Consider the following 114440-nt stretch of genomic DNA (forward strand, 5'->3'; position numbering starts at 1 on the left):
CCGTGCCCGAGGTGAGTTCCTCGCGGCCGGCGCCCGCGCCGCCTACTGGGACCGGGGCAGCGAGGACAGCGAGGAGAGTGAGCTGCCGGGGGCGCTCGACAGCTCGGACACCGAGTCCGGCGACGAGGGGGGCGGCGGCGGTGGTTCGGAGGACGGCGGCGGCGAGGACGGCGGTTCGGGAGGCGGCGACTCGGAGGACGGCGGCTTCGAGCTCGGGGGTTCGGAGGACGGCGGCTTCGAGGACGGCGCCTCGGTGGACGAGCCGGACGACGGCGGCAGGACGCATCCCGGCGGGCGGGCGCCGGTCGCGTCACCGGTCGACGGCGACTCGCACGGCGGGGACGCGGGGCTGGTCAGGGAGCTCGGCGGGGCGACGATGATGGACGGCGTCTTGTGCGCAGGAGCACGTGTGGGCCGGTCCTTGCCCCCGTCGTCGCCCGGCCGACGGGCGAACCAGTGGTGGGAGTCGTCGGGGTCGTAGAGGACGAACTCCTTGATCACGGTCGCCGAGGGCATGACCGTGACGGTGGTCGCGGGGCTGTACGCCGGCCATGACCGGCCCGTCCGCCGGTACCCGCTCTGCTGGGCGACGGGCGGGGTCAGCGGGTTGCCGCAGGCGCAGCGCACCCGGGGCACTCCGTGCCGGTCGACCAGGACGGCGGTGCCGGCCTGCAGCACGGCCTGGTAGGTGGTGGCGCCGCCGTCGCGGTAACCGTGGTTCGTGACGCGGGTGTCCAGGCGCAGCTGCACCGAGGTGAGCGAACGCAGGTAGGCGGGGACCTCGGACGGCTCGACCCTGGCCACCGAGGCGAACGCCTTGTTCTTGTCGGGCGCCTGCTGGAGGGCCTTGATCTGCTGCTCCACGTCGCAGCTGGCGACGTGGCGGGTGCCGCCGTACAGTCCGGGCTCGCCGCCGCGGACGGCGGGCACGGTGTTCCCGGCCGGGGCCGAGCCCGAGGGGGCGACCGTGGCGGGCGGTACGGACGCCCTCGTCGTGGACGTCTTGGTGACGGGGTCCGGGCCGACCTCGCCGGCCGGCTGCATGAACACCTCGCCGGCCTGGTCGGACGTGCCGCCGCCGGGCAGGGTCAGCACGAGGGCGAGGGCGGTGGCGGCCACGACGGCGACGGTGATCAGCGCGATCCGGGGCGCGGACTTCCACCACGGCCTGCGCGGTGGCGGCCCGCCGCCCGCGTCGAAGTCGCCGCCCGGCGGCGGGGTGGGCGGGCCCTGGGGCGGCTGCGAGGAACCCGCGGACAGCGGACCGGAGGGCGGGCCGGTCGGCCGCCCGGACGGTTCCGTGGGCGGTTCCGAGGGACGGCCGGACGACGGCGGTTCGACGCTCACGAGCACTCCCGACGTGGGTTTCCCGCGGCGCGGTGTCCGACGGAGCCGAGGCGTCGGCGCCGACGGCAGGACCGCGCACCTGCGGGACGCGTGACCGGCGCAGACCAGAATCCGCAATCATCCGATATGCGCCGCTTTTTCCACCATGACCATTGTGTGCCCCGGTGGGGCGTCGCCCGCAAGCCGGGCGGCCCGTACGGTCCCTCCCGACGGGCGTACTTCCCCGGCGCTGCTTAGCGTGGCAGGGTGAGTGCGCACACCCCCCACGACCAGGCAGGATCCCCGGCCCACGGCTGGGGCCGCGCGGTCGTCACGGCGCTGACCGGGCTGATCGCCATGGGCGTGACGGCGGCTCTGGGACTGTGGGCCGCCGGAGCCGCGGACCTGCCCGGGGGCGCCTTCCCCCGGGTGGTCGCGGCGACCGTGGTCTCGGCCGTCGGCGGCACGGTAGAACTGGTCGGCGACGCGGGCGGCCTCGCCGCCACCGAGGGCGGACTGACGGTGCTGCCGCTCTCCGTGACCCTGGTCGGGGCGCTGGTCGTCGGCGCCGGATTCCTGTGGCCGCTGCGGCACCGGGCGGTCGCCGGCGCCGCCGAACTGGCCGGCTGGGCGGCCCGGATCGCCGTCGTGTGGCTGCTCGGACTGCTCGGCCTGTCGCTCGCCGCCCGCCAGACCTTCAAGGTCTCCCTCGGCGACGGCACACTGGGCGACCTCGGTGATCTGTTCGACGTCGGTCCCGAGGTCGGCTTCAGGACGGACGTGGCGCTGACGCTCCTGGTCGGACTGCTGTGGCTGGCCGGAGTGCTGGTGCTGACGCTGCTGGTCGCGCGCGGGGCGCCGCTGCCGGCCCGGTTGCTGCGCTTCCAGGCGCCGGTGCGGCCGGCCGCGCACGCGATGGTCGTGCTGCTGCTGGTGTGCGTGGCCCTGGGCGTCGTCGTCGCGCTGGTCGTCGCCGCGACCCGTGGACACGCCGTCCAGACCCTCGCGGTGATCCTGCTCGGCATGCCCAATCTGGTGTGGCTGGTGTTCACCCTGGGGCTCGGCGCCGCCTGGGACGGCCGGGTGGAGGGCCCGTTCGGGCTCCCGATGCCGCATGTCCTGGACGAGGTGCTGCGCGGCAAGGACACCACGCGACTCGACATCGGCGCCCTCGCCGCGTACGACGGCCGGGTCTGGTGGCTCGTCGTGGTGGACGCGGTCCTGCTGCTGGCCTCCGGGTTCCTGATGGCGGCGCACTCACCCCCGCGGATCCCGGCCTGGCGGCACGCCCTGCACATGGCCGTCGCGCTGGTCCTCACGGTGCTGATGCTCTGTCTGGTCGGCCGGATCTCCGCACGCTACGGCCTGTCCGTGCTCGGCATCGGCGACCTCGGCGGCAACCTGTCCGGTGAGCTGTTCCTGCGGCCCCGCCTGTGGTCGGCACTGGGCCTCGCCGCGTTGTGGGGCCTGGTCACCGGGTTCCTGGGCGGCCTCCTCGCGGGCCTGGTCCGTCGCCGGGAAGTGCCCCCGCCGCGCTGACGCCGTCGCCCCGGGCGCTGCCCAACGGGGCTCCGAAGGACCGGGCCCCGAAGCACCGGGCTCGGACGCGCCCGGGCCCACACCTCGAGGTGGACGGACCTCAGGGCCGACGGCTGTGGAACACCGGCCGTGCCCAGAGCGGAGGCTCGGGCGCCGGCGACCCGGCCGACGGCGGGGTGTCGACCAGTTCCGTCGGCGGATGCGCCGACCGGTGCGCGCCTCCCGCTGTCGCCCTCAGCTCGGCGACGAACGCGCCGCAGGTGTCCTGCCGGTCGTCCGGGCTCTTCGCCAGGGCTCTGACGAAGACTTGGTCGACGTGCGGTGGCAGGTCGGGCCGGGCCTGCGTCAGGGGCGGCGGGTCGGCGTTCTGGTGGGCCCACAGCAGCGCCATGTCGTCGTCGCGGAGGAAGGGCGGGCGGCCGGCGAGGCACTCGTAGAGGACGCAGGCGAATCCGTAGACATCGCAGCGGCCGTCGACGGGACGGCCGGAGATCTGTTCGGGTGAGACATAGTCGAGCGTGCCGACGAACTGGCCGACCGTGGTGAACCCGGTCAGGGACAGCGACTTCTTCGTCAGCCCGAAGTCGGTGAGATAGGCGTGCTCGGGGTGGTCGCTGTCGGTGCCCCGGGCCACCAGGATGTTGCCCGGTTTGACGTCCCGGTGCACGAGCCCGTGGTCGTGGGCGGCGTCCAATGCCGAGGCGATCTGCGCGGCGATGCGGACGGCCTTCGCGAGCGGCAGCGGACCCTGCCGGTCGAGCAGATGGCGCAGGTCGCTGCCCTCGACGTAGCGCATCGCGATGTACAGCACGCCGTCGGTCTCGTCCGCCTCGAAGACGGGCACGATGTGCGGGTGGTCGATCGCCGCGGCCGCCCGCGACTCGTGGGTGAACCGCTTGCGGAAGACGTCGTTGCGGGCCAGCTCCGGGGCGAGCAGCTTGAGTGCGACCGTGCGGTCCAGGCGCAGGTCGTGGGCGCGGTAGACGACGGCCATGCCGCCGCGGCCGATCTCGCGCTCGATGCGGTAGCCGGCCACCTGCCGGCCGACCAGTTCGGAGGGCCGGCCGGAGAACGGGCTGGTCGCGTGCGCCATCAGGGTCTCCGGTCCCGGTTCACGATCCGGGTGACGGTGTGGTCGAGATCCTGCTCCTGCTCCTGCTGCGGGCCCCGGTCCTTGATACGGCCCCGGTCCTGGTCCTGGTCCCGGTGCTGGTCTCGGCCCCGGTCTCGGCCCCGCTCTCGGTCCGTGTCTCCGCCTCGGTATCGGCCCTGGTACCGGTCCTGGTTCCCGTCCCGGTATCGGTCCGGGTCCTGGTCGCGGCTGTGTTCCCGGTCGGGGCCGCGGCTCTCCGCGCCGTCCGGCGGTGTGTCGACGGCCGCGTGCGGCGCGCGGTCCGTCGCGTACGTGCTGAGGCGGGTTCCGTCGCCGTACGCCCAGCGCCCGCCGGCGGAGTCGTACATCCAGACGTCCTCGCCGTCGACGACCACGCCGATCCGCAGCCCCTGGGTGCGGCGGCGGAAGGACTCGCCGTCGAGGTCGCCGTCCGCCAGTTCCTCCATGGCCGCCCGATAGCGGGCCAGGGCCTGTTGGGCACGGTCGAGCAGGGGACGGGGGTCGGCCGTGGTCGTGTGCGGGCCGTCGGAGCGGGGCGGATCCTCGGGGACGGCGACCAGGCTGCGGCCGTCCACCCAGGCCGACCAGCCGTTGGAGCACAGCACGCGGCCCCAGTCGCCACGCCGCTCCAGGAGCCGGACCGGCAGCAGCGCGTCGAGCGGCAGGGTGGGGCGGGCCGGATCGGGCTCCTCCCAGGCGGGCATGCCGTGCTGGGGGACGACGTGCGTGGGGCTGAATCCGGGAGTCGTCATAGGCCGCCCCTACTTCCGCATCACCGCGGGCTCGTGCCGGCGCAGCAGCCGGGAGACGATGAATCCGAAGGCCGCGGAGAGCACGACCAGCATGCCCACGTCGATCAGCCACACCCCGGCCGAGTGCTCGAACAGCGGGTCGCCGGTGAGGTCGCCGGGCACGATCCGGGAGAGCCCGATGGTGCCGGCCATCGCGCCGAGCGCCCACCGCGAGGGCACCAGCCACGACAGCTGGTCCAGGCCGGGCACACCGCTCAGTTGCAGCAGGGCCCCGCAGAAGACCACCTGGACGATGGCGAGCAGCACCAGCAGCGGCATCGTCACCTCCTCCTTGCGCACCAGCGCGGACACCAGGAGCCCGAGCATCATCGCGGTGAAGGAGAGCAGCGCCACGGCGACGGTGATCTCGACGAGGGGCGGCATCAGCACGCCCTGGCCGCCGGGCGCGTGCAGGTCGACGCCGAGCAGGGCGACGAGCGTGAGGACGACCGCCTGCAACACGGTCACAGTGCCCAGCACGACGACCTTGGACATCAGGTACGCCGATCTGGACAGGCCCACCGCGCGTTCCCGCTGGTAGATCACGCGTTCCTTGACGAGTTCGCGCACCGCGTTGGCGGCCCCGGTCAGGACGCCGCCGACGCACAGGATGAGCAGCGCGTTCATCGCCGTCTCCCGGGTGAGCTCGCCGCCCGCGAGGGCCCGGGCCATGATGCCCATGACGAACGGCAGCGCGATCATGATGGCGAGGAACGTGCGGTCGGCGGCGAGGGCGGAGGTGTAGCGGCGCACCAGGGTGCCGATCTGGGCGCTCCGGCTGCGGGGCCGCGGCGGCGGCAGCATGATCACCGGTCCGGAGCGCGGCAGCCGGGGCTGTTCGCTGTCGTCGAGGACGTAGCGCCGGCGCGACGGCGAGTCGCGGTACTCCCCCGCCCAGTCCCGGTCCTGGTCGCGTTCGAAGGCCTCGAAGGCCTCGGGCCACTGCTCGAAGCCGAAATAGGCGAGCGCGTCCTCGGGCGGCCCGTAGTAGGCCACCTTGCCGCCGGGCGCGAGGACCAGCAGCCGGTCGCAGACGTCGAGGCTGAGGACGCTGTGCGTGACGACGATGACGGTGCGGCCGTCGTCGGCGAGGCCGCGCAGCATGTGCATCACCGAGCGGTCCATGCCGGGGTCGAGGCCGGACGTCGGCTCGTCGAGGAAGAGCAGCGAAGGCTTGGTGAGCAGTTCCAGAGCCACGCTGACGCGTTTGCGCTGCCCGCCGGAGAGGCTGTGCACGGGCTGGTCGGCGCGTTCCTGAAGGCCGAGTTCCCGGATGACCTCCTCGACCCGCTCGCGGCGTTCTGCCTTGGCGGTGTCCTGCGGGAAGCGCAGTTCGGCGGCGTAGGCGAGGGCGCTGCGCACGGTCAGCTGGGCGTGCAGGATGTCGTCCTGCGGGACGAGGCCGATGCGCTGGCGCAGCTCGGCGTAGTCGCGGTAGAGGTCGCGGCCGTCGTAGACCACGGTGCCGTGGCCCGCGGGGCGCTGGCCGGTGAGGGCCCCGAGCAGGGTGGACTTGCCCGCACCGCTGGGCCCGACGACGGCGAGCAGGCACTTCTCCCCCACCGGGAACGACACATGGTCGAGGAGCACCTTGCGGCCGCGGTCGACGGCGACCGTGAGGTCCTGCACGTCGAGGGAGATCTCGCCGGTGTCGACGTACTCCTGGAGCTGGTCGCCGACCAGGCAGAACGCCGAGTGGCCGATGCCGACGATGTCTCCGGGGCCGACGGGGGCGCGGTCGACGGGCAGCCCGTTGAGGTAGGTGCCGTTGTGGCTGCCGAGGTCGACGATCTCGTGGCCGCCGTCGGGCAGCGCGCGCAGTTCGGCGTGCCGGCGCGAGACGACGAGGTCGTCGACGACGAGGTCGCTGTCGGCGGCGCGGCCGATGCGCACGGTGCGCGGGGGCAGCGGCCGGACGTTGGTGGGCTGCCGGAAGGTGCCGGTCAGGGCGGGCATGGAGACGGCCGACGGGCGCTCGGGGGGCGCCGGCGCGAGGCCGGACAGGACGACGCGGGGTCCGTCGGACGGGCTGCCGAACCGGATGACGCTGCCGGGGCCGACGCCCCACTCGTGGACCTGGCGGCCGTCGGCGTAGGTGCCGTTGGTGCTGTGGTCGTCCTCGATGGTCCAGTGGTCGCCGTCGGGGCGCAGCACCGCGTGGTGCCAGGAGACGCGGGTGTCGTCGATGACGATGTCGCTGTGCGGGTCCCGCCCGAGGCGGTAGTCGTGGCCCGGGATCAGCAAGGTCGAGCCCGTCTCGGTCTCCAGCACGAGTTCGGGCGCAGTCGAGGAGACCGGTCGCTCCGTCATGCCTGAATTCTATCGATTCGCACCCTTGTGTGCCCGACGAGGAGGAGGAGGACGGCGGACGTGCGCGGTGTGCGCGGTCGGCGTGCGACGTGGCGACCCGTCAGCCGACCGGGACGACGAGGGCCGGGACGGTGCGCTGCATGCGCAGCGCGTCGACGGACTCCGCGAGAAGCTCGTACTCGGTGGTGTCGTCGCTGACCGCGATCCGCACCAGCCTGCCGCCCGCCAGCTCGTCGGCCACCAGCTCCTGCCGGCCCGCGTCGGCGCACCAGGCCCGCAGCAGTCCGGGCACGTCCTGCACGGTGTCGGCGACGGGGACGAGCGCCCCCGGCGGGAAATAATCGCTCTCGGGCAGCGGATCCAGTCGTTCGGCCATCCAGGACGCCCGGTCCCGCAGCCACCACAGGGCGAGCGCCAGCGTCGGCGCGCGGTAGGTACCGAGCGGTACGCCGATGCGCCGGCCGTCGCAGACGCCGTACGCGGTGACATGACACAGGAATTCGTCGTGCACGTCCCTCTCCCCCGGTGCTCGCTTGCCGGTCGCGCCTCGCTTTCCGTGCGGCTCCTGTGGGGAAACTGCCCCCGACGTTCGAGTATGTTCACTGCTGAAACACTGTCACCATGTCTTTTTAGCCAGTCTCCTGGCATATTCCTCGCGGCTCATGGCCGAAATGCGGCGACCTTTGCCGAACATCGTCATTACCCGGCGGGTAATCGACCCGGGCGGCGGGCGAGGGCAAGGTGGTCACACCGGGGCGGCGAAGGCCGTGATCCGGGATCTGACCAGTGTCGACGACCTTCTTGGGGGCTGATTTCCCATGACCGCGAACACCGACCGCTACGAGCACGCCGTCGCCCGCTACATCGAGGCCTGGAACGCGCGGGAGCCCGAGGCGCCGGCGAAGGCCGTCGCCGCCGTGTGGGCCGAGCGGGGCACGTACACCGACCCCTTCTCCGACGTCCGCGGCCACGAGGAGATCACGGCCATGATCGCGGCGGCTCACGCGCAGTTCCCGGGTTTCGCCTTCCGGCTCTCCAGCGCGGTCGACGGCCATCACGACACGGCCCGGTTCTCGTGGGAACTGGTGAGCGAGGCCGGGGGCCCCGCCCCGATGGCCGGATCCGACGTCATCACGCTGGACGCGGAAGGCCGGATCACGTCCGTCCTGGGATTCCTGGACCGCGTGCCGGCCGGGGCCCGACTCCCGCTGCGGTGAATTCCCCGCCCGCAGCGGCCTGACGGTGAGAGGCCGTCGTACGACCACTGCGGGCGGAGGACGTCATGAGCGCGGACGACGGCCCGTACGTAAACGGAATGCGCGATCCGGGCCTAAACGGAATGCGTGATGCCGGAAACGGACCCCGATACCGTGAACGGAAACCGGTGCCGTAAAACGCGGAACGCGGTGCCGTGAACGGAACGCTCGACGCCGAATTCACTCAGCCCTTGATCACCGCGTCGATCCGGGTCAGCTCCTCGTCGGCGAAGTCCAGCCGGTCCAGCGCGCCGACGCTGTCCTCGATCTGCCGGGCGCTGCTCGCGCCGACCAGCGCGGAGGTCACCCGGCCGCCGCGCAGCACCCAGGCGAGCGCGAGCTGGGCGAGGGACTGGCCGCGGGACTTCGCGATCTTGTCGAGGCCGCGCAGCTTGCCGACCAGCTCCTTGGTGACCGCCTCGGACTTCAGGAACGGACTGTCGCTCGCCGCGCGCGAGTCCTCCGGGATGCCGTTCAGGTAGCGGCCGGTCAGCAGGCCCTGCTCCAGCGGCGAGAACACGATCGACCCGATCTGGAGCTCGTCCAGCGCGTCCAGCAGGCCCCCGCTCTCCGGGCGGCGGTCGAGCATGGAGTAGCGCGGCTGGTGGATGAGGAGCGGGGTGCCCAGTTCGCCGAGGATCCGGGCGGCCTCCCGGGTCTGCTCCGCCGAGTAGTTGGAGACGCCGACGTACAGCGCCTTGCCCTGCTGGACCGCCGAGTGCAAGGCCCCCATCGTCTCCTCCAGGGGAGTCTCCGGGTCCGGGCGGTGCGAGTAGAAGACGTCCACGTAGTCCAGGCCCATCCGCTTCAGGCTCTGGTCCAGCGACGACAGCACGTACTTGCGCGAGCCCCACTCGCCGTACGGGCCGGGCCACATCAGGTAGCCCGCCTTGGTGGAGATCACCAGCTCGTCGCGGTACGGCGCGAAGTCGGTCCGGAGGAACCCGCCGAGGGCGGACTCGGCCGCGCCGGGCGGCGGGCCGTAGTTGTTGGCCAGGTCGAAGTGGGTGATGCCGAGGTCGAAGGCCCGGCGCAGGATGGCCCGCTGCGTCTCGACCGGGCGGTCCGGGCCGAAGTTGTGCCACAGGCCGAGCGACAGCGCGGGGAGCTTCAGGCCACTGCGTCCGGTGCGCCGGTAGGGCATGTCCGCGTAACGGTCGGGGTGTGCGGTGTACAACGCGACTCCAGAAAGGGTTGGCACGACGATCGGGCCCGGAAGCCCCGAGCCCGGGTGGGACGGGTCCGGAAAGATCCGTTTCAGGGACCGTCACCCACTCTGACCCCGCCTGCGGGCAGTGGTCCAACAGAAGAATCCGATGAGATTCAGCGGATACGCTTCTCAATCATGGAACTGCGCCACCTCCAGCACTTCGTAGCCGTCGCCGAGGACCAGCATTTCACCCGGGCTGCCGAACGCCTGATGGTCTCCCAGTCCGGCCTGTCGGCGTCGATCCGGGCCCTGGAGCGGGAGCTGCGCGCCCCCCTCTTCGTCCGGACCACCCGGCGGGTGACGCTGACCGAGGCGGGCCGGGCGCTGCTGGGCGAGGCGGAGCGCGTCCTGGCGCAGGTGCGGGCGGCCCACGAGGCGGTCGCCGCCGTGCAGGGCGTGGTCCGCGGAACCCTCTCGGTGGGCACCGAGCAGTGCATCGCCGGGGTGCATGTGGCGGGGCTGCTGGCGGCGTTCCGGCGGAGCCATCCCGACGTGGAGATCCGGCTGCGGCAGACCGGCTCGGGCGCGCTCGGCGAGGAGGTGGCGGCCGGCCGGCTCGACCTGGCCTTCGCCTACCGCACCCAGACCGACACCGACCAGCTGCGCTGCGTCCCGCTGGCGGCCGAGCCGATGTACGTGCTGTGCCACCCCGACCACCGTCTCGCCGGAGCGTCGGCGGCCGTGACGCCGGGGGATCTGGCCGGCGAGGTGTTCGTCGACTTCCACCCGGGCTGGGGGCCGCGCAGCGCCACCGACGCCGCGTTCGCCGAGGCGGGGGTGCATCGCACGGTCGCTCTGGAGGTCAACGACGTGCACAGCCTGCTGGACCTGGTGGGCGAGAACCTCGGCGTCGCGGTGGTGCCGCGCCATTTCCGGCACAAGCGTGAGGCTCTCACCGCCCTCGCCCTGAAGGGCACCGGTGGGGCTGTCTACGAGACGGCGGCCCTGCTGCCGCCGGCCCGGGCGACCAGCCCGGCGGCCCGGGCGCTCATGGGGCTGCTGGAAACAGTGGGCGCGTGAGCGTCCGCTGGGCGATGGTGGACCCATGCATGCGAAGGACATCCTCATCGACGGGTACAACCGCATCCAGGAAGAGGTCCGCGCCGCGGTCGAGGGCATGGCCCCCGACGCGCTCGGCGAACGGCCTGCCGCCGGGGCCAACTCGGTCGCCTGGCTCGTCTGGCACCTCACCCGCGTCCAGGACGACCACGTGGCCGACGCCTTCGGGCTCGACCAGGTGTGGCTGACCCAGGACTGGGAGAAACGGTTCGGCCTCGACCTGCCGCCCGAGGACACCGGGTACGGGCACAGCTCCGAGCAGGTCGCGAAGGTGCGGGTCGGTGACGCCGGCCTGCTGACCGGCTACCACGACGCCGTGCACGCGCAGAGCGTCGAGGCGCTGCGCACGCTGACCGCCGCCGACCTGGAGCGCGTGGTGGACGAGCGCTGGGATCCGCCGGTCACGCTGGGCGTACGGCTGGTCAGCGTCCTGTCCGACGATCTCCAGCACGTCGGACAGGCCGCCTACCTGCGCGGGCTCCTTCAGAGCGCGGCGGCGTAACCCGGCAGGACGACGTCTTCGATGAGCGCCGTGCGCTCGTCGAACGGGACGAAGGCGCTCTTGAGGGCGTTCACCGTGACCGTGCGCAGGTCCTCGACGCCCCAGCCCGCCTCCTCGACCAGCAGAGACATCTCGCGGGTCATCGTGGTGCCGGAGACCAGCCGGTTGTCCGTGTTGAGCGTGACGCGGAAGCCGAGGTCCTTCAGCGCGGTGATCGGGTGCTCGGCGATCGAGGTGGCGGCGCCGGTCTGGAGGTTGGACGTCGGGCACATCTCCAGGGCGATCCGGCGGTCGCGCACCCAGCCGGCGAGGCGGCCGAGCTTGCCGTCCACGATGTCGTCGGTGATGCGCACGCCGTGCCCGATGCGCTGGGCGCCGCACACCTGGAGCGCCTGGTGGATGCTGGGCAGGCCGTGGGCCTCGCCGGCGTGGATGGTGAAGGGCACGTTCTCGCGGCGCAGGTGCGCGAAGGCGTCGAGGTGGTCGGCGGGCGGGAAGCCGTCCTCGGCGCCGGCGATGTCGAAGCCTACGACGCCGGCGTCCCGGAAGGCGACCGCGAGGTGGGCGGTCTCCCGGGTGCGGTCGAACATGCGCATGCCGCAGAGCAGGGTGCCGACCCGGACGGGCGTGCCCGCGGCGGCCGCCTTGGCCATGCCGGCGGCGAGGCCCTCCTGGACCGCCTCGACGACCTCGGGGAGCGTCAGCCCGCCGTTCAGCATCAGCTCGGGGGCATACCGGACCTCGCCGTAGACGACGCCGTCCGCCGCCAGGTCGAGGACGTACTCCTCGGCGGTGCGCAGCAGGCCCTCACGGGTCTGCATGACGGCGAGGGTGTGTTCGAAGGTGGCTATGTAGCGCACCAGGTCGCCCGAGTCGGCGGCTTCGACGTACCAGGCGGCGAGCTCGTCGGCGTCGGTGGTGGGCAGGGTGTGGCCGACCTCCGCCGCGAGCTCGACGACGGTGGCGGGGCGCAGTCCGCCGTCCAGGTGGTCGTGCAGGACGGCCTTGGGGAGCCGGCGGAGGGTGTCGATGTCGATGCGGGGCGCGGTCATGTGCGTGATGTCTTTCTCGGGTCAGGCGGTGGCGGCGGGCTGGAGCAGGTCCCAGCGGTTTCCGTGCAGGTCCTGGAAGACGGCGACGGATCCGTAGGGTTCGTGACGGGGCTCCTCCAGGAAGGTCACCCCGGCGGCGGCCATCCGGGCGTGGTCCCCGGCGAAGTCGTCGGTGTGCAGGAAGAACCCGACCCGGTCACCGGTCTGGTCCCCGACCCGGGCGCGCTGTTCCTCGCCCTTGGCCCGGGCGAGCAGCAGCCCCACGCCGTCCTGGCCGTCCCCGGGCCGTACGACGACCCAGCGCGCGCCGTCGGGCCGCGGCGCGTCCTCGACGAGCCGGAAGCCGAGCGCCTCGGTGTAGAAGCGGATCGCCGCGTCGTAGTCGTCGACGACGAGGGTGACCAGGGCGATACGGCTCATCGGGGCCTTTCGGGGAGCGGCACGACACGAACGGCAACGCCGGCGGAAAACGCGCCGGAGATGCGACAGACGGGTGAGGTTATACGTAAAACCTCACCCGCGCCAGTCACCGCCGTACGCGGCGGGGCGCTTTTGACGACGGGGGAGGGCGGACGCGGCGGACGTAGGTCGCACGCCCGAGGGCGGTGGCGGCCATGGACCGGTGCCGGCCGTCGCGGGCGCCGGTACCGTCCCCGCCATGAAGATCACCGACCCGCCCCGCAGCCCCGCGCGGCGCAAGCAGGACGTCCTGGAGCGGCTTGAGCGGGAGACGGACGTCTGGATCGCCACGGCGGACGGGGCGGGAACGCCGTACCTCGTCCCCCTCTGGTTCGTCTGGCACGAAGAGCACATGTGGCTCGTCACCCGACCCACCAACCCCACGGGCGGCAATCTCCGGGACGGCCGCCGGGCCCGGCTGGCGTTCGGGGACACCCGGGATGTGGTCCTCGTCGACGGCGAGGTCGAGACGTACCGCTCGCAGGACGCGCCGGAAGCAGCCGTGCTCGCCTTCGTGGCGAAGACGGGGTGGGATCCGCGCCGGGAGGGTGCGTCGTACGCCTTCTTCCGGGTGCGGCCCACGGCAGTGCAGGCGTGGTGCGAGGTGCGCGAGCTGCCCCTGCGACACCTGATGCGCGACGGAGTGTGGCTCGTCTGACGCCCTCTCCTTCCGTGAAGGGTGGGGCACCGGGCGAGTGCCCGACAGCGGGCCGCGGACCGGGCACGCGATGCCGCCCCGCGCCCCGGAGTGCACCCCCGCGCTCCGGCGCGCGGGGGAACCGGCCGGGGAGGCCCGCCGTCTGGGAGCCGGTCGCTCAGTGGAGGGGCTTTTCCAGTACGGCCTTGCGGTGGCTGAAGGTCTCGATGGAGTACCGCCCGTGGTAGTTGCCCATGCCGCTCGGGCCCACCCCGCCGAACGGCAGGTCGGAGACGGTGAGATGGGCCAGCGGCAGACCGTGGCCGAGGCCTCCGGAGGAGGTCTCGGCGGCGATCCGGGCGCGGGTGTCGTCGGAGTCGGTGAAGACGTACAGGGCGAGGGGCTTGTCGCGGTCGTTGATGAAGCCGATCGCCTCGTCCAGGCCGTCGACGGTGACGATGGGCAGGATCGGGCCGAAGATCTCCTCCTGCATGACGGGCGACTTCGGGTCGACGTCGGCGAGCACGGTCGGCGCGAGGTACTTGTCCGCGCGGTCCTTGCCCCCGCCGACGACGACGCGGCCGGAGTCCAGCAGCCCGGCGAGCCGGTCGAAGTGGCGTTCGTTGACGATGCGGCCGTACTCGGCGGAGGTCTGCGGGTGGGCGCCGTAGACGTTCTCGACCGCCCGCGCCAGCAGCGGCTCGAGGGCGGCGGCCGTCGCCGGGTCGGTGAGGACGTAGTCGGGGGCGACGCAGGTCTGGCCGGCGTTGAGGAACTTGCCGCGGGCCAGCCGGTCGGCGACGACGGCGAGATCGGCGTCCCGGTCGACGAACGCCGGTGACTTGCCGCCGAGTTCGAGGGTGACCGGGGTGAGGTGCTCGGCGGCGGCGCGCAGCACGACGCGGCCGACGACGCCGTTGCCGGTGTAGAAGATGTGGTCGAACCGCTCGGCCAGCAGGGCGGTGGTCTCCGGGACGCCGCCCTCGACGACGGCGACCGCCTCGGTGTCGAGGTGCGTCGGCAGCAGACGGGCCAGGGCGGCGGAGGTGGCGGGGGCGAGCTCGCTGGGCTTGACGACCACCGCGTTGCCGGCGGCGAGAGCGCCGACCAGCGGGGCGAGCAGGAGCTGGGCGGGGTAGTTCCAGGGCGCGATCACGAGGACGACGCCGAGCGGGTCGTACTGCGTCCAGGCGCGCGCGTCGGCGCCCAGGTGGGCGGGGACCGGGGCCGGCTCGGGTCGCAGCCATCCCTCGAGGTGTTCGAGGGTGTGGTCGATCTCCCGGACGGTGAAGTCGATCTCGGTGCGGTAGGCCTCGGTGGAGCTCTTGCCCAGGTCGGCATGGAGGGCGGCGGCCAGCTCGGCGCCCTGGTCGGTGAGCAGGCGGCGCAGGCGGCGCAACTGGTCCGTGCGCCAGGCGACGGGCTTGGTGCGGCCGGTGCGGAAGGCGGCGCGCAGCCGGGCCACGAGGTCGGCGGGCTGCTCGGGAGTGGCGTCGGTGGTCATCGTGCCTCGCTGGGGTGCACGGGCCTTGCGGCCCTGGGTCGTCGGGCGAGCGGTCAGCTCGATGTATATGCCAACCATTCGGGAGTCGAAATGCATTCCCGTGGACGACGACCTCACGCGCGGCGTCCCCGACGCGCCCCGGAGCGGCCCGCCCGCCAGCCCTCCCGGCCCCGCCCGGCCTGCCCGCCGTACGGGCTGGTCAGCGGGCGAGCTCGCGCAGCGGGCGCTCGAGGAGGCGCGCTCCGCCGGGCTCTCGCCGAGTGCGAGGGCGCCCCGGTGGGCCTGTTCGGCCTCGGCCGTGCGGTCCAGCCGGCGCAGCAGGTCGGCGCGGACGGCGTGCCGGACGCGGTAGTCGTGGAGGTCCAGCGCGTCGACGAGGGCGAGCGCGGGACGCGGGCCCCGGGCCGGCGCGGGATGGCAGCGGGTGAAGATCAGCCGGAGCCGGTCGTCGCGCACGGGCCCTCCTTCACGGGCGGGTCGGCGGTGTGCAGCAGGGCGGCCTCCGCCTGGCGGGCGGCCCGGGGTGGACTCCCGGCGCAGCCGGTCGAGGGCCTTGTCGCGGGCGGTGGTGATGATCCAGTCGGCCGGGGCGGGCGGCGCGCCGGTCTCCGGCCAGCGGCGCACGGCCGTGGCGAAGGCGTCCTGGACCGCTTCCTCGGCGAGGTCGATGTCGCCGAGGAAGCGGACGAGGACGGCGACGGCCCGGCCGTACTCCGCGCGGAAGACGGCCTCGACGTCCGGGACGTCCGGGGTGTCCCGGGCGTCTGTGGCACCTGGGACCTCCGGGGCGTCCCGGGCGTCCGGGGTGTCCGCCATCGGTCAGTGGGTGTCCACGAAGGGGCGGACCTCGATCGGCAGCGTGGTGGCGAGCGCGGCCTTGCGCCCCCACTCCAGGGCCTCGTCCAGGTCGGCGGCCGTGATCAGGCAGAGGCCGCCGAGGTACTCCTCGCCCTCGGCGTACGGCCCGTCGGTGATGAGCACGTCGCCGTTCTCGGGCCGCAGCACGGTGGCCGTCTCCGGGCCGTGCAGACCGCCGGCGAAGACCCAGGCCCCGGCGGCGCGCAGCTCGTCGTTGTAGGCCTGCACACGGCTCATGATCTCGGCCAGCTCGTCGGCGCCGGGCGGCTCACCGCCGGCCGGCTGGACCACGCTGAGCAGATAGTGCTTCATGACGTCCTCCTTGGCGTCGTGCCGTTGTCTCACCTCCTACACGAACGACCCTCCCCCGGATCGACACCCCGCGCCGCGATCCGGGAAAGAATCTCAGCCATGACCGCACCGCACCCCCTCGTCACCCGCGCCCGCCGCCTCGCCGACGACCTGCTGGCCCCGCACGCCGAGCAGGTCGACCAGGGTGAGGTCCCGAGGAGCCACCTGACGGCGATCGGCCGCTCGGGCCTGCTCGGCGTGAACGCGCCGAAGGAGTACGGCGGCACCGGGGCGCCGGCGTCGCTGGTGCGCGAGACGACGGAGATCCTGGCCGGGGCCTGCTGCTCGACCTGGTTCGTGCAGGCCCAGCACCACACGCCGGTGCTGGCGCTGGCCGGGAGCGACGGTCCGCTGCGCGAGCGTCTGCTGCCCGGGCTGGCCACGGGCGAGTCGCTGGCCGGCGTGGCCTACGCCCACCTGCGGGCCTATCCGCGCACGCCGGTGCGGGCCGCCCGGGAAGGGGACGGCTGGCGCTTCGACGGGACGGTGCCCTGGTACACGGGCTGGGGCCTGAACGACGTCATGCTGCTGGCCGGGGTCACGGAGACGGGCGAAACCCTGTTCGCGTTCACCGAGGCGCGCGAACAGCCGGGCCTGCGGGCCTCGGCGCCACTTCGGCTGGCCGCCCTGACGGCGGCCCGCACGGTATCCCTGGAGCTTGCGGGTCTGTGGGTCCCGGAGGAGGCGGTCGTCGTGCGCACCCCGCACGAACTCTGGTCGGCGGCCGACCGCCGCAAGACGGTCAACACCAATCCCGCCGTCTTCGGCGTCACGCGGGCGGCCCTGGCCCTGCTGGACGAGGAGACGGCGGCCCCGCTGCGCGACCGCCTCGACGAGACCCGCCGTCAGGCCTACGCCCTCGCCGACGGCGCGGCGCCCGACGAGGGCCTCGGGGACCGGCTGGCCCTGCGGACCCGGGCCTTCGCGGTGCTGCAGACGGCTACCACGGCGGCCGTCGTCGCGGGCGGCGGCCGCTCCATGCTGCTGGCGAACCGCGCCCAACGCCTCGCGCGCGAGGCCCTGTTCCTGATGGTCCAGGCCCAGACCCGGGAGTCGCGACAGGCCCAGCTGACCGCCCTGACAACCTGAGGGGCCCGCGCACGGAGAACGCCGTCCGCCGCCGCCGCGCCCGCCCGGTCAGTCCTCCTCCGACCCCGGGACGACGACGAGGAACGCGTCGGACTTCAGATCCATGACCACGGTCGCGGGCTCGCCCTCGGCCCGTCGGCGGGCCGCGTACTCCTCCGCGGGCCAGGATCCGCGCGGCGCTCCCGCGGGGAACTTCTCCAACACCTTCGCGCGCATAGCGGCAGACACCTCCACAGCGAAACGGACACCGCCGAGACCGACGACGACTGCCGGATGGCCGTGCCCGGACGACCCATGCCCGGATGACCCGTGCACCCGTGCACGGATCGGCTTCCCGCGATCCGGGCGGGCATGTCCACGCGCGCGCGAGACGGTCGTCCTCGACGGGCTCGCGGGGGCGGCTCGGCCGGCCGGGCCACCACCGTTCGCCGCGGCCACGCGATCGGCGCAGTCGGCCGCCGTCTCACCCGATCGTGCGGACAAACCCGTGTCCCCGCATCCATGACGGCGCTCGGCGTGGAAGCGATCAACAGGGGGCCATCGAGGCGGAGGACCGAGGACTCATGACCGCACAGGGTGACCGCACGGGACCGCTGAGCCTGGTGACCGGCGCGACCGGCTACATCGGCGGGCGGCTGGTCCCCGAGCTGCTCGCGGCCGGGCACCGGGTGCGCGCTCTGGCCCGCTCCCCCGACCGGCTGCGCGACCACACGTGGGCGGGCGAAGCCGAGACCGTGCGCGGCGACGTCACGGACGCCTCCTCGGTCGCGGCGGCGATGCGGGGCGTGGACGTCGCCTACTACCTGGTCCACGCCCTGGGAACAGGCGACGACTTCGAGGAGACCGACCGCCGGGCGGCGCGGATCTTCGGCGAGCAGGCGCGAGCCGCCGGGGTTCGTCGCGTCGTCTATCTCGGCGGTCTCACCCCGGCCGGTGTGCCCGAGCGGGAGCTGTCGCCGCATCTGCGCTCGCGCGCCGAGGTGGGCCGCATCCTGCTGGCCTCGGGGACGGCGACGACGGTGCTGCGGGCGGCGGTCGTCATCGGCTCCGGCTCGGCCTCCTTCGAGATGCTGCGCTATCTCACCGAGCGCCTGCCGGTGATGGTCACCCCGAGCTGGGTGCACACCCGCATCCAGCCCGTCGCGGTGCGCGACGTGCTGCGCGCGCTCGTCGGCAGCGCCGCCATGCCGGACGACGTCAGCCGGGCCTTCGACATCGGCGGCCCTGACGTACTGACGTACCGCGAGATGATGCTCCGCTACGCCGCGGTCGCCGAGCTGCCGCGCCGCCTCATCCTGTCCGTTCCGATGCTCACCCCCGGCCTGTCCAGCCACTGGGTCGGCCTGGTGACGCCCGTGCCCGCGTCGATCGCCCGGCCGCTCACCGAGTCGCTGCGGCACGAGGTGGTCTGCCACGAGCACGACATCGCCCGCTACGTGCCCGACCCGCCGGGGCATCCGATCGGCTTCGACGAAGCGGTCCGGCTCGCGCTGCGCAAGGTCCGCGACGCGCAGGTCGCCACCCGCTGGTCGTCCGCGTCGGTGCCGGGCGCCCCCAGCGATCCGCTGCCCACCGACCCCGGCTGGGCCGGCGGCAGCCTGTACACCGACGACCGGGAACTCGCCGTCGACGCCCCGCGCGCCGCCCTGTGGCAGGTGATCGAGGCCATCGGCGGCGAGCAGGGCTGGTACTCGTTCCCGCTCGCCTGGACCGTCCGCGGCGGGCTCGACCGGCTGGCAGGCGGGGTGGGGCTGCGCCGCGGCCGCCGGGACGCCGCCCGGCTACGGGTGGGCGACTCGCTGGACTTCTGGCGGGTCGAGGAGATCGAGCCGGGACGGCTGCTGCGGCTGCGGGCGGAGATGCGGCTGCCGGGCCGGGCCTGGCTGGAGCTGTACGCGCGGACCGACCCCGAGGGCGGGACCCGGTTCCGCCAGCGCGCCCTGTTCCATCCGCACGGGCTCCTCGGCCACGCCTACTGGTGGAGCGTGGCGCCCTTCCACTCGGTCGTCTTCGGCGGCATGGCCCGCAACATCGCCCGGGCGGCCGAGGACCGGGCGCGGGCCCGGGAGTCCGGGCCGGCGCGCTGACCGGCGTGCGCGAACGCCCCGCGATCGCTCTTACGGGCGGGTGCGTCCGTCGCGCCCCGCCGCCCGGAAGCAGCGCCCGGAAGCAGTTCTTCGTCCGCCCCATTGCGTCCCGGAGCCACGATCATGAACGTCTCGGTCGTCCTGTTCACCGCCGACCTGCGCCTGCACGACCATCCGCCGCTGCGCGCGGCCCTCGACGGGTCACGGCAGGTGGTGCCGCTGTTCGTGCGCGACCGGGCCGTGGACGCCGCCGGGTTCGCGGCGCCGAACCGGCTGGCCTTCCTCGCGGACAGCCTGCGCGACCTCGACGCCGGGCTGCGCGAGCGGGGCGGCCGGCTCGTCCTGCGCTCCGGCGACCCGGTGGACGAGGTGTGCCGGGTGGCCGGGGAGACGGCCGCCGACGAGGTTCATCTGGCCGTCGACGTGAGCGCGTACGCACGGCGCCGCGAGGAACGGCTGCGGGCCGCGCTGGAGACGCGGGGCGTGCGGCTGCACGTGCACGACGCGGTGACGACGGCGGTCGGTCCCGGAGCGGTGGCGCCGTCCTCCTCGGACCACTTCGCCGTCTTCACGCCGTACTTCCGGCGCTGGTCGCAGCAGCGGCTGCGGACCCCGCTGCACGCGCCCGGCCCGGTACGGGTCCCGGAGGGCGTCGGCTCGGAGGCACTGCCCTCCCGAAATGACCTGTCGGGACTGTCGCCCGCGCTGACGGAGGGCGGCGAGACGCAGGGCCGCCGGCGGTTCGCCGCCTGGCTGCGGTCCGGCATCGTCCCCTACGAGGACCGGCACGACGACCTGGCCGGCGACGCCACCTCACGGCTCTCCCCCCATCTGCACTTCGGCACGCTGTCCCCCGTGGAGCTCGTGCACCGTGCGCGCCGGGCCGGCGGCCCGGGCGCCGAGGCCTTCGTGCGGCAGCTCGCCTGGCGCGACTTCCACCGTCAGGTGCTGGCGGCCCGGCCCGGCGCGGCGCACGCCGACTACCGCACCAAGCACGACCGCTGGCGCTCGGAGCGCACCGCGCGCGAGGACGTCGAGGCGTGGCGGGCGGGCCGCACCGGCTACCCGATCGTCGACGCGGCGATGCGGCAGCTGCGGCACGAGGGCTGGATGCACAACCGGGGCCGGCTGCTGACCGCAAGCTTCCTCGCCAAGACCCTCTACGTGGACTGGCGCGTCGGCGCCCGGCACTTTCTGGACCTGCTGGTCGACGGGGACGTGGCCAACAACCAGCTCAACTGGCAGTGGATGGCGGGCACCGGCACCGACTCGCGCCCCAACCGGGTCCTCAACCCGGTCACCCAGGCGAAGCGGTACGACCCCGACGGCGCCTACGTGCGGCGCTGGGTGCCGGAACTGCGGGACGTGGCGGGGCCCGGGATCCACGAGCCGTGGAAGCTGCCGGGGCCGGACCGGGCGGCGCTGGACTACCCGGACCCGATCGTCGAGCTCGCCGCGGGCCTCGACCGCTTCCGGCGCGCCCGGGAACGCCGCTGAACGAGGGTCTTCCGCGCCGGGCCGCGCTCGGACGGCGCCGTACGCCCCGGCCGGCAGCGTCAGGGCCTCGGCCAGTCCGCTCGGCCGGGGCAGGCCGGGCGCGGGGCGTCCGGCCCAGCCGGGACCGCCGAGTACCACCACGGGCGTCGCCGGGCCCCGGCGACGCCCCACCGGGTCTGCGCGACGTGCCGGGCGAGCGGCATGCTCGCGGTGGAGCGTGCCTGGGCCCACAGGACGACAGCGACCGGCCCCAGCCGCCGGACGGCCGAGTCCAGCGCCTCGGCGGGCACGGCCGTCCCGAACATGCGGGTGGGCACCCCCAGTCGACCGAGTGCGGCGTCCAGCGCCTCCAGCGGCAGACCGTGCTGTTCGCCGGGGACGCAGGCCAGCAGCACGGGTCCCGGCCGGCCCGCCGCCCGCCGAGGCGCCGCGGCGGGCACGACGCGGCGCAGCACGGTGCAGACGTGCCAGGAGAGCAGGTGCTCCACCTCGACGTACCGGTCGCCGGAGGAGGCCCACCTGCGTCCCACAGCGTGCAGCGTCGGGACCATCACCTCCTGCCAGGCGGCGATCAGTCCGTGCCGTTCCACGGCCGCGCCCAGTCGTTCCGCGACGCCCGGCGCGTCGAGTCGTACGGCGGCGCGGGCCAGACCCCGGCACTCCCGGCGTACGGCGGCGCCGAGCGGGAGCGCGTCGTCCGGACCGCCCGCCACGCCCCGGCTGTCGTCCGCCGGACGCGGACCCGGCTCCGGCGCGTCCAGGAGGGTCCGGCGGGCCTCCTCCTTCGCCGTCCGGGCCGCGTCCGTCGGGGGCACACCGGACGCGGTGAGCCGGCACCAGAACGGCCACGTCACCCGGCCGCCAGCGCCGGTGCCGCCCGTCGTCGCGGGCGGCGGGCCCGATGCCGTACCGCCCGTCAGGAGCGCAGGGTGGTGGGCGCCACGCCCAGCCGACGGGCCAGCGCCCCGGTCGTCAGCCCGGCCTCGTCCGGGCTGGGAATCTCGCTCACGGACCGACCATACGAGAGCCGCCTCTACACCTCTCCGACCTCTACACATAAGGAGCAAATAAGAGCAGAATGAACATGCGCGGCACTTACCGCACACCGCAGCGAAGCGGTCAGGCCGGAAAGTCAAAGGAGACGAACCATGGCCAACGTCTCGCCCACCAGAGGTGACATGTCGACGCACCCCGACGTTTCCGAGATGCAGGCGCGGTACGCGCGCATGCTCGGTGGTCGTGATGTGGCGCTCGTGGACGGACCGGTGTTCCTGCTCGGTCTGTACTGCGCCGTGTCCCCGTGGATCCTGCACTACACCACCAGTCAGCCCGCGCTCATGACCCACAACCTAATCGTGGGCATCGCGATCGCTCTGCTGGGCCTCGGATTCACCGCGGCTCCCGCCCGCATGTACGGCCTGAGCTGGGCCATGTGCGCGGCCGGCATCTGGATGATCATCGCGCCGTGGGTCGTCGGCGACAGCCCGGACGCCGGTGTCGCGGTGAACAACATCATCATCGGCGCCCTGGCGCTGGTCCTGGGGCTGCTGTGCACCGCCACAGCGGCCAGGAGCACGTCGAAGCCGTAGGGGCGGCCGCACGCCGCAAAACGGTCGGGCCAGGGCCGCAGGGGGCGGACCGGCCCGGCCGCGTCACGGTGCGTACACGTACGGCGTCGTCGTGCTGAGAGCCGTGAAGCCGAGACGTTCGAGGATGGGACGGCTCTGGTCGGAGGCGTCGACCTGGAGGTAGCGGTAACCGCGCCCGGCGGCGATCCGGGCACGGTGGGCGATCAGCGCGCGGTAGACGCCCCGGCCACGCCAGCCGTCAACCGTGCCGCCGCCCCACAGCCCGGCGAACGCTGTCCCCTCGATCAGCTCCATCCGCGCCGAGCTCACTGGCGTCCGACCGGCCAGGGCGACGACGGCGACGAGGGTGTCCGGGTCGGTGGCGAGGCGGGCCAGCAGCAGGTTGCGCAGCCAGGATCCGTCCCGCCCGAAGGCCTTCTCGTGGGCCTCCACCATGAGGTCGACGCCCGCCCGGTCGGTGACCGGCACGATGCGGACGCCCTCGGGCGGCCTGGCGTCCACGAGCTGACCGGCCGTCTCGCCGATCAGCAGGGTCTCCTCCGGCTCGGGCGTGAATCCGGCCGACCTGAGCCGCTGCCCGAGATCGGCCGGACGGTCGTGCCGGTACAGCTTCCACTCGAACGCGCGGCCGAGTCTGGTGAAGAAGGCGACCTGTTCCGCGATAGCCGCGTCGATGTCGACGCCGGCGCGGTCGAGGTCCGACCAGACAACGCCGTTCCAGCCGCCGTCCCCGCCGATGTGACGGACCACGGTCCCGGCCCGTTCGACCCGTGCGTCGGAGCTTTCGGGACGTGCGCCTTCGCGCATGTCCCGGTCGTACGAGGCGAGCAGCGTGGCATGGTCCATGCGCCCACCCCAGCACACCGGCTCGGCCCGCACAACGCAATTTCGGTCGTGCGGGGCGCCGTACGGGCGACGGTGCGCGACCGGGAGGGCGGGCCGGGCGGGCGGCGGGGGCGGGCGACTGCATGGGCGGCCGCAGACCCCTGATATGCCGGGGCCTGCGGCCGTCGATCTCCAGGCGCCGCTCAGCGCTCCGCGCCGGGGCGGAACCGGCGGTACAGCAGCGCTCCGCCGAGCAGCATCGCCGTGCTGCCCGCCAGCGCGGTCAGCGTGGCGTCGGCACCCGTGTGGGCCAGCGACGACAAGGCCTCGTGGCCCCTGGCGCCCGACTCGACGGTGGGCGCCGAGGGATTGGCCTTCGGCCCCTGGTGCTGGGGCGGCGAGGGCGGGGTGTGCCGGGTCGGCGGCTGGTGCGGCGGCTGCTCGGGCTTCTCGCCGGAGATGTTCACGGACTCGTTGCCGAACGCCGGATCGCCGATGCCGACGACGTTGACGCTGTTGCCGCTGACGTTCACCGGGAGCTGCACCGGCAGCTGAAGGCCGTTGCCGGAGACGACGCCCGGGGAGCCTTCCATGTCGCCCTGCGCGGTGGCCCCGCCGCCGGACGACGCCCCGAACCCGCCGTGCGCTCCGTGACTGCCGCGCCCATCGTGGTCGCCCTGACCGCCGTGCCCGCCGTGCCCGCCGTGTCCACCGTGCTCACCGTGCTCACCGCGCTCCCCGTAGCCGCCACGCCCGCCGTGCCCGCCGTGCCCACCCCGTCCGCCGCGCCCGCCGGAGGCGTCGGCCCCGCCCTTGTTGGCGCAGGTGTTGCCCGCGGCGGGGTTCAGCAGCCCCACCACGTCGACCGTGTTGCCGCACAGGTTCACCGGGATGTGTACCGGCAGCTGCACCCCGTTGCCGGAGATCAGCCCGGGCGAGCCGGCCGCGACGCCCTTCGCCGCGGAATCGGCGTGTGCGGGCAGTGTCACAGCCATCGCGCCGGAAACCACGGCGACGGCCATCACACCGGTTCGGGTAACCCGTTTCATGGGTCCCTGCCTTCCAGACTTGAATCGCGGGCAGTCGCCCGCACCCGATAGAACGTCGGCGACGCGTCCGAGTTATGCCTAAACACCCTTTCACCCCATTGGGTGTCACCCTCGCCGAACGGGCGGCAGGCCGGGTCCACCGGGCCCGCCCCACCGCCCGGAGGCGGGGCGTGCACCTGCCGCTTATCGTGATCGAGGGCGCCGTTCCCGGACCGCTGCGGGCGTCCCTGGAGGCACTGATGCTGGCCAATCTGTCGACGCGGCCCGGGCTGCGGGGCTGTGCGCTCGCCGCGACCGCCGCGCTGACCCTGCTGGGCGGCGCGGGTCTGCCGACGGTCGCCGCGAACCGCGCCGGCGACGGGGACGACCGCCTTGACCTGTCCCGGTTCTATGGTCAGAAAGTCGCCTGGTCGGCGTGCAAGGGCGAGGGCATGCCCAAGGACCTGCAGTGCGCCAAGGTGACCGTCCCGCTCGACTACTCCCGCCCCGAGGCCGGCACGCTCGATCTCGCGCTCGCCCGCTACCGGGCCACCGGCGACAGGCACGGTTCGGTGGTGCTCAACTTCGGCGGCCCCGGCGGCGCGGGCGTCCCCGAACTCGCCTACGGCGGCAAGGAGTTCATGGACCTGACGGACGGCTACGACGTGGTCACCCTCGACCCGCGCGGCGTCGGCCGCTCCTCCCCCGTCAGCTGCGGGGAAGGCGAGGACAGCGGGCCGGCCCCGTTCAACGACGACACGGCCCTCGCCGATCCGCCGGAGCTCCTCAGTCGGCTGAAGCAGGCCGCCGCCGACTGCGCGGAGCACTCCGGACCGGTCCTGCCGCACATCGGCACCGTCCACGCGGCCCAGGACCTCGACGTCATGCGCCAGGCGCTCGGCGACAGGAAGCTCAACTACCTCGGCTTCTCCTACGGCAGCCGCCTCGGCGCGGTGTACGCGGCCCGGTTCCCCGACAAGGTGGGACGGATGGTCCTCGACGGGGTCGACACCCTCACCGAGCCGCTCACCGAGCAGGGCCTGGCGGGCGCCCGGGGCCAGCAGGTGGCGCTGGACGACTTCGTCGGCTGGTGCGTGAAGGACATCGCCTGCCCGTTCGGACAGGACCCGCGGGTGGCACGCCAGGAGGTGGTGCGGCTGGTCCGCTCGCTCGACGAGGATCCGCTGCCGACCGACTTCGGTGACGACTTCACCGGGCAGGACCTCGTCGGCGCCCTCGGGCAAGGCCTGTACAGCAGGGAGCTGTGGCCCCTGCTGGAGCGGGCGCTGGCCCAGCTGATCGAGAACGGCGACCCCAGCGGGGTCCTCGGGTTCACCACCGGCGGCTTCACCCATCCGCTGCCGTTCCCCGTACCGCTCCCGGTCCCGCTGCCGCCGCGGTCCGCGGCCCGCACCGATCCCTCCCCCGGCGCCCTGGTCGACGCGGAGGACGTGCCCCTCGACAACCTGCCCGCGGCACTGATGGCGATCAACTGCGCGGACGACCCGGACCGCCCCACCGCCGCCCGGATCACCGCGGACCTCGAACGGCTGCGGGCCGCCTACGACAAGGCGTCTCCGGTCTTCGGCCGCTACCGTCTCAACGAGGTCCTGCTGTGCTACGGCCGCCCCAAGGGCACCGACTTCATCCGCGACGAGGTGAAGGACCTGCGCACCCCGAAGATCCTCCTGGTCGGCACGCGCGGCGACCCGGCGACGCCGTACCGCTGGACCGTGGAGACGGCGAAGCGCCTCGGATCGGCGGCCGTGGTGCTCGACAACAAGGGCGAGGGCCACACCGGGTACGGATCGTCGAAGTGCGTGCACCGCAAGGTGGACGACTTCCTGCTGTACGGATCGCTCCCGCCCAGCGGCAGTTCCTGCGGGCCCGACGAGGACGCCGGCTGAGCGCGCCGGTTCCTGCCGCTGCTCCTCGTCCGACGTCGCGCGAGGCTACGCGGCCCGGACGGTCACGAAGGCGTCGATCGCCGCGGTCAGCTCGGCCGGCTTCTCCACGGGGAGCTCGTGACCGGCGTCGATGATGCGCACGGTGGCGTCCGGGTAGGCCTTGGCCATCCGCAGCATCTGACCCACCGGGAGCTGGATGTCGTGGTAACCGTGGATCATCAGGGTCGGGGCCTGGATCTCCCCGGCCCGGTCGAGGACGTCGAAGGCCCGCATGGCGCCGTACAGGGTCATGACGACCTCGCGCGGGGTGTCCGCGGAGGACTTGACGTACGCGCGGATCTCGTCACGCGGGTAGCCGGGGGCGAAGGCGCGCTGGATGTTGGCGGCGACGAACAGTTTGAAGGGGACGAGGGTGGAGACGCCCATCAGCAGTCCTCGGCCCCGGCTGTAGGTCATGCGCCCGATGGAGTTCACCAGCACCATGCGCTCCACCCGCTCGGGGTGGGAGAGCGCGACGGTCTGCGAGATCATCCCGCCCATCGAGTGGCCGACCAGCACGAACCGTTCGATCTCCAGATGGTCGAGGAGGGCGAGGAGGTCTCGCGCGAGCTCCTCGACCGTCTTCACACCCGCCCCGCTGCTCTCGCCGTGCCCGCGCAGGTCGAACCGGATCACCCGGCGCTTCCCGGCGAAGTGCGCCACCTGGTGGTCCCAGCGGCGCCGGTTGGCCGTCCAGCCGTGCACGAACACCAGGGGTACGCCGTCGCCGTCGCGCGGGCCCTCGTCGTCGTACGTCAGTGCTGCGCCGTCGACTTCGAGCTGCGGCATGGAGGCCTCCTGCGGTGCGGTCCGGTCCGGTCCCGGTTACTGACGCGTACGGTAACCGGCCGCCGGGGCCGCCGTCACCGGCGGCGGCCGGGGAGACCGAAGCGTGACCACGCTCGCCTTCCCCGCGCCGACCTCGCCCCGACCTTGCCTGGCCCTGCCTGGAGCCACCCCCACCCTTGCTCCCACCTTGCTCCACCCTCGTTCCCACCTTGCCCGGACATTGCCCCGAATGCCCGATACCCGATTCGGACCTATCGTGCTCATATGGAGCACGCACTCAGCCCCGCCGCCCTCTCCGAACTGCGCCGCCCGCGCCCTTATCCGGCGGTGTCCGTGCTGACGCCGACCCACCGCCGCGAACCCGGCAACGCCCAGGACCGGGTCCGGCTGCGCAATGTCGTGGCTGAGGCGAAGAGACAGCTGGAGCACGACCCGGCGATCACCCGCGAGCGGCGCGCCGACGTCGCGGGACAGCTCGATCGCGCCCTGGCCGAGGTCGACCTGGCGCACAGCGAGGACGGCCTGGTCATCTACGCGGCGCCGGGCGAGCACCAGGTGTGGTCGCTGGCCCGTCCGGTGCCCGAACGCGTCGTGCTCTCCGACACGTTCCTGACCCGCAACCTGGTCTCCGCGCAGGCCGCCGAGCGGCCCTTCTGGGTGTGCTCGGTCTCCGCCGACCGCGTCACGCTGTGGAACGGCGGCGCCGACCGGGTGACCGAGGAGCACGCCGGCGGCTTCCCACTGGTCAAGAGGCGGCCGAACTTCGACGCCGAGCGCATGCAGCGGACGGGCGATCTGCCCAGCACGTTCCGTGACGAGGACACCCGTCACTTCCTGCGCGACGCCGACACCGCCGTGGGCAGGCTGCTGCGCGCGCACCCGCGGCCGCTGGTCGTCACCGGCGAGCAGGCGGCGCTGTCGCTCCTCGACGAGCTGGGCGGCGTCACCCGCGACGCGCTGCACATCGCGCACGGCGGACTCTCGCACGGCCCGCCCGAGGCCGTGTGGCAGGCGGTGCGCCCCCTGCTCGACGCGGAGTCCCGCCGGGACGTGGCGTCGGTCGCCCGGGTACTCGACTCGGCGCGCGGGCACCGCATGTTCGCGGCCGGTGTCGACGAGCTGTGGCAGAACGCGCGGGAGGGCCGGGTCCGGCTGCTGGCCGTCGAGGAGAACTTCCGGATCACGGTCCGCGACCACGGCGACCACCTCGTCCCCGCCGCGAGCGGCGACCTGGACGCCCGCGAGGACATCGTCGACGAGATCGTGGAGCAGTGCCTGGAGACGGGCGCCGCGGTGCGTTTCGTGCCGGACGGCACACTGGGCGAGCTGGACGGCATCGCCGGCGTGCTGCGCTACTGACCGCAGGTCCGCCACGGCCCTGTTCAGCTGCTTTCCCCGGCGGCGTACGCTACCGCGTGATCGTCGACCGGGAGGGGGCGGGCGCGTGGGGGACCTGCTGGGCGTGGCGGTGCTGGGGGCCGGACACATGGGCGCCGACCATGTGCGCCGCCTGGATCGCGTGGTGAGCGGAGCGCGGGTGGCCGCGGTGGCCGACCCCGACGCGGCGCGCGCCGAGGAGGCCGTGGCCGGCCTCGAGGCGGTGACGGTCCACGCGGAGGCGGAGGCCGCGCTCGACGCACCCGGCGTCGAGGCCGTGCTGATCGCCTCGCCCGGGCCCGCCCACCAGGAGGCGCTGCTCGCGGCCTTCGCGCGCGGCCTTCCGGTCCTCTGCGAGAAGCCCATGGTGCCGGACACGGCGGGGGCGCTGCGCGTGCTGGAGGCGGAGGCCCGGCTCGGACGGCGGCTGGCCCAGATCGGTTTCATGCGACGCTATGACGCCGAGTACCGCAGGCTGAAGGCGCTGCTGGACGACGGGCGGCTCGGACGGCCGCTGATGCTGCACTGCGTGCACCGCAACGTGTCCTCGCCGCCGGACTTCACCAGCGCGATGCTGGTCGACAGTTCGGTGTCGCACGAGATCGACGCGGCCCGCTGGCTGCTCGGCCAGGAGCTGACCTCGGTCTCCGTGCTGCGGCCGCGCCCCTCGTCCGGCGCCCCGCAGGGTCTGCTGGACCCCCAGTTCGTGCTCTTCGAGACCGCGGGCGGCGCCCTGGTCGACGTGGAGGTCTTCGTCAACTGCGGCTTCGGGTACCAGGTGCGCTGCGAAGCCGTGTGCGAGGCGGGCAGCGCGCGCATCGGCGACGACCACGGCATGCTCGTCACCGCGCGGGGCGCGGCCGGCGCGGAGGTGCCGCAGGACTATCTCGTGCGGTTCGCGGACGCCTACGACCGCGAGGTGCAGACCTGGGTCGACGCCACGCGGCGCGGCCGGGTCACCGGCCCGTCCGTGTGGGACGGCTACGCGGCCTCGGCCGTCGCCGAGGCCGGGGTCCGTGCCCTCGGGAGCGGGGCGCGCGTCGGCGTCGAACTCGCCCCGCGCCCCGGGCTGTACGCCACGCGCGGCCGCTGAGCCGGAGCGGGCCCCGGACCGGGCCTGCGACCAGGCCTCGAAGCGGACCCCGGACGAAGCCCCGGAGCGGGCCTCAGACGTTGCCGAGCAGGGCCTGCAGTCCCTGGTCGACCGCGTCGCCGACGTCCTCCGTGCCACAGGCCACGACCGCGTAGCTGCGCAGCAGGAAGCGGCGCAGGGCCCCGGTGTCGAACTGGAGCAGGGCCATCCCGAGCGGGGAGTGGAACTCCACCACCGTGCGGTCCTGTCCGCAGGGCCAGATGTGCACGTCACCGCTTCCGGCCGGACCGTCCACGCCCTGCTCCAGCAGTCCGCGGCCGAAGGTCCAGGTGACCGGCTCGCCCGCGAGGGAGACCTCGGGCGGGAAGTCGACGTGCACGGCGAACGGGTCGGCGGAGTCGTAGCGGAGTGTGGCGGGCACGGGCAGCGCCTGGTCCTCCGCGGTGATCAACCGGGCGCGGACGGGTTGTTCCAGAGTGGTGTCCATGCACATAGGACCTCGCGGAGGCCGATCGCATTACGCTTTGTCCGACACCAATTAATGTGACCTGCGTCACACGATCGGAAGCGTAGAACATACGCACGTCGAACACTCGGATGACACTCGCCCCAGCCCCCTCACGAGTCCCTCAAGTCACGTACTCTGTCTACGACTTGAAGCCCTTCTGCGGCGCTCGGGTCGCACTCGTCCACCCCTCCGTGAAGACTCTGGCATATGCCGGAAGCACCACCGAATCGTGTGTTGCCAAATCCCTTACAGCGCTTCGCGGGCTGTGCCACAGTCGTATCGGCCCTCACGTCATCCTTCGTCGTACCGTCCCGCATCGGAGAGCGTCATGCCGCCCCACGTCTCTGCGGATCACCCAGCCGCCCAGCCGCCGGCGCGCGGCTCGGTGGACGCGCTGATCTCGCAGGCCCGACGGCTCAAGGGCGACATGGACGCCGTACGGCAGGACGCCGCCCAGGGCGACGCGACGGACCCCGAAGGGCGCTGGCAGCGCGCCCTCTACGATCTGGCGCGGCACCAACTCGACGACCTCGACGCGCACTTGGCCCAGTTACGGGACGGCCCACGGCCCGCACCGCCCGCCGGCCCCCCGGCCGCGGCCGCGACTGCCCCGCGCGAGTCCCTGCTCAGCCGGGTCGGCAGCGCCGAGTGGAACCTGCTGACGGACGAAGCGGTGTGGTCCGAGGAGCTCTACCGGATTCTCGGCCGCGACCCCGCCACTCCCCCGCTCACCCTCGACGAACTCCCCTGTCTCGTCCTCGAGGAGGACCGGTCCAAACTGACCGCGATGGTCACGGACTGCCTGGTCGACGCCCGGCCCATCGACGGCGAGTTCCGCATCCTGCGCCCGACAGGCCCACCGCGCACCGTGCACATGATGGGCGAACCGGTGCTCGACTCCGACGGCGCCACCGCCTCCATGTGGGCCGTGCTGCGCGACGTCAGCGAACTGCGCCGCAATCAGCGCGCGGTGCGCGAGAGTCACGACTCGATGCAGGCCCGGCGGCAGGCACAGACCGAGCACCGGCCGGCGGTCGAACCGCGGGAAACCGTCCTGCCCCCGCACCGCGTCCCCCTGCGCCTGCCGCACGAGGGCCCGAGCGCCCTCGACGTCGCCGCCCGCTGTCTGCCCGCCGCCACCGCCTCCCTGATCGGCGGCGACTGGTACGACGCCCTCGAACTCCCCGACGGCGACACCCTGCTCAGCGTAGGCGACCTCACCGGACACGGGCCGGCCGTCACCTCGAACACGGCGATGCTGCTGGGCGCCCTGCGCGGCATGGCCATGGCGGGCACCCGGCCCGCCCGGCTGCTGACGTTGCTGAACCAGTTACTGGACGCCACCGTCCGACCGGTCCTCGGCAGCGCCGTGTGCTGCCGCTACCGGCCGCGCACCCGCACCCTGGTGTGGGCGCAGGCCGGTCACCCCGCCCCGCTGCTGTTCCGCAACGGGACGGGACGCCGGCTGCGGGCGCCGAACGGCGTTCTGCTCGGAGCCGCCCCACGCGCCGCGTACGAGCACGCCGAGGAGCCCCTCCGCGAGGGCGACCTGATCCTGCTGCACACCGACGCACTGGCCCCCGCCGACCGCCTGCTCGCGCTGGCTCCGCTCCTGGACGGAGCACGCACCGCCGAGGAGTGCGTCGAAGCGGCCGTGCAGGAGTGCGGCGAGGCCGAACGCACCGACGACGCCTGTGTGCTCGTCGCCCGGGTGACCCGGTAGCGAAGCCGGGAGACCCGATGACGGGTGGCGGCGGGTGACGGCCGGGCAGCCGATGCCCGGTGACGGCCGAGCAGCCGACGGTCTCACGCCCGAGCGCTGTCGCCCCCTTTCGCCCCCTTCTGCTTCGGCAGCGCCAGCCTGATCTCCTCGCGCAGCTCGCTGATCCTCGGGGAGCCGGCGTACTGCGCGGTGAGCCGGTACATCTGACTCAGCCGGTCCCAGGTGCGCCGGGAGGAGTTCGAGCCCATCGACATCAGGGCCAACCGTGCGAACCGGTCCGCCTGTTCGGGGTCGTCCGCGATGAAGCAGGCGGACGCCATGGACAGATGGTCGAAGATCTTCGACCGTTCGCGCCCGTCGACGCGCAGCGCCAGGGCCTTCTCCGCGTAGTACTGGGCGTGGGCGGCCGCCTGCGGCTCGAACTCGGCCAGCGTGCGGTAGGCCAGAGCCTGCATGCCGTACAGATCCTCGTCCTTGAAGGTCTGCATCCAGGACGGCGGGACGACGTCGCCCTTGTCGGAGACGAAGAGGTCCTCGGCCCGGCCGAGGGTGCGCCGCATGGCCTGGCCCTTGCCCATCGCCGCCTGCGCCCAGGCCTCGATGGTGTGGAACATCGCCCGGGTGCGCGGCACCACCTCCTCGCCGGAGCCGGACTGGGCCAGTTTCATCAGGTCGAGGGCGTCGCCGGGCCGTCCGAGGTGGACCATCTGCCGGGCGGCCCGGGACAGCGCCTCGCCGGCCCGCGGCCGGTCGCCGCCCTCCCGTGCGGCATGCGCGGCGATGACGAAGTACTTCTGGGCGGTGGGTTCGAGGCCGACGTCGTGCGACATCCAGCCGGCGAGGACGGCGAGGTTGGCGGCGACGCCCCACAGGCGTCGCTGGAGATGGGCGGGATGACGGTAGGCCAGGATGCCGCCCACCTCGTTGAGCTGTCCCACGACCGCCTTGCGTTGCAGCCCGCCTCCGCGGGCCGCGTCCCAGGCTCGGAACACCTCGACCGAGCACTCCAGTTCGTCGACCTCCTCCGCCCCGATGGGAGCGGCCTCGTAGCGGTCGAACCCGGCGGGATCGGCATGATGGAGAAGCGGATGGTCGACGGCGGGAGCGTCGGCGGAAAGGGTGGGGTCGGTGTGCAGCCAGTCGTGCATGGCGCTGCTGAGAGCTGATCCCGCGGCGAGCGCGGCACCCGCGCCCACCAGACCGCGTCGGTTGAGCATGAGGTCCATTCCCGTGAATTCGGTGAGGACCGCAGCAGTCCGTTCGGGCGCCCACGGCACGCCGTCGGGGTGTTCAGCACTCCCGCCGCCGGGCCGTTTGCCTGTACGCCCGTGCCGGACCAGACCGAGGTCCTCGATGGTCACGACACGGCCGAGACGCTCGGTGAACAGGGCCGCCAGCACCCGCGGCACCGGATCGCGCGGGATCTCTCCCATGTCGATCCACCGCCGCACTCGGGAGGTGTCGGTCGACAGCTGGGGGTGGCCCATGGCCGCCGCCTGCCGGTTGACCAGCCTCGCGAGTTCGCCCTTGGACCAGCCGGCCAGGCCGAACAGATCCGAGAGACGGGTGTTGGGTTGTCCGCTCACGTCAAGCCCCCAGGTTCTCGGCTGAGTTGACAGTAGCCCGGTGAAAGTTGCCGGGCGACTATTCGCCATGGTTCGCCAGGGTTCGCCAGATGGTGTGCCACTGGGCGACGGGTGTCAGGTAGGAAAGCGCCACCCCGACCCGGTCGCCGAGGGACATTCCCCAGGGTGCACCCGAAAGGGCCGGTCGGGGCAGCGCTCTGACGTCCGGCACACGAAGGGATCTGTTTCCCCCATGTACGCAGCATCGTCCTCCGTGTCCGCCCCTCCCCGGTCGCTGCACACCCGCCCGGGCGGCGGCGGCCCCTACCTCGCCCCGGCGCGAACGCCGGCCCCCGCGCTCGGCGTGGGCGGCGTGCGCCGTCCCGCGGGGCTCGGCACGCAACCGCTCAGCGGCAGGCTCGACCTGTCCGGCCCCCAGGGCGCCCAACTACGCACGGCGATCGCCTCGGTGCACCGCATCTGTCCGGAGTTCGCGCCGGTCCAGGTGCTGCGCCGCAGCGGACGTTCCGTGCTCCTGGTCGGCACGACGGGACGCAGCACGGCCGTCGCCAAGTGCTTACTGGACCACTCCCCCGTGTGGGCGGAGCGGATCAGGCACGAAATAGCGGCGTACCGCACGTTCGTCCGGCAGCGCCCCCCGGTGCGGGTGCCGAGACTGATCGCGGCGGACCCGGACAACTGCACACTGGTGATCGAGCGGATGCCGGGGCGGGCGGCGGCCCTGGAGCGGCACCCCACCGAAGCCCCTCCGCGGGCGGACGTCAGGGCCGCACTCGGCGCGATCTGCCGGCTCAACTCCTGGCGGCCGCCGGCCGGCTCGTTCGACGCACCGCTGGACTACGCCGCCCGTATCTCCCGCTACCACGAGCTGGGGCTGCTCACCGACCGGGACCTGGGCGACCTGCAGAAGCTGCTGCACGGCATCGCCGCCACCGCGGGCCGGCAGGGCATGGGGCAGTTCTGCCACGGCGACGCCCTCCTGTCGAACATCCTCCTCTCACCGGCCGGTCCCGTGCTGGTGGACTGGGAGCACGCGGGCTGGTACCTGCCGGGCTACGACCTGGCGACGCTGTGGTCGGCGCTGGGCGACGCCCCCGTGGCGCGCCGTCAGATCAGCCAGATCGCCCAGTCGGCGGGCCCTGCCTCCCGGGACGCCTTCCTGGTGAACCTGATGCTGGTCCTGACCCGCGAGATCCGCACCTACGAGACGGCCGTGCAGCGCTCGATGCACGACACGGCCCCGGCTCCGGGGGCGGCCCACACGGGAGCCGCGCCGTCCGGCGAGGAACAGCGTCTGCTGCTGCGGCGACTGCACGACGACTGCCAGCTGGCCCGCCGGGCCGTACGCGCGGCGGTCGGCACCCGCTGAGGGAGCGTCAGCCCGCGGTGCGCCTGAACGGCGGCGCACCGCGGGCTGACGTATGCGGGGACGCGGGCATGCGGCAACGCGGGTATGCGGGTACGCGGTGTCTTAACGGGGGAATTCGCCCCGTTATGGGCATGATTGACGGGTTGTCGGTCCGGCGGAGCCAGTCGGCCGTGGCCGGCCCCCCGCACGCCCGCTCGCTCGTCCCTGGAGGCCGCATTGCGCAGACCCGCCACTTCCCCCGGACCGTACAGACGTACCCGTAGAGCCGCAGGCGCCCTGGCGTCGGCGGCTCTCGTGCTGCCGCTCCTCGGCGCCGCCCGCCCGGCCGAGGCCGACGCCACGCCCCGGTCGGCGGACAGCCTCCAGCGGGCCTTCGCGGCCGCGGCAGCCCGGTACCACGTGCCGCAGAGCGTGCTGCTGGGCGTCTCCTACCTCCAGTCCCGTTGGGACGCGCACGCCGGAGCGCCGAGCGTGACCGGCGGCTACGGCCCGATGCACCTCACCGACGTCCGCACGGCCCTCGCCACGGCCCCGCGTCACAGCACCGGCACCGGCACCGCGAACCCGCGCGGCGGCTCCGCCCGGACAGCCCCGGCCCCGCGCGTGCGGGCGCCGTCGAACGAGCGGGTCCCGGCCCGTCTGAAGACGCTGGGGCGGGCCGCGAAGCTCACCGGCCTCGACGCCGGGCGACTGCGCGCCGATCCCGCGGCCAACATCGCGGGCGGCGCCGCCCTGCTCGCCGACGCCCAGCGCCGGCTGGGCGAGCCGCTGAGCGCCGACCCGGCCGCCTGGTACGGCGCGGTGGCGCGTTTCTCCGGCGCGGACGACACCGCGACCGCCGCCGCCTACGCGAACGACGTGTACGGCGTGCTGCGCTCCGGCGAACGGCGCACCACGGACGCCGGCCAGCGGGTGGCCCTCGCCGCACAGCCGGGCCTCGCGCCGCGGACGGCCCAGCTGCGCGGGACCGGCCTGCGCCAGGTCTCCCGAGCGGGCGCCGAATGCCCGTCCACGGTGTCCTGCGAGTGGATCCCGGCGCCCTACGAGCAGTTCGGCGACAACGACTACGGCAACCACGACGTCGCCGACCGGCCCGCCTCGCCCGACATCGACTACCTCGTCGTGCACGACACCGAGGGCGGCTGGGACGGGGTGCTGACCATGATCCAGGACCCGACCTACGTGTCCTGGAACTACTCGCTGCGCGCCACCGACGGGCATGTCGCCCAGCACGTGAAGGCGAAGGACGTGGCCTGGCACTCGGGCAACTGGTACGTCAACTCCAAGTCGATCGGTCTGGAGCACGAGGGTTTCCTCGCCGCGCCGGACTCCTGGTACACGGAGGCCATGTACCGCTCGTCCGCGCGACTGGTGAAGTACCTGGCCGACAAGTACGACATCCCGCTCGACCGGCAGCACGTCCTCGGCCATGACAACGTGCCCGGCCCGACGGCGGCGAGCGTGTCGGGGATGCACACCGACCCCGGCCCCTTCTGGGACTGGCGGCACTACTTCGAGCTGCTGGAGGCCCCCTTCACGGCGACCGCCGACGGCAGCGCCGACAGCAGCGGCGGCCTGGTGACGATCCGGCCGGACTACGCCGCGAACCGGCCGGTGTACACGGACTGCGCCGCCCGGAGTCAGACCTGCGCCGCGCACGGCTCCAGCGCGGTCCGGCTGTACTCCGACCACGACGAGAACTCCGCGCTGATCAACGACGTCGGCCAGGGCTCGGGTCCGACCAAGGGCCTGAACGACACCTCGTCACGGGTGTCCACCGGGCAGCAGTACGCGGTCGCCGACCGGTGGGGCGACTGGACGGCGATCTGGTACCTCGGCCAGAAGGCGTGGTTCGAGAACCCCGCCGCGCGGCCTACGGCCGTTCCCGCGGCGGGCCAGGTGGTCACGCCCAGGGACGGCGTCACGAGCGTCCCGCTCTACGGCCGCGCCTACCCGGAGGCGTCGGCCTATCCGGCGGGCGTGCCGGTCCAGCCGGTGTCCGCGCTGCCGTACAAGCTGCCCAAGGGGCAGCGGTACGTTGTCGGGGGCAAGGTGCCGGGCGAGTACTACTACGCGGCCACCTTCTCCACCGGTTCGCACCGGCTCGTCGTCGGCCGCGAGCAGTACTACGAGATCCAGTACGGCCACCGGGTGGCGTTCGTGCGGGCCTCGGACGTGAAGCTGATGCCGTCGGATTCCTAGCGTTCCCCGGGCCCCGGGGTTCCCGCGGCCCGGCCTGGCCGCGCCTCAGCCCTGCTGGAACAGCTCCGCCGGGAGGGGCTTCAGCAGGGCGTACAGGTCGTCGGTGATGGGGCGGTCCCAGGCGGCGATGGTCACCAGGACGTTGTCGCTGCGGTCGAACTGCACGCAGGAGACGCGCCCCTCGGACAGCTTCAGCCGCCGCACGATCAGCAGGTTGTCGCCCTGCATCACCGGCATGTCCTCGACGCCGACGACGGTCACCTCCTCGTCGTTCTCCAGCGCGAGCAGCAGCTGGGCCACCTCGAAGGGAATCTCCCCCTCCTCCACCTCACGGGCCGGGGAGCCCTCGGGCAGATTGCCGATGATCATCGCGGGGCCGCGGCCGCCGAAGAGGTCGTAGCGCAGGAAGACGCCCTGGCAGCTGCCGTCGGGCGCGGGCAGCAGGCCGGCGCCCAGATTGCCGGGCCAGTCGCCCGGGTCCATGGCCAGAACGTCGAATTCGGGCCCGGCGGGCGTGGCGCTGCGGCGGCGGAGGAACGACATGCGGCCATGGTACGTGGCCGCGGCCGTACGGCGGCGGGTGGGAGCGTCCCGGTCCGTCGTGCGGACGCGGGCCGGGGACGGCCGCTCGCACCGGTCCGGGTTCCCCCACGGCAGGCCCGTTCGGCAGGCCCACTCGACCGGCGGGCTCGGCCTGCCCGCTCGCTCGGTCCGCCCGTCGCGCGCGAGGGCGAGGGCGAGGTCCGCCCGTCGGCCGGATCCCGTCGCATCCCCGACGGCGCCGACGGGATCAAGGCGACCGGGAACGCCCTGGTCCCGGGCACGACCTGTCTCAGGTGACGCCCGGCCCCAGGGAACGACGGTCTCAGGTGACGACCGGTCTCAGGTCAGGTCGAACTCCCCTTCCCGCGCCCCCGACACGAACGCGCCCCACTCCGCGGGCGTGAAGATCAGAGAAGGGCTCTGGGGGCTGCCGCTGTTGCGCATCGCGATGAACCCCTCGACGAAGGCGATCTGGACATCCCCCCGCCCCCGGCTGCTGGACTGCCACTCGGCGTTGCTGAGGTCCAGCTCCGGCTTGTCCCAGCCCGTGAGCGGATGCTGCTGGATGGTGCTCTCGGCCACGTCCGTGCTCCTCCCGGTCTCGTCGTCCGCGGGTCAGCCTAGCGACCGGTTCCGGACGCCGACAGAGCACGTGGAGGGGTCCTTTCAGGACTCCGGCGGTCGCGCTCCCACGAGCCACATCGAGAAGAACTGCGAGCCGCCGCCGTAGGCGTGCCCGAGAACCCGGCGGGCCCGTTCCACCTGGTGTTCGCCGGCCTGGCCGCGCACCTGGAGCGCCGCCTCCGCGAAGCGGATCATGCCGGAGGCGCCGATCGGGTTGGTGGACAGGACACCGCCCGACATGTTGACGGGCAGGTCGCCGTCGAGTTCGGTGACGCCGGCCTCGGTGAGCTTCCAGCCCTCGCCCTCGTCGGCGAAGCCGAGGTTCTCCAGCCACATGGGCTCGTACCAGGAGAACGGCACGTACATCTCGACGGCGTCGATGTCCCGGCGCGGGTCGCCGATCCCGGCCTGGCGGTAGACGTCCGCGGCGCAGTCCTTGCCGGCCTGCGGCGAGACGGCGTCCTTGCCGGCGAAGAGGGTGGGTTCGCTGCGCATCGCCCCGCCGAGCATCCAGGCGGGCGGGCGCGGTGCGCGGGCGGCTCCGGCCCGGTCGGTGAGGACCATCGCGCAGGCCCCGTCGGAGGAGGGGCAGGTCTCCGAGTAGCGGATCGGGTCCCACAGCATCGGCGAGGCCCGGACCTTCTCCAGGGTGATGTCGTGCTCGTGGAGGTGTGCGTAGGGGTTCTTCAGCGCGTTGCGGCGGTCCTTGTACGCGACCAGGGAGCCGACGGTGTCGGGCGCGCCGCTGCGGCGCATGTAGGCGCGCACGTGCGGGGCGAAGAACCCGCCCGCCCCGGCGAGCAGGGGCTGCTGGAAGGGGACGGGCAGGGACAGCCCCCACATGGCGTTGGACTCGGACTGCTTCTCGAAGGCGAGGGTGAGGACGGTGCCGTGGACGCGGGCGGCGACGAGATTGGCGGCGACCAGCGCCGTCGAACCGCCGACCGAACCGGCCGTGTGCACGCGCAGCATGGGTTTGCCGACCGCGCCGAGCGCGTCGGCGAGGTACAGCTCGGGCATCATGACGCCCTCGAAGAAGTCGGGGGCCTTGCCGATGACGACGGCGTCGACGTCGACCCAGGTCAGCTCGGCGTCGTCGAGGGCGCGGCGGGCGGCCTCGCGGACCAGCCCGGCGATCGAGACGTCCCGCCGGGCGGCGACGTGCTTGGTCTGGCCGATCCCGACGACGGCCACGGGCTCCTTGCTCATCGCGCATCCCCTTCGAGTACGGCGACCAGGTTCTGCTGCAGACACGGGCCGGACGTGGCGTGGCCGAGGGCCCGGTCGGACTCGCCCCGGTGGATGCGGGCGGCGGCCTCGCCGAGGCGGATGAGGCCGGCGGCCATCATCGGGTTGGCGGCGAGGGCGCCGCCGGAGAGGTTCACCCGCACGCTGTCGTCCAGCCGCAGCGCCTTGCGCAGGACGATCTCCTGCGCGCTGAACGGGGCGTGCAGTTCGGCGGTGTCGACGGGCCGTTCGAAGGCTCCGGCCTTCTCGGCGGCGAGGCGGGTGGAGGGCGAGTCGGTGAGGTCGCGCACGCCGAGCGAGTGGGCCTCGATGCGGTGGTCGATGCCCCGGATCCACGCGGGCCGGGAGCACAGGTCGCGGGCCCGCTCCCCCGCCGCGAGGATCACGGCGGCGGCCCCGTCGCCGACGGGCGGGCAGTCGCCGGTGCGCAGCGGCCGCACCGCGTAGTCGCCCTGGGGGACGGTGCCGCGCAGCTGGGCGTGGGAGTTGAGAGTCGCGACGCGTCGGCTGCGGGCGCCGACCGCGGCGAGGGCGCTCTCGTCCGCCTGGCCCGCGTCGATCAGGGCCTGTGCCTGGAGCGCGGCGAGTGCGACGGAGTCGGGCCACAGGGGGGCGACGTAGTACGGGTCGAGCTGGCGGGTGAGGACGTCGCGCAGGGAGCCGGGCGAGGACTTGCCGTAGGAGTACACGAGCGCGGTGTCGGCGTCGCCGGTGAGGAGCTTGGTCCACGCCTCGTACAGGGCCCAGGCGCCGTCCATTTCGACGTGCGACTCGGAGATGGGCGGCCAGGCGCCGACGCCGTCGAGGGCGAGGGTGAAGGAGAAGGCGCGGCCGGCGAGGTAGTCGCTGGAGCCGGAGCAGGTGAAGCCGATGTCGGCGGTCTTCAGGCCGGTCCGGTCGAGGACGCTGTGCAGGACCGGCATGAGCATCTCGACCTCGGAGAGCTCGTCGGTGGTGCGCAGGACGTCGGTCTGTGCGAAGGCCACGACCGCGATGTCGCGGGCGCCCGGGGTTTCCTCGCCGGTCACAGCAGCTCCTTGTAGGCGTCGTAGTCCGCGTCGGGTTCGCCGGTCGGCCGGTAGTGGTCGGGGTAGCGGGCGCCGTCCGTCCACACGGGTTCGACGCGCAGGCCCATGCGCACCTGGTCGTAGGGGATGCCGCCGATGCGGCCGTGCAGGGCGAGGCCGGCGCCGTCGAGGGCGATGTGGGCGTAGACGTAGGGGACTTCGATGTCGAGGTTCTTCGCCTTGATGTTGACGATGCAGAAGGTGGTGACGGTCCCGCGTGGTCCGACCTCGACCTGCTCGGCGGTCGGGACGCCGCAGGTGGGGCAGGCGCCGCGCGGCGGGACGTACACCTTGTGGCAGGACGGGCAGCGTTCGCCCACCGTGCGCCGGGTGGAGAGCTCCTCGATGTAGGCGGACTGGGCGCGGCCGGGCGAGTAGCTGTAGTCGAGGCGGGCGGGGGCGACGATGCCGGTGACCGGGTCCGCGAACTCGCCGGTGCTGCCGGTGGGTTCGGCCGGATCGCCGTCGTGCGGCTCGAAGCAGGCGATGTCGGTGATGGCCCCGGTGCGTTCCTCCGCCCAGCGGATGCGGACCCGCGTTCCGGTGCGGACGGCGTCGGGGCCGGGGACGTCGAGGGCGTGCAGGAGGGCGGTGTCGGCGCCGTCGAGCCGGACCAGGACCCAGGCGAACGGGGTGTCGAGGGGTTGGCCGCGGCGGGGTGCGTGGTTCCAGGCCCAGGTGGTGACGGTGCCGGTGGCGGCGACCTCGACCAGGTCACGCAGGTCGTCGGCGGTGACGGGGTCGTACTCGACGGGCGGCACGAGGGTGCGGCCGTCGGTGGTCTTCACCCCGAGGACGATCCGCTCGCGCAGGCCGGTGAGGAAGGCGCTCTGGACGGGCCCGAGGGACCGGGTGAACGGAAACTCGACGACGAGGGGCGCTTTGAGGACTTCGGGCATCGGAGCTGCCTCCTAGGAGAGCCGACGTCAGCGGGAGCGCCCCGAAAGGGGCGCGGGGAACTGCGCGACCGGCCACAACGGACCCGCAGTATGGCGAACTGCGCTTACCGCCCACCCGCCCGGCGGAGCGTCACGCGCGTCGGTAGACAGGCGGCCGTTTCTCCGCGAAGGCGCGGGCGCCTTCCTTCGCGTCGTCCGTGTCGAACACCGGCCAGCCACGGGCCAGTTCGGCGGTCAGGCCGTCGGCCTCGGTCAGCTCGGCGGCCTCGTACACGGACGCCTTCACGGCCTCCACGGCGAGCGGGGCGCAGGCGTTGACGCGTTCGGCGATCTCCAGGGCCCGGTCCAGGGCGGCGCCGTCGGGGACGACGTGCCCGATCAGCCCGACGGCGGCGGCCTCCTGTGCGCTGTAGGGCCGTCCGGTGAGCAGCATCTCCAGGGCGTGGGTGCGTGGGATCTGGCGTGGCAGGCGGACCGTGGAACCGCCGATCGGGAACAGGCCGCGCCTGACCTCGAAGAGGCCGAAGGTGGCGGACTCCCCCGCGACGCGGATGTCGGTGCCCTGGAGCATCTCGGTGCCGCCCGCCACGCAGTGGCCCTCGACGGCGGCGATCACCGGTTTGCGGGGGCGGTGGTGGCGCAGCATCGCCTTCCAGTGCAGGTCCGGGTCGGCCTTGAGCCGGTCGCGGTGCTGCTCGCCCTGCATGCCCTGGCCGGCGAGCGCCTTGAGGTCCATGCCGGCGCAGAAGGATCCGCCGGCGCCGGTGAGGACGATCGAGCGGACGGAGTCGTCCGCGTCGGCCTCGAGCCAGCCGTCGTACAGGCCGACGAGCATGGCGATCGAGAGCGCGTTCCTGGCCTTTGGCCTGTTGAGCGTGAGCACCAGTGTGGCGCCCTCGCGCCGCACGGTGAGGTGTTCGGTACCGCCCATCGCAGATCTCCCCTCGGAAAGAACGAGAACAGGTTGCAGGAGGCGTGATGGCAGTTCAAGGGTTTTCTGACAGACAGTCAGATTTCTTGTCCGGAGCCCTTCCCACTTGCCGTGCCCTTTGCTCTGATGACCGGCGAACCGTCTGGGAGCCAGGCCGTCCTGAGGTCAGGAGGAACGGTGGAGTACAACCTTGCCGACCTGTTCGAGTCGGTCGTCGACGTGGCGGCGGACCGGGAGGCGCTCGTCCACGTGGACCACCCGGGCTCGGGCGCGGAACGCCGTCTGACATACGCGGAGCTGGACGCCGCGGCCAACCGCATCGGCCACCACCTCCTCGACAGCGGGATCCGCCCCGGCGAGCACCTCGGTCTGCACCTGTACAACGGCGTCGAGTACCTGCAGACGGTGCTGGGCTGCCTCAAGGCCCGGATCGTGCCGGTCAACGTCAACTACCGTTACGTCGAGGAGGAGCTGGTCTATCTCTACCGGGACGCCGACCTGGTCGCCCTCGTCTTCGAGGCGGAGTTCACCGACCGCGTGGCGGCCGCGCTGCCGCAGGCTCCGGCGCTGCGGCACCTGATACGGGTCGGGCCGGCGGGCGAGGGCAACGTCCCCTTCGCGGAGATCGCCTCCTTCGCGGACGCCGAGGCGGGCGGATCCCCGGAGCGTGGGTTCCCGGCCCGCTCGGGGGACGACCAGTTCATCATCTACACGGGCGGCACGACCGGTATGCCCAAGGGTGTCATGTGGCGTCAGGAGGACCTGTTCTTCGCCGGGCTGGGGGGCGGGGCGCCGACCGGGGAGCCGGTGAAGAAGCCGGAGGAGCTCGCCGAGCGGGTCGCCGCGGGCGGCTTTGGGATCACCTTCTTCCCCACTCCCCCGCTGATGCACGGCACATCGACACTCACCGCGTTCATCGGCTTCAACTTCGGCCAACGGGTCGTGCTGCACCGCAAGTTCGTACCCGAGGAGGTGTTGCGGACCATCGCGAAGGAGAAGGTCAACGCCATCTCCCTGGTCGGTGACGCGATGCTGCGCCCGCTGATCGACGCGCTCGACGGCCCGATGCGGGGCACTGACTGCTCGTCGGTGTTCAGCGTCTCCTCGTCCGGGGCCATCATGTCGGACACGGTCCGCCGGCAGTTCCGGGAGCTGATGCCGAACGCGATGCTGCTGAACAACTTCGGCTCCTCGGAGTCCGGCTTCAACGGCACGGCCACCGAGGACTCCGGCCCCGAGCGGGGGTTCCGGGTCCGGGTCAACTCCCGTACCCGGGTGGTCGATCCGACCACGAAGGAACTGATCGCGCCGGGCGACGTCGGCCGGGTCGCCCAGTGCGGCCATGTCCCCCTCGGCTACTACAACGACCCGGCGAAGACCGCCGAGACCTTCTTCGAGAAGGACGGGGAGCGCTGGGTCCTGCTCGGCGACATGGCCACCGTCGACGAGGAGGGCGTGGTCGTCGTCCTCGGGCGCGGTTCGCAGTGCATCAACACCGGCGGCGAGAAGGTGTACCCCGAGGAGGTCGAGCAGGCGCTGAAGGCGCATCCCGACGTGTACGACGTCCTGGTGGCCGGGGTGCCTGACGCGCGGTGGGGCGCCCATGTGGCGGCGGTGGTCCAGGTGCGCCGGGGCGCCCCGCCGCTGTCCCTGGAGGAGATCCAGCGTCACTGCCGCACCCGGCTGGCCGGCTACAAGATCCCGCGCCAACTGGTGCTCGCCGAGTCCATACGCCGCTCCCCGAGCGGCAAGGCGGACTACCGGTGGGCACGCGAGGCGGCGGTGGCGCAGAACTCCTGATCGCGATCTGCGGGCGAAACCCGCAGCCGAACCCTTGCCTGACGGCCTCGGGCCTGGATTACTGATCCCGAGGAAGATCGACCGAATGATCGGTCGCCCGTGTTGGCATGATTCGGGTGAGGGAGAGCCTAGATGGCGGACGCGAGGAACACGCTGGACGAGGGCGAGCGTCTCAGCGAGGACGCGCTGCGCGCACGGCAACTGGAGCGCCTGCGCGCCTCGTTGCGTCACGCGTACGCCGGCGTGCCCTTCTACCGCGAGGCCTTCGACAAGGCCGGCGTCCACCCTGACGACTGCCGCGAGCTCGGCGACCTGGCCCGGTTCCCCTTCACCGGCAAGGCCGACCTGCGGGCGCACTACCCGTACGGGATATTCGCCGTCCCCCGGGAGCGCGTCCGCCGCATCCACGCCTCCAGCGGCACCACCGGCCGGCCGACGGTCGTCGGCTACACGGACGCCGACCTGTCCCTGTGGGCGGACCTGGTGGCCCGTTCGATCCGCGCCGCGGGCGGCAGGCCGGGCGACACGGTCCATGTGGCGTACGGCTACGGCCTGTTCACCGGCGGCCTCGGCGCGCACTACGGCGCCGAACGCCTCGGCTGTACGGTGATCCCGGCGTCCGGCGGAATGACCTCCCGTCAGGTCCAGCTGATCCAGGACCTCGAGCCCCGGGTCATCATGGTGACCCCGTCCTACATGCTGACCCTGCTGGACGAGTTCGAGCGGCAGGGCGTCGACCCGCGCGCCACCTCGCTGCGGGTGGGGATCTTCGGCGCCGAGCCCTGGACCGAGCGGATGCGGCAGGAGATCGAGCAACGGTTCGCGATCGACGCGGTCGACGTATACGGCCTGTCGGAGGTGATCGGTCCGGGGGTGGCTCAGGAGTGCGTGGAGACCAAGGACGGGCTGCACATCTGGGAGGACCACTTCTATCCCGAGGTGGTCGACCCGATCACGGGGGAGGTCCTGCCGGACGGCGAGGAGGGCGAGCTGGTGTTCACCTCGCTCACCAAGGAGGCCATGCCGGTCGTCCGCTACCGCACCCGGGACCTGACCCGGCTGCTGCCGGGCACGGCCCGCGTCTTCCGCCGCATGGCGAAGGTGACCGGCCGCAGCGACGACATGGTCATCCTGCGCGGAGTGAACCTCTTCCCCACCCAGATCGAGGAGATCGTGCTGCGCACCCCGGCGGTGGCACCCCACTTCCAGCTCCGGCTGACCCGGGAGGGCCGCCTCGACGCCCTCACCATCCGCGCGGAGGCCCGCCGCGACGCCGCGCCCGCCGACCGCGACACGGCCGCCCGGGCCATCGCGGCGGCGGTGAAGGACGGCATCGGCGTGTCCGCCGCCGTGGAGATCGTCGACCCCGAGTCGCTGGAGCGGTCGGTGGGCAAGATCAGGCGGATCGTGGACCTGCGGCCCCGGGAGTGACGAGATCGGCGAGGCTCACGAGGTCCGCGAGGGTCACGAGCCGAACCGCTCGCGCAGTTCCCGTTTGAGGATCTTCCCGCTGGCGTTGCGCGGGAGTTCGTCGACGAAGAGCACCCGCTTGGGGGCCTTGAACGACGGGAGCTTCTCGCGGGCGTGTGTGATGAGCTCCTGCTCGGTCACCTCGCCGCGCGCGACCACCACCGCGGTCACCGCCTCGATCCACCTCTCGTCGGGCAGCCCGATCACGGCGGCCTCCGCGACGGCGTCGTGCGCGTACAGCGCGTCCTCGACCTGGCGGGAGGCGACCAGCACGCCACCGGTGTTGATGACGTCCTTCACCCGGTCCACGATCGTGAAGTAGCCGTGGGCGTCGCGCACGGCGAGGTCGCCGGAGCGGAACCAGCCGTCGCGGAAGGCCGCGGCGCTCTCCTCGGGCTTGTCCCAGTAGCCCTCGCACAGCTGCGGGGAGCGGTAGACGATCTCGCCGGGCGTGCCGTCGGGGACGTCCGCGCCGTCCTCGTCGACGACCCTGGCGTCCACGAACAGCACCGTGCGCCCGCAGGAGTCCATCCGCCCCTTGTGCTCGTCGGGCGCGAGGACGGTGGCGAGCGGACCGATCTCGCTCTGCCCGAAGCAGTTGTAGAAACCGAGCTTCGGCAGGCGTTCGCGCAGCCGCTCCAGCACGGGCACCGGCATGACCGACGCGCCGTAGTACGCCTTGCGCAGTCCGCCGAGGTCCCGTTCGCCGAAGTCCGGGCGGCCCGCCAGGGCGATCCACACGGTCGGCGGGGCGAACAGGCTGTCGACGCGGTCCGCCTCGATCAGGTCGAGGAGGCGGTCGCCGTCGGGGGCGTCCAGGACGAGGTTCGTCGCGCCGACGGCGAGGTAGGGCAGCAGGAAGACGTGCATCTGCGCCGAGTGGTACAGCGGCAGGGAGTGCGCGGGACGGTCGCCGGCGCTCAGGTCGAGGGCGGCGATGGCGCTCAGGTACTCGTGCACCAGGGCCCGGTGCGTCATCATCGCGCCCTTGGGCAGGGCCGTCGTGCCCGAGGTGTAGAGCAGCTGCACCAGGTCCTCGGGGCGCGGCTCGGGGCCGTCGTACGGGGCGGCCGAGGGCAGCAGGGCGAGCAGCGAGTCCTCGGCGTCGCGCAGGGCCGACGTGCGGACGCCGGCGGGGAGCCGGGCCGCGAGGTCGGGGTCGGCGAGGACCAGCGTGCTGCCCGACTGGCGCACGATGTACGCCAGGTCGTCGCCGGTGAGGTTCTGGTTCACGGGGACGTGGACCAGGCCGGCGCGGGCGCAGGCGAGGAACGCGATGAGGTAGGCGTCGGAGTTGTGGCCGTAGGCGCCGACCCGGTCGCCGGGGGCGAGGCCGGCGCCGAGCAGGACGTTCGCCGCGCGCGAGACGGCGTCGTCGAGTTCCTCGTAGGTCCAGGTGCGGTCGCGGTACTCGATCGCGACGCGCGCCGGGGTGCGGCGGGCGCTGCGCCGCAGCACCCCGTCGACCGTGCTGCCGTGTCCGGGCGTCGTCATGACTCATGATCCTCTGGCGGCGGCCGGGGCAGGTCAAGTCGCCGTGACGGGGGCGGTCCGCCGCCGAGGGCGGTCGCGTGGCACGGCCGGGCACGCTCACATGGGGCGGGTCCGGCCCTCCCAGTACGGTTCCCGCAGCCGGCGCTTGTACAGCTTGCCGTTGGGGTCGCGGGGCATCTCGATGATGAAGTCGACGCTCCTGGGCCGCTTGTAGCCGGCCAGCCGGTCGGCGCAGTGGTCGAGGAGGGCGGCGGCGAGGGCGGGTCCGGGCTCGTGGCCGGACGCCGGTTCGACGACGGCCTTGACCTGCTCGCCCCAGTCGTCGTGCGGGATGCCGAAGACGGCCGCGTCGGCGACGGCCGGGTGGGCGAGCAGGGCGGACTCGATCTCGGCGGGGTAGATGTTGACGCCGCCGGAGATGATCATGTCGATCTTGCGGTCGCGGAGGAACAGGTAGCCGTCCTCGTCGAGCACGCCGAGGTCGCCGACGGTGAAGAAGTCGCCGATGCGGTTCTTCCGCGTCTTGTCCTCGTCCTTGTGGTAGGCGAAGCCGCCCGTCGTCATCTTCATGTACACGGTGCCGAGTTCACCGGCCGGCAGCCGGTCGCCCGCGTCGTCGAAGACCGCCAGCTCGCTGATCGGCCACGCCTTGCCGACCGTGCCGGGCTTCTTCAGCCAGTCCTCGGCCGTGGCGAACGCGCCGCCACCCTCGCTTGCCGCGTAGTACTCCTCGACGCAGTGGCCCCACCAGTCGATCATCGCCCGTTTCACATGGTCGGGGCAGGGTGCGGCGCCGTGGATGGCGTGCCGCATGGACGACACGTCGTAGCGCGCCCGCACCTCGTCGGGGAGGGCGAGCAGCCGGTGGAACTGGGTGGGGACCATGTGTGTGTGGGTGCAGCGGTGGCCGTCGATCAGCCGGAGCATCTCCTCGGGCGTCCACTTGTCCATCAGGACCAGACGGTGGCCGATGTGCAGGGACGCGCCCGCGAACTGGAGCACCGCCGTGTGGTAGAGCGGCGAGCAGACGAGGTGCACGTTGTCGTCGAAGGGTTTGATGCCGAAGATGCCGAGGAAGCCCCCCAGGTACGCCTCCTCGGGCGGTTTGCCGGGCAGCGGGCGTCGGATGCCGCGCGGACGGCCCGTCGTACCCGAGGTGTAGTTCATGACCCACCCGAGGGTGCGGTCGGCGGGCGGCGAGTCGGGCTGTCCGGCGAGGAGTTCGGCGTACGGCCGGAAGCCGTCGATCTCGCCGACGGCGTACCGCCGGCCGGCGGGCAGCACGGCCTCGTCGGCGGCGCGGCGGGCCTGCTCGGCGAACCGCTCGTGGGCCAGCAGCACCTTTGCGCCGGAGTCGGAGACGATCCAGGCGATCTCGGGGCCCGTCAGATGGTGGTTGACCGGGACCAGGTAGAAGCCGGCCTGGCTGGCGGCGAGATGGGCGGTGAAGAACTCGGCCGAGTTGGGCAGGACCACGGCGAAGGCGTCGCCGCGTTCCAGTCCGGCGGCGCGCAGACCGTGCACGAGCCGGTTGGCGGCGGCGTGCAGGCGTCCGGCGGTCCATTCCTCGCCGTCCGAGACGATCAGGACGACGCGGTCGGGGTCCCGGGTCGCCTGGGCCCAGAATCCGACGGGGGGTGTGCTTGTGCTGGTCACTGGCCGCTCCTTCCGGCGATGCGGTTGACGCGGTCGACGGCTTGTTCGAAGCCGCGGGTGAGGTCGTCGAAGAGCTCCTGCACGCTGCGGACCTCGTTCATCCGGCCGACGATCTGGCCGACCGGCGTGCCGAGCAGGGGGTCGACCTCGTACTTCTGGATGCGGGAGACGGCCTCGGCGACGAGCAGGCCCTGCAGGGGCATCGGGAGGGTGCCGGGCCCGCCGGGGGCGTCCCAGGCGTCGGTCCACTCGGTGCGCAGCTGGCGGGCGGGTTTGCCGGTCAGCGCGCGGGAGCGGACCGTGTCGCCGGAGCCCGCCGCGAGGAGTTTGCGGGTGAGGGCGGGCGAGTGCAGGTCGGCCTCGGCGGTGGTCAGCCAGAGCGACCCCAGCCAGACGCCTTGAGCGCCCAGCGCGAGGGCGGCGGCGATCTGCCGTCCGCTGCCGATGCCGCCGGCGGCGAGGACCGGCAGCGGGGCGACGGCGTCGACGGCCTCCGGGGTGAGCACCATGGAGGCGATCTCGCCGGTGTGACCGCCCGCCTCGTAGCCCTGGGCGACGACGATGTCGATGCCGGCGTCCTTGTGCTTGCGGGCGTGCCGGGCGCTGCCTGCGAGGGCGGCGACGAGGACGCCCCGCTCGTGGGCGCGGGCGACGACGTCGGCCGGCGGTGAGCCGAGGGCGTTGGCCAGCAGCCGGATCGGGTAGTCGAAGGCGACGTCGAGCTGGCTGCGGGCGACCTGTTCCATCCAGCCGGTGATCCGCCACCCGGAGGCCTCGCCCTCGGCAAGCTCGGGCACCCCGTAGGTGGCGAGGGTGTCGCGCACGAACTGCCGGTGCCCCTCGGGGATCATCGCCTCGACGTCGGCCTCGGTCACCCCCTCGACCTTCTTGGCGGGCATGACGACGTCCAGTCCGTACGGTCGGCCGTCGACGTGCGCCTCGATCCAGTCGAGGTCCCGTTTGAGGTCGTCGGGGTCGGTGTAGCGGACCGCGCCGAGCACGCCGAAGCCGCCCGCGCGGCTGATGGCGGCGGCGACGGCGGGGAACGGCGTGAAGCCGAAGACGGCGTGCTCGACTCCCAGTTGTGTGCTCAGCTCCGTCTGCATGGGCGCAGGATGCCGCAGCGGCGCGGACGACGGAAGAGGTTTTCTGATAGACCGTCAGATTCTTGCCGCCGGACACCTGTCGGCGGACACCTTCCGCCGGATGCCTTCCGCCGGATGCCTGTCGTCGGATGCCCGTCGTCAGACCCCGGCGTGCTCTTCGAGCACCGCCATGGCGGCGTTGTGCCCGGGCACGCCGCTCACGCCGCCGCCGCGCACCGCGCCGGCCCCGCACAGCAGCACATTGGCGTGCGGCGTCGACACGCCCCAGCGGCCCGCCCCCTCCTGGGCGTGGGGCCAGCTCAGGTCGCGGTGGAAGATGTTGCCGCCGGGCAGGCCGAGGTCGCGTTCCAGGTCGAGCGGGGTCCGTGCCTCGATGCAGGGGCGGCCGTCGGCGTCGGTGGCCAGGCAGTCCGCCAGGGGCTCGGCGAGGTGGGCGTCCAGCTGGGCGAGGGTCGATCGCAGCAGTTCCTCCCGCACGGCGTCGTTGTCCCGCGCGAAGAGCCGGGCGGGCGTGTGCAGGCCGAACAGCGTCAGCGTCTGGTACCCCCGCTCGACGAGGTCCGGGCCGAGGATGCTCGGGTCGGTCAGGGAGTGGCAGTAGATCTCCGAAGGCGGGGCGGCGGGCAGCTCGCCGGCCGCGGCCTGGGCGTGGGCGGCGGCCAACTGCCGGTAGCCCTCGGCGATGTGGAAGGTTCCGGCGAACGCCTCACGCGGGTCGACGGAGCTGTCCCGCAGCCTCGGCAGCCGCTCGAGCAGCATGTTCACCTTGAGCTGGGCGCCCTCGGCGGGGGCCGGCGGCGCGTCGCCGGTGAGCGCCGCGAGGGCCTGCGGCGAGGCGTTCACCAGGACGTGCCGGGCCACGGCGACGCCCTCGCCGTCGGCCGTGCGGTAGGCGACCTCCGCCGTACGGCCGTCCGTGTCGATCCGCACCGCCTCGTGGTCGGTGGCGAGGACCGCGCCCGCGTCGCGTGCGGAGGCGGCCAGGGCGTCGGTGAGCGCGCCCATGCCGCCGACGGGGACGTCCCAGGCGCCGGTGCCGCCGCCGATCACGTGGTAGAGGAAGCATCGGTTCTGCTGGAGCGAGGGGTCGTGGGCGTCGGCGAAGGTGCCGATCAGGGCGTCGGTCAGGACCACGCCGCGCACCAGGTCGTCCTGGAAGCGCTCCTCGACGGCGACGCCGATCGGCTCCTCGAACAGGGTCCGCCAGGCATCCTCGTCGTCGACGCGGCGGCGCAGCTCCTCACGGGTGGGCAGCGGCTCGGTGAGCGTGGGGAACACCCGCTGGGCGACCCGTCCGGTCATGTCGTAGAAACGCTCCCAGGCCGCGTACTCGCGCTCACCGCCGGTCAGCCGCGCGAACGCCTCCCGCGTGCGCCGGTCGCCGCCGCCCACGAGCAGCCCGGTGGCCCGTCCGTCGCGCTCCACGGGGGTGTACGAGGAGATCGTGCGGCCCTGCACGCGGAAGCGGAGCCCCAGGTCCCGCACGATCTTCTGCGGCAGCAGGCTGACCAGGTAGGAGTAGCGCGAGAGCCGGGCGTCCACCCCGGCGAACGGCCGGGTGGAGACGGCGGCGCCCCCGGTGTGGTCCAGCCGCTCCAGCACCAGCACGGACCGTCCGGCCCGGGCCAGGTAAGCGGCGGCGACCAGACCGTTGTGCCCGCCGCCGACGATGACGACGTCATGGACGCGGCGTCCCCGGTGATCCCGGTGAGCGTGATCCCCCTGGGTCCTGTCGTGCCCCTGGTTTCCCTCGTGCCTCTTGTGCTCCTCGTGTGCCTCGTGTGCAGCCATGGTTCTTCGTAACACGAGCCGATCAAGGTCGGCCAGAGGGGACGGCGCGGGCCGCTCGGGGTCTTCGGAGCCGGAGAGCGAAGGGCAGGCCTGGGCGGCGCCGGCTCCCCTACGATCGTCATGGCCTCAAGTGCGTCGAGGCGCACGCACGTTGGATTCAGGGGGAGACCATGACCGCCCAGCCGTCCGCAATGTCCGGAGCCGAGCCGCGCAATTCCGCCGCCCTGCTGGTCAACCGGCGCGGCCAGTACCTCCTGCATCTGCGGGACGCGCACAAGCCGATCTGTGACGCGGGCCTGTGGTCGCTTCCGGGCGGCGCGTGCGAGGGGGACGAGACGCTCGAGGAGGCCGTCGTCCGCGAACTGCTGGAGGAGACGGGTCTGGTCCTCGAGGGCCTGACCCGGTACGCGGTCGTCGACGGCATCCAGGTCTTCCTGGGCGGCTGGGACGGAGATCCCTCGCGGCTGCCCGTCACCGAGGGCATCATGTTCGCCTTCTTCGACGCGGCGACCACCGCGCACCTGACGATGGCGCCGGGCGCCGCGCAGGTCATCGCCCGGCACCAGGCGGCCCCCGTCACCCCGAGGCCGCAGCCGCAGCCGCCCGTGCGGGAGACCGTCCTCAACGCCGTCGGCGCCCACCTCTACCTGGAGCGCGACGGCGAGATCCTGCTCGGTCTGCGCCACCCGGACTCGCCCTTCGCGCCCCTGAAGCACCACTTCCTGGCGGGCCACTGCGAGCGGGAGTCCGCGGTGGCGTGTCTCGTGCGCGAGGCCCGGGAGGAGGCCGGGCTGGAGATCGCGGCAGGGGACGTCGAGCTCGCGCATGTCGTGCACGTCGTCGACTCGCCCACCGGGCGGCCGCGCCTGCAGCTCGTCTTCCGGGCCCGGCGCTGGAAGGGCGAGCCGCGGCTGCTGGAGCCGGACAAGTGCCTGAGCTGGGACTGGTGGCCGCTGGACGCGCTGCCGGAGCCGATGGTCGCCTACGCGCGCACGGCCGTCGCCGGGATCCGCGCCGGGCGGCCGTACTCGGAGCTGGGCTGGGAGCGGCAACCGGCCCCGGCGTGACCGCGGGTACCGGCCCCGGCGTCCGGCCGCCCCTACCGACCGGCCTGCGCGCACCCTGCGCAGCAGGCGCGCGCCCCGGGTTCACGGGGCGGGCGCACCGTCCGGGGTCGGGACCGCCACGAGGGTCTGGCGGGGAATCCACTCGTCGGTCAGGGACGCGCCGGTGTCCGTACGTGTGCCTCCTCGCGGTCCGGCGCCGACGGCCGGGGGGCCGACGGTCATGCCGCGGGTCCAGGACGGCAGCCGGGGAGCGCCGCCGTCCGCCACATGCCCCGCGGACGTCTGCGACCCCGACTCCCGCCCCGGCGGCACGGGCGTGGGCAGGCTGCTCGGCGTGCTGCGGGCGTCGGCGATGCGCTGGACGATCTCCCGGGCGTCGTGGGGGCGCTGGTCGGGCTGCTTGGCGAGCAGGTCGAGGATGATCCGGTCGAGGTGGGCCGGCAGGTCGGCGCGGTGCTCGCGCGGCGGCCGGGGCGGGGTGTCCCGGTGTCCGACGAGGATCGCCCAGGGGTCGTCCAGGTCGAACGGCGGACGGCCGGTGGCGATCTCGTACAGCACGCATCCCAGCGAGTACAGGTCGCTGCGCCGGTCGACCTCCTCCCCCGCGATCTGCTCGGGGGACATGTAGTGCGGGGTGCCCATGGCGATGCCGGTGCCGGTGAGCCGGGAGGTGAAGCCCACGTCGTGGCTGAGACGGGCGATGCCGAAGTCGCAGATCTTCACGGTGCCGTCGGCGAGGCGCACGATGTTCGCCGGCTTCAGGTCGCGGTGCACGACGCCCTGCCGGTGGGTGTAGGCAAGGGCCGCGGCCACCTGGTCGGCGATGTCGACGACCTCCGCCACGGGCAGCGGCCGGCGTTCGCCGTCGTCCAGCAGCTGGCAGAGGTTGCGGCCGTCGAGGAGTTCCATGACGAGGAAGAGGACGCCGTCGTGGTCGCCGAAGTCGTGGACGACCGTCACCCCGCGGTGCTGGAGCGCGGCGGCCACGCGGCCCTCGCGCCGGAACCGCTCACGCAGCACGCTTCCCGAGGACGGGTCGTGGTGCGGGCCGGCCGGTTTGAGGCACTTCACGGCGACCTGCCGGCCGAGGGACTCGTCCCGGGCCCGCCACACCTCGCCCATCCCACCGCGCCCGATCCGGTCCAGCAGCCGGTACCGGCCCTGGATCAGCCTGCTCTCCGCCATGGTGTGCCGCCCCCGTCGCCTTCCAGCCCTCCCCCAGAGGGTTCAGTATGGCGGCCTATCGTCGCACCTTGTACGGTGCCGGTCGGCTTTCGGGGCCCAGTCTCGACATCGCCCGCAGGATGTGTTTGGGCGGGAGCTGCCATCGCAGACGTGCGGGAACGCAGCGCAGCGCGGCGCCCGTGGCGCGCAACCGGCGGGTGACGACGGCGGGCGCGGGGGCCGGTCTGCCGTACAACGCGTGGGCGTACGGCGGCAGCGAGGCGTACGCCAGGTTCGCCACGCGCCGCCACAGCACCGCGCGCGCCGGGACGAGCAGGGGGTGGACGGGCGGACGGCGCAGGAAGTCGTCGACCTCGCGGGCCTCCGCTCCCGCGGCGAGCTCGGGGAGGGTCCGGTCGAAGTACGCCGCCATCTCCGACCGGTCGGCGGGCGCCGTCTCCGGGTCGAGGCCCACCAGGCGGGCGCTGACGCGGTGCTCCGCCAGGTAGCGGTCGGCGTCCGCGTCGGTGAGCGGGTAGCCGGAGCGGCGCAGCACGTGCAGATAGGAGTCGATCTCGGCGCAGTGCACCCACAGCAGCAGGGCGGGTTCGTCCACGCCGTACCGCTCCCCCGTCTCCGGGTCGGTCGCGGACAGCATGCGGTGGATCTTGCGGACGCGGGCGCCGGCCTTCTCGGCCGCCTCAGCGGTGCCGTACGCCGTGGTGCCGACGAAGTCGGCGGTGCGCATCAGCCGGCCCCAGGCGTCGCGCCGGAAGTCGGAATTCTGGGTGACGCCGCGCACGGCGCGCGGGTGCAGCGCCTGGAGGTAGAGCGCGCGGATCCCTGCGACCCACATCATCGGATCGCCGTGCATCTGCCAGGTCACGCTGCGCGGGGTGAACAAGCCCGGGTCGCCCGTCATGGCGGCAGTGTGCCAGGGATCGCCGGCCGGCACGAAGAGCGCCGGCTCCTTTGTTCCCGAAGCCGACCGGTCACCGCGGGGACCGGGCCGTCCCCACGGTCCACATGCGCCGTGGAGGGAACTGGGGTCTCCTCGAAGGGAGAGAACGCCCACGCCCGGCATGCCGACGATGTCGCACCCCGGCTCCACCGCACCCGCTCACCGTCGCGCATCCGGCTTCGTACGAGAGGGAGGCCGCTGCCATGCAACCGGTCGTCACCGTGGGCCTCGACGGCTCACCCGCGAGCCTCGCCGCCGCCCGCTGGGCCGCCGACGAGGCCGAGAAGCGCAGGCTGACCCTGCGGCTGCTGCACGCCTGGCCGCTCCTGGCGCCGGAACCCGCCCGGCTGCCGTCCGAGGTCGACCAGAACTACTGGGCGAAGCGTCTGGTCCACACCGCGCAGGCGGAGCTTCAGACCCGCCACCCCGGTCTGACCGTCGTCGGGAGCCTGGTCGCCGAGGACGCCCACGAGGCCCTGCTCCAGGCGGCCGCGGACGCCGAGATGATGGTGCTCGGTTCGCGGGGAATGGAGGCCGTCGAGAGCTACTTCATGGGCGATGTCAGCTTGCCGGTCGTGGCACGGGCCGAGCGGCCCGTCGTCCTCGTCCGCTCGGACCCGACGGACGAGGAACGCGCTCCCGGACCGCCGGCCCGCGTGGTCGTGGCGCTGAAACTGCACACGCCCGGGGACGGGCTGCTCGACTTCGCCTTCCACACCGCCGCGGCCCGGGGTGCTCCCCTCGTGGCCGTCCACAGCCGCAGCGTGCCGCTCCACGCGCGCATGCCGTGGGGCGCCGACCACGCCGTCACCGAGGAGATGACGAAAGACGCGCGCACGGCGCTGAGCGACGAGCTGCGCCCCTGGCAGGAGAAGTACCCGCAGGTGGAAGTGGTCGAAAACATCCGGCTCGCGAGTCCGGGCAAGGCCGTCGTGCAGGCCGCCGAGGGCGCGGCGCTGCTGGTCGTGGGCAGACGCGCGCACCGGCGCGGTACGGGACACCACCTGGGTCCGGTCGCCCAGGCCGCCATCCATCACGGCCGCTGCCCCGTCGCCGTCGTCCCCCACGACTGACCCCGTCCCCGGGCGGCAGGCGGGCGCCCCTCGGGACCGTCGCACACTGCACAATCGCTGCGTGACGCAGCACATCGAGGTCCAAAAGTCGACTAGCGCCGTACCCGGGGCATCCCCAGGCCGATCCACGAGATGATCTCTCGCTGGATCTCGTTGTTGCCGCCGCCGAAGGTGAAGATCACGGCGGAGCGGTAGCCGCGTTCCAGCTCGCCGTGGAGCACCGCTCCCGCGGAGCCCTCCTGGAGTGCGCCGGGCGCCGCGACGACCTCCAGCAGCCAGGCGTAGGCGTCGCGGCGGGCCTCGGAGCCGTAGACCTTCACGGCGGAGGCGTCCTGTGGGGTGAGGGTGCCGTTCTGCAGGGCTCCGACCATCTGCCAGTTGAGGAGCTTGAGGGCGTCGAGCTTCACATGGGTCTGGGCCAGCCGTCGGCGCACCCAGGCCAGGTCGATGACCCGGCGGCCGTCGGCGAGCTTGGTCTCGCTCGCCCAGCGCTGCACGTCGTGCAGGGCGCGGATGGCCATGGTGCCGTGCGCGGCGAGGGTGACGCGCTCGTGGTTGAGCTGGTTGGTGATCAGTCGCCAGCCCTGGTTCTCGGCGCCGACGCGCCGGGATACGGGGACGCGGATGTTCTCGTAGTAGCTGGCGGTGGTGTCGTGGGAGGCGAGCGTGCGGATGACGGTGCAGGAGTAGCCGGGGTCGGCGGTCGGCACGAGGAGCATGGAGATGCCCTTGTGCGGCGGGGCCGCGGGGTCGGTGCGCACGGCGAGCCACACCCAGTCGGCGGTGTCGCCGTTGGTCGTCCAGATCTTCTGCCCGTTGACGACGTACGTGTCGCCGTCGCGTACCGCACGCGTCCGGAGGGCGGCCAGGTCCGTGCCCGCGTCGGGTTCGCTGTAGCCGATGGCGAAGTCGATCTCCCCGGCGAGGATCTTCGGCAGGAAGTACGCCTTCTGCTCGTCGGTGCCGTACCGCATGATCGTCGGCCCGACGGTGTTCAGCGCCATCAGGGGCAGCGGTACGCCGGCCTGGGCGGCCTCGTCGAAGAAGACGAACTGCTCGATCGGGGTCAGGCCTCGGCCGCCGTACTCCTCGGGCCAGCCGACGCCGAGCCAGCCGTCGGCGCCGAGGCGGCGGATGGTGGCGCGGTAGAAGACCTTCGCGCCGACCGGGTCGGAGTGCCGGGCATAGGCGTTGTCCGGCACCAACTCGGCGAAGTAGGCGCGCAGTTCCGTGCGCAGCCGTAGTTGCTCGGGCGTGTGGTCGAGGTGCACGGCGCCTCCTGGCTCCCCAAGGCCGGTGTCCTGACGGCGCACACCGTAGAACGTGTTCCAGAAATTGGGAACGCACAGGGGCGGCGGAAAGCGATGCCGCTCCGGTCGATCACCGCGAGCGCGGCGGTCCGGGCGGGCGCTGCGGCGCGGGACGGGCGGTCGGCTCGGCTCGACGCCGCGACCGGTTCAGGACAGCGTCCGGATGAACTCCGTGCAGGCCTGTGCGCACGCACGGCAGGCCGCCGCGCTCTCCTCGGCGCCGGGATGTCCGTCAAAGGCGTGCGCGCACTCCAGGCAGACGGTGCGACACCACTCCAGTTGGGCGCGGATGCCGTCCTCGTCCATCCGGTTCTCCTCGGACAGTACGCGGCAGGTCGCGTCACAGACCTCCGCGCACATGATGCCCTTGCGGCGCACCAGCGCCTGCCGGTCGGTTCCGTCCGCGTCCACGAGGCTCGCGCGCAGCGCACAGGCCTGCGCACACTCGGTGCACGCCTGTGCGCAGGCGAAGCGGCCCTCCAGGAACCGGAAGAGCTCCTGCTGGGATGTCGTCGAAGTCACATCTGAGCGGGTAGCCGGTGTGCGCCGAGCCAAACCGCCCGCCGGCGGTCGCATGGACGGCACGGACCGGGGCGGAGCGCCCGGGGCGGAGCGCCCGGGGCGGAGCGCCCGGGGCGCCGGCGAACCAGAACCCCGGAACCAGGACCCGGAACCCGATGGGAACCGGAACCGGCTCGGAACCGGAACCGGGATTTCGGTTCACTGTCCATTTCGTGGGTATTTTTCTGATATGACTACCGCAAGCCAGCAGCTGGCCGCCCCGAGCGGTCTGCTCAGCCTCGGGCTGTTCATGGTCCCCGTGCTCCTCGTGATCGTTCTGGGCGGGAGCTTCTGGCTGGGCGCTCGCATCAAGTCGCGTGAGTCGGATCGGCCGCGCCCCGAGGAACAGCCGCACCTGCCGCCCGGCGGGGCGGTGCGCGAGATCCGCGAGCACCGGGAACCCGAGGAGGTGCCCCGGACGCCGGACGGCGGACGCCCCCTCACCCCCTACGAGCTGACCAACATGCAGACCAGAGCGAGCACCGAGCAGAAACGGCCGCGCTGGAGCCGGGGCAGCAGCGGGTCGTTCGGCGGCGGCGGACTCGGCGCGCACTGAAGCGAACCCGCACCGAGCGCCGGGTGGCCGGAGCGGCGATGTCGGGGCAGCCGTTCCGACCCGGGGCGTCAGGCGCCGACGTAGTCCGCCAGGTGCTCGCCGGTGAGGGTGGAGCGGGCGGCGACGAGGTCGGCGGGGGTGCCCTCGAAGACGACGCTGCCGCCGTCGTGGCCGGCGCCGGGCCCGAGGTCGATGATCCAGTCGGCGTGCGCCATCACCGCCGGGTGGTGCTCGACCACGACGACCGACTTCCCGGCGTCGACCAGCCGGTCGAGCAGGCCGAGCAACTGCTCGACGTCGGCGAGGTGGAGGCCGGTGGTCGGCTCGTCGAGGACGTAGACGCCGCCCTTGTCGGCCATGTGGGTGGCCAGCTTGAGCCGCTGCCGCTCGCCGCCGGAGAGCGTGGTGAGCGGCTGGCCGAGGCTGAGGTATCCGAGACCGACGTCGGCGAGCCGCTGAAGGACGCGGTGCGCGGCGGGCGTGGCCGCCTCGCCCGCGGCGAAGAACTCCTCGGCCTCGGCCACCGACATCGCCAGCACCTCACTGATGTCACGGCCGCCGAGTCGGTACTCCAGCACCGATGCCTGGAACCGCTTTCCCTCGCACTCCTCACAGGTCGTGGCGACGCCAGCCATCATCGCCAGGTCGGTGTAGACGACGCCGGCGCCGTTGCACGTGGGGCAGGCCCCCTCGGAGTTGGCGCTGAACAGCGCAGGCTTCACACCGTTCACCTTCGCGAACGCCTTGCGGATGGGGTCGAGCAGTCCGGTGTACGTGGCCGGGTTGCTGCGCCGGGAACCGCGGATCGCCCCCTGGTCGACCGCCACCACACCCTCGCCGGGCGGGATCGACCCGTGCACGAGCGAGCTCTTGCCCGAGCCGGCCACGCCGGTGACCACGACCAGCACCCCGAGCGGGATGTCGACGTCGACGTCTCGCAGGTTGTGCGCGCACGCGCCCCGGACCTCCAGCGCGCCGGTGGGCTTGCGCACCGTCTCCTTCACGGCGGCCCGGTCGTCGAGGTGACGGCCGGTGATGGTGTCGCCGGCCCGCAGCCCCTGCACGGTGCCCTCGAAACAGACGCTGCCGCCCGCCGTGCCCGCGCCGGGGCCGAGGTCGACGACGTGGTCGGCGATGGCGATCGTCTGCGGCTTGTGCTCCACGACGAGCACCGTGTTGCCCTTGTCCCGCAGGCGCAGCAGCAGGTTGTTCATCCGGCTGATGTCGTGCGGGTGCAGACCCGTGGTGGGCTCGTCGAAGACGTAGGTGACATCGGTCAGCGAGGAACCGAGGTGGCGGATCATCTTGACGCGCTGCGCCTCGCCGCCCGAGAGCGTGCCCGAGGGCCGCTCCAGCGACAGGTAGCCGAGGCCGATCTCCGCGAACGAGTCCAGCGTGTGCTGCAGCGCGGTGAGCAGCGGCGCCACCGACGGCTCCTCGATGCCGCGGACCCACTCGGCCAGGTCGCTGATCTGCATCGCGCAGGCGTCGGCGATGCTCACCCCGCCGATCTTCGACGCCCGGGCGCCCTCGCTCAGCCGCGTGCCGTCGCACTCGGGGCAGACGGTGAACGTCATCGCCCGCTCGACGAAGGCACGAATGTGCGGCTGCAACGCTTCGATGTCCTTGGAAAGCATCGACTTCTGGATCTTGGGGATCAGGCCCTCGTAGGTGAGGTTGATGCCCTCGACCTTGATCTTGGTCGGTTCCTTGTGGAGGAGGTCGTGCAGCTCCCTCTTCGTGAACCTGCGGATCGGCTTGTCGGGGTCGAAGAAGCCGCAGCCGCCGAAGATGCGGCCGTACCAGCCGTCCATGCTGTAGCCGGGGATCGTCAGCGCGCCCTCGTTGAGCGACTTGCTGTCGTCGTAGAGCTGGGTGAGGTCGATGTCGGAGACCGTGCCGCGGCCTTCGCAGCGGGGGCACATGCCGCCGGTGCGGGAGTACGTCGCCTTGACCGCCTTCTTGGTGCCGCGCTCCACGGTGATCGCACCGCTCGCCCGGACGGACGCGGTGTTGAAGGAGTAGGCGCTGGGCGGGCCGATGTGCGGCTCGCCGAGTCTGCTGAACAGGATGCGCAGCATCGCGTTTGCGTCGGTGGCGGTGCCCACGGTGGAGCGGGGGTCGGCGCCCAGCCGCTGTTGGTCGACGATGATCGCGGTCGTCAGGCCGTCGAGCACGTCCACCTCGGGCCGCGACAGGTTCGGCATGAAGCCCTGCACGAAGGCGCTGTAGGTCTCGTTGATCAGCCGCTGCGACTCCGCGGCGATGGTGTCGAAGACCAGGGAGCTCTTCCCCGAGCCCGAGACGCCGGTGAACACCGTCAGCCGGCGCTTGGGGATCTCGATGCTCACGTCCTTGAGGTTGTTCTCGCGCGCGCCGTGCACCCGGATCAGGTCGTGGCTGTCCGCGACATGGGACGCGGGTGACTGCGCGTCCGTCCTCTTGGCCATGCTCATCGTTTCTCCCTCACTCCTCGGGAGCACCTGTGCGCTCCCCCCGTTGCCCTGCCCGATCCACTCGGGCGTCCAGCCGTCCAGCCGTCCAGCCGTCCAGCCGTCCTGCCGTCCGACGCCACGCTATCCGCGGGCCGGGGTCGGCCGCTTCTCGAATAGTGATGGGTTCGGTGGCGTTCAGGTTCGAACAAGGGGCGGACAGTAAACGACAACCGTCGGCGGGGCCGGACCGTAGGCGCTGAGATGGCCTGATTCGTCGTGCAGGATGAGGTGGAAGATGGCCGACGTGATGCGGGCGGAACCGGCGCGGCGCGCGAAGGCGGGGGCGGGCGCCGCGAAGTCAGGCGCGAAGCAGGACGTGAAACAGAAGCAGGACGCGAAACAGAACGTGAAGGGCGCGCCGCAGGGCGTCCGGCGGAAGAGTGCGCAGAAACGGTGCGCCTGCCAGTCGGCGGACGACGCGGTCGGCGGGGCCAAGGAGCGGTTCCGGGGCTTGCTCGAGGCGGCGCCGGACGCCATGGTCATCGTCGACGACACGGGTGCCATCCGGCTCGTCAACGCCCAGACCGAGGCCCTGTTCGGGTACGGCCGCGAAGAACTGCTCGGCCGTCCGGTCGAGTTGCTGATCCCGCACCGGTTCCACGGCCAGCACACCGCGCACCGCAGCGGGTACACGACCAATCGGCAGGTGCGTCCGATGGGCGCCGGCCTCGAACTGCACGGGCTCCGCAAGGACGGCACGGAGTTCCCGGTCGAGATCAGCCTGAGCCCGCTGGAGACCCCGGACGGCCTGCTGGTCTCAGCGGCCGTGCGCGACGTCAGCGACCGGAAGGCGGCCGAGGCGCGCATCAACGAGCTCGCCGCTCTGGTGGAGTCCTCGCAGGACGCGATCCTCGCCAAGACCCTCGACGGCTACATCACCTACTGGAACGCGGCCGCTCAGCGCCTGTACGGGTACACCGCCGAGGAGGCCATCGGCCGGCACGTGTCGATGCTGGCCTCGCCGGAGCGGCGCGGGGAGGTCAGCGAGCTGCTCAAGCGGCTGCGGCACGCCGAGAAGGTCGAGCACTACGAGACGCTGCGGCTGACCGGCACCGGAGAGCTGCTGGACGTGGACGTGACGCTGTGGCCGACCCGCGACCCGAACGGCACGGTGGTCGGGGCCTGCGCGATCGTGCGGGACATCAGCGACCGCAAGCGCGCCGAGGCCGAGCTCACGGCCCTGTACGAGCAGCAGCGGCACATCGCGCTGACCCTGCAGCGCAGTCTGATGGGGACACCGCCCGCGCTGCCGGGCCTGGCCACCGCAAGCCGCTACCGACCGGCGACACAGGGCGCCGGTGTGGGCGGCGACTGGTTCGACCTGATCCCGCTGGGCGCCGACCGGGTCGGTGTGCTGATAGGCGACGTCATGGGCCGCGGGCTGGAAGCGGCCGCCGTGATGGGCCAGTTGAGGTCCGCGGCGCACGCGCTGGCGAAGACCGGCATGCAGCCGCGCCAGCTGATGCGGGCGCTGGACACCTGTGTCGCCGACCTCGACGTGCCCGACCAGCTCGTCACCTGCTGCTATCTGGTGATCGCCCCGGACGCCGGCACGGTGACGGTCTGCTCGGCGGGGCATCTGCCCGTCCTGGTGGCCGGGGTGGTTGAGGGGGTCAGCGCCCTGCCCTGTCCGGTCAACGCCCCGCTCGGCGTGGGCGACGTCCTGTACGAGCAGTCCAGTTCGGAGATACCGCCGGGCGCGACGCTGGTGCTCTACACCGACGGCCTGATCGAGACGCCCGGCTGCGACATCGAGGTGCGCATCGGTGAACTGAGCGTGCTGCTCGACGAGTTGTTCGTCGGCACGCCATGTCTGGAAGCCGCCGCGGACCATGTCCTCGCGGGTCTGCTGCCGGCCGCCGACAGCCACAACGACGACGTCACCCTGCTGCTGGCACAGCTGCCGGCCGCGCCGCTGGCCACCGTCACCACCCACTTCCCGGCCGTCCCGGCCTCCGTGCCGGAAGGGCGTGCCTTTCTGCACAAGGCGCTGACCTCGTGGAACTGCGCCGAGAACGCCGCCGACGCCCTCCTGCTGCTGTCGGAGACGCTGACCAACGCCGTGCAGCACGCCTCGGGCCCGGTCGGTCTGCGCCTGCACCGGACGGCGACCGACCTCACGGTGGAGGTGAGCGACGGCAGCGCCCAGCTGCCCCAGCCGCGCTCGGCCATCGAGGACGAGGAGTCGGGCCGCGGTCTGATCCTGGTCCGCGCCCTCGCCGCCAGCTGGGGCGTGCGGCCGACGGACGAGGGCAAGACGACGTGGTTCACGCTGAGGCTGTGAGCCCCCGGGGCGGGCCGCCGCAGCCCCAGGCGAGGGCGTCGAGGTGCGCCTGGACGTAGGGCACGGCCACCGCGTGCAGTTCGCGCTCCCCGTCGACGAAGGCCGGCTGGACGTTCACCTCGAAGACGACTCCGCCGTTCTCCACGGCCAGGTCGACGCCGGCGAAGGGCAGCCCGACCGACGCGGTGGCGGCGACGGCGAGTTCGGCGAGGCGGGGGTCCAGGTCCGGCGGGGCGATGTGGACGGCGGTGGCGCCCTGGCAGGTGTTGCAGGGGGTGTCGGTGGCGGGTTGGAGGTGCTCGCGGGCGTGCACGACACGGTCGCCGAGGACGAAGACGCGGAACTGGTGGCGCAGGCCGTCGGCGGTCACGTTGCCGGCGTCGCGGGAGAGCAGCCAGTCGGTACCGCGCTCGGCGTAGTAGGCGGCGGCGTCCGCCAGCTGGGCGGGGGTGGTGACATGGAAGGTGTCGTTGCCGCCGGTGCCGACGACAGGCCTGGCCCAGGTGTCCCCGCCGAGCCGGTCGAACGCGTCGGCCGCATCCCGCGGGGCGGGACGGGACAGCACGGCCGTCTCCATCTGGGCGACGCCGTCCCGGCGGAAGCGTTCGACGGTGAGGTTCTTCTCGGTCGCCGTCCGCCAGGCGTCGGGACAGGCGGCAAGGGTGACCACGCCGTGGGTCGCCAGGAGTTCCTGGAAGCCGGCGAGGCCCCGGCGACGGTCCGGCGGGATCTCGTAGAGCAGGACGACGTCGGGCGCGACGTCGAGCCGCTCCTCGGGGACCCGCAGCCGTAACCGGTCCTCGTGGCGGGTCGCCCGCCCTGTTCCGCCTGCCGCGAAGTGCCGGGAGTCGATCCGGACGGGCGGCGCGCCGGTGAGCAGTTCCACGGCCTCGGCGAGGTACTCACGGCACCCCTCGGGAGAGGTGGGGTCGGCGATCAGGGCGATGCACGGTCGGGACACAGCGGCCTCCAGGGGCTCTCGACGCGCGCTCGTACCGCGGACGGCCCTCGCACGGCCCGAGCGGTGTCACGGATGGTGCCTGTCGCGCGGGTGGTCACGCACTCGTCGCCGCGGAAGCCGCGCCGGTGTGCGGGCCGTCGCCGGGCCCGGACGGGACGCGGGGCGGACGGCCGGTGACCAAGGGTGGTGAGGCGGGCCCCGGGGATCCGTGTGGGGGGCCGGCCGACCACTGTAGGCACCGGTCGCGGCGTCGTGCCAGGGCGCACGGCGGCCCGGCGTCTGCCCCTCCCCCTGCGCCGTCCGCCCCGACCCGTGCGCCCGGGCCGAACACGCGCGCCGCGGCCCCCGGGAGGCGCGGCCGCGCCGGAGCCTCAGCCATCCCGGCGTGGTCGTCTCAGCCGTCCCAGGCCCAGTCCGCCACCTCGGGAAGGTCGGTGCCGTGGGCTCGGATCCAGTCGTGGTGACGCAGTCGCGCGTCCGCCATCCGCTGGCGTACGGCGACGGCGTGCACGGCGAGGCCGGGGACGCGGTCGATGACGTCCATGACGAGGCGGTAGCGGTCGAGGTCGTTGCGGACGACCATGTCGAACGGCGTGGTCGTGGTGCCGATCTCCTTGTAACCGCGTACGTGCAGGTTTCCGTGGCCGGCGCGCCGGTAGGCGAGGCGGTGGATCAGCCAGGGGTAGCCGTGGTAGGCGAAGATCACCGGCCGGTCGGCGGTGAACAGGCCGTCGTACTCGAAGTCGCCCATGCCGTGCGGGTGTTCGCCGCTCGGCAGCAGCCGGGCGATGTCCACGACGTTGACCACGCGGACCGCGAGCTGCGGAAGGTGCCGGCGCAGCAACTGGGCCGCGGCCAGCACCTCCTGGGTGGGCACGTCCCCCGCGCAGGCGAGGACCACGTCGGGTTCGCGGCCGCCGATCTCGGTGCCGGCCCACTCCCACACACCGGCCCCCCGCGCACAGTGCGCGCGGGCCTGGTCCATCGTCAGCCAGTCGAAGCAGGGCTGCTTTCCGGCCACCACGACGTTGACGTAGTCGCGGCTGCGCAGGACGTGGTCCGCCACGGCCAGCAACGTGTTGGCGTCCGGCGGCAGATAGACCCGTACGACCTCGGGGCTCTTGTTGAGGACGTGGTCCACGAAACCGGGGTCCTGGTGGGAGAACCCGTTGTGGTCCTGGCGCCAGACGTGCGAGGTCAGCAGGTAGTTGAGGGAGGCGAGGGGCGCCCTCCAGGGCAGCCTGCGGGTGACGCGCAGCCACTTGATGTGCTGGTTGACCATCGAGTCGACGATGTGCGCGAACGCCTCGTAGCAGGAGAACAGACCGTGACGGCCCGTCAGCAGATAGCCCTCCAGCCAGCCCTGGCAGGTGTGTTCGGAGAGGATCTCCATCACCCGGCCGTGCCGGTCGAGGTTCTCGTCCACCTGGAGGGTCTGTGCCTGCCAGGCCTTGCCGGTGGCGCCGTAGACGGCCTGGAGCCGGTTGGAGGCGGTCTCGTCCGGGCCGACGAGCCGGAAGTCGCGCCGGTCGGCGGTGAAGCGCATCACGTCTTCGAGCAAGTCGCCCAGCACGGCGGTCGGTTCGTGCAGCGCGGCGCCCGGCTTGTCCACGGGGACGGCGTACGCGTCCAGGTCGGGCAGCGGGAGTTCGCGCAGCAGCAGCCCGCCGTTGGCGTGTGGAGTGGCGCCGAGCCGGCGGTCCCCCTCGGGGATCCACGTCTGCACGTCGAGGCGGGGTGCGCCGCGTTCGTCGAAGAGCTCCTCCGGCCGGTAGGAGCGCAGCCACGCTTCCAGCTGCCGCAGGTGTTCGGGGTTGTCGCGGACGGCGGACAGCGGCACCTGGTGGGCGCGCCAGGTCCCCTCGACCGGGACGCGGTCGACGTGGGCGGGGCCGGTCCAGCCCTTGGGGGTGCGCAGCACGATCACCGGCCAGCGGGGGCGTTCGCCGGAGCCCTCCTCGCGGGCGGCGCGCTGGAGGGCCGCGATCCGGTCCAGTGCGGTGTCCATGGCCTGAGCCATCGCGCGGTGGACGGCGCTGGGCTCGTCGCCGGTGACGTGGATCGGGTCGTGGCCGTAGCCGCGCAGCAGGTCGTCGAGCTCGGGCTCGGGGATGCGCGCGAGCACCGTCGGGTTGGCGATCTTGTAGCCGTTGAGGTGCAGGATCGGCAGGACGGCGCCGTCGTGCACCGGGTCGAGGAACTTGTCGGAGTGCCAGGAGGCGGCCAACGGGCCGGTCTCGGCCTCTCCGTCGCCGATCACGCAGGCGACCAGCAGGTCGGGGTTGTCGAAGGCGGCGCCGTAGGCGTGGGAGAGCGAGTAGCCGAGTTCGCCGCCCTCGTGGATGGAGCCGGGGGTCTCCGGGGCGACGTGGCTGGGGATGCCGCCGGGGAAGGAGAACTGTTTGAACAGCCGGGCCATGCCGGCCGCGTCCTGGGTGACGTCCGGGTAGATCTCGGAGTAGGAGCCCTCCAGCCATGAGTTCGCCACCACCGCGGGCCCGCCGTGCCCGGGTCCCCAGACGCACAGGGCGTTCAGATCACGGGTGCGGATGACGCGGTTGAGGTGCGTGTACACGAGGTTCAGCCCGGGCGAGGTGCCCCAGTGGCCCAGCAGTCGCGGTTTGACGTGCTCCGGCCGCAGCGGCTCGGTGAGCAGCGGATTGGCCATGAGGTAGATCTGGCCGACGGCCAGGTAGTTCGCGGCGCGCCAGTGGGCGTGCAGCGTCCTGAGCTCGTCGTCGGTGAGCCGGGCGGACGTCGCTTGCGGGTCGACGGGCATCTCGGGTTCCCTTCCGGATCGGGTTCGCTCACAGGTGCGTGCCGGTCCGTACCTGCCCACCCTCCCCGCCGGCCGGGTACCCCACACGGCCGAGCGACCCATTCGGAGCAGCGAAGCGGTCCGTAAGGGGGCGTAGACCCTACGGGTCCGAGTGCGCCCCGCCCACGCCGAAACCGTCGGGGGCGGGGACCGGACCGCGGGAGGCGTCCGGTGCGTCATCACGCCCGTCCGAGACTCCTGACGGGTGTGATGACGCACCGGACACGCCTGACGCACCTGACGCACCTGACGCACCTGACGCACCTGACGCACCTGACGCACCTGACGCGTCGAGTGCCGCGACGTGCGCGAGGTTCTGCCGGTCCTCGGCGTCGTCACCGGCCTCGGCGGCGAACCAGGCGTCCAGGATCTCCTTGAGCAGCGGCTCGGAGGTCAGCCGCAGGCTGAGCGCGAGGACGTTGGCGTCGTTCCAGCGCCGGGCGCCGTCGGCGGTTCCCGCGTCCGTGCACAGGGCGGCCCGGACGCCGGCGACCTTGTTCGCGGCGATGGACGCGCCCGTGCCGGTCCAGCAGCACACGACCGCCTGTTCGGAGGTCCCGTCGGCCACGTCCCGCGCCGCCGCCGCAGAGCAGATCGCCCACCGGGGATCGTCGCCCGAGCGGAGCGCGCCGTGCGGCACCACGTCGTGCCCGCGGCCGCGCAGCTCCGCGACGAGGGCGCGGGCCACTGGTTCGTCCATGTCCGAGGAGACGGAGATCCGCATGCCCGCGAGCCTACTGACGCCAGGGCCGCACTGTCGCCCCGAACGCCTCAACGAAGCTGGGCCCTGCGGAACGACGTCCTGACAGCGGGACGCACACGCGGCGCGGTTCTGCCCGCCTGCGCCTCGTACACCTCGTACACCTCGTACACCTCGTACACCTCGTACACCTAGTGCGCCTCGTACACCTTGTGCACCTTGCGTACCGCCTGCACCGCCGTCCGCGCCGTCCGCGCCGTCCGAACGATCACCTCGCGGCCGCGGGAAGCCCGCTCGGTGATCCGCCGGACGACCCGCCCGTGACGACGTCGCTGAATCCTCCCGTGAGCCCGGCCGGATTGCCGCCAGGGACGATTCCCGAGTCCTGGACGGTGCGGGCGAGCGGTTCGAGCAGATGGGCGAGGCGGGCGGTGGCCGCAGACCCGAGGGCCGTCCACGGCGTGACGGCGGCCGCGTCCGTGTCGGCCTCGACCCCGGCCCGGGCGGCCGCTCCGGCTTCGGTGAGACGCGCGTCCTCGTCGAGCCAGCCGCGCTCGCGGAGTTCGGTCTGCGCCGTCTGCCAGGCCTCGAGGTCCCACCTGCGGGTGAGCCGCTGGAACTCCGCGTCCGCCTCCCCCGCCGCGCACTTGAGCACCATGGCTCCGACCGGCCCCAGGCGGCGGCCGACGAGGGCGGCGACATGGCCGTCACCGCGGTGTTCCCGCAGGGTGGTCAGCGCCTGCCACAGCCTGACGTGCGGCTGTTCCGGACGGGGCAGGGCCTGGTTGGCCGCCCCGAGCACGCGTCCCGCGGTGTCCGCCGTCCGGGCCGCCTCCCAGGCGAGTTCCGCGGCCTCGGCCATCTCGGGCGAGCCGACGACGTCCGGCCCGTGGAGAGTGGTCATGGCTGCGTCCACCGCCCGCTCACGCGCCGCGAGCACGTCCTCGGCCGTCGCCGCGCGCCACGCGTCCGGCAGCGCACGCGCCACGCGGTCGGGGTGGAACACGTAGAAGCAGCTGGTGACGACGGCGGCGGGGGCAGGCCCGAGGGGCGCCGCGCGGAAGGCGAAGTACCCCATCCAGTATCCGCGCATCCCGAGGCGTTCGGCGGCGGCGTGCACCTCGGGCGCGAAGTAGACGAGCTGGTGGACCGGTTCGAACCTCTCCCACATTGCCCGTGCGACGGTGTCCTTCACCCAGTCCTCCCGACCGGTCGGCTGCTGTATCTGCATCTGCATCTGCATCTGCGAGAGGCCAGCATCCGTCATGACGGCGGTCATAACAATCCCGCCCACCGAAGCCGGCGTACATGCGGACCGTGCCGTCGTCCTCCTGCCACGGGGTTATGGACGTCGGCGTACGCCCTGGCCTAGGGTGCCGGGGAAAGCGCTTTCTAGCATGGTCATGCCAGTGTCTAGTCGGGAGCGTCAATGCCGCACACCGCACCACAGGACCCCTCGCAGCCGTGGAGCCGAAAGGCGTTCCTGCGGGGCATGACGGCCGTCGGAGTGGCCCCGCTGCTGCCGGCGGCGCTACCCGCGGCCGCCCATGCCGCCACCGCCGCCCCGGCTTTCGCCCGGCCCGACTTCGACCTGGTGCGGGACGGTGTCGCCGTCGACGTGTTCGTGGACGCGGGCGCGGATCCCGCGGTGCTCCGCGCGGCCGGCGACCTGCAGGCCGACGTGGAGCGGGTCACCGGCATTCGACCGGCCCTGCGGCGCACCCTGCCGGAGCGGGCCACGGCGCTGATCGTGGTCGGCACGCTCGGCTCGAGCCCCGTCGTGGACCGTCTCGTCGCCCGCGAGCGGCTCGGTGTGCGACGGGTGGCGGGGCGCTGGGAGGCGTCCGTGACCCAGGTGGTCGAGCATCCGGCGCCCGGGGTGGACCGCGCCCTGGTGATCGCGGGCAGCGACCCTCGCGGCACGGTCTACGGGATCTACGACACCTCGGAGCGCATCGGGGTCTCACCCTGGTACTGGTGGGCCGACGTGCCAGTCGAACGGCGGGACGCCGTGGCCGTGCCCGCGGGGCCCTTCGTGCGCCGCGAGCCGTCGGTCCGCTACCGGGGCGTCTTCATCAACGACGAGCAGAACCTGACCACTTGGTCGCACCGCACGCAGGAGACGGACAAGAACATCGGTCCGCGGACGTACGAGCGCCTCTTCGAGCTGCTGCTCCGGCTGAAGGCCAACTACCTGTGGCCGGCCATGCATCCGTACTCCGACTTCTTCAACAAGTACCGGGAGAACCCCGAACTGGCCGACCGGTACGGCATCGTGGTCGGCTCCAGCCATCCGGAGGCGCTGCTGCGCAACGGCGTCCACGAGTGGGCGCCGTGGGCCGAGGAGCACCGGGGCGCGGACGGCGCACTGCCCGTCTACGACTACACGGTGAACCCGGCGGTGATCTCCGACTACTGGCGGGCCCGTGCCCGGGAGAACGCGGCGTACGAGAGCAGCTGGACGCTCGGCATGCGCGGTCTGCACGACAGCGCGCTGGAGACGAGGAACGCCACCACGATCCCGGAGAAGGTCGCGGTGATGAACGACATCATCGCCGACCAGCGCCGGATCCTCGCGGAGGAGGTCGGGGCGGCGGCCGAGCCGCAGATCTTCATCCCGTACAAGGAGGTGCTGGACCTGTACAACGCGGGCGTCCAGGTACCCGACGACGTCACGCTGATCTGGCCGGACGACAACCACGGCAACATGCGCCAGCTGCCGACCGAGGCGGAGCGGGCCCGACCGGGCGGCAACGGCATCTACTACCACCTGTCCTACTGGGGCCGTCCGCGCAGCTATCTGTGGCTGGACACCACGCAACCGGCCAAGGTGTGGCAGGAGTTGCGCAGGGTGTACGAGCACGGGGCCGACCGGATGTGGATCTTCAACGTCGGTGACCTGAAGTCGATCGAGACCGGCCTGTCCTTCGCCATGGACGTGGCCTGGGACGTGGACCGGTGGACGGCCGAGAACGTCGAGGGCTTCCTCGCGGAGTGGTACGGGCGGCAGTTCGGGCTGCGGTACGGCCGGGAGATCACCTCGCTCCGCACCGAGTACTACCGGCTCGCGGCGGAGCGGCGGCCGGAGTTCATCGATCGTGACGTCTTCTCCGTGGTCCACCACGGGGACGAGGCGGGACGCCGCATGGCCGCCTACGACCGTCTGGCGCAGCGGACCGTGACGCTGGGGGACGAACTCCCCGCGGTCTTGCGGGACGCCTTCTTCGAACTCGTCCACTATCCGGTGCACGGCGCGTACCTGATGAACCTGAAGTACTACTGGGCGGACCGCAACGCCCTGGCGGCACGGCAGGGGCGCGGCGCCGGGACCAACCGCTTCGCGGACCTCGCCGAGGCGGCGCACGCCCAGGAGGCCGCGCTGACCCTGCGGTACAACACCGAGGTGGCGGGCGGGAAGTGGAGCGGGTACATCAATCCGTACCCCTCGCAGATCCCGAAGGCGCCAGGTCGTCCGGCGGTCACCCGGGTCGCCCGGCGGGAGACGTCCGGGCTGGGGATCGCCGCCGAGGGGAACGAGGTCGGCGCCACACGGCCGCTGTCGTTCTCCTCGGCGACCCGGGACCGGCGTTTCGTGGACGTCTTCAACACCGGTTTCCTCCCGCTTTCCTGGGTGGCCGAGGCGGACCGGCCCTGGATCCGGCTGAGCACGGCGGGCGGCTCGCTCACCGAACAGACCCGGGTGTGGATCGAGATCGACTGGGCCGTCGCACCGGAGGGCACGCATGCCGTCACGGTCGTGTTCACCAGCGGTGACCAGCGTTTCGAGGTGCCGCTGACGGTCGTCAACGAGGGTGAGCGGGCGCGTCGGCGGGCGCGCGGCTTCGTCGAGGCGAACGGCTGGGTGTCGATCGACGCCGTGCACACCGAGCGCCGGGTGGCGCGCGGCGGGGCCCGGTGGCGGACCGTGCGCGGGCTCGGCCGCGGTGCGGCCGCGGTGGAGGCCGCGCCGTCGACGGCGGCCCCGGTGACCGCAGACCTCGCCGCTCGTGCGCCGGAGCTGCGCTACCGGGTGCGCTTCACCAGCACCGGGACGTTCCCGGTCACCGTCCTCCGGCTGCCCTCGCTCGACGAGCGGGGCGCGCGACGGCTGGCCGTCGCCCTGGACGACCAGCCTCCCGTCGTCCTGTCGGGTCAGTCCGTGGCCACCGGCAACCGCGGTGACGCCTGGGCGCGCAACGTCGAGGAGGGAGTGGAGAAGCTGACCGCGTCGGTGACGGTCCCCGCGCCCGGCGAACACGTCCTGCGGGTCTTCATGGTCGACCCGGCGATCGCCGTGGACCAGATCGTCATCGACACCGGCGGTCTGCCCGCCGCCTACCTCGCACCCCCGGAGAGCTACCACCCGGCGTTCAACCCGGACCCGGACACGTCCCCGGGCCTGGACGCGCCGAACCACTAGCCGGCCCGCCGTCATGCCCGTCCGCCTTCCGGAGGGGCGTGACGCGACACGCCGGGTTTCCCCGGCGGATGAGCAGCGCGCTGGGACCGCAGCGCTGTCCGCCGGTCAGGCGGTGGTGAAGTCGGCGGCGTGGTCGGCCGCCCAGACGGTGAAGGGGCGGGCGGGGTGGCCGGTGAGTTCCTCGACGGTGGAGGTGAGGGCGACGGGCTTGCCGTCGTTCGACTCCCACCAGTTCAGGAGGGCGTCGGCGTACACGCCGGGGATGTAGTCGGCCATCTCCCGCTTCCACTCCTCCCGGGTGACCCGCTCGGACCTGACGGGACGGCCGATGACGTCCGCGAGCTGGTCGATCTGCTGGGTGAAGGTGAGCGACCGGGGGCCGGTGAGGGTGAAGCGGCCCCCGTGGTGGCGCGTGTCGACGAGCACGGCGTGGGCGGCTTCGGCGAGGTCCGCCTCGTGGACGGGGTCGGTGTGGGCGTCGGGGTAGGGCAGGCTGATCGGCCGGCCCGCCTTGACGGGCCACGCCCATGCCGAGGCGTTGGAGGCGAAGGAGCCCGGTCGCAGGATCGTGGTGGTGATCGGTGAGGCGAGCAGGGCGTTCTCGACGTCGAGGTGGGACCTGGCGAGCGGGTCGTTCTCGGCGTCGGGTCCGAGCACGCCGGCGGAGGACAGCAGCACGATGTGTGCGACCCCGGCCCGGTGGGCGTGGTGGACGAAGTCCGTGATGCGCTCGGAGCTGGCGTAGAGGAACACGGAGGTGACGCCGTCCAGTGCGGCCGGGAAGCACGCCGGGTCGGTGAGGTCCAGCCGGACGGTGGGCACTCCGGCGGGGGGTGAGAGGTCCTCGGGGCGGGCGGAGCCGAGCCTGACGGGCAGGCCGGTGTGGTGCAGCAGCGTGGTCAGACGGGCGGCGACCGCGCCGCGGCCGCCGGTGATCAGGATCATGATGACGTAGGTCTTTCTGCTGGTCAGAAGTATGGGGCGCGGAGCGACGCCTCGCGGCAGCCCGAGAAGGGGTCGCGAATGCGCGAATAACGTTCGTGACGAACACTGTTCGTAGTGACGTTTCACGGTAGGGAACGAACATCGTTCGTGTCAAACGCTGTTCGTTCCAAACGGTGTTCGCCCGGGACTACGCTCTCCCCCATGAGCTCGCAGCCGATCAGCCGCCGCACTCGGCCCGCCAAGGCCCCCCTCAGCCGCGACGCCGTCGTGCGGACCGGCCTGCGGATCCTCGATCGCGACGGGCTGGACGCCCTGACCATGCGGCGCGTCGCCAAGGAGCTGGACACCGGCCCGGCCTCGCTCTACGTGTACGTGGCCAACCGCGACGACCTCATGGCCGCCATGCTCGACGCGGCCCTCGCCCAGGTCCCCCTCCCCTCGGATTGCACCGCCGAGGGGTCCTGGCGGGAACGGCTCCAAGCCCTGGCCGCCGCCGCGATCGAGGCCATGAGCCGTCACGAGGGCCTGGCCGCCGTCGCCCTCGGCGCCATCCCCACCGGTGACCACGCCCTGCTCGTCCTGGACCGCATGCTCGCGCTGCTCAAAGAGGGCGGCCTCGACGACGTCACCGCCGCCTGGGCCGTCGACCTGCTCTACCTGCACATCGCCGCGGCCGCCGCCGAGCAGAGCGTCCACAACGCCCAGGCGACGGGTGAGGAGAGCGTCGTCGCCGCGGCCGACCGCCGTTACGCCTCCCTGCCCGCGGACCGCTATCCGATGGTCACCTCACTGCGCGAGGCGCTGCTCTCGCCCGGCGATCGCGACGCGTGGGGTCTGAACGTCCTCATCAACGGCCTCCTGCACACTCCCGCCGGCTGACTCCGGGCCGCCCCGCACAGCGCCCGGACAGTCAGGCCGACGGCACCCCCGGAGCGCAGGAGGTACGGCCGGTCGCCCTCGCGGCGGTCCTCGTGTGGCCGATGCCACCTCCCCTGCAGGGTCCGCTCCATGTCGTCCCACGGGAGTCGCAGGTTACGGTTTCCGCAGCTCCCCGCTCCCCCGCCGCAGACCCCGGACGGCAGCCCGTGCTCGCAGACCTTTCCCCGCTCATCGCCGCGACCGCCGAATGGCTGACCCGGGCGTACCCGGCGTGCGGCGGCGCGTTCGCCTCCGCCCTGTGCGAGGCCCAGGCCCGCCAGGCGGCGACCGTCACGGCCTGGCTGCGGTATCCCACAGCGACGGACGCCGCACTGGTCGGCATGGCGGGTCCGGGCGGCTCGGCACGCCTCGACCGGATCAGCGGCGCGGACGGCGCGGACACGGCAGACCAGGCCTGGCGCAGCTGGGTGGACGAGATCGTGGCGAGCTGGGCGGCCGCTCTGCTCGCCGATCCGGCGCTCGCGGCGGACGCGGTGGCCGCTCTCGCCGAGGGCGACCACACACGGGGGACGACGCCGGACTTCAGACGGCTGCTCGCCCCCGACGAGCGCGACCGGCGGGCGGCGGCGCTGCTGCGCCACCCGGACTTCCTCGCGCCGGTGGCCCGGCTCCACCGCGCCGAGCTCCTGGACCGGCTCGGACGAGGCCGGGCTCTCGTCGTCTGACCGTCCGGGGGAGAACGCCGGACGGCGCCAGACGACGAGAGCCCGGCCTGCCGCTCGGTCCGGCCTGCCGGACGCCTCGATCCGCCCGACGGGCAGGCGGACTCCGGCCCGTCCAGCTCGTCGGCCCGTCCGGCCCGTCGGTCAGTCCGGCTTGCCGCGGCCCGTCAGGGCGTCCCGCAGCCGGTCGACCAGTCCGGTGCCCGGGTTCAGCATCTTGTTCGCCGGAGGCTTGTCCGGGGCGGCGGGATGAGGACGCGTCGGAGCGGTCTTCTTCGCCGTGCGAACCTTGTCGCCCAGCTCGTCGAGAGCCTCTGCCGGGCATGCCGCACGCAGCCGGGGGAACAGGTTCTGCTCCTCGTCGGCCACATGGGCGCGGATCTCGCTCATCAGCATGCCGATCAGCCGGTCGAACTCGGGGTCGTCCGGCCGTCGGCCCTCCAGGTCCTTCATCAGCTGTTCGGCCTGCGCGTGGTCCTGGAGTTCCTTGTCGGCGAGCGCGTCCCCGCCGGGGACGTGCTCGCGCACGGCCGGGTAGAGGTGCATCTCCTCGGCCACCGAATGCCGGACCAGCTCCATCGTGGCCTGGTCCGCGTAGAGCCTGCGGTCCTTCGCGCCGGACGGCAGCGCCTCGATCCGGCCGAAGAACTCCTCGACCTCGCGGTGATCGGTCACCAGTTCGTCGATGACGTTCCCACCATGGCCCATGTCCTCCACCTCCTGTCCGAAAGTGACGGCCCGGAAGGGGCCCGCCACGGCCCGAGTGCCCCACGCCGACGTGCCGACACAGCCTGCCTCGGCGAGGGCCGCCGGCGGCCTGGTTCCGGAGGGCGGCCGGGGAGCCGTCGCAGCGGGCGGCGGCCGGACGCGTTCAGGGGGCACGTGGACCGGCCGGCCCGGCCGTACGGTCGGGCCGGAGCCGGACGCCCGCCGGGATGGCGGTCGCGGGCCCGGGCGCGCACCCCTGTCGCCCAGCAGCCTGCCCTCGCGGTCAGCCGTGGTGCACGGCGATTCCGTCCTGCGGGTGGTTTGCCGACGTGCGGCCGCGCCCGCAGCCGGGACCGCTCGGAGACTTGGCGGGCGCGGCACACTGCCGCCGGGAGGAGGGCCGCATGGCGGACAGCAGGGTTCTGGTGGCGGTACGGGAGCACCCACGCGACGAGGGCGCCGGCGCGGAGCAGCTGGTGCGCATCCGCGACGCGATCGAGGCACGGGGGTTCGAGGTCCGCTGGGCGGTCGACGCCCCCGACGCGGAGGCGGTCCTGCGGACCGAGGCGGGGCTGACCGCGGCGCTGGTCGCCTGGGAGCTTCCGGGACGGACGGCCGCCGCCGAGGGCGAGACCGGCGGCGCCGGGGTGCTGCGGGCGATCGGCCGGCGGTTCCGGGACCTGCCGGTCTTCCTCGTCATGAGCGACGACGGCGTACGGGACCTGCCGCTGTGGGTGTCCGAGTCGGTCGTGGGCTACGTGTGGCCGCTGGAGGACACCCCCGGCTTCATCGCGGGCCGGATCACCACCGCGGCGGCCGCCTACCGGGAAGCCGTCCTGCCGCCCTTCTTCCGCGCACTGCGCCGTTTCGACGACGCACACGAGTACTCCTGGCACACCCCCGCCCACTCCGGAGGCGTCGCTCTGCTGAAGTCGCCCGCCGGGCGGGCCTTCCACGACTACTTCGGGGAACGGCTGCTGCGCAGCGACCTGTCGATCTCGGTCGGCGAACTCGGCTCGCTGTTCGAGCACACCGGCCCGATCGGCGAGGCGGAGCGCAACGCCGCCCGCGTCTTCGGCTCCGATCTCACCTACTTCGTGCTGCACGGGGACAGCACCTGCAACCGGGTGGTCGGCCACTTCAGCGTCACCCGTGACGAGATCGCCCTGGTGGACCGCAACTGCCACAAGTCGGTGCTGCACGGCCTGGTCGTCTCCGGCGCACGCCCCGTCTACCTCGTCCCCACCCGCAACGGCTACGGGCTGGCGGGACCGCTGCCGCCCGCGGAGCTCGCGGCGGACTCCGTCGCGGCCCGTATCGCGGCGAACCCCCTGACCGGCGAGGCCCTGTCGCCGGACGCCCGGTACGCCGTCTTCACCAACTCCACCTACGACGGCCTGTGTTACGACGCCTCGGCGGCGGCCCGGGCGCTCGCCGCGAGCACGCCCCGGCTGCACTTCGACGAGGCGTGGTTCGCCTACGCCCGCTTCCATCCGCTCTACGCGGGCCGGTACGGCATGTCGGTGGACGAGGAGGCCTTCCCCGGCCCGGACCGGCCGACGGTCTTCTCGACGCAGTCCACGCACAAACTGCTGGCGGCGCTCTCGCAGAGCGCCATGGTGCACGTGCGGTCCGCGCCCCGGGCGCCCGTCGAACACGACCGGTTCAACGAGGCGTTGATGATGCACGGCACCACCTCCCCCCTCTACCCGATGATCGCCTCCCTGGACGTGGCGACGGCGATGATGGACGGACCGCAGGGCCGCTGGCTGGTCGACGAGGCCGTCACCGAGGCGGTCCGGTTCCGTCACGAGATGGTCCGCGTCCGGCGCCGCATCGAGGAGGCCGGCGACCGGCCGCCGTGGTTCTTCGGGGTGTGGCAGCCCGAGACGGTCACCGATCCGGCCACCGGAGTCCGCCTGCCGTTCGAGGAGGCATCGCCCGACCTGCTGCGCGGCGAGCCGTCGTGCTGGCATCTGGAACCCGGCGCCGACTGGCACGGCTTCCCGGGGCTGACGGACGGCTACTGCATGCTCGACCCGATCAAGGTCACCCTGACCTGCCCCGGCGTCGACGCGACCGGGGAGACGGCCGACTGGGGCATCCCGGCTCGGGTACTCACCGCTTACCTCTCCGCACGGAACATCGTCGTGGAGAAGACCGACAACTACACCACGCTGGTGCTGTTCTCCATGGGCATCACGAAGGGCAAGTGGGGCACGCTCCTCGACGCCCTGATGGACTTCAAGGCCCTCTACGACCAGGACGCTCTCCTCGACCGGGTGCTGCCCGCGCTGGTCGCCGAGCACCCCGGCGGTACGCCGGCCTGACCTTGCGCGAACTGTGCCAGGAGATGCACGACCACCTGCGCACGGCCCGTCTCGTCGATCTGCTGGACACGGCGTTCCAGGAGCTGCCGGAGCCGGTCGCGCCGCCGCAGCTGTGCTATCAGCGGCTGGTCCGAGGCGGCACCCACCGCGTCAGGCTGGCCGACGCGGCCGGCCGGGTGGCCGCCGCCATGGTCACCGTCACCCCGCCCGGCATCCCCGTCCTCATGCCCGGCGAGAGCACCGGCGGTCCCGACGGCCCCCTGTTGCGCTACCTCGGCGCCCTGGAGTCCTTCGACCGCCGCTTCCCCGGCTTCCGCAGCGAGACGCACGGCGTGACCCTCGACCCCGACACCGGCGACTACCTCATCGAGTGCCTGCGCCCGGCGGCCGACGACGCGACGGCCCCGGCCGCACCCGGGCGACAGGCCGCGGCGCCTGCCCAGCGCGGTCCGGCCGAGGAGGACCGGCTGCTCTCCTGACGGCGGGCGCCAGGCGGGCTCCCCGGCGGTTCGTCCCCGGCGGTTCGTCCCGGTTCTTCCCTCGTCCGCACGTCGGCCGGAACCGGTGCCGTCGGCACGGGGCAAGAAAAACGCCGCCGGGCCGCCGCTGTTCGTCATGACATCGGCCCGACGCGGGTCCGACCGGCAGAATGGAGGAAGGGACTCACCTGCTAGCCCACCTGGAGGTATCCATGAGGATGCTGATCAACGTCGCGGAGACCGTGGTCGCGGACGCTCTGCGCGGTATGGCGGCCGCCCATCCCGAGCTGACGGTCGACGTCGAGAACCGGGTGATCGTGCGGCGGGACGCGCCGGTGGCCGGGAAGGTCGCGCTGGTGTCGGGCGGTGGGTCCGGGCACGAGCCGCTGCACGGCGGGTTCGTCGGACCCGGGATGCTCTCGGCGGCCTGCCCGGGCGAGGTGTTCACCTCGCCGGTTCCCGATCAGATGCTGCGCGCGGCGGCGGCCGTGGACAGCGGGGCCGGCGTGCTGTTCATCGTGAAGAACTACACCGGCGACGTGCTGAACTTCGACATGGCCGCCGAACTCGCCGAGGACGAGGGCATCCAGATCGCGAAGGTGCTGGTCGACGACGACGTGGCGGTGACCGACAGTCTCTACACGGCCGGGCGGCGCGGCACCGGCGCGACGCTCTTCGTGGAGAAGATCGCGGGCGCCGCCGCCGAGGAGGGCCGGCCGCTGGAGCAGGTCGAGTCACTCGCCCGGCGGGTCAACGAGAACTCGCGCAGTTTCGGCGTGGCGCTCAGCGCCTGCACGACGCCCGCCAAGGGCAGCCCGACCTTCGAACTTCCGCCCGGCGAACTTGAGTTGGGCGTGGGCATCCACGGCGAGCCGGGCCGGGAGCGGCGGACGATGATGACGTCCGGTGAGATCGCCGACTTCGCCGTCCACGCGATCCTGGACGATTTCACGCCCCGTAACCCCGTTCTGGTGCTGGTCAACGGCATGGGCGCGACGCCGCTGCTGGAGCTGTACGGCTTCAACGCCGAGGTGCAGCGCGTGCTGACCCAGCGCGGGGTGCCGGTCGCCCGCACACTCGTCGGCAACTACGTGACGTCCCTCGACATGGCCGGCGCCTCGGTCACCCTGTGCCAGGTCGACGAGGAACTGCTGCGGCTGTGGGACGCGCCGGTCCGGACCCCGGGGCTGCGCTGGGGCGTGTGAGGCGGAGACAGCGGCAACGGAGACAGCAGTCCGGCAGACACCGATTACGCAAGGAGATCCCGTGCTCGACGCCGACTTCTTCCGCCGTTGGATGACGGCGACCGCCGCGTCCGTCGACCGCGAGGCGGACCGGCTCACCGCCCTCGACTCGCCGATCGGCGACGCGGACCACGGCAGCAATCTGCGGCGCGGATTCACCGCCGTGACCGCGGCGCTGGAGAAGGAGGCGCCCGCGACGCCGGGCGCCGTCCTGGTCCTGGCGGGACGCCAGCTGATCTCCACGGTCGGCGGCGCCTCCGGCCCCCTGTACGGCACCTTGCTGCGCCGTACCGGCAAGGCTCTGGGGGACGCCGCCGAGGTCGACGAGCAGCAGTTCGCCGCAGCGCTGCGCGCGGGTGTCGACGCCGTGTCGCAGCTCGGCGGCGCGACGCCCGGCGACAAGACCATGATCGACGCGCTGGTCCCGGCCGTCGACGCCCTCGCCGAGGGCTTCGCCGCCGCCCGGTCGGCCGCCGAGCAGGGGCCGAGGCGACGACACCGCTGCAGGCGCGCAAGGGCCGGGCCAGTTATCTGGGCGAGCGCAGCATCGGCCACCAGGATCCCGGGGCGACCTCGGCGGCGCTGCTCGTCGCCGCCCTCTGCGCGGCCGGCGGGGAGTGAGGCGACGATGAGCGACCACAGGACGGTGGGAGTCGTGCTCGTCTCGCACAGCGCGGAGGTGGCCGCGGCCGTGGCCGAACTGGCACGGGGGCTGACGGGCGGCGGCGCGGCCGTGCCGGTCGCCGCGGCGGGCGGCACGGAAGGCGGGGGGCTGGGCACCAGCGCCGAGCTGATCTCCGCCGCTGCGGCGTCGGTCGACCGGGGCGCCGGGGTCGCCGTCCTCGCCGATCTGGGCAGCGCCGTCCTCACGGTCAAGGCGCTGCTCGCCGAGGGCGACGAACTGCCCGGCACGGCGCGCCTGGTGGACGCCCCGTTCGTCGAGGGCGCGGTGGCCGCCGTGGTCACCGCGGCGGCGGGCGGCGACCTGGACGCGGTGGAGGCGGCGGCCGCGGACGCGTACACGTACCGGAAGGTGTGACGCGAAGGCGTGACGCAGGAGAGGCGAGCAGGGAACGGGCCGTGTCCGCGGCCCGCCCCCCTGCCGCTCACCCGCCCTCCCGGTACACCTCGCCCTTCTTGCCCTTCTGGCCCGCCTCGCCCTTCCGGCCCGCCTCGCCCTTTTGTCCCCGCTTGGCGGTCCCCTTGCGGGTCCCGTCCGTCCCCGCGTCGTCGGACGGGCCCCAGTCCTCCTCCCAGCCCGGCGGCCGGACGGCTGTCGTGCCGTCCACGCCGTCCTCGTCGTCCCACGCCGGGGGCAGCGGGGATCCACCGAGGCTTGCGTCCGCCGCATGGACGAACTGCCGGGCGAGGCGGTCCCCGACCTCCCCGGCGGACGCGTGGCTCTCGATGGGCGTCGCCCTGGAGTTCTTGAACACGATGTACGTGACGCCGGACGGCGCGCCGCCGCCGCGCGGGTCGGGGCGGATGCCGAGCGCCTCGGCGGTGGCGTACGAGGCCTCACCGATGATCCCGCGCGGTCCGGTGTCGCCGACCACCGCGTACACCACCCGGTCCCGGTAGACGACAGCGGCGACCGATCCGCCGCGCACCCCGTGGTCGCGGTGGTCCCAGACGTCGCTCGCGCCCGGCACCACGATGTAGGGCAGGGACTCGGCGCTCAGCTGGCGGCCGTCGGACTGCTGGAAGGCCGTGGCGGCGGAGAACAGCGGGTCGGTGCCGCTGTTGCACCGCGGGCCCGGGCGGCCGTCGCAGTCGATGTCCATGTCGGCCGTCCAGAACACCGCCTCGTCGGTGCCGCAGACCGGGACCGTGGCGGCCGTGCCCTCATCCGTTCGATAGCGGCCTCGGGAGACGGGAGCGCAGTCGCGGACCCGGGACCGCAGGTCGGCGGCACGGACGGAGCCCTCCTGACGCGACGCCAGGGCCCCAGGGGCGCCCGCGGACGCCCGCGCGGCGGCGAACGGGGTGGTGGTCGGGGCCAGCAGGGCGAGGCCTGCCACGGCCAGTGTCAGCGACTGGACGCGCACGGTGCGGGACCCTCTCGTGGGGGCGTGGACGGACACGCTTTTGACGGGCACTCGGAACAATCTGGTGTCGACCGGGGCGCGCGGCCACTCCAAGAGGGCCGTACGAGGTCCGCTGCTGACGGATCGGCAGCGCGACAGGGGCCCGGAGACCACGGCTCCGCGGTGCGGTTCGGGCCCCTCGGGCCACTGCGCCGGCGCGGGGACGGCGACGACAGCGGTCCGCGCCGTCGGCGTGAACTCGTCCGACGGGCGGGAGAGTTCGGCCGGGACGGGCTTCAGCGTACGTACCTCCCACAAGCGGTCGTGCAGGGCGGGGCCGGACGGCCGCCCGCCGCCGCTCTCTTGATGTGCTCGCACCATCGCGCCATATTGGTTCGGACCATTGCCGCCGTGCCGGGACGGGAGGCGACGCCGTGCGACGCGTTGCGCTGGGGGCGCTGGGGTGCGCGCTGGTGTCGGCCCTGTCGAGCGGATGCGCGGTCGGCGCGGCCGACGACGACGGCCGCGGCCCCGGCGCTCCGACCGGTGTGACCGCGGCGGCCGGCAGCGCGACGAGCGTCCACGTCATGTGGAACGCGGTCGCGGCGGATCGGGGGATCCGCGCGTACGAGGTGTACGTGGGCGCGGAAAGGGCCGGGGACGTGGGCGCGGAGAAGGCCGGGGACGTGCCCGGCGCCACGCACATGCTGGACGTCGTCCGGCTCACGCCGTCCACCGCGTACGTCTTCACGGTGCGGGCCCGGGACACCGAGGGCCGGCTCGGGCCGCCCAGCCGGGAGGCGCGGGCCACCACCGTGGCGGCCGGGGCCGGGGACCGCTCGGCGCCGGCCGTGCCGGGCGGGGTGACCGGGCGGGCCGCCGGGAGCCGGGCCGCGCAGCTGTCCTGGTCGGCCTCCGCCGACAACCGGAAGGTGGTCTCGTACGAGGTCTACCGGGGCGACGTGAAGATCCACGGTGTCGGCGCGGCGCAGACGGCGACGGTCGTCACGGGGCTGCGGCCGGGCACGAGTTACGCGTTCACCGTCCGCGCCCGGGACGCGGCCGGCAACCTCTCGCCCGCCGGACCGGCGGTGCGGATCACCACGGCGCAGGTTGACGACGAGGGGACGGACACCGCGCCCGCGGACTTCCGCGCCAGCAGCCACCGGGGCGCCGACGGCGGCTTCTACATCGATCTGTCCTGGACGCCGCCCCGCGTGGACGGCGTGGTCACGGAGTACCGGATCCAGCTCGACGGGCGGCCCGCCACCTCGCTGGTGTGGGGCGGGGAACCGCCGCGGGGGACGGCGGCGTACAGCTTCTACGCGGGCGGACACGCCGGGGTCGCGCACCGGGTGCGGGTGCGGGCCCGGCTGCCGGACGGCGGCTGGGGCGCGTTCTCGGCGGAGCGGACGGTGACGACCGGCCCCGCCTCGTGAGACACACCGGGGCCGTACGTACCGTACCGTCACTGGGCCGTCAGAAGGAGTCCCTCACCTGGTCGGCGGCGGTCCGCGTGCGGGGCGGCACCGGGGGGCGTTGGCTGCCTCTGAGGCAGCACGGACGAACCCGACCTCGGCGGCGCAAGGGATGTACCGCCAACCGTGCCGCCGCCGGAGGACATCCCATGCGCATTTCCCGTCTGTTCGTCAGCTCAGGACTGGGCGTGGCGGCCGCCGCCGCGCTGCCCCTCGCCCTGGCCGCCGGGCCCGCCGCCGCCCGGGTGTCGGGGATCTCGGTCAGCACCACCGGCTCCACCGTGTCGGTGGTGACCAGCGCCTGCACCCAGATCAACGGCAGCTGGGGCACCGCGGCACTGCTCACCAGCCGCCAGGGGAGCTTCGCCCAGGGTCGCCAGGTGGCCCTGTCCGGCACGGCGGCGAGCCAGTCGGCCGCCTGGTCGGCGGTCTCCCCGGGCACCTATACCGTCGTGGTCATGTGCTCCAACGGCAGCACCGCGGGCACCCAGTCCGTGATCGTCTCGACGCCGTCCACGCCCGCGCCGACCCCGACGGCCTCGCCCTCACGCGGCGTCATGGGCGGCCTCGGCGGTGCGGCCCGTGACTACGGCGCCGTCACCATGGCGGTGGGCGGGGCACTGGTGGGGGCCGGCGTCATCGCGGGGACCTGGCTCCTGCGCCGCCGCTCGAAGCCCTACCGGCTGTAGTCCGGTCCTACCGGCCGTAGTCCGGTCCACCGGCTGGAGTCCGGCCGCGGATCGGCTGTAGTCCGGCTGCCGTCCCGCTGCCGCGGTCCGACTGTCGTCCGAACGCGGTCCGACTGTCGCGTCCGGCCGCGGTCCCGGCCCCTCGGCGGCGCGGGCGCCTCAGCCGGGCTCGCCCTCCACGACGGGCAGGTTCGCCAGAGCCTCGGTGAGCCACTGTGTCCAGAAGGTCTCCAGCTCGATGCCGGCGCGCAGGACCAGGTGTTGCAGCCTGGCCTGCGCGCTGTCGTCGCCGGCCGGGAAGTCGCGCTGCTCGATCTCCCTGTATTCGGCCAACTGCCGCCGGTGCAGCTCGAGATGACGGCGCAGATCGGCGTCGAGGCCGGCGGTGCCGACGACGGCCGCGGCCCGCAGCCGCAGCAGCAGGGCGTCGCGGTGCGGCTTCGGGTCCTGCGCGGCGGCCGTCCAGCGGGCGAGTTCGGCGCGGCCCGCGGGCAGGACCTCGTAGGCCTTCTTCTGCCCGCGGGCCGGCTGCTCCGCGGGCAGGCCCCGGATGTGGCCCTCGGCCTCCAGCCGTCCCAGCTCGCGATAGATCTGCTGGTGCGTCGCCGACCAGAAGTAACCGATCGACCTGTCGAACCGACGGGTCAGATCCAGCCCCGACGAGGCGGGCCGCTCGACGAGGGCGGTGAGGATCGCGTGCGGGAGTGACATGCGGTCATCCTAGGGACAGGACCGGACGGCCCCGCCTCGTCGGCCTACAGCGCCGCCGCCAGCTCGGTGCCCTGCTGGACGGCGCGCTTGGCGTCCAGTTCGGCGGCCACGTCCGCGCCGCCGATGAGGTGCACGCCGCGGCCGGCGGCGACCAGCGCGTCGTAGAGATCGCGGCGCGGGTCCTGGCCGGTGCACAGCACGACGGTGTCGACCTTCAGGACCGTGCTCTGCTCGCCGACGGTGACGTGCAGTCCGGCGTCGTCGATCCGGTCGTAGCGCACGCCCGGGACCATGGTGACGCCGCGGTGCTTGAGTTCGGTGCGGTGGATCCAGCCGGTGGTCTTGCCGAGGCCCGCGCCGACCTTGCTGGTCTTGCGCTGGAGGAGGTGGACGGTGCGCGGCGGGGCGGGACGCTCGGGGGCGGCGAGACCGCCGGGCCCCTGGTAGTCCATGTCCACGCCCCACTGCCGGAAGTAGGCCGCCGGGTCCTCGCTCGTCTTGTCGCCGCCGTCGGTGAGGAACTCGGCGACATCGAAGCCGATGCCGCCCGCTCCGAGGATCGCGACGCGGTCACCGACGGGCGCGCCGTCGCGCAGGACGTCGAGGTAGCCGACGACGCTCGGGTGGTCGACGCCGGGGATGTCGGGAGTGCGGGGGCTGACGCCGGTGGCGACGACGACCTCGTCGTAGTCGGCCACGTCCTCGGCGGCGACGAACGTGTTCAGCCGTACGTCGACGCCGTGCGCGTCGAGCTGGTGGCGGAAGTAGCGCAGCGTCTCGTCGAACTCCTGCTTGCCGGGGACCTTGCGGGCCACGTTGAGCTGGCCGCCGATCTCGTGCGCGGCGTCGAAGAGGGTGACGTCGTGGCCGCGTTCGGCCGCGCTCACCGCGCACGCCAGACCGGCCGGGCCCGCGCCGACCACCGCGACCCGCTTGCGCAGCCGGGTCGGGGCGAGGACCAGCTCGGTCTCGTGGCAGGCGCGCGGGTTGACCAGGCAGGAGGTGATCTTCCCGCTGAAGGTGTGGTCGAGGCACGCCTGGTTGCAGCCGATGCAGGTGTTGATGGCCTCGGGCGTGCCCGCCGCGGCCTTGTTGACGAAGTCGGGGTCGGCGAGCATCGGGCGGGCCATCGACACCATGTCCGCGCAGCCGTCGGCGAGCAACTGCTCGGCCACCTCTGGGGTGTTGATGCGGTTGGTGGTGACGAGGGGCACCGAGACCGCGCCCATCAGCTTCTTCGTCACCCAGGTGTAGGCGCCGCGCGGCACCGAGGTGGCGATGGTGGGGATTCGGGCCTCGTGCCAGCCGATGCCGGTGTTGATGATGGTCGCGCCGGCCGCCTCGACGGCCTTCGCGAGGGTGACGACCTCGTCGAGGGTCGACCCGCCGGGCACCAGGTCCAGCATGGACAGCCGGTAGACGACGATGAAGTCCTCGCCGACCGCCTCGCGCACCCGTCGGACGATCTCGACGGGGAACCGCATCCGGTTCTCGTAGCTGCCGCCCCAGCGGTCGGTGCGGTGGTTGGTCCGCGCGGCGATGAACTCGTTGATGAGGTAGCCCTCGGAGCCCATGATCTCGACGCCGTCGTAGCCGGCCTGCCGGGCCAGCCGGGCGGTGCGGGCGTAGTCGTCGATGGTCCGCTCGATCTCGGCGTCGGTCAGCTCGCGGGGCGGGAACGGGCTGATGGGGGCCTGGAGCGGGCTGGGCGCGACCAGGTCCCGGTGGTAGGCGTACCGGCCGAAGTGCAGGATCTGCATCGCGATCCGGCCGCCCTCACGGTGCACGGCGTCGGTGATCACCCGGTGCTGGTCGGCCTCTTCGTCGGTGGTGAGCTTGGCGCCGCCCTCCCCGGGCCGCCCTTCGTCGTTGGGGGCGATGCCGCCCGTGACGATGAGGCCGACTCCCCCGCGCGCCCGGGCGGCGTAGAACGCGGCCATCCGCGCGAAGCCGTTCTCGGCCTCCTCCAGGCCCACGTGCATAGAGCCCATCAGGACGCGGTTGGGCAGCGTGGTGAAGCCCAGGTCGAGGGGGCTCAACAGATGGGGGTATCGGCTCATGGCAGGCCTCCGTGCGCGGCGGTTGGTCCCTCAGTTCTAGAGGACAGCGCACGGGTTATGCAACTAGTTGCACAATCAGCCCGGGGTGATGTGCCGCAGGTCACCGGCGACGCCGTCGCGGCAAGCCCGCGGCGGACTCCTTCTCAGCGGCTCGCGGCGGCAGCCCGTCCCACGTGCTCGTCTCGCGGCTCGTGGCCGCGGCTCGTCTCGCGGCTGTCCCCCGGCGGCTCGAGCCGCGGCTCCCCAACAGCCCGGCTCAGCGACTCCCGAGCAGGACGTGCAGTTCGCGTTCCTGGTCCCCGGAGGCCGAGGAGAGGTCGCGCACCGCGAACACCGAGTCCAGCGTGGAGCGCAGCCGTTCGATCGCCCAGTAGCTGCCCTGCGCGTCGGCCTCCACCGTGGACGAGAGCCGGGCCGGCTCGGCGCAGTCGCGTGCCTCGGTGACCTCGAAGGTGCCGAGCCACACCATCGGGCGGCTCTCGTGGAGCTGCTGCGGATCCTCGCCGCTGCCGCGGTCCGACTCGAAGCAGGCGTTGAGCGTGTCGAACACGATCCGGGCGTCCTCCTTGGTGCATCCGCTGATCTCGACGGAGACCGATTCCTCGTGCGATCGCTCGCGATCCATCGTGATCGCTCCTCTCGTGGCGGTGGCGCGGCTGTGCGGGTTCCCCGCGAACCGCGCCACACCCCCAGAAAAGCATCACTTTCCGAGCGGGACCAGCGACGCGGGGGCGCTCGCCCGCGTCGTCGGTTCCGCGCTCAGCCGCGGGTGAAGCGGTAGGTCTTGCTGTCGGTGAGCACGCAGAAGCCCGGCGAGACGACGATGACCCGCAGGGTGCCCGTCCTGCGGTCGTAGTCGATCCCCTCGGCCTCGAAGGACCCGGAGCACGAGCTGCGCAGGGGCAGCTGGCGCAGGGCCGTCACATGACCGGTGACGTCGCCGGCGCCGCCCGGCGCGGCGGACAGGTCGATCTGCAGGAGGGGCTTGGTGATGCCGAAGAGTGTGCCCGCGGGGTCGTCGGAGGAGCACAGCAGGGTGGTGGGGCCGGTGAAGTCGCAGCCCTGGACGTCGCGCACCGCGTGGTCGAGTCGGACCGTCGACGCCAGCGGCAGGTTGGCGGAAGGCGAGGTGGCGGCGTTGGCGCCGGGGGTGGGGAAGACGAGGAAGCGGGTCATGGTGCCCCACTCGCCCGACAGCATCCACTGGCTGTCCGGGGTGATCGCCACCCAGGAGTTGTTCAGCGCCTCGCCCGGGGCGAGCGTGTGGACGTACTCCGACCACGCGCCGCCGGGTGCCTGCACCCGGTACATCTTGGAGCCGGACGAATCGCTCTGGTACGGCTCGACGTAGTAGCCGCCGTAGGAGGCGTCGGGGTCGCCGACATGGTTCCAGCCCCGCACGGACAGGCCGATGGGGATGGCGCCGATGCCGGTGTAGCGGTTGGCGCTGTTCGCCGGCACCTCGACGGAGGTCAGCCCCTGGCTCTCGGTCAGCGGATCGGCGCGGTCGGAGCCGACCTCGCTCCAGGTGCCGGCGGCCGCGGCGGGCGGGGCCGCCGACAGGGCGGCGACTGACGCGACGGCCAGCGCGAGGGCGGCGGTACGGACGGTACGTGCGGTGCGGGCCAGGGGGCTGCGGCGGCGGGCAGGGCGCAGGGGCATGGGTCTCCTCGTCGAGGGGGGTGGGCGCGCTCGGCGGACAGTCTGGCCCGGCCGCGATGGGCATGTACAGACCAAATTCATGGACGGGTTCGCGCCCTGAGGAGAACAGCGCGCGAAGCCGTACTGGAGGAGCATGGAGAAGGGCCGCCGAAGGCGTGGGAGAAATGGGTTGAGCACGGTAGAACAAGGGGAGTCGGCATGGGGGACGGCGTGCCGCATCGACGTGCGGAGGCGGTGCGTGGCATGAGTGGAGCCGGATCGTCCGCAGCCGATGGCGGCCCGAGCGGGCCCAGCGGACTGCTGGACATCCTCAACGTGGCCTCGGTGGTCCTCGACACCGAGGGCCGCATCGCGCTCTGGAGCCCCCAGGCGGAGGAACTGTTCGGCTACTCGGCGCAGGAGGCCCTCGGGCGCTTCGCGGCCCGGGTGATGGTCCACGAACGGCACGTCGACCTGGTCGTGAAACTGTTCGCGGACGTGATGGCCACCGGGCAGAGCTGGGCGGGCGCGTTCCCCATCCGGCGCAAGGACGGCAGCACCCGGCTGGTGGAGTTCCGCAACATGCGCCTCATGGACGACCGCGGCCACGTGTACGCCCTGGGGCTCGCCGCCGACCAGACGACGGTGCGGCAGCTGGAGCGGGACGTCGCCCTGGCCACCCGCATGGTCGCGCAGTCGCCCAACGGTCTCGCCGTCCTGGACACCGACCTGCGGTACGTCTCCGTCAACCCGGCCCTGGAGCGCATCAACGGGCTGCCGGCCGAGGAGCACATCGGGCGGACCGTCCGCGAGGTCCTGCCCCGGCTGGACGCGGACGCCCTGGAGGCCGCGGCGCGCCAGGTGCTGGAGACCGGGGAACCGCTCGTCGACCGCTCCACGACCGGCCGCACCCCCGCCGACCCGGACCAGGAGCACGCCTGGTCGCTCTCCCTCTACCGCCTGGAGGACGCCCGCGGCACGGTACTGGGGGTGGCCGTCTCGGTCAGAGACGTCACCGACCGGCACCGGGCGGCCGTCGAGGCCGAGGCGGCACGCCGCCGGCTGGCGCTGATCGCCGACGCCTCCACCCGCATCGGCACCACCCTGGACCTGGAGCGCACGGCCCGTGAACTGGCCGATGTGGCCGTGCCGGAGCTGGCGGACGTGGCCGCCGTGGATCTGCTCGACGCGGTGGTGGCGGCCCGGCCCACCAGCCTCGGGCCCGCCGAGTCGGCGGTGATCCGCGCCCTCGCGGTACGGGCCGTCGACGAGCCGGACGCGCTGCTGGCGGCCGACCAGCCCGGACAGGTGGCCGGGTACGCGCCCGACCGCCTCATCACCGAGTGCGTGCGCTCGGGCCGACCGGTCATGGTGGCGCACGTCAAGGACGACGATCTCGGGCGCATCGCCCGCTCCCCGGACTCGGTCGGCCTGCTGGCCCGGGCGGGCGTGCACTCCTATCTCGCCGTGCCGCTCATCGCGCGAGGCGAGGTGCTGGGCGCCCTCGACCTCAAACGCACCCGCAACCCGCTGCCGTTCAGCCGCGACGACCTGCTGCTCGCCCGCGAACTGGCGGCGCGCGCAGCCGTCCAGATCGACAACGCCCGCTGGTACCAGAACGCCCGCACCACCGCGCTCACCCTCCAGCGCAGTCTGCTGCCGAGCCATCCGCCCGTCACCGGCGGCCTCGAGGTCGCCTCCCGCTACCAGCCCGCGGACGCCACCACCGAGGTCGGCGGCGACTGGTTCGACGTCATCCCGCTGCCGGACGGCAAGACGGCGCTCGTCGTCGGCGACGTGATGGGCAGCGGCATCGACGCCGCCGCCGCGATGGGCCGGCTGCGCACCGCGACGACGACGCTGGCCTCCCTCGCCCTCGACCCGGCGGTCCTCCTGGAACACCTGGACCGGATCACCCAGGGCCTCGACCACTCGATCGCCACCTGCGTGTACGCAGTGCACGACCCCCGGCTGGGGAGGTGCCGGATCGCCAACGCCGGGCATCTGCCGCCGGCCCGGGTGCGGCCGGGGCATCCGCCGGAGCTGCTCGACCTGCCGACCGGAGCGCCGCTGGGCGTGGGCGGCGTGGCATTCTCCACGACCGACGTCGACTTCGCCGCCGGCGACCAGCTCGTCCTGTACACCGACGGCCTCGTGGAGACCCGCACCCACTCCCTGGACGAGCGCCTGGATGCGCTGCTGGCGCTGCTCGACGACCCCGCGCGACCGCTGGAGGACGTCTGCGACCTGCTGCTCAGCGCGTTGCACCACCCCGACAATCACGACGACGTGGCCCTGCTGGTGGCACGGGCGCTGCCCCGGCAGTAACGGCCCAGGGCGGCCGCGGACCGCGCGACCGGCACTCCCCCGGCCGCCGCCGTGCCCGATTCACAGCTTTTTGTTACCGGCTCCTTACCCGCCCCCCCGGACAATCACAGAGAGGCGTGTCCATGACGCCACCGTCGTGGCCGAGGAGCGTGAGCCGTGATGCAGGAGCCCGACAAGCCGGACGGGACCGAGGTGCTCTCCGGGCCGGCCGACGCCGACGAACGCCACCGCTTCGGCCTGCGCACTCCGTGGCGGCGCCGGTCGCCCCGCGACCGGGCGGTGATCGCGGCGACGACCGTCGCGGTCCTCGCGCTCGGCGGCACCGTCGCGTACGCGGCCGCCTCCGACGGCCCCGGCGGCCCGCCCTCCGGGTCGCCGTCCGCGTCCTCCCCGCACGGTCCCTCGGAGCGGCACGGCCACGGCGGCCCGCGGTTGGGCTTCGGCGGCGACGCGGCCCACGGCGAGGCGACCCTGAAGGACCCCGACACCGGCGCGTGGGTGGTACGCGTCTGGCAGCGGGGCACAGTGCAGAAGGCGGACGACGACCGGATCACCGTCCGGAGCGAGGACGGCGCCACGTGGACCTGGAAGCTCGGTCCCGACGCCACCGCGTCCCCCCGCGGTTCCTCCGGAGCCGTCGCGCCGAAGAAGGGCGACACGGTGTCCGTCGTCGGAACCCGCTCCGGCGACGCCTGCACGGCCGACCGCGTGCTGTCCGGCTCCCCCGGCGAACACCGCCGGGACGACCGGCACGGCGGCTTCCCCGGGCACGGCCCGTGGGGTCGCGGAGGCGACGACCGATCCCCGGGCCGCGCTAACGGCGGAGCGGCTACCTGACGACCCGGGTCCCGACGACGACGTGGGCGTACAGCTCCTCGTCCCGCGCCACCCGTACCGTCAGACCGCCGCCGGCGAACGCCTCGACGGCGGCCGGCGCCTGACGCTCACTGGTCTCCACGAGCAGGCAGCCGCCGGGGGCGAGCCAGCTCCGCGCCCCGGCGGCGACCCGGCGCAGCACGTCCAGTCCGTCGCCGCCGCCGTCGAGAGCGGTGAGCGGTTCGTGCTCGCGGGCCTCGGCCGGCAGCAGCGGGACCTCGCCGGTGGGGACGTACGGCACGTTGGCGGCCAGGATGTCGACCCGGCCGCGCAGCCGGTCCGGCAGCGCCGTGAACAGGTCCCCCGTGTGGACGTGTCCGCCATGGCCGGCGATGTTGCCACGGGCGCAGCGCACCGCCGCCGGATCGATGTCCGCGGCGTGCAGCTCGACCTTCCCCAGTGACGCGGCGAGCGCGGCCCCCACCGCGCCGGACCCGCAGCACAGGTCGACGACGACGGACGCGTGCGGCGCTGCGGCGAGCGCCTCGTCGACGAGGAACTCGGTGCGCCGGCGGGGCACGAAGACCCCCGGCTCGACGCGGATGCGCAGCCCGTGGAACTCGGCCCAGCCGACGACGTGTTCCAGGGGCAGACCCGCGGCCCGCCGCCGCGCCATGGCGGCGGCCTCGTCCGGCGTCCGCGCGGCCGCGAGGATCAGCTCCGCCTCCTCCTCGGCGAAGACGCATCCGCCGGCCCGCAGAACGGCGACGAGGGCGTCACGGGAGAGCACGGGAGAGGAAGGGGAGAGCGGCGAGGAAGCCTCGTCGGACGGGAAGGGCGAAGACATGGGAGGCACAGGAGGCACAGGAGGCATGGAGCCAGGAAGCCTTTCGGGATCCGAAGGGCGCTTCCTCGACCGCCTACGAACGGCGGCTGACGCCGTCACGAGAGGAGAGCACCCGACCTGACACTGCGGTAATGGGTCTCACCTCCTCGGCCTCGCACGACGACGGGACCTCCGCAGCCGGACGGCCACCCTATCCCACCGGCCGGCCGCTCCCCGGGGCGCTCGCATCCACCCCGGTTGTACTCTGCAACCAGACGGGTGCGGGAGTGCGGGGAGTGGCCATGAAAGAAGCCGAGGCCGTGGAGACCATCCAGCGCGAGATGACGGTCTTCGCGCGGCGGGCGCGGGCCTCGGCCGGCCGGCTGCACCCCGAACTGTCACTGGTGTCGTACACGCTGCTCGGCCATCTCGAGGAGAGCGGCGGCTGCCGGGCGACCGACCTCGCCGCGCACCACGCGCTGGACAAGTCCACGGTCAGCCGCCAGGTCGCCGCCCTGGAGCGCGCCGACCTGGTCGAACGGCGCCAGGACCCGGAGGACCACCGCGTCCAGGTCCTCCACCTCACCGACGGCGGCCGCCGCATCCTCGCCCAGGTCACCGAGAGCCGCCGCACGGCCTTCCGCCTACGGCTCGCCGAGTGGCCGTCGGAGGACCTGGAACGGTTCGCGCAATACCTGGAGCGCTACAACGCGTGGACGGCCCCCTAGCCGACCCCTGGCCCCCGCGGACGGACGTCCCCGCGGCGCGAGACCGACCCGCCCCCCGTGGTTGTCCCGTGCGGGGGCGTGCCGTCGGCGAGCCGTCGCGAACGATGCGTGAAACCATGTACTCCAAACGGGGCATAACCCCCATGGGGGCACTCGTCCGCGTGACGGCGAGGAGGTCGACATGCGAACCCGGGTGCGTGGCTGGCGCTGGCGACACAATCCGCTGCGGCGCCGTTCGGACGTCGTGGAGGCGTGGGCGACGCTCGTCGTCGTCGTGCTGCTGCTCGTCGCAGCGCCCCTGGCCGGAGCCGTGGCCGGCCAGTGGGCCCACGACGACGCACAACGGGTCGCGACCCGCCAGCAGGCCGACCGCCACCGGGTGCGGGCCCAGGTCGTCAGCGACATGCCGCAGGCGATGCCGTCGGTGGAGGGCGGCCGACAGCAGATGGTCCGGGCGACCGTGCGCTGGACGCCGCCGGGCGAGCCGGCCCGCACTGCGGCCGCCCGGGTGCCGGCGGGCACGCAGCAGGGGCAGCGGGTGGACGTGTGGTTCGACGCGCACGGCCACAGCGTCGCACCGCCGCCGAGCAGCACGATGGTGTGGCAGCAGACCCTCACCATGGGCGTGTGCGTGGCCGGGGGCGCGGCCGCCACGGTCCTGCTCGGGCACGCCGTGGTCCGCCGGCTGGCGATGCGGCGCCGGCTGGGCGAATGGGAGCGGGAATGGGCGCGCACGGAACCGCAGTGGAGTCGGCGCAGGCCCGCCTGAGCCTCCCGGCCGAGGGCTGGCGGGCCTTCCCGCCGTCCCCGTACGGTGTGATCATTGTGATCATTCGTACGGGCACTTAACAAAAGGCGGTCTTCGTATGCCCCTGTTCGACCTGTCGCTCGAGGAGCTCCGCACGTACCGCAGTGCCTCCACCGAGCCGGAGGATTTCGACGCGTTCTGGTCCAAGACCCTCCAGGAAGCCCGCGAGCACGACCTGGACGCCCGCTTCGAGCCGGTCGACACGGGCCTGACCACGGTGCAGGTGTACGACGTCACGTTCGCCGGGTTCGGCGGTCACCCGGTCAAGGGCTGGCTGACGCTGCCCGCCGGGGCGACGCAACCGCTGCCGCTGGTCGTGGAGTTCGTCGGCTACGGCGGCGGGCGCGGTCTGCCGCACGAGCACCTGCTGTGGGCGTCCACGGGCCGCGCGCACTTCATCATGGACACCCGCGGCCAGGGCAGCGCGTGGGGCGGCGGGGGCGGCACCGCGGACCCGGTGGGCGGCGCGCCCTCGTACCCCGGATTCATGACCCGGGGCATCGACGACCCGGAGAACTACTACTACCGCCGCGTGTACACGGACGCGGTGCGCGCGATCGAGGCGGCCCGCTCGCACCCGCTGACCGACGCCTCGCGGACCGTGGCGGTCGGATCGAGCCAGGGCGGCGGCATCACGATAGCCGCGGGCGGCCTGGTGCCGGACCTCGTGGGCGTCGCCCCGGACGTGCCGTTCCTGTGCGACTTCCCGCGCGCCACGACGCTGACGGACCGTCACCCCTACCGGGAGATCGGCCTGTTCCTCAAGACGCACCGCGGCCGCACGCAGGACGCGCTGCGCACCCTGTCGTACTTCGACGGCGTGCACTTCGCCGCCCGCGGGACGGCGCCCGCGCTGTTCTCGGCGGCCCTCGAGGACCAGACCTGCCCGCCCTCGACCGTGTTCGCCGCCTTCAACGCGTGGGCCCACGACGACAAGGCGATCGAGGTGTACGACTTCAACGACCACGAGGGCGGCGGCCCCTACCAGCAGGCGGCCAAGCTGCGCTGGCTGCGCACGTACGCCTGAGCCGCCCGGGTCGCGCCCGGGCCCGCCGACGCGGACCCGGGCCCGACCGGCGGGTGCGGTGCGGTGCGGGCTGGGGGTATGGGTGGGGGTGTGGGGCGGTCGCTCTCGGCCGATCAGGCCGATCAGGAGTTCCGCCCTTCCCTGCCGGGTCGGTCCGCCCGTAGCGCCTCGACCAGGCGGACCCGAGGGCTGCCGTCCTCCCGGACCCCGAAGTCGGGCAGGGCGCGCAGCTCCACATGGAACCCGGCCCGCAGCAGTTCGCGCCGCACCTCGCCGAGCCGGAAGGCCCGGTAGTACATCACGAACGGGGGCCGCCACAGGGCGTTGCGCACCCGCATCGCGGCGTCGAAGCCGAGCAGCGCCCAGTACAGCGGGGAGGACGGCGCGGGCGGGGCGACGACCGGGAACGCGAAGCGGCCGCCCGGCCGCAGCGCGGTGTGCACCTGGGCGAACAGGCCCGGCAGCTCCCGGGGCAGGAAGTGGCCGAACGCGCCGAAGCTGACGACGAGGTCGAAGCGAGCCGTGAACGGCAGGGCACGGGCGTCCGCACGCACCCAGGACACCCGCGGGCCCACCGCCGGGGCCCGCCGGCGCGCCTCGTCGAGCATCCCGGCGCTGAAGTCGACGCCGGTCACGCCGGCCCGGCACACGCCCGCCAGGACGTCCACCCCGGCGCCCGTGCCGCAGCACAGGTCGAGGCCCTCCTCGTAGGGGCCGGTCTCCTTCAGCGCCGCGGCGACCGCGGCCAGGACGGAGTCCGGGGTGCGGAACGGCGTGTGGTCGAACTTCGGCGCGAGGAGGTCGTAGCCGTGCTCGACGGACGACAGGGCCTGGACGGCGAGTTCGCGCAGCGTGGGGCCTTCGGGGCTGAACATCGGCGTCAGCCTACGGCCGTCCGCCGCTTCAGGAGTCCGAGGGCCCGCTCGCACCAGCGCACGTTCGTCTCCTCGAAGGCGATGCCGCCGAGCAGCGTCAGGTAGGGCCCGATCCGCTCGGCCTCGCTCAGGTACTCGTCCTCGGTGCGCCCGTCGAGAAGGCGGTCGCGGAGCCGCTCGTAGCGGTCGAGTCTGCCGCGCGACCAGCCCATGCGCTCCTCGATCAGCGCGCGCGTCGCCTCGGGGTCCGCGCCGTCCATCGCCTGGATCTTGACGAAGAGCTCGTCGCGCAGGGCGGTGGGCCTGCGGGGCGGGGCGGCGGCGAAGGCGCTCAGAGCCTCACGGCCGGCCCCGGTGAGGGTGAACATGCGCTTGTCGGGCCGGCGCTCCTGCCGTACCACCCGTGCCTCGATCAGGTCGTCCTGGGCGAGGCGCTCCAGTTCGCGGTAGAGCTGCTGCGGGGTCGCCGGCCAGAAGTTCGCGAGGGAGACGTCGAAGATCTTCGACAGCTCGTAACCCGAGGCCTCACCCTCCAGAAGAGCGGCCAGGACGGCGTACTTGAGGGACATGTGGACACGGTAACAGCAGGTGATTATTCTCAGTCGCACCTAATCAACAAATTGACTATCCAGCGAACGAGGAGATCCGATGCGCGCATTCCGTGAGGCGGTCGAGGCCGGCGACCTCGAGGCGGTCGAGGCACTGCTGTCCGAGGACGTGTTCTTCACCAGCCCGGTCGTCTTCAAGCCCTACCCGGGCAAGGCGATCACGGCGGCGATCCTGCGCGCGGTGTCGCAGGTCTTCGAGGACTTCCGGTACGAACGGGAGCTGGAGGGCGGCGAAGGCCGCGACCATGCCCTGGTGTTCACGGCGCGGGTGGGGGAACGCCGGCTCAGCGGCTGCGACTTCATCCACCTCGACGACAACGGCCTCATCGACGAACTGACGGTCATGGTCCGCCCGTTGTCCGGCGCGCAGGCCCTGGCGGCGGCCATGGGCGCGCGGTTCGACGACATCGTGAAGGAGGCGGAGGCGCGGGCGGCCTCCGCCTCCTGACGGGCGTCGGTCCTTCGTCGGTCCTTCGTCAGCCCTTGAGGTCGGCGAGGGTGGCCCGGGAGTCGGTCTTCAGCCAGTCCGAGACCTCGTCGAGGGTCGGCGGGTCCTTGTCGGTGCTGTACGAGGAGTAGTAGGCGCTGTAGCTCATCGTGTAGGTCACCCAGCCGTCGCGCACGGCGAGCGTGGCGTAGAGCGAACCGCTCGACGAGGAGGACGTGGTGTCGTCACTGACGAGATAGGCCTCGTCGCCGATGCCCGTCACCGTTTCCACGTCATAACCCGAGTGGCTCTCGGCGTAGTTCTTCCAGGTGGCGGTGAACTCCGGTCCCGGGTCGGTCTTCTTGTGCAGGTCCAGCTGGACGTACAGGTACGCGTCCGCGTAGCTCGAACCCGTCTTCTTCAGGCCGAGGTTGCACAGCACCTCGTCGAGGGCGACGTCGCCGAGGCTGCGGTGGGTCGGGGTGCTGTCGTTCGCCGCGTACTCCGCCTGGAAGGACGAGTAGTCGGTGGAGTTGCACAGGTTGGCCGGCGCCGAGTAGCCGCGCAGGTCGACACCGGACCCGGTGGGGAGCAGGAAGACGCCCGCCGCCCACGCGGCCGAAGCCGCCACCGCGCCGACCACGGCCCACAGGACCGCCCGCCCCGCACGGCCGCCGGTCGGCGGCGGCGGTCCGACGGCCGGGTACGGGCCGGGCTGGGCATACGGGTTGCCCGGCTGCGGCTGCGGCGGCTGCACCAGGGGCCCGACCAGGGTCGGCTGGGCGTAGACGCTCTGGGCGGAGGGGGCGGCGGGCGCCGCCGGGGGGAACCCCAACGGCCCGCCGGGAGCGGGTGACTGCGGATTCGGATAGGGATACGCGCTCGGCTGGGCCGGCGCCCCGGACGGCGGATCCGGCTGCTGCGGAGGCTGAGGCGGCGTGGACATGTCGTGAAGATAATGCACACATAGCAGTCAAGTCCGGTGTCGTCACGGATCGTTACCCTCTGAGGACATCTGCGGCACACCACGGAAGAATCCGTGCACGCCGAGCGGCGTGCTACAGTGCGGACGGCACTTGTGTACGCCTCATTCCAGGCGCCGGTGCCGATTCCTTCTCCGCCCGCCGAGCCACCCGCCGTTCCCGGCCGGTGCAGCGGCCTTTTCCGCACCTCGTCGACCTCGTCGACGGAACAGCTCCGTCGTGACCAGGTGTCGTTCCCGCCGCCCGCGGCGCGTCCCGCGCCCTTCTCCCGCGGCTGCTCCCTCCCTCTCGCACGCCTCGTGCCTCCGTCCCTCGCCTTCGTTCCGTTGCCTTCTCCGTGAAAGGACCCACCACCATGACCGCCCCCACTCTCGAACAGCCCTCCGTCCACCGCCAGGCCCCGGTCCGGGTCGCAGCCGGCGTCCTCGACGTCGACACGGGCGGGAAGGGCCGCCTGCGCCCGCTCGACTGCCTGCCCACCCCGGACGACGTCCAGGTGCCCCCGGCGCTGATCCGCCGGCACGGCCTGCGCGGCGGTGACCTCGTCGGAGGGGTGCGCGGCGCCCAGCGCACCCTGACCGAGGTGACCCGCGTCGACGGCCGTGCACCCGGCGAGCTGCGCGGCCGCCGTCACTTCCGCGACCTCACCCCGCTCCACCCGCACCGGCGGCTGCGCCTGGAACATCCCGCGGCCGGCCTCGCGGGGCGGGTCATCGATCTCCTCGCGCCCGTCGGCAAGGGCCAGCGGGGACTGATCGTGGCCCCGCCCAAGACCGGCAAGACCGTGCTGCTCCAGCAGATCGCCGCCGCCGTCGCCGGCAACCACCCCGAGGCCCGGCTGATGGTCCTGCTGCTCGACGAGCGGCCCGAGGAGGTCACCGACATGCGGCGCTCCGTGCGCGGCGAGGTGTTCGCGTCGACCTTCGACCGGGCGCCCCGGCAGCACATCGCCCTCGCCGACCTGGTCGTCGAGCGGGCCAAGCGGCTCGTCGAGGCCGGCGAGGACGTCGTGATCCTCCTCGACTCGCTGACCCGGCTGTGCCGGGCCCACAACAACGCGGCCGCCGCCGGGGGCCGCACCCTCAGCGGCGGCGTCGACGCGACCGCGCTGATCGGCCCGAAGCGGTTCTTCGGCGCGGCACGCGCGGCGGAAGAGGGCGGGTCGCTCACCGTCCTCGCCACCGCTCTGGTCGAAACGGGTTCCCGCGCCGACGACTTCTACTTCGAGGAGCTGAAGAGCACCGGCAACATGGAGCTCCGGCTCGACCGCGAACCGGCCTCCCGGAGGGTGTTCCCCGCGGTCGACGTCACCGGCTCCGGCACCCGACGCGAGGAACTGCTGCTCTCCCCGGCCGAGTCGACCGCGGTGCGTGGTCTGCGCCGGGCGCTGCAGACCGCGCACGGCCAGGCGAACCTGGAGACGCTCCTGGAACGGCTGCGGCATACCCCCGACAACGCCGCCTTCCTGCGGCTGGTCCAGCCGACCCTGCCGACCGGCTGAGGGACGGTACCCCATTGGGGTGCTCGCGGGGCAGCCTTCGGCATGGGCGGCGCGGGGTGGAGGGCGATCGTTCCTAGGTTGATCGTATGACGATCGGATTCCGCTCTCGGGTCGCTCTCTCGGCCTGCGTGTTCTGTACGGCAGGCGCCCTGGCCCTCGGTCCCGTCGCAGCCGTCGCCCCGGCCGCGGCGTCCCCGGGCCCGCCCGGCTCCCCCGGCATGTCCGGCCCGGCCCCCGCAGCCGTCGGCGCCCGTGCCGGTGCCGCCGGGCCCCCCGCCGCACGCGCGCAGGCGTCGACGACGGCGCTGCTGTACCGCTCGGGCGTCCAGGTGAGGCCGCACGACGGCGTACCCGACGTGCCGGACGTCTCGGCGCTGTCCTGGCTGGTCTCCGACGCCGACACCGGCGAGGTCCTCGCCGCGTCGCACGCCCACCGCAAGCTGCCCCCGGCCAGCACGCTGAAGACCCTGTTCGCCCTCACGGTGCTCCCGGTGCTGCCCGCCGACATGCGGCACCGGGTCGCCGGGGAGGAACTCGAGGGCATCGGGCCGGGCAGCAGCCTGGTCGGGGTCGCCGAGGGGCAGACGTACTCGATCGCCGACCTGTGGCGCGGAGTCTTCCTCAACTCCGGAAACGACGCCGTGCACGTGCTGGCGGCCCTCAACGGCGGCTGGAGCGCGACGACCGCCCGCATGCAGGAGAAGGCGCGCTCCCTCGGCGCGCTGGACACCCAGGTCCGCTCGCCCGACGGCTACGACACACCCGGCCAGGTGTCCTCCGCGTTCGACCTGGCGGTGTTCGGCCGGGCCGGGCTGCGCGACGCCGACTTCGCCCGCTACTGCGGCACGGCTCAGGCGTCGTTCCCGGACGGCGACAACGGGTCGTACGGCATCGCCAACACCAACCGGCTGCTGACCGGGCACGACGGCGTCGAACCGTATCCCGGGCTGGTCGGGATCAAGAACGGCTACACCAGCAAGGCCGGCAACACCCTGGTGGCCGCCGCCCGCCGGGACGGGCGCACGTTGGTGGTGACGGTGATGAACCCTCAGACGGGCGGCGGGCACGCCGTCTACGAGGAGGCGCGGGAACTGCTCGACTGGGGCTTCGAGGCGGTCGGCCGGGTCGAGCCGGTGGGCTCGCTCGACGCGCTGCGCACCCCGCCGGACCCCGTCGCGGGACCGGAGGCGGCGCCCACGCCGGCATCCACCCCGGCGCCCGCCCCGGTGCCCGCGCGGACTCCCCCGCAGGCGCCCCCGGCGACGCCCGGCTCCACGGCGACGCCCGGCTCCACGCCGGCCCGGACGCCCACCCCCTCCCGGACGCGGACAGGAACAGAGACGCAGGCCGTGGCCGCCTCGGCGGACCTGTCAGGGCGTCTCGGATGGCCGGCGGCGGCGGAGATCGCCGGGGCGGCCGTCCTGGGCGGCGCGGCGGTGGCGCTGGTGCTGAGAGGCGCGCGCCGCCGGTTCACCCGCGACTGACCTGCACCGGCCACGCCCCGTCCGGCCTCGACTGACCGGCGCCGGCCACGCCCCGTCCGTCCCGAACGGACGACGCGCGGTCAGAACACGGACAGTCCCGTGAGGGTGGTGAACCGGTCGAGCGCGGCCACTCCCGCCACCGAGTTTCCGTGCTCGTCCAGGCCCGGACTCCACACGCACAGCGTGCAGCGTCCCGGCACGACGGCGATGATGCCGCCGCCCACGCCGCTCTTGCCGGGCAGGCCGACCCGGTAGGCGAACTCACCGGCCGCGTCGTACGTGCCGCAGGTCAGCATCACCGCGTTGACCTGCTTGGCCTGGCTCCGGGTGAGCAGCCGGACGCCGTCGGCGCGCACACCGTGCCGGGCCAGGAAACCGGTCGCCAGGGCGAGGTCGGCGCAGGAGGCGGTCAGGGAGCACTGCCGGAAGTACTGGTCGAGCAGGACCGGCACCTCGTTGTCGATGTTGCCGTACGACGCCATGAAATGGGCGAGGGCGGCGTTGCGGTGGCCGTGCGCGGCCTCGGAGGCGGCGATCCCCTCGTCGAAGTCGAGCCCGGGGTTGCCGCTCTCGGCGCGCAGGAACTCCAGCAGTTCGTGGGCCGCGTCCCCGCTGCGGGTCTGCAGGCGGTCGGTGACGACCAGCGCGCCCGCGTTGATGAACGGGTTGCGCGGGATGCCCCCCTCGTACTCCAGTTGCACCAGGGAGTTGAAGGGGTTGCCCGAGGGCTCCCGGCCCACGTGCTCCCAGAGTTCGTCGCCCTCGCGGGCGAGGCCGAGCGCGAGGGTGAAGACCTTGGTGAGGGACTGCGTGGAGAACGGCTCCCGCCAGTCCCCCACGCCGTAAACCGTGCCGTCCAGCTCCGCGACGGCCATGCCGAAGCGGCGCGGGTCGAGGGCGGCGAGCGCCGGGATGTAGTCGGCGGGCCGGCCGCGCCCGGGGGTGCGCTCCATCTCCTCGGCGATCCGCTCCAGGACCGGCTGGAAGGCCAGGGACGACGTCGTTGTCATGATCACCATTGTGCCTCCGCGCCGGTCCTGGCGCGTTCGTCGCGGGTCGTAGGGGGGCGACCGGGGCGGCGACCGGGGGGCGGCCGGGTTCCGGCCGGGGCGGCCACCGGGGGTCAGGCCGGGGCGTGGCCGCTGCCCGCCAGCACCTCGGGGCGCAGCAGACCGGCGAGGCGTTCGGCGGGCAACAGTCCCTTCTCCAGCACGAGTTCGGCGACGCCGCGGCCGGAGACGAGGGCCTCCTTGGCGATGTCGGTGGCCGCCGTGTACCCGATGTGCGGGTTGAGGGCGGTCACCAGGCCGATGGAGTTCTCCACGCTCGCGCGCAGCGCCTCGGTGTTGGCGGTGATGCCGTCCACACAGCGCTCCGCGAGGGTGAGGCACGCGGCGCGCAGATGGGTGATCGACTCCGACAGCGAGTGCAGGATGACCGGCTCGAAGGCGTTGAGCTGGAGCTGTCCGGCCTCGGCGGCCATGGTGATGGTGACGTCGTTGCCGATCACCTGGAAGGCGACCTGGTTGACGACCTCGGGGATCACCGGGTTGACCTTGCCGGGCATGATCGACGAACCCGCCTGCACCGGCGGCAGGTTGATCTCGCCGAGGCCGGCGCGCGGCCCGGACGACAGCAGCCTCAGGTCGTTGCAGCTCTTCGAGAGCTTGACGGCGATCCGCTTCAGGACGCCGGACATCTGTACGAACGCGCCGCAGTCCTGGGTGGCCTCGACCAGGTTCGCGGCGGTCACCAGCGGCAGCCCCGTGATCCGCGCGAGGTGGCCGCGGGCCGACTCGGCGTAGCCGACGGGCGCGTTGAGGCCGGTGCCGATCGCGGTGGCGCCCAGGTTGATCTCGTGGATCAGCTCGACGGCCTCGGCGAGTCGGCTGCGGTCCTCGTCCGTCATGACGGCGTACGCGGAGAACTCCTGGCCGAGCGTCATCGGCACCGCGTCCTGCAGCTGGGTGCGGCCCATCTTGAGCACGTCGCGGAACTCGACGGCCTTGCGGGCGTAGGAATCCTGCAGCACGGCCATCGCGTCGAGCAGTCCGCGCACCGCGAAGACCGTCGCCACCTTGACGGCGGTCGGGTACACGTCGTTGGTGGACTGGCCGAGGTTGACGTGCTCGTTGGGGTGCAGGTGCCGGTACTCCCCCTTCGCGTGGCCCAGCAGTTCCAGCGCCCGGTTGGCGATCACCTCGTTGGCGTTCATGTTGGTCGAGGTGCCCGCGCCGCCCTGGACGACGTCCACGACGAACTGGTCGTGCAGCCGGCCCGCGCGGATCTCTCGGCACGCGGCGACGATCGCGGCCGCCTTCTCCGGCGCCAGCAGACCGAGCTCCTCGTTGGCGAGGGCGGCGGCCTCCTTGACGGCGGCGAGGGCGTCGACGAGATGCGGGTGGGCCGAGATGGGCGTGCCGGTGATGGGGAAGTTCTCGGTGGCGCGCAGGGTGTGCACGCCCCAGTAGGCCTCGGCGGGAACGTCCCGGTCTCCGAGCAGGTCGTGTTCGCTGCGGGTGACGGCGGCGGTGGTCATGAGGGGGCGACCTCTTTCTGAGGCTGGCGCTGAGGGTGGAGGTGCGAAGGGGGCGGAGTCCGGTGGCGGCCGGAGCGGCGGTTCGGCGGCCGGGCTCGGGGCCCGGCCCGGTCTGCGGTGTGAGGAATCCGCCGGTGGCCGCCGCGCACACCCGGCGGCCACCGCCGGTCGTCAGGCGCAGGCGCGGACGGTCACCGGATCCAGGGCACGTACCGGACGGAGCGAGCCGACCGGTTCGCCGCCGCCGAGCAGCGCCTCGCCCGCGAACTCCGTGAGGAGAGCGGGGTCGACGCCCGCCCGGGCGAGGGCGGCCGCGATGACCGGGACGCGCGCGCGGTTCGCGCCGTCGGAGATCTTGACGGCGACGGCGCGGCCGTCGGGGAGCGCGGCGACCTCGACGCCCTCGAAGCCGTCCTTGGCGAGCAGCCCGGGCACGGCGTGCATCAGGGCCGCGACGTCCCGGCCGGCGCCGGAGGCCATCTCGGGGTGGGCGCGCATCGCGTCGGCGACGCGTGCCTCGGGGGTGCCGGGCGCGGAGGCGGTGACGCGGGAGACGGCCCGGGCGAGGCCCTGCAGGGAGACGGAGAACAGGGGGGCGCCGCACCCGTCGACGGTGACCCGGGCGATGCGCTGCCCGGTGAGGTCCTCGACGATCTCGGCGATCGCCTGCTGCAGCGGGTGCGCCGGGTCGAGGTAGCCGTCGAGGGACCAGCCGTTGAGCCGGCAGGTGTAGAGCATCGCCGCGTGCTTGCCGGAGCAGTTCTGGGCCAGGCGCGAGGGCGTGCGGCCCTCGCCTGTCCAGCGGTCGCGGACCGCCGGGTCGTACGGCAGGTCCTGGACGTTGCGCAGGTCGTCCTCCGTGACGCCGGCCAGTTCGAGGATGCGCCGGGTCCCGGCGAGGTGGCGTTCCTCGCCGGAGTGGCTGGCCGCCGTGAGGGAGAGGAGCTCGCCGTCGAGCGGCAGCCCGGCCCGGACCATGGCGACGGCCTGGACGGGTTTGAGCGCCGAACGCGGGTAGAAGGCGGCCTCGACGTCGCCGAGCTGGAGCTCGACGGCGCCGCCCGCGCCGAGGACGACGACGGAGCCGTAGTGGACGCCCTCGGTCACCCCGCCGCGGACCAGGTGGGCGACGGGCGCGTGGAGGGGTTCGCGGATCACGGGGGCGTCGGCGAGGGAACTGCTGGACATCGCGAGGGAACTGCTGGACATCACTGCCTGCGCCATCGGTGGGCGGCGGGCGGCCGGCGACGGGGTCACGCGTCGGCCCGGGAGGAGGTGCGGGCGTGGTTGCGGCGGACGGCGTACCACCCGGCGACCAGCGCCCCGGCGATCAGCGGCAGGCACAGCACGGTGGTGCGTCCGGCGCCGCCGTCGGCGTACATGAGGACCAGGACCGAGGCGAGGAAGAGCAGCGTCACCAGTTCGGTCCAGGGGGAGCCCGGCAGCCGGTAGCCGGGGCGGGTCAGCTCGCCCTTCTGGGTCTTCTGCCAGAAGAGGAGGTGACAGATCATGATCATGCCCCAGGTGGCGAGGATCCCGATCGCCGCGAAGTTCAGGACGATCTCGAAGGCGCTCGCCGGGACGACGAAGTTCAGGCCGACGCCGAGGACGCAGATGCCGCTGGTGAGCAGGATGCCGCCGTAGGGGACCTGGCTGCGGCTCATGACCGAGGTGAACTTCGGCGCGGAGCCGGACATCGCCATGGAGCGCAGGATGCGGCCGGTGGAGTACAGGCCGGAGTTGAGGGAGGACATGGCCGCGGTGAGGACGACGAGGTTCATGACCCCGCCGGCCGCCGGGATGCCGACGTTGGACAGGACCGTCACGAAGGGGCTCTCGCCGGAGGTGTACTTGTTCCACGGCAGCAGCATCGACAGCAGGACCACCGAGCCGACGTAGAACAGGCCCACCCGCCACATGATCGAGTTGATCGCCTTCGGCATGATCTTCTCGGGGTTCTCGGTCTCGCCGGCGGCGACGCCGACCAGTTCGACGGAGGCGTAGGCGAAGACCACGCCCTGGATGATCAGCAGCATGGGCAGCAGGCCGCTCGGGAAGATGCCGCCGTTGTCGGTGATGAGGGAGGGGCCGGGGGTGGCGCCGTCCACCGGGTGCCGGGTGACCAGCAGGAAGATCCCGATGCACATGAAGATCACCAGGGCGCTGACCTTGACGATGGCGAACCAGAACTCCAGTTCGCCGAAGATCCTCACGGAGATCAGGTTCACGGTGAGCACCACGGCCAGCGCGATGAGCGCGATCACCCACTGGGGTATGTCGGAGAACATGCCCCAGTAGTGGGTGTAGAGGGCGACCGCGGTGATGTCGGCGATGCCGGTGGTGGCCCAGTTCAGGAAGTACATCCAGCCGGCCGTGTACGCGCCCTTCTCGCCCATGAACTCGCGGGCGTAGGACACGAAGGCGCCGGAGGAGGGGCGGTACAGGACGAGTTCGCCCAGGGCGCGCACCACGAGGAAGGCGAAGATTCCGCAGACCGCGTAGGCGATGAAGAGAGAGGGTCCGGCGTCGGCGAGCCGGCCGCCGGCGCCGAGGAAGAGGCCGGTGCCGATGGCGCCGCCGATGGCGATCATGTTGACGTGGCGGGACTTCAGCGACTTGCTGTAGCCCTCGTCTCCGGCGTCGACGTGAGGGGTGGAGGGGCGCGTCTCGTCTTTGAGGTGCTGGTCGCTCACGCCTCGGGTCCGCCTTCCAGGGGGGTGTCCTTGCCTGCGGCGCGGACGATGTCGGTGAGGGTGGTCTCGACGCGGTCGAGGTGGTGGCTCATGGCCTCCACGGCGTCGGTCTCGGAACCGTCGATCAGCGCCTCGACGATCGCCCGGTGCTCGCGGTTGGACTGTTCGCGCCGGCCGCCGAGTTCGTTGAGGAAGGCCGACTGACGCGCCAGTGCGTCCCGGATCTCCTCGATGACCCGGCGGAAGACCGGGTTCTGGGCGGCTTCGGCGACGGCCAGGTGGAAGAGGGTGTCCATCGCGACCCACGCGGTGGTGTCCGTCTCCCGCTCCATGCGGTCGAGCAGATGGGCGAGGTGGTCCAGGTTCTCCGGCGTGCGGCGCCGGGCCGCGTACCCGGCGACCGGGATCTCGACGTGGCGGCGCACCTCGAGCAGGTCGCTGGCCGCGTAGTCGCCGAAGGTGGGGTCCTCGACGGTGTTGGCGACCACGAAGGTGCCCTTGCCGGTCTTGGCGACCGTCAGGCCCATGGTCTGCAGGGCGCGCAGCGCCTCCCGCAGCACGGGCCGGGACACCTCGAGGGTGCGGCAGAGCTCCGCCTCGGAGGGGAGCTTGTCGCCGATGGCGTACTCGCCGCGTTCGATGGCGCCGCGAAGGTGGGTGAGCACCGCTTCCATGGCGCTGACGCGCCGCGGGATCCGCCCACCTGTCTGGCTGTCTGACAGGTTCACGGGACAGATACTCCGGGTGGTCCGAGGGCCCTGTCAAGGCGGCTGAAGACAAAAATTCAGGGGCGGGCGACCTGTAAGGCAACGCCCGCCCGCGGAGGGTCCGGCGGCTCAGCTGTCGAGGACCCCGGAGGCCAGCAGCCCGAACAGGGCCAGGCCGACGACGATCCGGTAGACGACGAACGCGTTGAAGGAGTGCTTGGCGACGAATTTCAGCAGCCAGGCGATGGACGCGTAGGCGACCACGAAGGACACCGCGGTGCCGACGGCCAGGGGCGCCGCGCCGGCGCCGGTGCCCAGGGCGTCCTTCAGCTCGTAGATGCCGGCGCCGGTGAGGGCGGGGATGCCGAGGAAGAACGACAGACGGGTGGCGGCGACCCGGTCCAGGTCCAGGATGAGCGCGGTGGACATGGTGGCGCCGGAGCGGGAGAAGCCGGGGAAGAGCAGTGCGAGGATCTGGGAGCTGCCGACCAGCATCGCGTCCTTGAACGAGGTGTCGTCCTCGCCCCGCTTGTGCCGGCCCATCTGGTCGGCCGCCCACATCACTGCGCTGCCGACGATGAGCGAGCCCGCCACCACCCACAGCGAGGCCAGCGGCCCCTCGATCAGCGGCTTCGCGGCGAGTCCGACGACCACGATCGGGATCGTCGCGTAGATCACCCACCACGCGAACCGGTAGTCGTGGTGGTGGCGCTCCTCGCGGTCGCGCAGTCCGCGGAACCAGGCCGACACGATGCGCACGATGTCCTTGCGGAAGTACACGAGCACCGCGGCGATCGCCCCGACCTGGATGACGGCGGAGAACCCGACGACGGCGTCGTCGTCCACCGGTATGTGCATCAGCCCCTCGGTGATCTTCAGATGACCGGTGGAGGAGACGGGGAGGAACTCGGTCACTCCCTCGACGGCTCCGAGGACGACGGCCTGGCCGACGGAGATGGCGCTCATGGAATCCAGTTCTGAGGAGACGAATCGGTCGACGGCGTGGTGGACGCCCCGGTGTCGGAGACAGTCCTACCAGGCCCGGGACGCGGCGGACGTCTTCACGACCACGCCCACTGCCCGAGGGCGACCCCGGCGAACGCCGCCCCCAGACCCACGAGCACGCTCCCGACGGCGTTGGCCGCGGCCTGCAGTCCGGCGCCGGTCTCGGTCAGTCGCAGCGTCTCGTACGAGAACGTGGAGTACGTGGTCAGCGCCCCGCACAGCCCCGTCCCCAGGAACAACCGCAGGTCGGGGCCGACCGCCGCGGCGCCGGTCAGGGTGCCGAGGACCAGGCAGCCGACGACGTTGACGACGAAGGTGCCCCAGGGGAAGACGGAGTCGTGCCGGGACTGCACCACGCGGTCGGTCAGGTAGCGCAGCGGCGCGCCGATCATGCCGCCGGCGACGACCACCAGCCAGTTCACAACGAGTTCTTACCCTTCATGTCCGAATCGTCCCCGCTGGTCAGCGCTGCTTCCGCCGCCGTGCCGGTGGCCGTTCGAGTCTCCGTCTCCGGTCCCGTTCGGTTCCTCTCCGGTCCCGGTCCCGGTCCCGTCGCCGCCTCGGCCGGCGTATCTGAGGACACGGCACTCATCGAGCACCACCAGTCCCTCCGTGACCAGCTCGTCGAGCTGCGGCAGGAAGGCCTCCACCCGTTCCGGCGTGTCGACGATCACGACGGCGACCGGCAGGTCCTCGCTGAGCGAGAGCAGCCGCGAGGTGTGGATCAGCGAGGACGCGCCGAAGCCCTCGACGCCGCGGAAGACGCTGGCCCCCGCGAGACCGGCCGCGTGGGCGCGGTGCACGATCTCCGAGTACAGAGGCCTGTGCCGCCAGGTGTCGTTCTCGCCGACGAAGACGGTCAGCCGCAGGGCGCCGCCGGTGAGGCGGGTCATCGCCGCCCCCGCGAGAGGACGCCGCGGGTGGCCGTGGCAGCCAGCCACACGACGGCGAGCGCCGCGGCCAGGGTCGCGGCGAGGTAGGCCAGGGCGGTGCCGGTGCGGCCCGCGTCGAGCAGCTTCTGGATGTCGACGGCGTACGTCGAGAAGGTGGTGAAGCCGCCGAGCACCCCGGTGCCGAAGAACGGCCGCACCAGCCGGTGGACCGTCACGACCTCGGTGATCACCACCAGGAAGACGCCGATCACCGCGCAGCCGACCACGTTCACCCAGAACGTCGTCCAGGGGAAGCCGCCGGCCCCGGTGGGCCACCGCAGGGCCGCGGCGTACCGGGCGGCGGCGCCGACGCCACCGCCGAGGGCCACTACGGCGACCACCGGGAGCTGACCCGAGCGGGCCGTCCTGCGCGGGGCCCCGGTACGGAGGCCCTCGGCGTGTGGGGCTGTCATGTCGTCACGTCTCCTGCCCGGTCCGCCCGCCCCGCCGGATCCCGAGTGATCACGGCCGGGCACCAGCGTAGTTCCCGCGAGCCGGAGCGACGACGCGGTAGGCAGCGCTGCGCGAGCGCGGCCGGGTCCGTCCGCCCCCCCGCTACCGGCCCTTCCGCTACCAGCCCTTCTCGAACATGCGCGCCACTTCGGCGATGCGCATCTCGTCGCGCCGGTAGTAGGTGCGGTGTCTGATCCGTGTGGCGTGCAGCAGGCCGATGCCGGCGAGCAGGGCGATGCCGGCGAGCAGGGCGAGGTGGGTGTCGGCCACTCGCCGGCGCACGCCGAGTTTCGCCGCGACGACGTCCGCGGTGACGCCGATCTGGACGAGGTCGCCGTGCCGCGGCTGCGGAAAGTGCCGGGCCGGCTCCTTCAGCCACTCCAGGATGTCGAGTCGCCGCTCACTTGCGGGAGTCCTCAGCATCGTCGTCCCCTCCGTCCGAGCGTCTCCGATCGTCGTCACGCCCTGGTGCCGGTGGGCTGCACGGGGCAGCCACTTCCGGCCCGTGTGAGCGTGTCCCTCCGGACGCTTGCCCGCGGACCTGTGGGGCCGGTGGGGGAGGGTGCCCTGCGTCGCCTGGGCGCGGGGCGTGTGGTGCGCCGCCGGGCGGGACCGGTCTTGGACCGGTCGGCCCGGCTGGTCTTCGTGGCCGGGGTGATGACGGCTGTGGTCTCGAGCTTGGCCACCACCGAGCGGATGCTCATGGTGCCGGTGGCGCGGTCGGTGACGGTTTTCGTCTGGTGGGCCAGGCCGCGTGCACGGACCCGCCGTGTCCCGAACTCCGCGCGCCTCGTCCCGGTTCGAACGCCCCTGCCGCACACGGCCGTTGGAGGTCCGGACCGGAGCGGGCGGGGAAGCCGGGCGGAAAGGACGGGCGAGGGCCCGGCCGCGGGAGTGCGGCCGGGCCCACGCGGTGCGAGGCCGGTGGGTCAGCGGTGACCGAACCAGGACATCGAGGACAGCGCCCTGTCGTCGTAGCCGAACAGGGCCTGGTTCTCCCAGCCGTTGCCGGAGGAGGCGTCGGCCGGGTCCCAGCCGTTGCCGGCGACGGCCGTCCAGGTGGACTCCCAGTAGAAGACGCCGAGCCCGCGGCCGCCCGGGACGGCCTCCACGATGCTCGCCACGTCGTTCATCCACCGGGTCTGGCCAAAGACGGAGGCCGGGTATCCGGACACGAGCTCGCTCGGCAGGTCGATGATGTTCTCGTGCGCGTCCTCGCTGTCCAGCCGAAAGGGATAGGCCGTCTCGGCGACGTAGACCGGCTTGGCGTAGCGGGCGGCCGCGTCGTCGAGGGTGGTCTGGAAGTCGGCGAGCGTGCCGTGCCAGTAGCCGTAGTACGACAGGCCGATGACGTCGAACTTCACGCCGTGGGAGACGGCGTTGTCGAACCACCAGCGGGTGCCGGCCAGGTCCCCGCCCTTGGCGAGGTGCAGCGCCACGGGGGTGGCGGAATTGACCGCCTTGACCGCGGAGTAGCCGGAGTTGAGCAGTCCGGCCAGCTGTGACCAGTTGGCGGTGGAGCCCGCCGACCACAGCATGCCGCCGTTGATCTCGTTGCCGACCTGCACCATGTCGGCGGTGGTGCCCTGCGCCTTGAGGGCTCCCAGGACGTCGTGGGTGTGCTGGTAGACGTCCGTCTTCAACTGGCTGTAGGAGTGTCCGGCCCAGACGGAGGGCACGGTCTGCGCGCCCGGGTCGGCCCAGGTGTCGGAGTAGTGGAAGTCCACCAGGAGCTTCATGCCGCGGGCCTTGACGCGCTTGGCCGCCGTCAGGACCCGGGCCTTGTTGTTGTAGCCGTCGGCCGGGTTCACCCAGACCTTCAGCCGGGCGTAGTTCTGCCCGGCGTTCCTGAGGACGGCGAGCGGGTCCTGGGCGGTGCCGGAGCCGTTCCGGTAGACGCCGCCGAGGGCTTCGCTCTTGACGAGCGACGACACGTCCGAGCCCTTGACGGTGAGGCCGGTGGAGCCCGGCGTGAAGGTGAGGTCGTCGACGTTGATCCAGTTCCCGGCGGCCGCGTCGGAGTTGACGCTGACGGTGCACTGGTTGTTCGTCACCGCGACGGAGGTGACGATCCGGATCCATCCGCTGGAGGAGACCGGGATGTCGGTGCGCTGCTCGGCGCCGCCGCAGTTCTTCAGCGCGATGTACGCGGACTTCTGGCCGCCGCCGGAGCGCACCCAGGCGGTGAGCTTGTAGGAGCCGTTGGTGAGCCCGGACAGGTACTGGTACGTCTCGACCTTGTAGGCGGCTGCCGAGTAGTGCGAGAGGCGGTAACCGCCGCTGTGGCCACCGGACTCGGTGAACGAGGCGGAGTTCTGGCCGGCAGCCGAGTACGTCGACCAGCCGGCCGGTGCGGCGGTGCCGGTGCCGCCCGTCTCGAAGCCGCCGTTGGTGAGCGTGGCGGCCGCTTGCGCGCTCTGTGCGGGCAGGGCGGTGAGGGCGAGGCCCGCGGCGAGCGGCAGCAGCAGGGCCCTGAGCGTGCGTCTGGGATGGAACATCGTCGTCCGTCGTCCCTTCGACGTGATGGGGGTGGGGTTCCCTCGTGGTGGTGAGGGACCCCCTTTGCCCGCGGCTCGCGGCTCCACGGGCGAAGGGGGAGTCGGCTCAGCCGTCGAGTCGCACGACCCGTACGGCTCCCGCCGGGACCGCGAGGCGGCCGGCGGCACGTTCACCGGTCAGCAGTTCGGTGCCGGGAGTCTCCAGCGGCACCTTGACGTCGGCGGCGGTGTGGTTGATCGCAAAGAGGTAGCTGCCCGTCTCGCCGGATCGGCGCACCACCTCCACGTCCCGGGGCAGTTCGGCGCGCGGGGCGATCCCCGCGTCCTCGGCGGCGCGGCCGATCAGCGCGTCGAGGCCGTCGGGGCCGAGGCGGGTGGAGACGTACCAGGCGGTCCCCTCGCCGAGGCGGTGGCGGGTGACGGCGGGGCGGCCGGCGGTGAGGCCGTCGGCGTAGGTCCAGACGGTCTCGGCGCCGCGCGGCACCACGAACTCCGTCCACACGTCGCCGGCGAGTTCGCCGCCGTCGGGCCCGGTGACGCGCACGCTCTCGCCCTGGAGCAGCGGCGAGAACTCCTCGACGGTCAGGCCGAGGACGTCACGGAGCACGCCGGGGTAGGAGCCCTCGTGGACGGCGTCGTGCTCGTCGACGATGCCGGAGAAGTAGGACACGACGAGGGTGCCCCCGTTCTCGACGTACTGCGTGAGGTTGCGACCGGCCGCCGCCGTCATCAGGTACAGGGCGGGGACGACGACCAGCGGGTACCGGGAGAGGTCGGCCTCGGGGTGGGCGAAGTCGACGGTGAGGTGGCGGTCGTGGAGCGTCTCGTAGAAGGCGTCGGCGCGTTCGCGGGGGTCGGCGTCCTCGCTGGGGCGCCAGGCGAGGTTCTGCGCCCACCAGGATTGCCAGTCCCACAGGACGGCCGCGTCGGCGACGGTGCGGGTGCCGCGGATCGCGCCCAGGGAGTCGAGGACCGCGCCGAGTTCGACGACCTCGCGCCACACCCGCGTGTCGGTGCCGCCGTGCGGGACCATCGCGGAGTGGAACTTCTCGGCGCCGCGCCGGGACTGCCGCCACTGGAAGAACATGGCTCCCTCGGAGCCGCGTGCCACGTGCGCCAGCGAGTTGCGGGCCATCTGGCCGGGGGCCTTGGCGGGGTTGCGCGGCTGCCAGTTGATGCCCGAGGTGGAGTGCTCGAGCAGGATCCAGGGGGCGCCGCCCGCGACGGAGCGGGTGAGGTCGGCGGCCATGGCGAGGTTGACGTGGGTGCGGCGGCCGTCGGTGATCAGGTAGTGGTCGTTGGTGACGATGTCGACCTCGCGGCCCCAGGCCCAGTAGTCGACGGAGTCGCACTGACTGAGGGCGGTCATGAAGTTGGTCGTGACCGGGACGCCGGGCGCGAGACGGTGCAGGAGGTCCCGCTCCGCGCAGAAGTTCTCGCGCATGGTCGCGTCGGCGAACCGCTTGTAGTCCAGGGCCTGGCCCGGGTTGCCGACGGTCGGGGTGGCGCGCGGCGGGTTGACGTCCTCGAAGCTCGCGTAGCGCTGGCCCCAGAAGGCGGTGCCCCAGGCCGCGTTGACGGCGTCGACCGTGCCGTACGTCGTCTCCAGCCAGCGGCGGAAGTGGGCGGCGCAGGAGTCGCAGTAGCAGGCGGAGACGGGGACGCCGTACTCGTTGTGCACGTGCCACATCGCCAGCGCCGGGTGGTCGCCGTAGCGCTCGGCGAGACGGGTGGTGATGTTCGCGGCGGCCGCGCGGTAGTCCGCGTTGCTGTGGCAGATCGCGCCGCGGGAGCCGAACTCGTAGCGCATCCCCTCGGCGGTCACCGGCAGGGCGTCGGGGTGGCGGCGGTAGAACCAGACCGGCGGCGACACGGTGGGGGTGCCGAGGTCGACGCGGATGCCGTGCTCGTGCAGCAGGTCGATCACCCGGTCGAGCCAGCCGAAGTCGTACTCCCCCGGCGCGGGTTCGAGGAGGGCCCAGGAGAAGATCCCGACGCTGACCATGGTGACGCCGGCCTCCCGCATCAGCCGGACGTCGTCCTGCCAGACGGATTCCGGCCACTGCTCGGGGTTGTAGTCCCCACCGAAGGCGAGCCCGGTGAGGCCCTTGGGGGTGGTCTCCGGCATGGATCTCTCCCGTTTAATTCGATCATTTGGGAACGTGCACACACGCGATCAGCGGTGTGAGGCCAACATAACCGCACAGCAACAACCATTGACAAGTGGCCGGGATGTTTCTCTACTGTGAACGCTCACAGACACCAGAACCCAGGTCAGGGAGAAATCCATGTCCATCACGAAGCGTCGTCGCCTCGTGGCAACTGCTGTTGCCGTCGCTCTTGGCAGCACCGCCCTCGCCGCCTGCGGCTCGTCCGACGAGGACGGCGGCGCCGAGTCCGGTCCGGTCTCGCTCACGTACTGGACGTGGACGCCCGGCATGGACAAGGTCGTCGACCTGTGGAACAAGGGCCAGGGCAAGAAGGACCGGATCACGGTCACGGTGAAGAAGCAGGCGTCCGGCGACACGCTGATCACCAAGATCCTCACCGCGCACAAGGCCGGCAAGGCCCCCGACCTGGTCCAGGCCGAGTACCAGGCGCTGCCCACGCTGGTCAGCAATGACGCCCTCGCGGACATAGGCAAGGACGTCGGCGACGCGAAGAGCAAGTTCGCGGACGGCGTCTGGCAGCAGACGACCCTGGGCACGGACGCCGTCTACGCGGTGCCGCAGGACATCGGGCCGATGATGTTCTACTACCGCGCCGACCTCTTCAAGAAGTACGGCCTGACGGTCCCCACGACCTGGGAGCAGTTCGCCGAGACGGCCCGCGCGCTGAAGAAGAAGGCCCCGGACACCGACCTCACCACGTTCTCCGCCAACGACTCCGGTCTCTTCGCGGGCCTCGCCCAGCAGGCCGGCGCCAAGTGGTGGACCACCTCCGGCGACAAGTGGAAGGTCGGCATCGACGACGCGGCCACCAAGAAGGTCGCCGGCTTCTGGGGCGGCCTGGTCAAGGAGGGCGCCGTCGACAACCAGCCGATGTACACCCCGGCCTGGAACAAGGCGCTCAACACCGGCAAGCAGATCGCCTGGGTCTCCGCCGTGTGGGCGCCGGGCACGCTGACCACCGCCGCGCCCGACACCAAGGGCAAGTGGGCGATGGCCCCGCTCCCCCAGTGGTCCGCCGGCGAGAACGTCACCGGCAGCTGGGGCGGATCGTCCACGGCCGTGACGACGGACTCCGAGCACAAGGCGGCCGCCGCGAAGTTCGCCGCCTGGCTCAACACCGACGGCGACGCCCTCAACGCGCTGGCCAAGGAGGGCGGCATCTACCCGGCCTCCACGTCCGCCCAGCTCAGCGGCGCCTTCATCACCCCGCCGGACTACTTCTCGAACCAGGCGGACTTCTACACCACCGCCGCGAAGATCGCGAAGACCACGGCGCCCTCGGCCTGGGGCCCGAACGTGAACGTGGCCTACACGAGCTTCAAGGACGCGTTCGGCGCGGCCGCCAAGAACAAGTCGGACTTCTCCGCCGCTCTGGACAAGATGCAGTCGGACACGGTCGCCGACATGAAGAAGCAGGGCTTCGGGGTCTCCGAGTGACCACCG

93 protein-coding genes and 8 pseudogenes (1 of these 101 running past the window's edge) are annotated in these 114440 nt (G+C 72.9%); 41 read left to right on the plus strand and 60 right to left on the minus strand.

What is annotated here, in order from left to right; all coding sequences use genetic code 11:
- Positions 1–42: 42 nt before the first annotated feature.
- Positions 43–1347, minus strand: a complete 1305-nt coding sequence (locus tag QA802_RS02360) for a DUF6777 domain-containing protein (protein WP_334517752.1) — start codon at positions 1345–1347, stop codon at positions 43–45.
- 246 nt (positions 1348–1593) lie between these two features.
- Here QA802_RS02360 and QA802_RS02365 point away from each other — a divergent pair, with 246 nt between their 5' ends.
- Positions 1594–2865: a streptophobe family protein gene (locus QA802_RS02365; protein WP_334517753.1), complete on the plus strand. Its 1272-nt coding sequence runs from the start codon at positions 1594–1596 to the stop codon at positions 2863–2865.
- Positions 2866–2965: 100 nt separating this feature from the next.
- On the opposite strand, the gene QA802_RS02370 is transcribed toward QA802_RS02365, so the two are convergent.
- The 4 genes and pseudogenes from QA802_RS02370 to QA802_RS02385 all read right to left on the minus strand — a co-directional run bounded on the left by QA802_RS02370 (position 2966) and on the right by QA802_RS02385 (position 7591).
- A complete protein-coding gene (locus QA802_RS02370; protein ID WP_334517755.1) occupies positions 2966–3958 on the minus strand; it encodes a serine/threonine-protein kinase in 993 nt (330 codons plus the stop codon).
- 269 nt (positions 3959–4227) lie between these two features.
- Positions 4228–4731, minus strand: a pseudogene (locus QA802_RS02375) (hypothetical protein); the annotation flags it as partial.
- A gap of 9 nt (positions 4732–4740) precedes the next feature.
- Positions 4741–7080 carry an FHA domain-containing protein gene (locus tag QA802_RS02380; protein ID WP_334517757.1) on the minus strand — a complete coding sequence of 780 codons (2340 nt, stop codon included), beginning with the start codon at positions 7078–7080 and terminating at the stop codon, positions 4741–4743.
- Positions 7081–7180: 100 nt separating this feature from the next.
- Positions 7181–7591: a hypothetical protein gene (locus tag QA802_RS02385; RefSeq protein ID WP_334517759.1), complete on the minus strand. Its 411-nt coding sequence runs from the start codon at positions 7589–7591 to the stop codon at positions 7181–7183.
- Between the two features lie 307 nt (positions 7592–7898).
- Between QA802_RS02385 and QA802_RS02390 the strand changes: the two genes are divergently transcribed.
- Positions 7899–8297, plus strand: coding sequence for a nuclear transport factor 2 family protein (locus tag QA802_RS02390; protein WP_334517760.1), 399 nt, complete (start codon positions 7899–7901; stop codon positions 8295–8297).
- A gap of 223 nt (positions 8298–8520) precedes the next feature.
- Here QA802_RS02390 and mgrA read toward each other — a convergent pair whose 3' ends face one another.
- Positions 8521–9513 carry an L-glyceraldehyde 3-phosphate reductase gene (mgrA, locus tag QA802_RS02395; protein ID WP_334517761.1) on the minus strand — a complete coding sequence of 331 codons (993 nt, stop codon included), beginning with the start codon at positions 9511–9513 and terminating at the stop codon, positions 8521–8523.
- 168 nt (positions 9514–9681) lie between these two features.
- Here mgrA and QA802_RS02400 point away from each other — a divergent pair, with 168 nt between their 5' ends.
- Positions 9682–10566, plus strand: a complete 885-nt coding sequence (locus tag QA802_RS02400) for a LysR family transcriptional regulator (RefSeq protein WP_334517763.1) — start codon at positions 9682–9684, stop codon at positions 10564–10566.
- A 25-nt stretch (positions 10567–10591) separates the two neighbouring features.
- Complete coding sequence (locus QA802_RS02405; RefSeq protein WP_334517765.1) at positions 10592–11107, plus strand: mycothiol transferase; 516 nt, start codon at positions 10592–10594, stop codon at positions 11105–11107.
- On the opposite strand, the gene QA802_RS02410 is transcribed toward QA802_RS02405, so the two are convergent.
- A complete protein-coding gene (locus QA802_RS02410) occupies positions 11089–12159 on the minus strand; it encodes an adenosine deaminase (RefSeq protein WP_334517767.1) in 1071 nt (356 codons plus the stop codon). The genes QA802_RS02405 and QA802_RS02410 overlap by 19 nt on opposite strands.
- A 21-nt stretch (positions 12160–12180) precedes the next feature.
- On the minus strand, positions 12181–12579 hold the full coding sequence (locus tag QA802_RS02415; RefSeq protein ID WP_334517769.1) for a VOC family protein: 399 nt from the start codon (positions 12577–12579) through the stop codon (positions 12181–12183).
- Positions 12580–12817: 238 nt separating this feature from the next.
- Between QA802_RS02415 and QA802_RS02420 the strand changes: the two genes are divergently transcribed.
- Complete coding sequence (locus tag QA802_RS02420) at positions 12818–13276, plus strand: pyridoxamine 5'-phosphate oxidase family protein (protein ID WP_334517771.1); 459 nt, start codon at positions 12818–12820, stop codon at positions 13274–13276.
- A 157-nt stretch (positions 13277–13433) separates the two neighbouring features.
- Here the strand turns inward: QA802_RS02420 and QA802_RS02425 are convergent, their stop codons facing one another.
- The 3 genes and pseudogenes from QA802_RS02425 to QA802_RS02435 all read right to left on the minus strand — a co-directional run bounded on the left by QA802_RS02425 (position 13434) and on the right by QA802_RS02435 (position 15929).
- Positions 13434–14759, minus strand: a complete 1326-nt coding sequence (locus QA802_RS02425) for an aldehyde dehydrogenase family protein (RefSeq protein WP_334534256.1) — start codon at positions 14757–14759, stop codon at positions 13434–13436.
- A gap of 537 nt (positions 14760–15296) precedes the next feature.
- A pseudogene (locus tag QA802_RS02430) lies at positions 15297–15575 on the minus strand (sigma factor); the annotation flags it as partial.
- Positions 15576–15578: 3 nt separating this feature from the next.
- The gene (locus tag QA802_RS02435) at positions 15579–15929 is read right to left on the minus strand and encodes a YciI family protein (protein ID WP_334517773.1); all 351 of its coding nucleotides are present in this window, start codon (positions 15927–15929) and stop codon (positions 15579–15581) included.
- Between the two features lie 99 nt (positions 15930–16028).
- On the opposite strand from QA802_RS02435, the gene QA802_RS02440 reads away from it, so the two are divergent.
- Positions 16029–17057, plus strand: coding sequence for an acyl-CoA dehydrogenase family protein (locus QA802_RS02440; protein WP_334517774.1), 1029 nt, complete (start codon positions 16029–16031; stop codon positions 17055–17057).
- 48 nt (positions 17058–17105) lie between these two features.
- Here QA802_RS02440 and QA802_RS02445 read toward each other — a convergent pair whose 3' ends face one another.
- Entirely contained in the window at positions 17106–17273 is a 168-nt protein-coding gene (locus QA802_RS02445) for a DUF8839 family protein (RefSeq protein ID WP_334517776.1), read from the minus strand.
- A gap of 347 nt (positions 17274–17620) precedes the next feature.
- Here QA802_RS02445 and QA802_RS02450 point away from each other — a divergent pair, with 347 nt between their 5' ends.
- Both QA802_RS02450 and QA802_RS02455 read left to right on the plus strand, forming a co-directional pair.
- Positions 17621–19144, plus strand: coding sequence for an SDR family oxidoreductase (locus tag QA802_RS02450; RefSeq protein ID WP_334517778.1), 1524 nt, complete (start codon positions 17621–17623; stop codon positions 19142–19144).
- A gap of 123 nt (positions 19145–19267) precedes the next feature.
- Positions 19268–20641: a cryptochrome/photolyase family protein gene (locus QA802_RS02455; protein ID WP_334517780.1), complete on the plus strand. Its 1374-nt coding sequence runs from the start codon at positions 19268–19270 to the stop codon at positions 20639–20641.
- Between the two features lie 39 nt (positions 20642–20680).
- On the opposite strand, the pseudogene QA802_RS02460 reads toward QA802_RS02455, so the two are convergent.
- Positions 20681–21650 (minus strand): annotated as a pseudogene (locus QA802_RS02460) (B12-binding domain-containing protein); the annotation flags it as partial.
- A gap of 139 nt (positions 21651–21789) precedes the next feature.
- Between QA802_RS02460 and QA802_RS02465 the strand changes: the two are divergent.
- Entirely contained in the window at positions 21790–22230 is a 441-nt protein-coding gene (locus tag QA802_RS02465; RefSeq protein ID WP_334517782.1) for an SPW repeat protein, read from the plus strand.
- A 63-nt stretch (positions 22231–22293) separates the two neighbouring features.
- On the opposite strand, the gene QA802_RS02470 is transcribed toward QA802_RS02465, so the two are convergent.
- Both QA802_RS02470 and QA802_RS02475 read right to left on the minus strand, forming a co-directional pair.
- The gene (locus QA802_RS02470) at positions 22294–23076 is read right to left on the minus strand and encodes a GNAT family N-acetyltransferase (protein ID WP_334517784.1); all 783 of its coding nucleotides are present in this window, start codon (positions 23074–23076) and stop codon (positions 22294–22296) included.
- A gap of 182 nt (positions 23077–23258) precedes the next feature.
- Positions 23259–24104 carry a chaplin gene (locus QA802_RS02475; RefSeq protein ID WP_334517785.1) on the minus strand — a complete coding sequence of 282 codons (846 nt, stop codon included), beginning with the start codon at positions 24102–24104 and terminating at the stop codon, positions 23259–23261.
- 239 nt (positions 24105–24343) lie between these two features.
- Between QA802_RS02475 and QA802_RS02480 the strand changes: the two genes are divergently transcribed.
- On the plus strand, positions 24344–25990 hold the full coding sequence (locus QA802_RS02480; protein ID WP_334534259.1) for an alpha/beta hydrolase: 1647 nt from the start codon (positions 24344–24346) through the stop codon (positions 25988–25990).
- Positions 25991–26035: 45 nt separating this feature from the next.
- On the opposite strand, the gene QA802_RS02485 is transcribed toward QA802_RS02480, so the two are convergent.
- Positions 26036–26818 carry an alpha/beta fold hydrolase gene (locus QA802_RS02485; RefSeq protein ID WP_334517786.1) on the minus strand — a complete coding sequence of 261 codons (783 nt, stop codon included), beginning with the start codon at positions 26816–26818 and terminating at the stop codon, positions 26036–26038.
- A gap of 264 nt (positions 26819–27082) precedes the next feature.
- On the opposite strand from QA802_RS02485, the gene QA802_RS02490 reads away from it, so the two are divergent.
- Complete coding sequence (locus QA802_RS02490) at positions 27083–28177, plus strand: baeRF3 domain-containing protein (RefSeq protein WP_334517788.1); 1095 nt, start codon at positions 27083–27085, stop codon at positions 28175–28177.
- Between the two features lie 85 nt (positions 28178–28262).
- Positions 28263–29288 carry a Gfo/Idh/MocA family protein gene (locus tag QA802_RS02495; protein WP_334517789.1) on the plus strand — a complete coding sequence of 342 codons (1026 nt, stop codon included), beginning with the start codon at positions 28263–28265 and terminating at the stop codon, positions 29286–29288.
- A 73-nt stretch (positions 29289–29361) separates the two neighbouring features.
- Here QA802_RS02495 and QA802_RS02500 read toward each other — a convergent pair whose 3' ends face one another.
- Positions 29362–29775, minus strand: coding sequence for an SsgA family sporulation/cell division regulator (locus QA802_RS02500; protein ID WP_319165456.1), 414 nt, complete (start codon positions 29773–29775; stop codon positions 29362–29364).
- A 349-nt stretch (positions 29776–30124) separates the two neighbouring features.
- Here QA802_RS02500 and QA802_RS02505 point away from each other — a divergent pair, with 349 nt between their 5' ends.
- On the plus strand, positions 30125–31519 hold the full coding sequence (locus QA802_RS02505; protein WP_334517790.1) for a PP2C family protein-serine/threonine phosphatase: 1395 nt from the start codon (positions 30125–30127) through the stop codon (positions 31517–31519).
- Between the two features lie 83 nt (positions 31520–31602).
- Here the strand turns inward: QA802_RS02505 and QA802_RS02510 are convergent, their stop codons facing one another.
- Positions 31603–33105 carry a DNA-binding protein NsdB gene (locus tag QA802_RS02510; protein WP_334517791.1) on the minus strand — a complete coding sequence of 501 codons (1503 nt, stop codon included), beginning with the start codon at positions 33103–33105 and terminating at the stop codon, positions 31603–31605.
- A gap of 232 nt (positions 33106–33337) precedes the next feature.
- Between QA802_RS02510 and QA802_RS02515 the strand changes: the two genes are divergently transcribed.
- Together QA802_RS02515 and QA802_RS02520 are read left to right on the plus strand one after the other, a co-directional pair.
- Positions 33338–34474 (plus strand): aminoglycoside phosphotransferase family protein, encoded by a 1137-nt coding sequence (locus tag QA802_RS02515; protein WP_334517792.1) that lies wholly within the window; start codon positions 33338–33340, stop codon positions 34472–34474.
- A 216-nt stretch (positions 34475–34690) separates the two neighbouring features.
- Positions 34691–36676: an N-acetylmuramoyl-L-alanine amidase gene (locus tag QA802_RS02520; RefSeq protein ID WP_334517793.1), complete on the plus strand. Its 1986-nt coding sequence runs from the start codon at positions 34691–34693 to the stop codon at positions 36674–36676.
- 45 nt (positions 36677–36721) lie between these two features.
- On the opposite strand, the gene QA802_RS02525 is transcribed toward QA802_RS02520, so the two are convergent.
- The 6 genes from QA802_RS02525 to QA802_RS02550 form a co-directional block, all read right to left on the minus strand.
- Complete coding sequence (locus QA802_RS02525; protein ID WP_319165450.1) at positions 36722–37219, minus strand: hypothetical protein; 498 nt, start codon at positions 37217–37219, stop codon at positions 36722–36724.
- Between the two features lie 339 nt (positions 37220–37558).
- A complete protein-coding gene (locus tag QA802_RS02530) occupies positions 37559–37801 on the minus strand; it encodes a DUF397 domain-containing protein (protein WP_334517796.1) in 243 nt (80 codons plus the stop codon).
- Between the two features lie 84 nt (positions 37802–37885).
- Entirely contained in the window at positions 37886–39052 is a 1167-nt protein-coding gene (locus QA802_RS02535; protein WP_334517797.1) for a thiolase family protein, read from the minus strand.
- Positions 39049–40119 carry a thiolase family protein gene (locus tag QA802_RS02540; RefSeq protein ID WP_334517799.1) on the minus strand — a complete coding sequence of 357 codons (1071 nt, stop codon included), beginning with the start codon at positions 40117–40119 and terminating at the stop codon, positions 39049–39051. Before QA802_RS02540 ends, QA802_RS02535 begins: the two co-directional genes overlap by 4 nt.
- A complete protein-coding gene (locus tag QA802_RS02545) occupies positions 40116–41057 on the minus strand; it encodes a Zn-ribbon domain-containing OB-fold protein (protein WP_334517801.1) in 942 nt (313 codons plus the stop codon). Before QA802_RS02545 ends, QA802_RS02540 begins: the two co-directional genes overlap by 4 nt.
- 130 nt (positions 41058–41187) lie before the next feature.
- Entirely contained in the window at positions 41188–41988 is an 801-nt protein-coding gene (locus QA802_RS02550; protein ID WP_334517803.1) for a crotonase/enoyl-CoA hydratase family protein, read from the minus strand.
- 177 nt (positions 41989–42165) lie between these two features.
- Between QA802_RS02550 and QA802_RS02555 the strand changes: the two genes are divergently transcribed.
- Entirely contained in the window at positions 42166–43788 is a 1623-nt protein-coding gene (locus QA802_RS02555) for an acyl-CoA synthetase (protein WP_334517804.1), read from the plus strand.
- Between the two features lie 132 nt (positions 43789–43920).
- Positions 43921–45219, plus strand: a complete 1299-nt coding sequence (gene paaK / locus QA802_RS02560; RefSeq protein WP_334517806.1) for a phenylacetate--CoA ligase PaaK — start codon at positions 43921–43923, stop codon at positions 45217–45219.
- A gap of 33 nt (positions 45220–45252) precedes the next feature.
- On the opposite strand, the gene QA802_RS02565 is transcribed toward paaK, so the two are convergent.
- The 4 genes from QA802_RS02565 to QA802_RS02580 all read right to left on the minus strand — a co-directional run bounded on the left by QA802_RS02565 (position 45253) and on the right by QA802_RS02580 (position 51305).
- Complete coding sequence (locus tag QA802_RS02565; protein WP_334517808.1) at positions 45253–46752, minus strand: acyl-CoA synthetase; 1500 nt, start codon at positions 46750–46752, stop codon at positions 45253–45255.
- Between the two features lie 96 nt (positions 46753–46848).
- Positions 46849–48408, minus strand: coding sequence for an acyl-CoA synthetase (locus QA802_RS02570; protein ID WP_334517810.1), 1560 nt, complete (start codon positions 48406–48408; stop codon positions 46849–46851).
- Positions 48405–49514 (minus strand): NAD(P)H-dependent flavin oxidoreductase, encoded by a 1110-nt coding sequence (locus QA802_RS02575; RefSeq protein WP_334517812.1) that lies wholly within the window; start codon positions 49512–49514, stop codon positions 48405–48407. Before QA802_RS02575 ends, QA802_RS02570 begins: the two co-directional genes overlap by 4 nt.
- A gap of 138 nt (positions 49515–49652) precedes the next feature.
- The gene (locus tag QA802_RS02580) at positions 49653–51305 is read right to left on the minus strand and encodes a phytoene desaturase family protein (protein ID WP_334517814.1); all 1653 of its coding nucleotides are present in this window, start codon (positions 51303–51305) and stop codon (positions 49653–49655) included.
- 170 nt (positions 51306–51475) lie between these two features.
- Here QA802_RS02580 and QA802_RS02585 point away from each other — a divergent pair, with 170 nt between their 5' ends.
- Positions 51476–52372, plus strand: a complete 897-nt coding sequence (locus QA802_RS02585) for an NUDIX hydrolase (RefSeq protein WP_334517815.1) — start codon at positions 51476–51478, stop codon at positions 52370–52372.
- A gap of 84 nt (positions 52373–52456) precedes the next feature.
- On the opposite strand, the pseudogene QA802_RS02590 reads toward QA802_RS02585, so the two are convergent.
- Together QA802_RS02590 and QA802_RS02595 are read right to left on the minus strand one after the other, a co-directional pair.
- Positions 52457–53557, minus strand: a pseudogene (locus QA802_RS02590) (serine/threonine-protein kinase); the annotation flags it as partial.
- Between the two features lie 55 nt (positions 53558–53612).
- The gene (locus QA802_RS02595; protein ID WP_334517817.1) at positions 53613–54458 is read right to left on the minus strand and encodes an oxygenase MpaB family protein; all 846 of its coding nucleotides are present in this window, start codon (positions 54456–54458) and stop codon (positions 53613–53615) included.
- 242 nt (positions 54459–54700) lie between these two features.
- On the opposite strand from QA802_RS02595, the gene QA802_RS02600 reads away from it, so the two are divergent.
- Complete coding sequence (locus QA802_RS02600) at positions 54701–55570, plus strand: universal stress protein (RefSeq protein WP_334517818.1); 870 nt, start codon at positions 54701–54703, stop codon at positions 55568–55570.
- Positions 55571–55662: 92 nt separating this feature from the next.
- Here the strand turns inward: QA802_RS02600 and QA802_RS02605 are convergent, their stop codons facing one another.
- Positions 55663–56841 carry an acyl-CoA dehydrogenase family protein gene (locus QA802_RS02605; RefSeq protein ID WP_334517819.1) on the minus strand — a complete coding sequence of 393 codons (1179 nt, stop codon included), beginning with the start codon at positions 56839–56841 and terminating at the stop codon, positions 55663–55665.
- 186 nt (positions 56842–57027) lie between these two features.
- Positions 57028–57402, minus strand: a complete 375-nt coding sequence (locus QA802_RS02610) for a four-helix bundle copper-binding protein (protein WP_334517820.1) — start codon at positions 57400–57402, stop codon at positions 57028–57030.
- 229 nt (positions 57403–57631) lie between these two features.
- On the opposite strand from QA802_RS02610, the gene QA802_RS02615 reads away from it, so the two are divergent.
- A complete protein-coding gene (locus tag QA802_RS02615; RefSeq protein ID WP_334517821.1) occupies positions 57632–57997 on the plus strand; it encodes a DUF6479 family protein in 366 nt (121 codons plus the stop codon).
- Between the two features lie 68 nt (positions 57998–58065).
- Here QA802_RS02615 and QA802_RS02620 read toward each other — a convergent pair whose 3' ends face one another.
- Complete coding sequence (locus QA802_RS02620; protein ID WP_334517822.1) at positions 58066–60453, minus strand: ATP-binding cassette domain-containing protein; 2388 nt, start codon at positions 60451–60453, stop codon at positions 58066–58068.
- Positions 60454–60727: 274 nt separating this feature from the next.
- Here QA802_RS02620 and QA802_RS02625 point away from each other — a divergent pair, with 274 nt between their 5' ends.
- A complete protein-coding gene (locus QA802_RS02625) occupies positions 60728–62776 on the plus strand; it encodes a PAS domain S-box protein (RefSeq protein ID WP_334517823.1) in 2049 nt (682 codons plus the stop codon).
- Here the strand turns inward: QA802_RS02625 and QA802_RS02630 are convergent.
- From QA802_RS02630 to QA802_RS02645, 4 genes and pseudogenes are all read right to left on the minus strand, one after another.
- On the minus strand, positions 62760–63737 hold the full coding sequence (locus tag QA802_RS02630; RefSeq protein WP_334517824.1) for an ATP-grasp domain-containing protein: 978 nt from the start codon (positions 63735–63737) through the stop codon (positions 62760–62762). The two genes, QA802_RS02625 and QA802_RS02630, sit on opposite strands and share 17 nt — an antisense overlap.
- A 394-nt stretch (positions 63738–64131) precedes the next feature.
- A complete protein-coding gene (locus QA802_RS02635) occupies positions 64132–66516 on the minus strand; it encodes a phosphoketolase family protein (protein ID WP_334517825.1) in 2385 nt (794 codons plus the stop codon).
- A gap of 310 nt (positions 66517–66826) precedes the next feature.
- Positions 66827–67279, minus strand: a pseudogene (locus QA802_RS02640) (RpiB/LacA/LacB family sugar-phosphate isomerase); the annotation flags it as partial.
- 244 nt (positions 67280–67523) lie between these two features.
- Positions 67524–68522: an SCO6745 family protein gene (locus QA802_RS02645; protein ID WP_334517826.1), complete on the minus strand. Its 999-nt coding sequence runs from the start codon at positions 68520–68522 to the stop codon at positions 67524–67526.
- A 225-nt stretch (positions 68523–68747) separates the two neighbouring features.
- Here QA802_RS02645 and QA802_RS02650 point away from each other — a divergent pair, with 225 nt between their 5' ends.
- On the plus strand, positions 68748–71675 hold the full coding sequence (locus tag QA802_RS02650) for a glycosyl hydrolase 115 family protein (protein ID WP_443042253.1): 2928 nt from the start codon (positions 68748–68750) through the stop codon (positions 71673–71675).
- A gap of 105 nt (positions 71676–71780) precedes the next feature.
- On the opposite strand, the gene QA802_RS02655 is transcribed toward QA802_RS02650, so the two are convergent.
- On the minus strand, positions 71781–72620 hold the full coding sequence (locus tag QA802_RS02655) for an NAD(P)H-binding protein (RefSeq protein WP_334517828.1): 840 nt from the start codon (positions 72618–72620) through the stop codon (positions 71781–71783).
- A 201-nt stretch (positions 72621–72821) separates the two neighbouring features.
- Here QA802_RS02655 and QA802_RS02660 point away from each other — a divergent pair, with 201 nt between their 5' ends.
- Entirely contained in the window at positions 72822–73499 is a 678-nt protein-coding gene (locus tag QA802_RS02660; RefSeq protein WP_334517829.1) for a TetR/AcrR family transcriptional regulator, read from the plus strand.
- Positions 73500–73705: 206 nt separating this feature from the next.
- Positions 73706–74224, plus strand: a complete 519-nt coding sequence (locus tag QA802_RS02665) for a hypothetical protein (protein WP_334517830.1) — start codon at positions 73706–73708, stop codon at positions 74222–74224.
- Positions 74225–74365: 141 nt separating this feature from the next.
- On the opposite strand, the gene QA802_RS02670 is transcribed toward QA802_RS02665, so the two are convergent.
- Entirely contained in the window at positions 74366–74929 is a 564-nt protein-coding gene (locus QA802_RS02670; RefSeq protein WP_334517831.1) for a hemerythrin domain-containing protein, read from the minus strand.
- Positions 74930–75333: 404 nt separating this feature from the next.
- Between QA802_RS02670 and QA802_RS02675 the strand changes: the two genes are divergently transcribed.
- From QA802_RS02675 to QA802_RS02690, 5 genes and pseudogenes are all read left to right on the plus strand, one after another.
- Positions 75334–77259 (plus strand): Orn/Lys/Arg decarboxylase N-terminal domain-containing protein, encoded by a 1926-nt coding sequence (locus QA802_RS02675; protein WP_503461606.1) that lies wholly within the window; start codon positions 75334–75336, stop codon positions 77257–77259.
- Between the two features lie 23 nt (positions 77260–77282).
- Positions 77283–77738: an Orn/Lys/Arg family decarboxylase gene (locus QA802_RS41890; protein ID WP_503461607.1), complete on the plus strand. Its 456-nt coding sequence runs from the start codon at positions 77283–77285 to the stop codon at positions 77736–77738.
- A 212-nt stretch (positions 77739–77950) separates the two neighbouring features.
- Positions 77951–78943 carry a dihydroxyacetone kinase subunit DhaK gene (gene dhaK, locus QA802_RS02680; RefSeq protein WP_319165375.1) on the plus strand — a complete coding sequence of 331 codons (993 nt, stop codon included), beginning with the start codon at positions 77951–77953 and terminating at the stop codon, positions 78941–78943.
- Between the two features lie 61 nt (positions 78944–79004).
- Positions 79005–79603, plus strand: a pseudogene (gene dhaL, locus QA802_RS02685) (dihydroxyacetone kinase subunit DhaL).
- Positions 79604–79643: 40 nt separating this feature from the next.
- Positions 79644–80021: pseudogene (locus QA802_RS02690) on the plus strand (PTS sugar transporter subunit IIA domain-containing protein); the annotation flags it as partial.
- A 304-nt stretch (positions 80022–80325) separates the two neighbouring features.
- Here QA802_RS02690 and QA802_RS02695 read toward each other — a convergent pair.
- A pseudogene (locus tag QA802_RS02695) lies at positions 80326–81030 on the minus strand (glycoside hydrolase family 75 protein); the annotation flags it as partial.
- 413 nt (positions 81031–81443) lie between these two features.
- Here QA802_RS02695 and QA802_RS02700 point away from each other — a divergent pair.
- Together QA802_RS02700 and QA802_RS02705 are read left to right on the plus strand one after the other, a co-directional pair.
- Positions 81444–82448: a fibronectin type III domain-containing protein gene (locus QA802_RS02700; RefSeq protein WP_334517833.1), complete on the plus strand. Its 1005-nt coding sequence runs from the start codon at positions 81444–81446 to the stop codon at positions 82446–82448.
- A gap of 188 nt (positions 82449–82636) precedes the next feature.
- Positions 82637–83176, plus strand: coding sequence for a hypothetical protein (locus QA802_RS02705; protein ID WP_334517834.1), 540 nt, complete (start codon positions 82637–82639; stop codon positions 83174–83176).
- A 159-nt stretch (positions 83177–83335) separates the two neighbouring features.
- Here the strand turns inward: QA802_RS02705 and QA802_RS02710 are convergent, their stop codons facing one another.
- From QA802_RS02710 to QA802_RS02725, 4 genes are all read right to left on the minus strand, one after another.
- Complete coding sequence (locus QA802_RS02710; RefSeq protein WP_334517835.1) at positions 83336–83887, minus strand: PadR family transcriptional regulator; 552 nt, start codon at positions 83885–83887, stop codon at positions 83336–83338.
- Between the two features lie 44 nt (positions 83888–83931).
- Positions 83932–85947 carry an FAD-dependent oxidoreductase gene (locus QA802_RS02715; protein ID WP_334517836.1) on the minus strand — a complete coding sequence of 672 codons (2016 nt, stop codon included), beginning with the start codon at positions 85945–85947 and terminating at the stop codon, positions 83932–83934.
- Positions 85948–86203: 256 nt separating this feature from the next.
- Positions 86204–86572, minus strand: a complete 369-nt coding sequence (locus QA802_RS02720; protein ID WP_107447710.1) for a hypothetical protein — start codon at positions 86570–86572, stop codon at positions 86204–86206.
- Positions 86573–86706: 134 nt separating this feature from the next.
- Complete coding sequence (locus QA802_RS02725) at positions 86707–87609, minus strand: hypothetical protein (protein WP_334517837.1); 903 nt, start codon at positions 87607–87609, stop codon at positions 86707–86709.
- Positions 87610–87852: 243 nt separating this feature from the next.
- Here QA802_RS02725 and QA802_RS02730 point away from each other — a divergent pair, with 243 nt between their 5' ends.
- Complete coding sequence (locus QA802_RS02730; protein WP_334517838.1) at positions 87853–89916, plus strand: SpoIIE family protein phosphatase; 2064 nt, start codon at positions 87853–87855, stop codon at positions 89914–89916.
- A 159-nt stretch (positions 89917–90075) separates the two neighbouring features.
- On the plus strand, positions 90076–90753 hold the full coding sequence (locus QA802_RS02735) for a hypothetical protein (protein ID WP_334534262.1): 678 nt from the start codon (positions 90076–90078) through the stop codon (positions 90751–90753).
- Here QA802_RS02735 and QA802_RS02740 read toward each other — a convergent pair.
- Positions 90746–91606, minus strand: a complete 861-nt coding sequence (locus QA802_RS02740; protein ID WP_443042067.1) for a putative protein N(5)-glutamine methyltransferase — start codon at positions 91604–91606, stop codon at positions 90746–90748. The genes QA802_RS02735 and QA802_RS02740 overlap by 8 nt on opposite strands.
- A gap of 254 nt (positions 91607–91860) precedes the next feature.
- Between QA802_RS02740 and QA802_RS02745 the strand changes: the two genes are divergently transcribed.
- The 3 genes from QA802_RS02745 to QA802_RS02755 all read left to right on the plus strand — a co-directional run bounded on the left by QA802_RS02745 (position 91861) and on the right by QA802_RS02755 (position 94121).
- Positions 91861–92286, plus strand: a complete 426-nt coding sequence (locus QA802_RS02745) for a MarR family winged helix-turn-helix transcriptional regulator (protein WP_334517840.1) — start codon at positions 91861–91863, stop codon at positions 92284–92286.
- 181 nt (positions 92287–92467) lie between these two features.
- Complete coding sequence (locus tag QA802_RS02750) at positions 92468–93055, plus strand: Rv1733c family protein (RefSeq protein ID WP_334517841.1); 588 nt, start codon at positions 92468–92470, stop codon at positions 93053–93055.
- 97 nt (positions 93056–93152) lie between these two features.
- Positions 93153–94121: an acetylxylan esterase gene (locus QA802_RS02755; protein ID WP_334517842.1), complete on the plus strand. Its 969-nt coding sequence runs from the start codon at positions 93153–93155 to the stop codon at positions 94119–94121.
- Between the two features lie 122 nt (positions 94122–94243).
- On the opposite strand, the gene QA802_RS02760 is transcribed toward QA802_RS02755, so the two are convergent.
- Both QA802_RS02760 and QA802_RS02765 read right to left on the minus strand, forming a co-directional pair.
- On the minus strand, positions 94244–94996 hold the full coding sequence (locus tag QA802_RS02760; protein ID WP_334517843.1) for a class I SAM-dependent methyltransferase: 753 nt from the start codon (positions 94994–94996) through the stop codon (positions 94244–94246).
- 5 nt (positions 94997–95001) lie between these two features.
- On the minus strand, positions 95002–95565 hold the full coding sequence (locus QA802_RS02765; RefSeq protein ID WP_334517844.1) for a PadR family transcriptional regulator: 564 nt from the start codon (positions 95563–95565) through the stop codon (positions 95002–95004).
- 79 nt (positions 95566–95644) lie between these two features.
- Here QA802_RS02765 and QA802_RS02770 point away from each other — a divergent pair, with 79 nt between their 5' ends.
- Positions 95645–96052 carry a nuclear transport factor 2 family protein gene (locus QA802_RS02770; RefSeq protein ID WP_334517845.1) on the plus strand — a complete coding sequence of 136 codons (408 nt, stop codon included), beginning with the start codon at positions 95645–95647 and terminating at the stop codon, positions 96050–96052.
- Positions 96053–96080: 28 nt separating this feature from the next.
- On the opposite strand, the gene QA802_RS02775 is transcribed toward QA802_RS02770, so the two are convergent.
- Complete coding sequence (locus QA802_RS02775) at positions 96081–96977, minus strand: hypothetical protein (RefSeq protein WP_334517846.1); 897 nt, start codon at positions 96975–96977, stop codon at positions 96081–96083.
- Positions 96978–97369: 392 nt separating this feature from the next.
- On the opposite strand from QA802_RS02775, the gene rho reads away from it, so the two are divergent.
- Together rho and QA802_RS02785 are read left to right on the plus strand one after the other, a co-directional pair.
- Entirely contained in the window at positions 97370–98515 is a 1146-nt protein-coding gene (gene rho, locus QA802_RS02780) for a transcription termination factor Rho (protein WP_334517847.1), read from the plus strand.
- An 86-nt stretch (positions 98516–98601) separates the two neighbouring features.
- Positions 98602–99999: a D-alanyl-D-alanine carboxypeptidase family protein gene (locus QA802_RS02785; RefSeq protein WP_334517848.1), complete on the plus strand. Its 1398-nt coding sequence runs from the start codon at positions 98602–98604 to the stop codon at positions 99997–99999.
- Positions 100000–100079: 80 nt separating this feature from the next.
- On the opposite strand, the gene QA802_RS02790 is transcribed toward QA802_RS02785, so the two are convergent.
- The 12 genes from QA802_RS02790 to QA802_RS02845 all read right to left on the minus strand — a co-directional run bounded on the left by QA802_RS02790 (position 100080) and on the right by QA802_RS02845 (position 112954).
- A complete protein-coding gene (locus QA802_RS02790) occupies positions 100080–101018 on the minus strand; it encodes a glutaminase (RefSeq protein WP_319165353.1) in 939 nt (312 codons plus the stop codon).
- Positions 101019–101122: 104 nt separating this feature from the next.
- Complete coding sequence (gene aspA / locus QA802_RS02795; RefSeq protein ID WP_319165352.1) at positions 101123–102538, minus strand: aspartate ammonia-lyase; 1416 nt, start codon at positions 102536–102538, stop codon at positions 101123–101125.
- A 171-nt stretch (positions 102539–102709) separates the two neighbouring features.
- Positions 102710–103726 (minus strand): asparaginase, encoded by a 1017-nt coding sequence (locus QA802_RS02800; RefSeq protein WP_334534265.1) that lies wholly within the window; start codon positions 103724–103726, stop codon positions 102710–102712.
- 65 nt (positions 103727–103791) lie between these two features.
- On the minus strand, positions 103792–105231 hold the full coding sequence (locus QA802_RS02805; RefSeq protein ID WP_334517849.1) for an amino acid permease: 1440 nt from the start codon (positions 105229–105231) through the stop codon (positions 103792–103794).
- Entirely contained in the window at positions 105228–105905 is a 678-nt protein-coding gene (locus QA802_RS02810; RefSeq protein ID WP_319165574.1) for a FadR/GntR family transcriptional regulator, read from the minus strand. The genes QA802_RS02805 and QA802_RS02810 overlap by 4 nt, the downstream gene beginning before the upstream one ends.
- Before the next feature lie 162 nt (positions 105906–106067).
- Positions 106068–106904, minus strand: a complete 837-nt coding sequence (locus QA802_RS02815) for an undecaprenyl-diphosphate phosphatase (RefSeq protein ID WP_334517850.1) — start codon at positions 106902–106904, stop codon at positions 106068–106070.
- A 95-nt stretch (positions 106905–106999) separates the two neighbouring features.
- Entirely contained in the window at positions 107000–107365 is a 366-nt protein-coding gene (crcB, locus tag QA802_RS02820) for a fluoride efflux transporter CrcB (RefSeq protein WP_334517851.1), read from the minus strand.
- 9 nt (positions 107366–107374) lie between these two features.
- A complete protein-coding gene (locus tag QA802_RS02825) occupies positions 107375–107836 on the minus strand; it encodes a DUF190 domain-containing protein (RefSeq protein WP_334517852.1) in 462 nt (153 codons plus the stop codon).
- Positions 107833–108288: a fluoride efflux transporter CrcB gene (gene crcB, locus QA802_RS02830; protein WP_334517853.1), complete on the minus strand. Its 456-nt coding sequence runs from the start codon at positions 108286–108288 to the stop codon at positions 107833–107835. The genes QA802_RS02825 and crcB (QA802_RS02830) overlap by 4 nt, the downstream gene beginning before the upstream one ends.
- A gap of 157 nt (positions 108289–108445) precedes the next feature.
- Positions 108446–108751: an ArsR family transcriptional regulator gene (locus QA802_RS02835; RefSeq protein ID WP_334517854.1), complete on the minus strand. Its 306-nt coding sequence runs from the start codon at positions 108749–108751 to the stop codon at positions 108446–108448.
- A 506-nt stretch (positions 108752–109257) separates the two neighbouring features.
- Entirely contained in the window at positions 109258–110826 is a 1569-nt protein-coding gene (locus tag QA802_RS02840; protein ID WP_334517855.1) for a glycoside hydrolase family 53 protein, read from the minus strand.
- A 106-nt stretch (positions 110827–110932) separates the two neighbouring features.
- Positions 110933–112954 carry a beta-galactosidase gene (locus tag QA802_RS02845; protein ID WP_334517856.1) on the minus strand — a complete coding sequence of 674 codons (2022 nt, stop codon included), beginning with the start codon at positions 112952–112954 and terminating at the stop codon, positions 110933–110935.
- 160 nt (positions 112955–113114) lie between these two features.
- Between QA802_RS02845 and QA802_RS02850 the strand changes: the two genes are divergently transcribed.
- A complete protein-coding gene (locus QA802_RS02850) occupies positions 113115–114434 on the plus strand; it encodes an ABC transporter substrate-binding protein (protein ID WP_319165341.1) in 1320 nt (439 codons plus the stop codon).
- On the plus strand, positions 114431–114440 hold the start of the coding sequence (locus QA802_RS02855; protein ID WP_319165340.1) for a carbohydrate ABC transporter permease. 914 nt of this gene lie beyond the right edge of the window; 10 of the gene's 924 nt are visible here — the first part of the coding sequence; it begins with the start codon at positions 114431–114433; the stop codon falls past the right edge of the window. The genes QA802_RS02850 and QA802_RS02855 overlap by 4 nt, the downstream gene beginning before the upstream one ends.

The sequence above is a fragment of the Streptomyces sp. B21-105 genome (assembly GCF_036898465.1).
In the GTDB taxonomy this organism is placed as follows: domain Bacteria; phylum Actinomycetota; class Actinomycetes; order Streptomycetales; family Streptomycetaceae; genus Streptomyces.

Excerpts from the sequence above, each read along its gene's own strand:
- QA802_RS02370 (WP_334517755.1), bottom strand. The coding sequence starts at position 3,958 with ATGGCGCACGCGACCAGCCCGTTCTCCGGCCGGCCCTCCGAACTGGTC.
- QA802_RS02380 (WP_334517757.1), bottom strand. The coding sequence starts at position 7,080 with ATGACGGAGCGACCGGTCTCCTCGACTGCGCCCGAACTCGTGCTGGAG.
- QA802_RS02390 (WP_334517760.1), top strand. The coding sequence starts at position 7,899 with ATGACCGCGAACACCGACCGCTACGAGCACGCCGTCGCCCGCTACATC.
- QA802_RS02400 (WP_334517763.1), top strand. The coding sequence starts at position 9,682 with ATGGAACTGCGCCACCTCCAGCACTTCGTAGCCGTCGCCGAGGACCAG.
- QA802_RS02405 (WP_334517765.1), top strand. The coding sequence starts at position 10,592 with ATGCATGCGAAGGACATCCTCATCGACGGGTACAACCGCATCCAGGAA.
- QA802_RS02410 (WP_334517767.1), bottom strand. The coding sequence starts at position 12,159 with ATGACCGCGCCCCGCATCGACATCGACACCCTCCGCCGGCTCCCCAAG.
- QA802_RS02415 (WP_334517769.1), bottom strand. The coding sequence starts at position 12,579 with ATGAGCCGTATCGCCCTGGTCACCCTCGTCGTCGACGACTACGACGCG.
- QA802_RS02420 (WP_334517771.1), top strand. The coding sequence starts at position 12,818 with ATGAAGATCACCGACCCGCCCCGCAGCCCCGCGCGGCGCAAGCAGGAC.
- QA802_RS02425 (WP_334534256.1), bottom strand. The coding sequence starts at position 14,759 with ATGACCACCGACGCCACTCCCGAGCAGCCCGCCGACCTCGTGGCCCGG.
- QA802_RS02435 (WP_334517773.1), bottom strand. The coding sequence starts at position 15,929 with ATGAAGCACTATCTGCTCAGCGTGGTCCAGCCGGCCGGCGGTGAGCCG.
- QA802_RS02440 (WP_334517774.1), top strand. The coding sequence starts at position 16,029 with ATGACCGCACCGCACCCCCTCGTCACCCGCGCCCGCCGCCTCGCCGAC.
- QA802_RS02445 (WP_334517776.1), bottom strand. The coding sequence starts at position 17,273 with ATGCGCGCGAAGGTGTTGGAGAAGTTCCCCGCGGGAGCGCCGCGCGGA.
- QA802_RS02450 (WP_334517778.1), top strand. The coding sequence starts at position 17,621 with ATGACCGCACAGGGTGACCGCACGGGACCGCTGAGCCTGGTGACCGGC.
- QA802_RS02455 (WP_334517780.1), top strand. The coding sequence starts at position 19,268 with ATGAACGTCTCGGTCGTCCTGTTCACCGCCGACCTGCGCCTGCACGAC.
- QA802_RS02465 (WP_334517782.1), top strand. The coding sequence starts at position 21,790 with ATGGCCAACGTCTCGCCCACCAGAGGTGACATGTCGACGCACCCCGAC.
- QA802_RS02470 (WP_334517784.1), bottom strand. The coding sequence starts at position 23,076 with ATGGACCATGCCACGCTGCTCGCCTCGTACGACCGGGACATGCGCGAA.
- QA802_RS02475 (WP_334517785.1), bottom strand. The coding sequence starts at position 24,104 with ATGAAACGGGTTACCCGAACCGGTGTGATGGCCGTCGCCGTGGTTTCC.
- QA802_RS02480 (WP_334534259.1), top strand. The coding sequence starts at position 24,344 with ATGCTGGCCAATCTGTCGACGCGGCCCGGGCTGCGGGGCTGTGCGCTC.
- QA802_RS02485 (WP_334517786.1), bottom strand. The coding sequence starts at position 26,818 with ATGCCGCAGCTCGAAGTCGACGGCGCAGCACTGACGTACGACGACGAG.
- QA802_RS02490 (WP_334517788.1), top strand. The coding sequence starts at position 27,083 with ATGGAGCACGCACTCAGCCCCGCCGCCCTCTCCGAACTGCGCCGCCCG.
- QA802_RS02500 (WP_319165456.1), bottom strand. The coding sequence starts at position 29,775 with ATGGACACCACTCTGGAACAACCCGTCCGCGCCCGGTTGATCACCGCG.
- QA802_RS02505 (WP_334517790.1), top strand. The coding sequence starts at position 30,125 with ATGCCGCCCCACGTCTCTGCGGATCACCCAGCCGCCCAGCCGCCGGCG.
- QA802_RS02515 (WP_334517792.1), top strand. The coding sequence starts at position 33,338 with ATGTACGCAGCATCGTCCTCCGTGTCCGCCCCTCCCCGGTCGCTGCAC.
- QA802_RS02525 (WP_319165450.1), bottom strand. The coding sequence starts at position 37,219 with ATGTCGTTCCTCCGCCGCCGCAGCGCCACGCCCGCCGGGCCCGAATTC.
- QA802_RS02535 (WP_334517797.1), bottom strand. The coding sequence starts at position 39,052 with ATGAGCAAGGAGCCCGTGGCCGTCGTCGGGATCGGCCAGACCAAGCAC.
- QA802_RS02545 (WP_334517801.1), bottom strand. The coding sequence starts at position 41,057 with ATGCCCGAAGTCCTCAAAGCGCCCCTCGTCGTCGAGTTTCCGTTCACC.
- QA802_RS02550 (WP_334517803.1), bottom strand. The coding sequence starts at position 41,988 with ATGGGCGGTACCGAACACCTCACCGTGCGGCGCGAGGGCGCCACACTG.
- paaK (WP_334517806.1), top strand. The coding sequence starts at position 43,921 with ATGGCGGACGCGAGGAACACGCTGGACGAGGGCGAGCGTCTCAGCGAG.
- QA802_RS02565 (WP_334517808.1), bottom strand. The coding sequence starts at position 46,752 with ATGACGACGCCCGGACACGGCAGCACGGTCGACGGGGTGCTGCGGCGC.
- QA802_RS02575 (WP_334517812.1), bottom strand. The coding sequence starts at position 49,514 with ATGCAGACGGAGCTGAGCACACAACTGGGAGTCGAGCACGCCGTCTTC.
- QA802_RS02580 (WP_334517814.1), bottom strand. The coding sequence starts at position 51,305 with ATGGCTGCACACGAGGCACACGAGGAGCACAAGAGGCACGAGGGAAAC.
- QA802_RS02585 (WP_334517815.1), top strand. The coding sequence starts at position 51,476 with ATGACCGCCCAGCCGTCCGCAATGTCCGGAGCCGAGCCGCGCAATTCC.
- QA802_RS02595 (WP_334517817.1), bottom strand. The coding sequence starts at position 54,458 with ATGACGGGCGACCCGGGCTTGTTCACCCCGCGCAGCGTGACCTGGCAG.
- QA802_RS02600 (WP_334517818.1), top strand. The coding sequence starts at position 54,701 with ATGCAACCGGTCGTCACCGTGGGCCTCGACGGCTCACCCGCGAGCCTC.
- QA802_RS02615 (WP_334517821.1), top strand. The coding sequence starts at position 57,632 with ATGACTACCGCAAGCCAGCAGCTGGCCGCCCCGAGCGGTCTGCTCAGC.
- QA802_RS02620 (WP_334517822.1), bottom strand. The coding sequence starts at position 60,453 with ATGAGCATGGCCAAGAGGACGGACGCGCAGTCACCCGCGTCCCATGTC.
- QA802_RS02625 (WP_334517823.1), top strand. The coding sequence starts at position 60,728 with ATGGCCGACGTGATGCGGGCGGAACCGGCGCGGCGCGCGAAGGCGGGG.
- QA802_RS02635 (WP_334517825.1), bottom strand. The coding sequence starts at position 66,516 with ATGCCCGTCGACCCGCAAGCGACGTCCGCCCGGCTCACCGACGACGAG.
- QA802_RS02645 (WP_334517826.1), bottom strand. The coding sequence starts at position 68,522 with ATGACGGATGCTGGCCTCTCGCAGATGCAGATGCAGATGCAGATACAG.
- QA802_RS02650 (WP_443042253.1), top strand. The coding sequence starts at position 68,748 with ATGACGGCCGTCGGAGTGGCCCCGCTGCTGCCGGCGGCGCTACCCGCG.
- QA802_RS02655 (WP_334517828.1), bottom strand. The coding sequence starts at position 72,620 with ATGATCCTGATCACCGGCGGCCGCGGCGCGGTCGCCGCCCGTCTGACC.
- QA802_RS02660 (WP_334517829.1), top strand. The coding sequence starts at position 72,822 with ATGAGCTCGCAGCCGATCAGCCGCCGCACTCGGCCCGCCAAGGCCCCC.
- QA802_RS02670 (WP_334517831.1), bottom strand. The coding sequence starts at position 74,929 with ATGGGCCATGGTGGGAACGTCATCGACGAACTGGTGACCGATCACCGC.
- QA802_RS02675 (WP_503461606.1), top strand. The coding sequence starts at position 75,334 with ATGGCGGACAGCAGGGTTCTGGTGGCGGTACGGGAGCACCCACGCGAC.
- QA802_RS41890 (WP_503461607.1), top strand. The coding sequence starts at position 77,283 with ATGCACGACCACCTGCGCACGGCCCGTCTCGTCGATCTGCTGGACACG.
- dhaK (WP_319165375.1), top strand. The coding sequence starts at position 77,951 with ATGAGGATGCTGATCAACGTCGCGGAGACCGTGGTCGCGGACGCTCTG.
- QA802_RS02705 (WP_334517834.1), top strand. The coding sequence starts at position 82,637 with ATGCGCATTTCCCGTCTGTTCGTCAGCTCAGGACTGGGCGTGGCGGCC.
- QA802_RS02710 (WP_334517835.1), bottom strand. The coding sequence starts at position 83,887 with ATGTCACTCCCGCACGCGATCCTCACCGCCCTCGTCGAGCGGCCCGCC.
- QA802_RS02715 (WP_334517836.1), bottom strand. The coding sequence starts at position 85,947 with ATGAGCCGATACCCCCATCTGTTGAGCCCCCTCGACCTGGGCTTCACC.
- QA802_RS02720 (WP_107447710.1), bottom strand. The coding sequence starts at position 86,572 with ATGGATCGCGAGCGATCGCACGAGGAATCGGTCTCCGTCGAGATCAGC.
- QA802_RS02725 (WP_334517837.1), bottom strand. The coding sequence starts at position 87,609 with ATGCCCCTGCGCCCTGCCCGCCGCCGCAGCCCCCTGGCCCGCACCGCA.
- QA802_RS02730 (WP_334517838.1), top strand. The coding sequence starts at position 87,853 with ATGAGTGGAGCCGGATCGTCCGCAGCCGATGGCGGCCCGAGCGGGCCC.
- QA802_RS02735 (WP_334534262.1), top strand. The coding sequence starts at position 90,076 with ATGCAGGAGCCCGACAAGCCGGACGGGACCGAGGTGCTCTCCGGGCCG.
- QA802_RS02740 (WP_443042067.1), bottom strand. The coding sequence starts at position 91,606 with ATGCCTCCTGTGCCTCCTGTGCCTCCCATGTCTTCGCCCTTCCCGTCC.
- QA802_RS02745 (WP_334517840.1), top strand. The coding sequence starts at position 91,861 with ATGAAAGAAGCCGAGGCCGTGGAGACCATCCAGCGCGAGATGACGGTC.
- QA802_RS02750 (WP_334517841.1), top strand. The coding sequence starts at position 92,468 with ATGCGAACCCGGGTGCGTGGCTGGCGCTGGCGACACAATCCGCTGCGG.
- QA802_RS02755 (WP_334517842.1), top strand. The coding sequence starts at position 93,153 with ATGCCCCTGTTCGACCTGTCGCTCGAGGAGCTCCGCACGTACCGCAGT.
- QA802_RS02760 (WP_334517843.1), bottom strand. The coding sequence starts at position 94,996 with ATGTTCAGCCCCGAAGGCCCCACGCTGCGCGAACTCGCCGTCCAGGCC.
- QA802_RS02765 (WP_334517844.1), bottom strand. The coding sequence starts at position 95,565 with ATGTCCCTCAAGTACGCCGTCCTGGCCGCTCTTCTGGAGGGTGAGGCC.
- QA802_RS02770 (WP_334517845.1), top strand. The coding sequence starts at position 95,645 with ATGCGCGCATTCCGTGAGGCGGTCGAGGCCGGCGACCTCGAGGCGGTC.
- QA802_RS02775 (WP_334517846.1), bottom strand. The coding sequence starts at position 96,977 with ATGTCCACGCCGCCTCAGCCTCCGCAGCAGCCGGATCCGCCGTCCGGG.
- rho (WP_334517847.1), top strand. The coding sequence starts at position 97,370 with ATGACCGCCCCCACTCTCGAACAGCCCTCCGTCCACCGCCAGGCCCCG.
- QA802_RS02785 (WP_334517848.1), top strand. The coding sequence starts at position 98,602 with ATGACGATCGGATTCCGCTCTCGGGTCGCTCTCTCGGCCTGCGTGTTC.
- QA802_RS02790 (WP_319165353.1), bottom strand. The coding sequence starts at position 101,018 with ATGGTGATCATGACAACGACGTCGTCCCTGGCCTTCCAGCCGGTCCTG.
- aspA (WP_319165352.1), bottom strand. The coding sequence starts at position 102,538 with ATGACCACCGCCGCCGTCACCCGCAGCGAACACGACCTGCTCGGAGAC.
- QA802_RS02800 (WP_334534265.1), bottom strand. The coding sequence starts at position 103,726 with ATGTCCAGCAGTTCCCTCGCCGACGCCCCCGTGATCCGCGAACCCCTC.
- QA802_RS02810 (WP_319165574.1), bottom strand. The coding sequence starts at position 105,905 with ATGGAAGCGGTGCTCACCCACCTTCGCGGCGCCATCGAACGCGGCGAG.
- QA802_RS02815 (WP_334517850.1), bottom strand. The coding sequence starts at position 106,904 with ATGAGCGCCATCTCCGTCGGCCAGGCCGTCGTCCTCGGAGCCGTCGAG.
- QA802_RS02825 (WP_334517852.1), bottom strand. The coding sequence starts at position 107,836 with ATGACCCGCCTCACCGGCGGCGCCCTGCGGCTGACCGTCTTCGTCGGC.
- crcB (WP_334517853.1), bottom strand. The coding sequence starts at position 108,288 with ATGACAGCCCCACACGCCGAGGGCCTCCGTACCGGGGCCCCGCGCAGG.
- QA802_RS02835 (WP_334517854.1), bottom strand. The coding sequence starts at position 108,751 with ATGCTGAGGACTCCCGCAAGTGAGCGGCGACTCGACATCCTGGAGTGG.
- QA802_RS02840 (WP_334517855.1), bottom strand. The coding sequence starts at position 110,826 with ATGTTCCATCCCAGACGCACGCTCAGGGCCCTGCTGCTGCCGCTCGCC.
- QA802_RS02845 (WP_334517856.1), bottom strand. The coding sequence starts at position 112,954 with ATGCCGGAGACCACCCCCAAGGGCCTCACCGGGCTCGCCTTCGGTGGG.
- QA802_RS02850 (WP_319165341.1), top strand. The coding sequence starts at position 113,115 with ATGTCCATCACGAAGCGTCGTCGCCTCGTGGCAACTGCTGTTGCCGTC.